The sequence below is a fragment of the Streptomyces sp. NPDC001728 genome (assembly GCF_040297565.1).
In the GTDB taxonomy this organism is placed as follows: domain Bacteria; phylum Actinomycetota; class Actinomycetes; order Streptomycetales; family Streptomycetaceae; genus Streptomyces.
The window spans coordinates 57,005-172,347 of the sequence record NZ_JBEOZK010000013.1 but is presented as its reverse complement, the minus strand read 5'-3'; the positions used below and the strand labels follow the sequence as shown (position 1 = coordinate 172,347).

Genomic DNA, 115,343 nt, shown 5'->3' with positions numbered 1-115,343 from the left:
GGGGAGGGGTTTTTCGGCCATGCTCCGACGGTAGGGCGGAAAGCCGCGGTGACAAGGCCTCCGGGGCGGGCTGCACTCTTCGGAGCGGGATACTGGGGTCATGCGGTTGACGATTTTCTGGGAACGGATGGCCGACCACTTCGGTGCGTCGTACGCCGAGTCCTTCGCGCGCGACCATGTGATGGCGGAACTGGGAGGCCGGACGGTACGCGACGCGCTGGACGCCGGCTGGGAGGCGAAGGACGTCTGGCGGGCCGTGTGCGTGGCCGTCGACGTACCGGCCGACAAGCGGTAGCGGCGATCAGGGCGCGTTCCCGTCCCCGTTCTCGTACCCGTACGAGTCCCCGTACCCGCGTACGTACGGTCGGCCGACGAGGGGTGGCCGGGCGGCGAACCACGGGGTGACTGGCAGGTGTTCTCCCGGGCGCTTCGATGTGTGGCGGGACGCTGCGTCTGATCGTGTGAGCTGGGGTTCTTCCTCGCATCTCTGGAGCTGTCGTGATCGTTGCGACACGTTGCAGATGGAGTGGAGGAAGCCTTGCGAGCGTTTCGGGTGCAGTTGCCTTCGGGTGCCGGGTACTGGACGGTGCTGGATGAGGAGCTGGCGGTGGTGCCGGCGGCGGATGCGTTCTTGCGGTACGTCCGGTTCGGCCGGGATCAGGCGGAGTTGACGACGCGTACGTACGCCGGGCACGTCGCGCTGTACCTGCGCTGGTGTGCCCGGACCGGCCGGGACTGGAGGACCGCAGCGCAGGACCTCGGGTTGTTCACCGTGTGGCTGAAGTACGGGACGCCGGAGGCCACCGGCATCGAGCGGCCGGTTGCGGGCCGTGGGGTGGTGATGGCGGGGCCGGGGACGGAGCCCTGCCGCCAGCCGGGCCGGATCGGGAATGTGCTGACCGGAGTGCGGCAGTTCCTGCTGCACGCCATCACCGCGAAGAGCGTGCCGTCGGAGGTCCTGGTGCAGCTCTACGAGGTGGCCGAGGACTGGGACCTGCCCGAGGAAGCCCGCGGCGAGGGGATGGGCTACCGGCTCAAGGCCCGCCACCGGGTGCAGGTGCCGCGCAAGCGCCGGGACCGGGCTACGGACGCCGAGGCGGTGGCCCTGTTCATGGCCTGCCACAACGCCCGTGACCGCTTCATCGTGCTGCTGCTCGCCCGCGCCGGCCTGCGACGCGGCACTGCGGCGGGCCTGCGGCGCGAGGACATGCACTTCATGCCGGACTCCACCGCGCTGGGCTGCCGGGTGGCCCGCTCGCACCTGCACGTGCTGCGGCGGGAGAACCCCAACGGGGCGTGGGCCAAGCGCCAGCAGTCCGCGGCGCCGGGGAAGGCCAAGCCGGTCGACTTCCTGGTGGTCCAGGCCCACGACCAGTACGTGATCGAGCGGATGGGGCTGCCGCACGGGGCGGCGAGCGACTTCGTGCTGGTGAACCTGTTCGCCGAGCCGCTGGGCGCCCCGATGAGCCCGGACGGCGTCACCGAGCTGCTTCAGAGGCTGTCGAGGCGGGCCGGGTTGTCGCGCATCGTGACCCCGCACATGCTCCGGCACGCGATGGCCAGCAACGTCGCGGACGCCGGCGGGAGCGTGGACGAGGTGGCCGCGCTGCTCGATCACGCTCGGCTGTCCAGCGCCGAGCCGTATCTGCATCCCGATCCGGACCGGCTGCGGCAGGCGGTCGACCGGGTGCCCTCGCCGCGCGAGCTGGCGGGTGGGCTCCGATGAGCGCCACGCTGCCGGCCACGCCGCCGGCGCCGGGGGCCACCGCGGAGGAGAGCGCGGCGTTCCCGTGGTCGCTGATCGAGCCCGAGTTCTTCACCGAGGTCGGCTGGGACGGCGAGCGGCGCGTCCTGACCGCGCCGATCGACCACCCCATGCTCGGGATGCGGGCCTGCCCGGTGCCGGGATGCGATCTGCCGTCGAAGGCCCGCGGCCTGTGCCGGACCTGCCAGGACCAGCACCGGAAGTCGGGGCTGCCGCTGAAGGAGTTCATCGAGCTCCCCCGCACCGCCTCGCGCGTTGTCCCGGGGCAGTGCCGGGTCGACGGGTGTGAGCGGACCTGGATCAACTCCCAGAAGCAGCCGCTGTGTCGGTCGCACTGGTACCAGTACGTGCAGTTCGGCGGCACTCTGCCTGAGTTCCTCACCGACCCGGCGGCGCGGGCGCTTCCGGGCCTGGGGGATTGCGGAGTGTTCGCCTGCACCCGCCAGGCCGTGACCGCTGTGGGCCATCGGCTCTGTCACCCGCACGGCAAGCAGCTCAACCAGCTCCGCAAGGAGGGGCCCGTCGACGAGCAGCTGTGGCTGCGAACGGCACCGTCGGGCTGCAACGGATCCGAGATCAGCTTCCGGGGCTTGCCGGACCTGGTCGTCGCGCAGCTGCTGTTCGGCCTGCAGCACCGCTGCCAGCGCGGGGCGAAGACCGACGTCGGCGGCCTGCGCGCGCTCATCGACCGCACGATCCGCCCCTCGCAGACGGGCCGTCTGGAGGACGTTCCACGGCCAGGGGTGAACAGCACCGCGGTGATCCTCCTCAACCGGCTGACCGCCTACGCGCAGCGGGCCTTCAAGTCCCCCGAGGGCGAGTACGACAAGGACAACTGGGACCTGTCGGTCTTCGGGCACCGTGGCACGGTGGAGTTCACTGCCGTTCACCAGCCGTGGCTGAAGGACGCCGCCAAGCGCTGGGCCCGCGACTACCTGACCCGCGTGCGCTCCCGCAGTACCTCCTCTCACGCCCGCCAGCACATGACCGCACTGGCCTTCCTGTCGCGCAGTCTCGACGCCCGGCCGGACCACGGCTTGGACCGGCCGGCGCTGGGGCGGGCGGACATCGAGAACTACCTGAACCGGATGACGTTCCTGGAGGCCAACGGCCGTATCGCCGCGACGACCCGCATCAGCTACGTCCGGGCCGCGCGCAACGTGCTGCGGCAGTCCCGTGTGATGGGCCTGACCAGGGCGGATGGCCCGTTGGCCGGGCTGCCCGACGACTTCGTGATCACTCGGCATGACGTTCCGAAGCCGCCGGAGCCCTCGGAGGAGGGCCAGGACCTGCCGCCGGAGGTGCTGCGTCAGCTCTGCGCTCACCTGGATCTGTTCGAGGAGATGACCTGCCGCGAACTGCGGGTCGCGGTGGAGCTGATGATGGACACCGGTCGGCGGCCGGAGGAGATCTGCAAGCTGGAGTACCACTGCCTGAGCCGCGACCGTCAGGGCAAGCCCGTCCTGGTCTACAACAACTGGAAAGAGCAGCGGATCCGCCGCGAGCTGCCGATCCACGAACCCACCGCCCGGCTGATCCGCGAGCAGCAAGAACGCGTCCGCCTCCTCTACCCCGACCGGCCGCTGTCCCAGTTGGTCCTGCTGCCGTCGTCGGTGATGAACCAGCTCGGAGCCAAGGGCATCGACGCCACCCACTTCAGCGGGATGCACCGCGACTGGGTCACCGAACTGCCGGAGTTCCTGCTGGACGACGGGACCGTCTTCGACGAGGAGAGGGTCTTCCCCTACGCCTACCGGCACTCCTTCGCCCAGCGCCACGCGGACGCCGGCGTCCCCATCGAGGTCCTCTCGCCCTACCTCGACGGTCTGCTGCGGCAGCGGGAGCGGCTGCGGTCGATGACCGAGGCCGACGACTGGGCCCGAGCCGAGGCCACCCCGTCCGAGGAGGAGATCGCCCGCGTCCGACGGCTGATCCGTCGCGTCACCGAGGAGGTCGACCAGCTCACCGACACCGAACGCGCCGAGATCCAGCAGGCCGCGGCCATGGTCCGCCAGACCCGCCAGGGCTTCCTCGGCATGCCGCGCATCCCCCAGCCCCTGCCCGACCTGCGACCGGAGCGACCCGCATGAGCCCACCCGACCCCGCCGTCCAGGCCATGCTGGAAGGCCGCCGAGCCGACACCGGCCGACGCCGCCAGCGCGTCCTCGCCGCCCTGGCCGAGGCCGCGAAGGACGGCTTGGAGATCAGCGTCGCGGCCATCGCTCGCCGCGCGGGCGTCGACCGCACCTTCCTCTACCGCCACCGCGACCTGCTCGGCCAGATCCACGCCCAGGCTGCCGAGCCGCCCACGGTCCCCGGCGGCCGGGGACCGGCCGTCAGCCGGGCCTCGTTGCAGGCCGACCTGGTGGCGGCCGACGCCCGCACCGCCCGCCTCGCCGCCCAGGTCCGGCGCCTCGAAGGCCGTCTCAGCGAGGTTCTGGGCGATCAGGTCTGGCGCGAGTCGGGCATCGGGGGGCCCGACGACACCGAACAGCTCCAGGCCCGGATCATCACCCTCGAACAGCAAGTCGTCGACCTGGAGCTCACGCTCCAGGATCAGGGCGACGACCTCGCCGCCGCCCGCGCGGCCAACCGCGAGCTGATGGCCCAGCTCAACCGAGGACGCGACACACCCCCGCCTCCCGGATGAAACCCCAGGTCACCACCACTCTTGAGCGAAGGGACGCCATGACGGACTCTTGAATGCAGGAGGCCACGATGCCGAACAAGCGCCCCCGCGGGCCGCAGCCGCACTGGCGGCCCAAGCAGGAGACACTCCGGGTGCTGACCGCGGTCGACGCCGTCCTCGACCGCTACCGCGACCACCTGCCCGTCTCGCTTCGCAAGCTCTTCTACGTGCTCCTGAGCGACGGCGTGCTGGAGAAGGCAGAACAGTGCCGCCGAAGCGGCGGCCAGCAGGGCCAGGACTCGTGCGGCGGACCAGCGGTCGGCCACCACCGCGCAGGCCGTGAGCGCGGCCGGGACGAGGAACGAGACCGCCGCCAGGAGCGGGCCTCCGTCGGGGAAGCCGCTGGTGGAGGAGCCGTGGGTCTCGGGGCTGACGGCGGTTCGCACGTCGCGCACGACCGAGGCTGCCGCGTAGGTTCCGGCGAGCAGGGCGGCGATCGGCGCCGCGGTGGCGAACGCCCGGCCCGTCGGGCGGTGGGAGACCAGGCCGAGCCGGACCCGGACTCCGTGCCCGGCGACGTCGGCCACCTCGCGCAGCCCTCCGGCCGGACCGGAGAGCGATCCGGCGGGCGGCGAAGTCGGTCACCTCCGCGAGCGCGCCGATGCCGTACGAGGACGGGTAGAGCGCGGGGGCCCGCCGGAGAAGCCAGGCGTTCAGGGGGTGCTTCGAGGTCATGCCGAGCCTCCTGCGGAACGGGTCCGGGGTGCCGCCAGGCGGCGGTCCGCCTCGCGCAGGGCGGAGCGCAGGCGGTCGGCCTCGGTCCTGAGCGACTGTTCTCCGTCCGGGGTGAGGGTGAACACGCGTCGGGGGCGTCCGTCCACCGTCTCCTCGCGCTCGACGCGGATCAGCCCCTCAGTCAGCAGGCGGTCAAGGGTGCCGTAGAGGCTGCCTGCGCCCAGTCGCACCCGACCGTCGGAGATCGCGGCGACCTCGTCCCCGAGCGCGTAGCCGTGGCGCGGCCGGTCGGCGAGTGCGGTGAGGAGGAGGAAGGTCGGCTCCTGCATGGAGCGTTTGTTCTTCACCCGGCACACCGTAGTACGGTCACCGTAGTATCTGGCAAGAGGCGCCCCCGTTCTTCTCGGCCGACTGCGGGCCGCCCGCCCGGCGGCCCTCCGCTTCGCCGGGCCCCGCCCGCACCCCGGGCGGCAGCGGCGCGAGGTCCTGGGACACCCTTCCGTCCCGGCTGTGATTCACGTCACTGCCGGCGGCTCGGTGCAGCACTCGGCCCCGTTCCGCCGTCATGGGGGCAGTGATCGGGACGGGATGAGGAGAGGAGGTCGGCGGGTGAGGTTTCGCAGGAGCGGTCCGGGCAACGGATTCACGGAGTTCGTCGCACATCGGTCGGGAGCGTTGTTCCGCACCGCGTATGCGCTGACCGGTGACGTGCACGTGGCCGAGGATCTGGTGCAGGAGGCGCTGGAGCGGGCGTGCCGACAGTGGCGGAAGGTCGCGGTGGCGGACTCGCCGGAGGCGTACGTGCGCAAAGTGCTGGTCAACCTGGCCAACGACCGTTGGCGGCGGCTGTCGCGCCGGGGCGAGCGCCCCGGGCTGTCGGGGGTGCCCGAGACGGCCGACCCCCGGGACCGGTTCGGGCAGGTGGATCTGCGCGCGGAACTGATCGAGGCCCTGCTCGGGCTGCCGATGGGCATGCGCAGCGTGGTGGTCCTGTACTACCTGCACGATCTGGACGCCGGGCAGGTCGCCGGCGTCCTGGACATCTCTTCGAGTGCGGTGAGGTCCCAGCTCGCCCGCGGCCTGGCCAAGCTGCGCGATTCCGTATCGGGCGCCCAGGCGCCGCACACGCCGTCGGCCGCTTTCGGAGGTACCAAGTGAGGAACACGTCGTCCGGACCGGCCCCGTTCGAGCCGGGGCTCGAAGCCGAGCTGCGTGCCGCGGTGGCCTCCTTCGCCGACGGGCCGACGGCGCCGGTCGTCGACGCGGCCGCGATCGAGCGAGCCGTCAGCCGCAGCCGCACCCGCCGGGCGCTCCTCGGCACCGCTGCGGCGTGCTGCGTGCTGACGTGCGCCACGGTGGGGTTCTTCGCGCTGAAGCCCGTGCCGCCCGCGCCCGGCGCCTCCCCGTCCCTGTCCCCACTGGCGAACGGGGCGTGCACCCCGCTCGCCACCGGCACCCCCAAGAGCGGAAGCGCCGATGCGACTCCGACACGGGAGCAGGAGCAGACCGCGGGAGCGGGCATCGCGCTGCCGGACCTGGCCGGCATGCCGGTCGAACAGGCCGGAAGCCTGCTGCGCGGACTCGGACTGAGCTGCACGATCATGCGGCACACGGACTGGAACGCTCCCGCCGGGCAGGTGATCAGCAGTCAGCCCCGGGGCGGCGCAAAACCGGTGGCACCGGGCTCGTCCGTCTTCCTGCTGGTCTCGACGGGCAAACCTGGCGGAACCTGAGCGACCGGGCCCTTCGGCCCGCGCACCGGCCGAGTGACCCAGGGGCCGGTGCCGGGCAGTCCGTCGACCGCGGCGCACCGGCTGGACGCCCGCCCCTCCGGGCCGCTGCTGGACTTTTCCGAGGGGCGCGTGCGGGGAGGGGAGTGGGGGGAGGGCTCCTGCCGGTGGGGCGCAGGGCCGTGGCGTCGGCGGAGCATGCGCGCACAGACGCTCCGCCCGTGCGCGCCGACCGCCGACTCCCCGTCCCGGCCGCGCCATGGCCTCGTCACGGTCCAGCGACAACGGCACCGCCGCACCCCCGCTGCTGACACCACAAGTGGCGGCCGGAACAACTCGTCAATCTGATCGAGCAGGCCGGCCTGAACCCGGTCGCCGAATTGCGGCTCCCCCGACGGGATACAGCGGCCCCGGTCTGGTCGTCATGGCCAAACGCCCGGGCTGACGATCAGGCGTCGAAGTGGCGCAGGGTCTTCGGCCTGGATCCATGACCTGACGCCTACCGCTATATTCCGTTCGGATACTCCCCGAGGGCCAAATCCGCCAGCGTCTGAACGGGCGGCCCGAACCCGGTCAGCATCCCGCCGAGTGAATCTTCCGTCAGGTTCCGTGCACCACACCTGTTGCGCACGCTATGGTCGTCCCGACCGCTTCTGAGCTGCGAGAACTCGAACCGCACGCTCGCGGCGCCCCGGAGAATGGTTGATGTGCGGGGTCCCGGGTGGAATGTCCGTGCGGTGCGCGAGACTGGCGGGGTGGCTCCGACTGACGAAACCGACGCGACACACCTGACCGCCTCAACCCGATCGGCCGAATCCGCCGAGGCGACCGCTCCCGTGGCGCCGCCCGGCAGAGGCGACGCCGGCGGTGTGACATCCGTGCCCGCCGGACGGACGCCGGCGCCCACCGGCCAGGCATCCGTGCCCGCCGATCAGCCGTCGCCGCCCCTCGGGCAGGCGGCTCGGATGCCGCGCTGGCTGCCCCGCGCGCTCGTCCTCGCCCTGGCGCTCTACGCCTGTTTCCTGCTCGGCAACTGGGCGTTCCACCAGCTCGTCGGCCTCCTCGTCAACATCCTGCTCGCCTTCTTCCTCGCCCTCGCCATCGAGCCGGCGGTCGGACGCATGGCGGCGCGCGGGATGCGGCGCGGCCTCGCCACCTTCCTCGTCTTCTTCGCCGTCCTCGTCTTCGGCGTCGGCTTCGTCGTCCTCCTCGGGTCGATGCTGGCCGGCCAGATCGTGGACATGGTCGAGAACTTCCCCAAGTACCTCGACTCGGTGATCAACTGGATCAACCAGACCTTCCACACGGAGCTGTCGAGGGTCGAGGTCCAGGACAGCGTCCTGAGCTCCGACTGGCTGCAGAAGTACGTGCAGAACAGCGCGTCCGGTGTCCTCGACGTCTCCGCCACCGTCCTCGGCGGGCTCTTCCGGCTGCTGACGATCTTCCTGTTCTCGTTCTACTTCGCGGCCGACGGACCCAGGCTGCGGCGCGGGCTCTGCTCCGTCCTGCCGCCGGCCCGGCAGACCGAGGTGCTGCGCGCCTGGGAGATCGCGGTCGACAAGACCGGCGGCTATCTGTACTCGCGCGGCCTGATGGCCCTCATCTCGGGCGTCGCGCACTTCGTGCTCTTCGAGATCCTGGGCGTGCCGTACGCGCCGGCGCTCGCCGTGTGGGTCGGGCTGGTCTCGCAGTTCATCCCGACCATCGGCACCTACCTGGCCGGCGCCCTGCCGATGCTGATCGCGTTCACCGTCAACCCCTGGTACGCGCTGTGGGTGCTCGGCTTCGTGGTCATCTACCAGCAGTTCGAGAACTACGTGCTCCAGCCGAAGCTCACCTCGAAGACGGTGGACATCCATCCGGCGGTGGCGTTCGGCTCGGTCATCGCGGGGACGGCGCTGCTCGGCGCCGTCGGCGCCCTGATCGCCATCCCGGCCGTCGCCACCCTCCAGGCCTTCCTGGGCGCGTACGTGAAGCGGTACGACGTGACGGACGACCCGCGCGTCCACGGCCACCGGCGGTACGGCGAGGCGGTGGTGGCCCGGCTCCAGAAGGCGCTGCACCACAAGAAGGAGGCGGCACGGGACGAGGGCGCCTGAACCCGGCCCGGGTCTCAGAAGTACGACGGTTCCGCGCCCGGGACGTCAGAGGTACGAGGGTCCGGTGACCCGGTGTCGGAAGGCGTGCCCGGGTCCAGGCCTGGGCGGCCACGAGCAGCGGTGTCACGACCAGCAGGGCCGGGACCCGCTCCCGCCCCCCCCTGGTTCCGTCCGGCGGATCTCGTGCCCCGGGCCCGGCGGTTCCGTCAGGTCGTCCGGGCCCGCGCGGCGGGGGCCCGGCCGTCCTGGGCCTCCTGGGCGCGCTGCGCCGCCATCTCCGTCAGCGCCTCCAGTGTGGCGACCTCGTAGTCGGAGTTGGAGCCCTGCTCCTGCACGGCCACGACCACCGTGCCCACCCGAACGTACGCCTTCCCCTCCCCGTCCGAGATTTCGAGGGCGGACGCCTGGTCGCCGAGGGCCGGCACGGCCAGCGGCTTGGCTCCGTCGCTCCCCTCCGACGCCCCCAGCGTGAACTCCTCGTAGAAGCGCTCCGCGGCGTCGGCCGAGGCACAGGCGACCACCAGGAAGGTGGCGGACTGGTCGAAGGGGTTGTGGAAGGACGACCGGGCCACCGAAAGGATCCCTTCGCATCGTTTCTCCGACGACTCGGAGCAGGCGTCGCCGCCGGGTGTGACGCTCGGCGGGGACGTGACGGTCCAGCCGGCCGGCATGCTGTGCAGGTCGGGGGTGACGGCCTTGACCGTCTCGGGGTCCTTGAGCGCCGTGACCCGGCGTCCGTCGGGTCCGAGCGGCGAGGAGCCGTCGCCGCCCGTCGTGAGCCGGGCCAGCCCGTACACGGCCAGGACCAGCACCACGACCACCGCGACGACGGCCACGAGCGCGGCCGGATCGCCCTTCCGGATCCTGGTGACGGCCTGGTCGCCGAGCACGAAGGTGCCCCGGGCCCGGCCGCCCCGGTCGACGACGACGCTGCCCGTGTTGACGGGCCGCTCGGCCGGCCTGGGTGGGGCCAGGACGTTCGCCAGGTACGCGGCGAAAGCCGGGTCCTCGGCGAGCACGGCCGCCAGCTTCTCCCGCAGCCGGGACCGCGCTTCGAAGTCGTCCGGTGTCCGCTCGACCTCCGACACGGCCTCCTCTCCCCGGTCCACGTTCCGCAGCCGGCCGCGCACCAGATCGACGATCATGTCGCCCGCCGCTCCACCCGCCGCTCCACCCGCCGCTCCGCCCGCGGCGGTGACCGCGGCACGCGCCACCGCCTCCACCGCCGCCGTCGCCAGATCCGCCCCGTTCAACCGTCTCCTCCGTTCCCCTGAATCCAGCGGCTCCCCGGCTTCCCTGAGTCCACCGGCTCTTGTGCCCCCTGGCTCCCGAGGGCCCCCACGGCCGCTGGGCCAACCTGGCCCCGTCCGGACCCGCCGAACCCGACGGGCCCTGCTTCCTCCCGCCGGACGTCGTCGCCCGGTGGGAGGAAGCTCGGCGGCCCCCGTTGCGCCCCATCGTCGGACCGGAAACGGTTGTTGCGCAGGCCCTCTCACGCGGTGAAACAATCCCCGCCACCCTTCACGGCGTGAATTCCTCTTGCGGACGGAGCGGCGGGGCGATTGATTCGGAGGCCGCCACGGGGGAAGGCAGGAGTGCCATGGGCCGACACGAGAATCCGCTCGACGCCACGGCGAGTCCGGTCGCCGCGCTCGCCGACGCCCTGCGCCGGCTGCGCCACGCTGCCGGCAGCCCTCCGTACCACCAGATGGCCCGGCGCTGCCCCTACTCGGTCGCCACCCTCTCCCGGGCCGCGGCCGGGAGGCAGCTCCCCACCCTCGCCGTCCTCCTCGCCTACGTCGAGGCGTGCGGCAGCGGCGACACCGAGGTATGGGAAGCGCGCTGGCGCCACGCCTCGGAGGCCCTCACGGCACGGCACCCCGGCCGAGGGAACCCCCCGTACAAAGGGCTGGCCCGGTTCGACCACACCGACCAGGCCCTCTACTTCGGCCGGAACCGTCTCGGCGAAGACCTGTGGGCGCTGACCGGCGAACGGCGGGTGTCCGCGCTGATCGGACCGTCGGGAAGCGGGAAGTCCTCCCTCCTCCGGGCCGGACTCGTGCCTCGGCTGCGCGGGCCGGAGGGCCCGTTGCGCCCCGCCGCGATCCGCATCATCACCCCCGGCGAGCGCCCGCTCTCCACCCATGGGCCGCTCCTGTCGTCCACGGGCACCCGTCCCGCCGCCGTCTTCCTCATCGTGGACCAGTTCGAAGAGCTCTTCACGCTGTGTCACGATCCGGTCGAACGGGAGGAGTTCGTGAAGGCCCTGCTCGCGGACCAGGGGCCCTCCGGCGGGCTCCGTGTCGTCCTCGGAATCCGCGCGGACTTCGTCCGACGCTGCCTGGACCACCCCGGCCTCGCCTCGGTCGTCCGCGACGCGAGCCTGAGCGTGACCCGGATGAGTTCCGCCGAACTGCGCGAGGCCATCGTCGGACCGGCGCGGGCGCACGGACTGGTCGTCGAACGCGCGCTGACGGCCCGGCTCACCGCCGACGTCGCCGACAACGGCTTCGCCCTGCCCCTCCTGTCCCACGCCCTCCTCGAGACGTGGAGCCGTCGGCAGGGCCGTACGCTCACCCTGGACTCCTACGAGCAGGCCGGCGGCCTGCAGGGGGCGATCGCCCAGAGCGCCGAGGGCGTCTACGCCCGGTTCGACACCGTGCGGGCGGACATCGCGCGGCAGATCCTGCTGCGGATGATCACCCCGGGGTCCGGCGGGGCCCCCGACACCCGCCGCTCCGTCACCCGGGCCGAACTCGAATCCCTGGGCGAGGGCCAGGAGACCCACGAGGTCCTGGAATCACTGACCCGGGCGCGGCTGATCACCTCCGACGGGGCCTCCGTCGGACTGGCGCACGAGGCCCTGATCAATGCCTGGCCCCGGCTGGGCGACTGGATCGACCGGGACCGCGAGAAACTGCGCTTCCAGCGGTGGCTGACCGAAGCCGCCGACGCCTGGGACGCGGTGGGGCGGGAACCCGGCGTGCGGATCTCGCCGGTCCGCCTCGCCCAGCTCGACGCGCACGCCTCACGCGCCGGCCGGAGCGGACTCACCACCCTCGAAGCGGACTTCCTCGCCGCCGGACTGGCCACCCACCGTCGTGCCCTGCGCGCCCGCCGCACGACACGGGCCATGGGCTCCCTGCTCGTGGCCACGACCACAGTCGCCGCCGCCGCCCTCTGGAAACAACGGCGCCTGTTCCGGGAACACCGGGGAGGCCCGTAGCCGGCGCAGGGGCACGTGCGCGCGGCCCGGTGCGGCAGGTCTGCGCGGAGTCGGGTGAGGACCCGCGCTGTCTGCGGGAGCTCCCGGAGGAGGCCGCCGCCCTGGGAGCCGTACGGCTGGCGGTGGGGGACGGGCGGGCTTCGCGCGGTGCCCGGCCGCGCATCACCCCGGAGGCCCTCGAAAGCCTGTGGTGGGACGTGCCGTTCCCCACGCCCGGCACCAGCGGGAGCGGGCACTCGTGTACGCGGTGATCTACCAGGCGCACGACGACCGCCGGAGCAACCGGGTCGAGGTCCGGCAGATCTGCGACCTGGTGTCCGCGGCGGGGCTGGCGCCCTTCCTGATCGGTACGCCGCCACCCGGAACCGGTCACCTGACATTCCATGTCATGGCGATGTTCGTACACTTGACCTCGGCGGCGAACGCGCCGCGCATCCGACGGTCCGGGATCCGGGCGGCCAGCCACGGACAGGGCGGCGCACGGGGGGTCTACTGCTTCCCGGTGCTGTCGTCGTACACCCTCACCCACCAATGGCTGCGCGAGCTGGCCCGGTTCGGCGGCCGGGGCGGGCTCGTGGCGGTCCACGTGCGACTCGACGACGCCCAGGACGTGCTGGTCGGACGCTATGCCGACCGGGTGCGGGATGCCCAGGCCGCCGTTCCCGCTTCGGAGGCGGTGCGACGGATCGCGGCGCTGGAGGACCCGCGCGGGTGGGAGGTGTTCGTTCCCCGGGCGATCCGGCCGCGTGAGGTGCACGGGTCCGCGCCGCGCCGCAGGTGGCGGGCCGGCGGTATGTGCCGGACGCGCACGGTACGAGCCCGTGTACCTGGTTCGGGTGCCGGGAGCGCGGTGGGTACGGGGCTCGGCGCCTGCGCGAGCGGCTGCCGCATCCGCTGGACGGACCGCCGCCGCCCGTCAGGGTGCTGCTCGCCCGGGTCGCGGCCGGTGATCCCGGGGACCCCGCCGCGCTGCGGGAGGCGCTGTACTGGTTCGGAACGCGTCGGCGCGGCCCGCTCGCGCAGCTGAGCCGCCTGGCCGCCCACCCCGACCCCGGAGTGCGGGAGGGGTTGGTCTGGGCGGTCGCCCGTTGGTCCACCCCAGGGGTCGCCGAACTGCTGGACGGTCTCGCCGATGATCGGCACCCGAGGGTCCGGGAGGCGGTGGAGGAGGTCCGAGAGCTGCTGTGACCACCGACCCGCCGGAATCGGCCTTCCTCACGTACGCGCGCGCGTGGCGCTGTCGACGGTCCTGTTCGCGAGGGGGTTGGGGACGGGAAGGTAGTGCGGGGCGGTTCCCTCCGCCCTGATCCAGCGGGAGAGCAGGTTGGCCTTGCCCGGGAGGGTGGGCGCGTCGAGCAGGCCGGCGATGTCGGGGAGCCCCGGCAGCCGTCCGCTCCGTTCGAACTCGTCGCGGGCCAGGGCCCGGAGGGCGGCGGCGGAACCGGGGAACCGGTCGTCGAGGGCGCCGGCGACCTCGGAGAGGTTGTTGACGACGAGGCAGTAGACGAGCCGCTGCCAGGCCGCCTCGCGGGGCATCGGCGGAACGGTCTTGGCGCCCTCCGCGTCGCGGAACACCGACTGGACGGGGGTGCCCCGGCCGTCCACGGCGATCAGGGTGTTCTGCAGATGGCACTCCACGATGACGCCGAAGCGGGCGAACGCCTCCAGGACCGGTGGCACCACGCACCGCAGATAGGCCGACCACCAGGCCCGCGGATCGGTCAGCCGGTCGAGCGGGTTGCCGGGGAAGCCCTCGCAGAGCGCGGCCGTCAGGACCGCCGTCGCGCCGGGCGCCAGATGGCGGTCGAGGCCGTCCCGTACGAGGACGGCGCAAGTCTCGAAGAGACCGTCCACCGTGCGGTAGCCGCGGTCGCTGAGCCAGGACGCCGGGCCGTCCATGGCGGTGAACGCGGCGGTGACGAGCGGGTCGGTACGGCGTACGTGGAGCAGCTCGTGCCGGCGCATCCGGCGGATGTCGTTGGTGATCCGGACGTCGAGGCTGAACTTCAGGAACACGTCCTCGCGCGCGTGGGCGCCGTCCCCGGGGACGTACACGGTACGCACCGACGAGGTCGGCCGGGCCGGCCCGCGCGTGCTGCCCAACCGGACGAGGCGGCCCTCGGCGAAGGCGGAGCGCAGCCGGGAGACCCGGTCCGAGAGTTCGAGCTGCCAGGGGTGGGCCGGGAGCAGCCGGTAGCCGGGCGGGGCCTCGCCCAGGGTGTCCAGGGCCCGGGTGTCCCCGTACTCGACCACCGCGTCCTCGCGTACGCCGAGCAGCACGAGCGGGAACCGGGCGTACGCCTCGGGGGCGTAGCGCAGCCAGGAGGTGGGGGAGCCCTCGGAGGTACGTGCCTTGGGGGCCGGGTGGTACGGGTGGCCCATGACGAGGGCCTGCTCGGAGCGGAGCCAGGGGTCCCCGGGCGGCGCCGTACGGGCGCGGGCGGCGAGGACGGCCCGCACGGCGGCGCGGCTGGCGGCCATCTCGGCGGCCAGGGCGGGATTGGACCGGCCGGTGGTGGCGCGCATCTCCTCGGAGGCGAGGTCGACGAGCCGGGCGTGGTCCAGGGCCTGCCAGGCGCGGCCCGTCCACAGCTCGGGGCCGGAGGGCCTGCGCCCCGGGCGGACGCGGAGGAGACGGCCGGTGGCGCGGAGGCGGTGGACGGAGTGCCGGGGGGTGACCGCCGGAGTGGCCGCCGGATGCGGGGCCGAGGTCAGGGCCGGGGCGGGGGCCGAGGCCGGGTCCGGGTCCTCCGCCGGGTCCGTGGTCTCGCGGAGCAGGCAGTTGAGCAGGGGCGTCACCGCCAGCGCGTCGGCGGTCCGCGAGAGTGTGTTCATCATCATCAGTATGTGTGGACCGGGTCGGGCCGCGATAGAACATCCCCATGTGCCGAACCGCTGCGGAACGGGTGCTCGCCGCCGAGCTGGCGGCCGTCCGCCCGGACCTCACGGCCGCGTACGCCGCAGGGCTGCCGGGGGCGCGGAGCGCGGTGCTGACCCGGCTGTGGCGCGGTCTCGTCCATGAGCCGCTGCCCTGGGTCACGGCCCGTACCGCCGACCGCGAGGGCCTGACCCTGCGGCTGGCGGACGGGCGGCGGCTGCGCGGTCCGTTCTCGGACCCCTGGGCGACGGTGGCGGCGCCGACAGCCGTATCGACGGCTGCGGCTTCGGTGACAGGACTCGACCTCGACGGGCGCCGGTTCGACCATCCGGCCGAGCTGATGGCCGCCCTGGCCGTCCCCGGAGGCGCACGGCTGGCCGCCGAACTCGACCACAGCGTCGCGTCGATGACGCTCTCGCGCACGGCGCCCCGGCGTCCCGTCGCCGCCCTGTCCGCCGCGGAGCCGTGGGAATGGGAGCAGCGGGAGACCGACGGGCATCCGTACCATCCCTGCTGCCGTTCCCGGCCGGGCTTCTCCGCGGCCGAACAACTGGCGTACGCGCCCGAGCACCGGCCCGTCGTCCCCCTGTGGCTGGCCCCGGTCGAGGGCGCGGCCGTGTCGGGAGTGTGGCCCGACGAACTCCGTGACGGCGCCCGCGTACTGATCCCCGTCCATCCCTGGCAGGCCGAGCACATCCTGCACGGCCGAGCACAGGGGTCCGGCCGCGCGCTGCGGCCCGGTCCCGACGCGCATCCGCTGCTGTCGCTGCGCACGCTCGACCTGGGCGGGGGCAGGCACGTCAAGACGGCGCTGAGTACGCGGCTCACCTCGACCGTACGGGACATCTCGGCGTACACCGTCACGCACGCCGTCGCCACGTCGGAGTTCGCCGAGCGGCTCGCCGGGCGGTTCGAAGGCCGTCTCCACATCGCCCGCACCCCGGCGGCGGCGGGGGCGGGAACGGCCGACCTGGCGGCGCTCCTGCGCGAGTCGCCGCAGGTGTACGCGGACGCGGCGGCCGGGGAGAGGGTCCTGCCGGTGGCCGCGCTTCCCGAACTCCTCGCCGCCCACACTCCGGACGAACGGCTGCGCAGGGTCGTCGGCTTCGCGCGGCTGGCCCTCGGCGTCTGCCTGGAGCTGCTCGACCTCGGGGTGGCCCTGGAGGCGCACGGGCAGAACCTGCTCGTGGTCGTCGACGCCGAGTGCCGTCCCCGGCGACTCGTCTACCGCGACCTCGCCGACATCCGTATCAGCCCCGCCCGCCTTGCCCGGCACGGCATCGCGGCCCCGTCCCTCAGCGGCCGGCTCCTGAACGACGACCCGGAAACGCTCCGCCGCAAGGTCCTCGGCAGCGTGGTCACGGGCGCGCTCGGCCCGCTGGCCGGTGACGCGCCGACCCTCGGCGCGATCCTGGAAGCGGTCGCCCCGGACCTTCCCCCGACCCCGGACGCCCATGCCCTGCGTACGGAACCGCTCCCGGCGAAGGCGCTCACCCTGATGCGGCTGGAGGGGCGGGGAGGGGACCTGTGGACGGTGCTGCCCCGGCCTTCTTAGGGGGTTCTACAGCACCGGGGCCGAGTCCCCGGCGCGACGGTGCAGGTCCGCCTCGGCGGCGGAGTGGGCGGAGGCGAAGGTGAACGCGCGCGGGGACGGCCCGTTCGCCCGCAGGTCCGCCAGCCGCTCCAGGGCCTCGCCGACGGTCGGGACGTGACCGGCGGGCACCCACCAGAGCACCAGGTGCGCCGAGACGTGCCGCTCGAACCAGTCGCGGCGCTGCCGCATCACCTCCAGGTGCCCGCTGCGGTACGTGAAGTCCCACAGGGAGTCCTGGGACTCCCACACCGACAGGTTGACGATGACGTCCTCGCCCGCCGGGCGCAGACCGGTGGCGTCGACCGCCCCGTCCTCGACGAGCCGCCACACGAAGCCGGGCGCGGCGTCGGCCGCGGCGTTGACCGTGTCGAGCATGTCGACGAACGGGGCGAGGCGCGGGTCGTCGAGGGGGTGAAGGAGCGTCGCGATGTTGAGCTGGGCGAGATGGGCGGCGGGCGCGGGGTGTGCGGAGGCGGTCATGGCCTCATCCCAGCACGGCCCGCTTTTCTATGTCAATCTTCATTGGTTTTAGAAGCTTCGACCACGACGCAGCACTCTCCGGGGCGGGAGTCCATGCGGGCGCGGACGGGGCCGTCCGTGCCGAGCAGCCCTTCCAGCAGGGCGAGGTTCATGCCGCAGACGAGGGGAGGGAAGCGTTCGGCGACGGAGTGGAAGGGGCAGTTGCGCATGCGGACGACGGGCGCGGGGGCTTCGGCCGGGCCTTCGGCGGGCGGGCCGTCCTGGGTGTCCTGCTCGCACGGGGTGCTGTCGGTGCCCTCCAGGTGGGGTTCGTAGCCTCGGGCGGCCAGTACCGTCATGGCCTCCTCCAGGTCGCCGCAGGGTGCGGCGGAGCCGCGCAGGGCCTCGCCCCGGCGGCGCGCGGCGGCGCAGAGACCGGCGTCCAGGCCGGCCTGCTCGGCGGCCTCGGCCAGCAGCTCGGCGGCGGTGCGGTAGTCGCGCGCCGGCAGTGACACGGAATGCTCGGCACGCGCCCGCGTGTACACCTTCGCGGGGCGGCCCGCCCCCGGCCCCGAGCGGCCCGTCAGGCGACGGCTGCCGCTCTCGAGCAGCCCGGCCTCGGTCAGCTTGTCCAGGTGGTGCGCGGCGAGCGTGCGCGCCACGCCGGCCGCCTCGGCGGCCTCGTTGCGGCCGACCTCGCGCCCCTGGGCGGCCACGTACTCGTACAGGCGGCGGCGCACCGGGTCCTGCAGTACGGCGATCGCGTCGATGTCCTTCACCGGGCCATTCTAGGAACAACGCAGGTTGGACATAGAAGGCCGGAGGTCGGGCCCGCCCGGGGCGCGGCGGGCGCGGCCGGTGTGCGGCGGGCGCGGCCGGTGTGCCGGAGCGCGGTAGCTGTCACCCCTGCTGTTCGTTCAAGATCGGCTTCGGTGCTAGGTGACGGCTTGTTCGATGTCCTGCGTGTTCGAGCGAGCGGGTACTGAAGGGGCACCGGGCCAGTTGTGATCGGACCGGTGCCAGTGGGCGGAACCGGTCGCCGAGGTCGAGACGGCGGCCGGGCGTTCGGCCCTTGATCTCGGTGAAGGCTGGGCACGTCGCTGGACGGTTACGTGGCGAACCGGAGCCGGCGAGGTGACGTGTGCGGTCCGGGATCTGGACGGTCTGATCGTCTCGGGGTTGCCGATGCGCCGGTTCTCGTGGCGGCCGGACGCGGGAAGGGATCCCTGGAGCGGCACCGCATCGACGCGCTCTGGGGCTCGACAAGCACCCGGCCCTCGGGTGCATGTCCGAAGCAGTGAGCGACGGGCGATGGGGCAAGGCCGAGGTGCGCGGCATCCGGTCACCGGGGCGTCCTCGGCCGGGCCAGGCGCCGAGGCCTTCCCGGTTCGACGGCTCCTGCTCGGTGGGGCGCGGGGCGCAGGGGGGCCGGCCGCCCGGCTCTGCCGGGCCGACCTCGGTGAGGACTTCACCGAGGTCGGCCCGTACACGCACTCTGAGCTTGCGGCCCCCGGGGCGGTCTGTGTCCGGAGGTTCCGGTGCCGTTCCCGGGGCGGGGTGCTGTCGCAGGGGCTCAGAGTGCGTGGGTCACCGGGGTGGCGGCGAGTCGCTCTTGGTGCGGGCTCGGGAGCCGGGTGGAGCCTCTGGTCAGCAGGACACCACGGCCGAGACGGTCGCGGTCGACGGGGGCCAGCCCCACTGGTTCACGGAGAAGTTGCCGGTGACCGTCGAACCGCACGGCGCGGTGGTGACGATGCTGCCGACCGAGGTCGTGCCCGCCTGCACGAGCACGGTCGGGTTGATGGGCGCGATCGGGGCTCCGCCGACGACCGTGCCGGAGACCGTGAAGCCGACCTGCTGGGGCTGCCACCCGGAGTTGGTCGTGGCTGCGACCCCGTAGAAGCGGACCTGGTTGCCGGTCACCTCGACACAGGCCCTCGTCAGTAGGATCCCGGGCGCACCGGGGGTGCCGCAGGTGACGACGGCGCCGACCGGCCCGGTCGGCGCGGCGACGGCTTCCTGGCCGGTGGCCAGGGTGGCCAGGGTCGCAGCGGCGACCGCAACAGTGGCAAGACTCTTCATGGGGTCCCTCCCTCTTCCGTGCCCTCATCTGAGAGCAATGTGAAATGTCACATACCTTTCGGTGGGATCATGGCAGTGCATCGAGGTGGGCAGCGCCGGATTCCGAGAGGAAAGGTGTATTTCTGCTGGTTCCGGCCACCGAATGGCCTGAATGCCGTGTGAGTGGCCACGCGAGAAGCTGCCGCACTCGCTCGCACCGATGTCGGCGGCGAAGGACGTAGCCGAACTCAGACGCGTTCCGGTGACGTGGCCGTCGGCCCGAGCGGTCGGCCTCCCGCGAGATCGGGAGGGTCTGGCCGCGCCGGCGAGTGGTGTGCATCGTGAAGTGGCAGGTCACGGGCCTGGTGCGACTCCGTGCCGAGGTGCTCGTGCCGGTCACGCACGGCAGCCTGCCGTGCAGATCGTCGGGCGGGGAGTCTTCGCGGGTTCTGGTCCGCTCCGGCCCGCGGTGCTCGTACGCTCCGGGGCGAGATCCCCCTCGCCCGTGAGGGCCGGGGCCGCCCGCTCGCCTTCGTCGTGACGGGTGGCAACACCAACGACCGCACCCGGTTCACCGTCGTGATGGAAGCGATCCGGGTGCCCCGGATCAGACCGGGACGACCCCGCATCAGGCCCGATCACGTCCTGGGAGGCAAGGGCTACAGCCAAAGAGCCTTCCGCGCCTGGCTCCGCCGCCGTGGCATCCCGCACACGATAGCGGGCCGACCAGGTCCGCAACCGGGCCCGACGAGGCAGCCGAGGAGGCCGCCCGCCGGCCGGCAGGTCCTCACGCACCCGCACCGGGCGACGATCGAACGCGGCCCCGCCCTCGTCGACGCCCGGACCGCGCTGAAGGTCACGGCCACGGAGGGGCGCCACGCCACGGCCGATGCGGCTGCCGACCACGTCGGTGACAGGTATCGAGCTCAGGTGACAACCTTCGCGCTCCGGCACGGCCGGACTCCTGTCCGCCCGCGTGGCATGCTTGACACTGAAATCGAACATCCATTCTCATGGAAGTCCGGCCCCTGGAATCGTGGGCTTGTCGGCGAGTTGTCCACAGGCCGGAGGGGACGTCGGGGCCCATTGTCAGTGGCAGGGGTTAGCGTCTTTCACATGAAGCGATCGACTCAAGCAAACCGGGTGGAACCCATGGCAGGAACCGACCGCGAGAAGGCGCTCGACGCCGCGCTCGCACAGATTGAACGCCAATTCGGCAAGGGCGCCGTGATGCGCATGGGTGACCGCGTCCAGGAGCCGATCGAGGTGATCTCCACCGGATCGACCGCCCTCGACATCGCCCTCGGCGTCGGCGGCCTGCCGCGCGGCCGTGTCGTGGAGGTCTACGGACCGGAGTCCTCCGGTAAGACGACCCTGACCCTGCACGCCGTGGCCAACGCCCAGAAGGCCGGCGGCCAGGTGGCCTTCGTGGACGCCGAGCACGCCCTTGACCCCGAGTACGCCAAGAAGCTCGGCGTCGACATCGACAACCTCATCCTGTCCCAGCCGGACAGTGGCGAGCAGGCCCTCGAGATCGTCGACATGCTGGTCCGCTCCGGCGCCCTCGACCTGATCGTCATCGACTCCGTCGCCGCGCTCGTCCCGCGCGCGGAGATCGAGGGCGAGATGGGTGACTCGCACGTCGGCCTCCAGGCCCGACTGATGAGCCAGGCGCTCCGGAAGATCACCGGCGCGCTCAACCAGTCCAAGACCACCGCGATCTTCATCAACCAGCTCCGCGAGAAGATCGGCGTGATGTTCGGCTCGCCGGAGACCACGACCGGTGGCCGCGCCCTGAAGTTCTACGCCTCCGTGCGCCTCGACATCCGGCGCATCGAGACCCTCAAGGACGGCACGGACGCGGTCGGCAACCGCACCCGCGTCAAGGTCGTCAAGAACAAGGTCGCGCCCCCCTTCAAGCAGGCCGAGTTCGACATCCTCTACGGCCAGGGCATCAGCCGCGAGGGCGGTCTGATCGACATGGGCGTGGAGCACGGCTTCGTGCGCAAGGCCGGTGCCTGGTACACGTACGAGGGCGACCAGCTCGGCCAGGGCAAGGAGAACGCCCGTAACTTCCTGAAGGACAACCCCGACCTCGCCGACGAGATCGAGAAGAAGATCAAGGACAAGCTGGGCGTCGGCGTCCGGCCCGAGGCCGCGAAGGCCGAGACGGCGACGGACGCGGCGGGCGCCGACGCAGCCGGTGCGGACGACGCGGCCAAGAGCGTCCCGGCACCCGCGAGCAAGACCGCGAAGGCGACCAAGGCCACCGCGGTCAAGAGCTGAACCGGTGACCGGTCGCACCGAATGGCCGGGTGACGGCCCCGACTCGTCGAGGGCCGAGAAGGAGCCGTCACCCCAGGATCCGGCTGAGCGGGCGCGGGCGATCTGTCTGCGCCTGCTCACCGGGACCCCCCGCACGCGCAAGCAGCTCGCCGACGCACTGCGCAAGCGGGAGATCCCCGACGAGGTGGCGGAGGAAGTCCTCTCCCGCTTCGAGGACGTCGGGCTCATCGACGACGCGGCGTTCGCCGGGGCCTGGGTGGAGTCCCGCCATCACGGCCGGGGCCTCGCCCGTCGGGCGCTCGCCCGCGAGCTGCGGACCAAGGGGGTCGAGCCGACCCTCATCCAGGAGGCGGTGGAGCAGCTCGACTCCGAGCAGGAGGAGGCCAGAGCGCGCGAGCTCGTGGCCCGCAAGCTGAGAGCCACCCGCGGTCTCGAGCGCGACCGGCGGCTGCGCCGGCTCGCCGGGATGCTCGCCCGCAAGGGGTACCCGGAGGGCATGGCCCTCCGCGTCGTCCGCCAGGCGCTGGAGGCCGAGGGCGAGGACACGGACGGTCTCGACGAGTCCTTCTGATCCCCGGGGGAGATCAGAAGGACTCGGACGGGGCCGGGGGAGCGGGTGCGGGCGTGGGCTGGAGCAGGGACCAGGACTCTGCCTCCGGCTCCGGCTGAATCCCGGGGCGCGGCCGGGAGCCGGGCCATGGATGGCGGGACCGGCAGGCCGGCCGTTCTGTCCGGCAGGCCGGAGCGTTCCGTCAGGTGCCGCTTCGGGGGAGGAGGACCGGGAGGCCCGCCCCCTTCCAGGCCTGGAAGCCGCCGATCAGGTCGGTCGCCCGGTGGAGGCCCAGGCGGCGCAGGGATTCGGTCGCCAGGGAGGAGGCGTAGCCCTCGTTGCAGAGGACGATCACTCTCAGGTCGTGGCTGTCCGCCTCCGCCGCGCGATGGCTGCCCTGGGGGTCGAGCCGCCATTCCAGTTCGTTGCGTTCCACGACCAGGGCGCCCGGGATCAGGCCGTCCCGTTCGCGCAGGGCCGCGTAGCGGGTGTCCACCAGGAGCGCGTCGCCCGCCTCGCAGGCCTCGTGGGCGGCGCGGGGGTCGATCCGGTCGATGCCCGCCCTGACCCGTTCCAGGAGTTCGTCTATGCCGACGCGTTCGTCGCTCACTGCCAGTCCTCCGGGCGCTCGACCTGCTCCAGGCGGAGTACCGCGCCCGTCCGGCTGAACCGCCGGATCAGCGGGAGCGGCGGGTAGTAGGCGTGCACCGAGACCGCGTGGGTGTCCGGGGACTCGTTGAGCACCTCGTGCACATGGTGGCGGCCGAAGGAGCGGCCTCCGCCCTCCGCCAGCCGCCGGGAGCGGTCGAGGTCCTCGGCCAGTTCCAGTGTCCTCCAGCCGCTCGCCGGCAGCCGGACCGCGAGCGCGTGCTCGGTCAGCGTGCCGCGTGCGGTGGCGAAGGCGCCCCGCGACTCGGCGTGGTCGTGCCAGCCGGTGCCGGTGCCCGGCGGCCAGCCGATGAGCCAGGCCTCACTGCCGCCGGGCCCTTCGAGCCGTACCCAGGTACGGCCCTCGGGGTCGAGCGGGAGGGAGTCGACCAGGTCCCGGTCCGCCGCCGTGCGCCGGACGAAGTCGAGGAGATCCGCCTCCGTCGGTGCGCCGGAGGGGCGGGAAGTGGTCGCGGCCGAACTCGCGCCGTCGGTGCGGGAGTTCGGGGCGCTCGGGTTGTGGGCGGTGTTCGAGGTGCGTGTGGCGGGCGTCGAAGGCGACACGGGTGACCGTCCTGGGTTCGCTGAGGGCGCGCGGCGGCGGCACGGCACACGGAACTGTGTCCGGTGGCGGGGCGCGCGTGGGGAAAGGGCGAGATCAGCAGGACGGGCGACACACGCAGCCCGCGTAGCGGACGAGGTCCATATGGACCCTCCGCCACAGGCGCGCATAGGTGTCGGTCACGCTCCGGAGTACACCATGCGCGCCCTCGGGAATCAACGCATGTCCGCTGTGCGGTCACTCCCCGTGGACACTCCGGGGGCGGGTCCGGCCGCCGAAGCCGCCTTCGAGCCGGGCTCCAGCTCCGCACCCGTGCCCGCACCCGGACCCTCGTCCGAATCCGCCTCCGCCGTCGGTGAGCCGCCGCGCGCCGCGTCCGCCGCCGCGTACAGCTCCTCGGGGCGGACCCCGGAGAACGCGGCGACCAGGTGCCCGTCGGGCCGTACCAGCAGGACGGCGTGGGCCGGTGCGCCCGGGTACGCCTCCGTGACCAGGACCTCGGCCTTCGCCGGGAGGGCGCGTACCGCCTCTTCGAGCCGGGGCATCACACCCGCGCCGCGCCAGTGGCGGCGGTCCCACACCCCGGTGCCCGGGGCGACCAGGAGGACGAGGAGGCGGCCCTGACCGAGCCGGTCCCTGAGCCGCACGGTCGTGCCGTCGGGGGCGGTCACGCGGACGTCCTCGACCGGGGCGCCCGTCGGGGTGCCCACCGGGATCCGTCCCTCGGTGGGCGCCGGGGCGAGGGGGGAATGCGGGTACGCGGGGGGCGCGCCGAGCGGGCCTCGCCCCACGTGGCCGTCGGTGAGCAGGGCGTCGTGGCCCCGCCCGGCGCCCGGCAGATAGGTCCGCAGCCCGCCGCCGCCGCGCAGAGCCGGCAGTGACTGGTCCGCCGCCCGCAGCCGGTGGGCGACGGCCGACCGGCGCTCGCTCTGGTAGCTGTCGAGCAGACGGTCCGAGGCGCCGTGGTGCCAGGTGAGGGCGAGCTTCCAGGCCAGGTTGTCGACGTCCCTGAACCCCTCGTCGAGGCCCTGGGTACCGACCGCGCCCAGCAGATGCGCGGCGTCCCCGGCGAGCAGGACCCGGTCGACCCGCCAGCGGCGGGCGAGCCGCTGGTGCAGGGTGTGCACGCCGGTGTCGATGAGTTCGTACGGGGGCGTCACCCCGTCGCACCAGCCGGCCAGGGTCTCGCGGATGCGGGCGACCAGCGCGTCGGGGGTGACCAGGTCGCCCCGGGGAGGCAGCAGCCAGTCGATCCGCCACACCCCGTCGGGCAGCGGGCGGGCGGTGATCTCCTCGGCCGCGCCGCGCCACGAGGGCTGACGGTGCAACAGGGCCTCGCCGGGCCAGGGGAGTTCGGTGCGGAGGGCGGCGACGGCATGGCGTTCCACGGCCGTACGGCCGGGGAAGCGGATGCCGAGCAGTTTGCGGACGGTCGAGCGGGCGCCGTCGCAGCCGACGAGGTGGCTGCCGCGCCACCAGGTGCCCTCCGGGCCACGGGTGTGGGCGACGACCCCGTCCCGGTCCTGCTCGACGGTGTCGAGCCGGGCCTCGGTGACGAGTTCGACGAGCTTCTGGCGGGAGATGGCGTCGCGCAGTCCGCGCGACAGGGCGTGCTGGGGGATGTGCAGCGGAGCGGCCGGCGCGGAGGGCGCGGCCGGGTCCTCCGACCACTCCTCCGTACCGCCGAGTCCCAGGTCGAGGGCGAGATGGCGGACGACCTGACGGCGGCGCATGCCGCGCCAGCCGACCCAGCGGACGCCCTCGTCACGGAGGGTGGTGCAGCCAAGCCGCTCGACCATGGCGGCCGTGTCGGCGCGCAGGACGACGCTGCGGGCGGGGCGGGGTTCGTCCTTGCCGGTGCCCTCGTCGAGGACGACGCTGGGCACGCCCTGCGCGGCGAGCGCGAGGGAGAGCGCGAGGCCGACCGGCCCGGCGCCCACGATGATCACCGGGTCCACGGCGCGGCTCCTGACGGCCGGACGGTCATGGGGGCAGCACAGCTGAGTGTGGCACGAGCCCGGTGCTTGATCACAGACCGTATGCAACCTATTGAGGGTGCTTGCGTCAAGTGACAGGGTGGGCGCGGTGCGGCCGACCTGAAGTCGGTACCGCTCCGGCCCACCCCGGACGCCCCACGGACCCCTTCGGGACCGGGCGCCGCTGTCGTCCCGTGGACCTCTGCGACGACGGGTGGGCGCTGTCGTCCCGCGGGTCCCCGAGGCATCGGACGCCGCTGTCGTCCCGCTGACCTCTGTGACGTCAGCCGCTGGCCGCGTCGGTCTTCGCCTCGGTGGCTCCGGCCGGGGCGTCGACGGCTCCGCCCTGGGCCGGGATGGCCGCCGCGGCAGACTTCTTGCCCCGTCGCAGGCGCTTCTCCAGGCGGCCGGCGAGGCCGGTGACGATCGCGTTGACGACGATGTAGATCAGCGCGATGACCGTGAAGGTGGCGATCGTGTTGGCGCCGTAGTTCGCAGTGATCTGTCGGTTCTGGCTGAGCAGCTCCGCGTACCCGAGCAGTGCGCCGCCGAGCGCCGTGTCCTTGACGATCACGACGAGTTGGCTGACCAGGGCCGGCAGCATCACGGTCACGGCCTGCGGAAGCAGGACGTACAGCATGGTCTGACCCTTGCGCATGCCGAGCGCGACGGATGCGTCGCCCTGGCCCCGGGGCAGCGAGAGGACTCCGGCCCGGACGACCTCTGCGATGACCGAGGCGTTGTAGAGCACCAGGGCGGTGACGACCGCGTACAGCGGGCGGAAGTCGGAGCTGACGGCCGTGAACTCGCGGTAGACGGCGCTCGCGAACATCATCAGGAGCAGCACGGGAATGGCGCGGAAGAACTCCACGACCGCGCCGACGGGCACTCGGACCCAGCGGTGGTCGGAGAGCCGGCCGATGCCGAGCAGGGCACCGAGGGGCAGCGCGATCAGGATGGAGAGCGCGGCTGCTTTGAGGGTCTCCAACAGGCCGGGCAGCAGATACGTCGTCCAGACGCGGGAGTCGGTGACGAACGGACTCCACTTCTCGGCCGCCAGCTGGTTCTTGTCGGCCAGGGCGGACAGCACCCACCAGGCAAGCAGGCCGAGGACCGCGAGGAAAGCGATCGTGTAGAGGAGATTGCGCCGCTTGGCGCGTGGTCCGGGGGTGTCGTACAGGAGGGAACTCATCGCTTCACCGCCAGTCGCTTGGCCACCCAGCCCAGGACGAGGCCGGTGGGGAGGGTGAGGACGATGAAACCGAAGGCGAAGACCGCGAAGACCGCGAAGAGCGCGTCGGTCTCGTTCTCGATCATCTCCTTCATCAGGAACGCCGCCTCGGCCGCGCTGATGGAAGCCGCCACGGTGGTGTTCTTGGTGAGGGCGATCAGAACGTTGGCGAGCGGCGTCACCACCGCGCGGAACGCCTGGGGGAGTACTACCAGGGTCAGTACCTGGGTGAAGCTCAGGCCCAGCGCGCGCGCCGCCTCGGCCTGACCGGGCGGGACGGTGTTGATGCCAGAGCGCAGTGCCTCGCACACGAAGGTGCCGGTGTATGCGACGAGTCCGAGGATGGCCAGTCGGAAGCCGATCGACTCGGAGCCCTCGGCGCCGAGCGTGATGCCGAGCGTCTGGTCGAGACCGAGGGAACAGGCCACGATGACCACGGTCAGCGGGGTGTTCCGGACGAGGTTGACGTACGCGGTGCCGAAGGCCCGCATGAGAGGTACCGGGCTGACCCGCATGGCGACCAGGGCGGTGCCCCAGATCAGCGAGCCGATCGCCGAGTAGAAGGCGAGCTGCGCCGTCACCCAGAAGGCGCCGAGCAGGTCGTACTGCCCGGAATCAAGAAAGTCGAACACGATGCCCGCGCTCTCCCCTGGTGGTCGGTCGGGTGTGAAGGCCGGTGCGTGGGCAGCGGCAGGTGCCGGTGCGACGGCCGCCCCTGAGGAGGCGACCGTCACGGCCGGAGCGGGTCAGGTCAGCTCTCGACCTTCGGCGCGGGCTCGTACTTGTAGCCGGAGGGGCCGAAGTTCTGCTTGACGAGCTTCTCCCAGGTGCCGTCGGAGACCATCTTCTCCAGCGCCTTGTTGATCTTGCCGCGCAGCTCGTCGTCGCCCTTCTTGACGCCGATGCCGTACTTCTCGTCGCTCATCCGGAGGCCGACGAGCTTGAACTTGCCCTGGTTCTCCTTCTGCGCGGCGTAGCCGGCGAGGATGGAGTCGTCGGTGGTCAGGGCGTCGACGCGCTTGTTCTCCAGGCCGGTCAGGCACTCGGAGTAGCCGCCGAGCTGGCGGAGGTCGGCCTTCGGGGCGAGCTTGTCCCGGACGTTCTGCGCGGAGGTCGAGCCGGTGACCGAGCAGAGCTTCTTGGAGTTGAGGTCCTCGACCTTGGTGATCGAGCTGTCGTCGGCGCGCACGAGCAGGTCCTGGTGGGCCAGGAAGTACGGACCGGCGAAGTCGACCTCCTTCTTGCGCTTGTCGTTGATCGAGTAGCTGGCGACGACGAACTTGACGTCACCGTTCTTGATCAGGTTCTCGCGCTCGGCGCTCGGCGCCTGCTTGAAGGTGATCTTGTCCTCGGAGTAGCCGAGCTCCTTGGCGACATAGCGGGCGACGTCGACGTCGAAGCCGGCGTACGTGCCGTCCGGGGTCTTCAGGCCCAGGCCGGGCTGGTCGAACTTGATGCCGATGGTGATCTTGTCGCCGTTGCTGCCGGAGTCCGATCCGCTGCCGCAGGCGGTGGCGGTCAGGGCGAGGACGACGGCGGCCGCGGCGGCGGCGGAGGTGCGACGAAGCATCATCGAGGAATGTCCCTTGGATAGAAGTGAGTGGGGAAGGATAGGCCCGAACTCGCTCAGTGGTGAAGGATCTTGGAGAGGAAGTCCTTGGCCCGGTCGCTCCGCGGGTTGCTGAAGAACTCCTCGGGCGTCGCCTGCTCGACGATGCGTCCGTCGGCCATGAAGACGACCCGGTTGGCGGCCGAGCGGGCGAAGCCCATCTCGTGGGTCACGACCACCATCGTCATGCCCTCCTGCGCCAGTTGCTGCATGACCTCGAGGACCTCATTGATCATCTCGGGGTCGAGCGCCGAGGTCGGCTCGTCGAACAGCATCACCTTCGGGCCCATCGCGAGCGCGCGGGCGATGGCCACGCGCTGCTGCTGGCCGCCGGAGAGCTGCGCCGGGTACTTGTCGGCCTGGGTGCCGACGCCGACCCTGTCGAGCAGGGTGCGGGCCTTCTCCTCGGCGGCCTTCTTCTCCGTCTTGCGGACCTTGATCTGCCCCAGCATCACGTTCTCGAGCACCGTCTTGTGCGCGAAGAGGTTGAACGACTGGAAGACCATGCCGACGTCGGAACGCAGCCGGGCGAGCTCCCGGCCCTCCGCGGGCAGCGGCTTGCCGTCGATGGTGATGGTGCCGGAGTCGACGCTCTCCAGCCGGTTGATCGTGCGGCACAGCGTCGACTTGCCGGACCCGGAAGGTCCGATGACGACCACGACCTCGCCGCGGGTGATCGTCAGATCGATGTCCTGGAGGACATGCAGTGCGCCGAAGTGCTTGTTCACGCCGGACAGTACGACCAGGTCGTCCGTGGCACGCGGGGTGTCCTCGGGCCCCCTGGGCACGGACTTGGACACTGACTCTCCGCTCATCGGCACTTGCTCCGTCCTCCTCGGTTGGGGAGGACACTAGAGACCCGATGTGATGACCGTCATCACATCTGAGCGGAAATTGAGGATAACGATCCGGCCGCGACCCCGACACAGTGCGTGAACGGGACACTCCGGGCCGTACCGGCCGCATAACGGAAACGCCGCCGTCGCAGGGGGACACTTGACTGTGACACCGATGTTCGGTGTTCATGCCCTGGTACCACCTGGTACACAGAGAGCCGCTCATCAGCCCGTCACCACGGAGGAGGTACGTATGCGACTGCTGCTCGTCGAGGACGACGACCACGTCGCCGCCGCCCTCTCCGCGATCCTCGCCAAGCACGGGTTCACTGTCACCCACGCCCGCAGCGGCGAGGAGGCGCTCCAGGCCGTGCTGCCCACCGCGCAGGGCGAGCGCCCCTCGTACGGGGTGATCCTGCTCGACCTCGGTCTCCCCGACCAGGACGGCTACCAGGTCTGCGGCCGCATCCGGAAGCTCACCACCACCCCGGTGATCATGGTCACCGCGCGCGGCGACGTACGCTCCCGGATCCACGGGCTCAACCTCGGCGCCGACGACTACGTCGTCAAGCCCTACGACCCCGGCGAGCTCCTCGCCCGCATCCACGCCGTCAGCCGGCGCAACGCAGGCCCCGAGGAGGCGGCGGGCAGCGGCGCTCCCGCCGACGGCACGCAGCTGCGGCTCGGCTCCGTCACCATCGAGCTGCCCACCCGGCGGGTCAGCGTCGAGGGCGAGAGCATCGCGCTCACCCGCAAGGAGTTCGACCTGCTCGCCCTCCTCGCCCAGCGCCCCGGAGTCGTCTTCCGCCGCGAACAGATCATCAGCGAGGTCTGGCGCACCAGTTGGGAAGGGACCGGCCGCACCCTGGAGGTGCACGTCGCCTCCCTGCGCTCCAAGCTCCGGATGCCCGCCCTGATCGAGACCGTGCGGGGCGTCGGCTACCGCCTGGTCGCCCCCGCCGCGTAACCGCCGGACGGCTCCTTCGTGCGCACCCGCCTGCTTCCGCTGCTCATCGTCCTGATGGCCGGCGTCCTGCTCGCCCTCGGCTTCCCGCTCGCCGCCAGCCTCGCCGCCGCCGAACAGCAGCGGGTCGTCGTTGACCGGCTCGACGACGCCGCGCGCTTCGCCGCGCTCGCCCAGTTCGTCCGCGAGACCAGCCCCGGAACCGACGAGCGGCGGGCCACCCTCGGCGGCGAACTCGCCAGCTACCACGACGTGTACGGGATCCGGGCCGGGATCTTCTACCGCGACAACCGGTCCATGGCCGCCGCCCCCGAGGACTGGGTCGTCCCGTACGACGGAGAGGGCCGGCGCGCCTTCAACGAGGCGCTGCTCGGCCGCCGCAGCCACGACCCGCCCCAGGTGTGGCCCTGGCAGGGCCATGCCCGGCTCACCATCGCCTCCCCGGTCGTCCGCGACGGGGACGTCGTCGCCGTCGTCGTCACGGACTCGCCCACCGGGCCGCTGCGGAGCCGCATCCTGCGCGGCTGGCTGCTGATCTTCGCGGGCGAGGCGGCGGCCATGCTGCTCGCCGTCGGCGCGGCGTTCCGGCTCACCGGGTGGGTACTGAGGCCGGTCCGCGTCCTCGACTCCGTCACCCACGACATCGCCACCGGGCGCATGAACTCCCGGGTCGCCGCGACCGGAGGACCGCCCGAACTGCGGCGCCTCGCGCTCTCGTTCAACGAGATGGCCGACAACGTCGAGGAGGCCCTCGAACAGCAGCGGGCCTTCGTCGCCGACGCCTCCCACCAGCTGCGCAACCCGCTCGCCGCGCTGCTCCTGCGGATCGAGCTGCTCGCCATGGAGCTGCCCGAGGGCAACGAGGAGATCGCCTCCGTACGGACCGAGGGCAAGCGCCTCTCGCAGGTCCTCGACGACCTTCTCGACCTGGCGCTCGCCGAGCACGCGGCGGCGGAGCTGCGACTGACCGATGTCGGCGCGCTCGCCGCCGAGCGGGTCGCGTCCTGGCGGCCGGTCGCCGACGACAAGGGCGTCGCGCTCACCGGGGAGTGCGGGGCGGTCACGGGGTGGGCGGACCCGGTCGCGCTCTCCAGCGCGCTCGACGCGGTGATCGACAACGCGCTGAAGTTCACGCCCGCCGGTGAGGAGGTCTCGGTCGCCGTCTCCCTGGTGTCCGGCGGGAAGGGCGTGGCCGTCGTCGTCGCCGACCACGGCCCCGGCCTCACCGACGAGGAGCTGAGCCGGGTCGGAGACCGCTTCTGGCGCTCGGGCCGGCACCAGAACATCAAGGGATCGGGACTCGGCCTCTCCATCACCCGCGTCCTGCTCACGGCTGGCGGCGGCGGCATCGCCTTCGCGCCGAACGAACCGCACGGGCTGAGGGTGACGGTGACGGTGCCCCGGGTCCTCCGAGGGACTTGAAGCGTGTGCTCGTCGAGGGGTGGCGCTCCACCGAGATTCCCCGATGGAGCGCCACGCCGGCCGTCCGGGCCGAGCCCGACGTCTAGTAGCCGCGCGTGGTGATGCCACCCGACTTAACGATGGTGAATTCCGGGCAGTAGACGATGGACTTGCCCGAGGTCTGCCAGGACGTGGGTTCGAGAATTACGTCCTGGCCACCGAGAAACGGGGTACATATGACGACGGCCTTGTACCTTCCGCCATTGGAATTGCTACACGAAGCCTGCCATCCTTCCATACCCGCGTAGGGGCCCTTATAGTACTTGTTGGTGCACCCGGTTGGATGCGCCGTGGCAGATGCGGGGGCTGCAATGGAAGTGGCTGTGCCGGCAATGCCGAGAACTGCTGCCGCAGTGGCAGTGATCAACGCCCTGTACGAATTCTTCATCTCTGATGCACCTTTCTCAGCTCTTGTTGGAGAAGGATGTTTCGACGCCTGCGGACATGGTTCGGTAGGAACCGTTGCAGTAGGCGTTTGACATGCCGAACTGCCTCCAGGGGCCGCTGAACCATAAGACCTTTCCGGTCTCGGCTTCTTTGCATATTGCTGTGGCTCGGTATGATCCGCCGTTGTCCTTGTTGCAAGAGGCGGTTGTCATCCACGTGCTTACCACTTCGTACCTGCAGCCGCTCGGATGTGCCGTGGCGCCGGCTTCGGAAGCCGATGCGGTCGCCGCGGGACCGATTGGGAACAGTCCGGTTAGTGCGGTGCCCAGTGCTGCTGCAGTAATCGATCGCCGAATAGTGGTGGCGGTCAGCAAATCAATCCACCTGTCTTCGTTGAGGAACGATTCCTTGCTTCCTTTTGTCGAGTCTGCAAGGAGTCTGATTCGGCACCCGGTGGGTGCGGTGCTTTTTTCCTTCGGTCGGAACCTTCAACTTGCTTGGTCAAGACCATTTCATAGCGATCAGGGGAAGGCAATCGGATTCGGAAGGATCTGAGGGTTACTTGAGCATTGGCCCCTGCGAGGGTTCGCCAAATGGAGGGAAAAGGGGGCGTAAGGGAAATCTTGAATAACTGAATGAAATGGTTCCGGAATTGATGACTGAATTTCTGTTCAGGCATTTCAGGACGCGCTTTGGCGTAAATCTTTCGATGGGGTTCGTTGATCGACTCCGCGTGTCCGCAGGCGGGACGCCGAAGGGGTGACCCGTTGTTCCCGCGACCTCCGGTTGCATCACGAGGGTCACGGCGTGGCTGGTGTGATCACGCTGTCGAAGCCCTGGGGGCCTCGTTCGCGGGATTGGGTCATCGCCTGTTCGACAGGCCTGCGATCGTGCCGGTGGTGTGTGGACGCCGCCCACAGGGGTGGCCGCGGGTCTAGTGCTGGAGGACAGCAGCCACGCTGATCGCGACGTAGTGGCGAACGAACGTGACAGCGCGCCAGTGCGCCCTCGCTCATCGTGGACGCAGCCTGATTCCGGCCCTGGCTCCGGCCGAGAAGCCCAAGAACTACCGGTGCTCGGCCAACCCCACTATGCCGTCGTCGAAGTCGCGCACGCCGGACCACCCCGTCAGGGCTTCACCGAGCGGTAGTAGCGGCGGGCGCCGTCGTGCAGGGGGAGGGGTTCCGTGTAGACGGCGGTCCTGAGGTCCACCAGTTGGGCCGGGTGGACCCGCCTGCCGATGCCGTCCCGGCTCCCGATCACCGTACGGGTGAAGCCCTCCACCAGGTCCGTATCGGCCTCCACCGTCGTGACCAGCAGGTTCGCCACCGCCAGGGTCTCGATCGGACGGCCGTCCTGCGCCTTGGCGTACGCGTCGGCCGGGATCACCGCCGACCGGTAGTGACGGGTCGACTCGCCCACGTCGTGGAGCCGGGCCACGAGGCCCGCGTCCAGCGGGATCAGACGGACCGGGGTGCGCTCGGACAGCTTCTGGACCGCCTCGGTGGGCAGGCCGCCCGACCAGAAGAAGGCGTCGAGCTCGCCCCTCTCCAGCCGCCCCGGCATGGTGTCGATGCCCGCGGAGACCGGTTCGATGTCGCGTACGGGGGTGAGGCCCGCCGCCGCGAGGACCCGGTCGGCGATCAGCCGCACGCCGGAGCCGTCCTGGCCGACGCCCACCTTCAGACCGCGCAGGTCCCGTACCGACTGCACCGAGGAGCCCTTGCGCACCACGAGCTGCACGTAGTCGTCGTAGAGGCGGGCGCAGCCGCGCAGCCGCTCGAAGCCGGGCCTGCGCTCCCGCTGGTACTGGGCCACCGCGTCGGCCGTCGCGACGGTGAAATCGGCCTCGCCGGAGGCCACCCGGGCCAGGTTCTGCTGGGAGCCCTCGCTGTCCTTGAGCCGTATCGAGACCTTGGGAAGGTCCTTGGCCAGGGCCTGCTGGAGCAGCTCGCCGTACCGCTGGTAGACGCCGGTGGGGACACCCGTACTGAAGGTGACCGTTCCGCTGGGCACGGGGGGACCGAAGGGCATCAGCCACCACACCAGCACCCCGCACACCGCGAGCAGCGCGGCCGAGACCGCCAGGACACGGCGGCGGACGGCACGGGAGAGCGAGGCGGACATGCGGCGATAGTGCCAGCCGGGTGCTGGTCCTGGCCAGCGTCAAAGGGGTCCGCCCGTGCGGGGCCGACGAGGGCCCCGCACGGGCGGACAGCATCAGAAGCCGTCGGGCACCAACGCACGCGGCGCCGGGGGCCGGGCGCCCGGCGGCGGTTCAGGACGGTGCCGGACAGCGGTGTCAGTACGCGAAGCCCGACTTGCCCGTCATCGTCGTCGTGACGTGCGTGATGCCGCTGCCCGGCGGCAGCGCCGTGGTCGTGCCCGTGGGCACCGTCGTGGAGCCGTCACCGAGCTGGGCGGTCCCGTTGGCGCCCCAGCCGATCACCGAGCCGTCGTCGAGCGAGGCCAGGGTGAAGTCCGCGCCGCCCGCGATGCTCTGGACGCCCTGGAGGGAGTCCAGGACGACCGGGGTGGTGCGGTTGGCGTTCGTGCCGTCACCGAGCTGCCGGTCGGTGTTCTTGCCCCAGCCGGCCACACTGCCGTCGTCGAGGACGGCGAAGCCGGACGCGGAGGTGGCGAAGATCTTGGCCACCGCGTCGAGGTAGGCGACATCGACGGGCTTGTTGCTGTCGGTGGTGGAGTCGTTGCCGAGCTGGCCCTCGGCGCCCTTGCCCCAGGTCTTCACGATGCCGTCGGCGGTGAGCGCGATCACATGGTCGCAGCCGACCGCGATCGACTCCACGTCGATCAGGTCCGGGACCTTCTGCGGGGTCTCGCGCGTGGTGTTGTTGCCGGTGCCCAGGCGGCCGTTGTCACCCTTGCCCCAGGTCCATACCGTGCCGTCCTGCCGGAGCGCCACGCTGAAGTCGCAGCCCGCTCCGACGTCCTTCACCTTGTCCAGGCTCTGCACCGGGATGGGGTTCTTGTATGGGTTGGTGGTGTCCTGGCCGGTGCCCAGCTGCTTGGAGGCGTTGCTGCCCCAGGCCAGGATCCGGCCGCCCTTGACGGCGAGGACGTGGTTGAGGCCCGCGGAGACCTCGGCGACCCCGGAGAGTCCGGCGACGGTCGCGGGGAAGCTCTGGGCGGTGGTGGTGCCGTTGCCGAGCTGGCCGGTGGTGTTGGAACCCCAGCTCTTGACGGTGCCGTCCTTGAGGAGCGCGACGGCGAAGGCGTTCGCGGCGGCGGCGGCTCCGCCACCGCCACCGGACATCTCGCGCACGTCGTCGCGGGTGATGCCGGTGACGGCCGCGGGGGTCTGCTGGGCGAGGACGCTGCCGTTGCCGAGCTGGCCCTGGGCGTTCTCGCCCCAGGCGCGTACCCAGGGGTCGGTGCCGGCGGCGACCGCGGGGGTGGTGGTGAGGGCCGCGAGGGACAGCGCGGCGAGGAGGGTGAGACGCAGGGGTGGGGTCATCTGCGTGCCTTTCTGGTTCGTGGGGGTCAGCAGGCGTAGCTGGACTTGTTCGCGACCGAGGCGGCGACGTGGGACGTGCCGCTGTTCGGAGGCAGGGCCGTGACCGGGGTGGGGGACGAGGTGGTGGTGCCGTCGCCGAGCTGGCCGTTGCTGTTGTTGCCCCAGGCGAGTACGGACCCGTCGGCGAGGACCGCGAGGGTGTGCTGCCAGCCGTCGGCCATCTCCTGGACGCCGGTCAGGCCGGGGAGGGGGACGGGCGTCGTCCGGTCGACGGCGCCGCCGTCGCCGAGCTGGCCTTCACCGTTCCATCCCCAGGCGCGCACACTGCCGTCGTCCAGCAGCGCGTAGCTCTGGTAGGAGCCCGCGAAGACCTTTGTGACGCCGTCCAGATGCCGTACGTCGACGGGTACGGGACTGTCCTCGGTGCTGTCGTTCCCGAGCTGGCCCTTGCTGTTGTAGCCCCAGGTCTTGACCGTTCCGTCGGCGGTGAGGGCGAGGGTGTGGGTGCATCCGGCGGAGATGGCGACCACGTCGTCGAGACCGGGCACCTTCTGGGGGGTGTTCCGGTCGGTCCTGGTACCGAGGCCCAGCTGTCCGTTGGCGTTCCTGCCCCAGGTCCAGACGGTTCCGTCCTCCCGAAGCGCGACCGAGTGGTTGCAGCCGCCCGACACGTCCGTGACCCTGTTCAGGCTCTGGACGGCGGCGGGGCGGGTCGCCGGGCCGTCCTTGTCGGCGGTGGTGGCCCCATTGCCGAGCTGCCCGTAGGCGTTGGTGCCCCAGGCCAGGACGCGTCCGCCGCGCACCGCGAGGGCGAACGGGCCGCCGGCGGCGGAGATCGAGGACACCCCGGAGAGCCCCGCGACCTTCGCGGGGAAGCCCTGCTGGACGGTGGTGCCGTTGCCGAGCTGCCCCGAGGTGTTGCCGCCCCAGGACAGGACGGTGCCGTCGTTCAGCAGCGCGAGGGCGAAGGAAAGGTTGCTGTTGAAGCCGCCGGCGGAGAGCTCGCGGACGTCGCCGCGGGCGACTCCGGGGACGGAGCCCGGGGTGGTCTGGTCGAGGATGGTGCCGTTGCCGAGTTGGGCGCCGACGTTCAGGCCCCAGGCCCGTACCCATGGATCACTCGGCTCGGCGTGTGCGGGGGTGGCCAGGGCGGCCAGGGCGACGGCCGTGCCGATCACGGCCCGTACGCACGCGCGGTACGTCATGCCGGTCACCGGCCTCAGTACGCGTAGGTCGTGTTGCCGCCCAGGGAGACGGCCACGTTCTTGATCGCCGAGCCCTCGTTGAGGATCTTCACCGACTCGTAGCGCGAGACCGTCGTGCCGTTGCCGAGCTGGCCCTCGCTGTTGTTGCCCCAGGCGAAGACGTCGTCCGCCGTGACGGCGACGCCGTGCCGGGCGCCCGCCGCGAGGTGCTGGACGCCTTCGAGGCGCGGGATCTCGACCGGGGCCGTGCGGTTGGTGCGGGAGACGTTGGAGTCGAAGGCCTCGTCGGACTCCAGGAGTTGGCCGTACTGGTTGTTGCCCCAGCCCCAGACGTGGCTGTCGCTGGTCTTCACGTAGTTGTGGAAGGCGCCCGCCTCGATGTCCGAGACGCCCTCCACCCAGTCGACGTCCACGGGGACGGTGGAGGACTTGGTGGAGGAGTTGCCGAGCTGGCCGTAGAGGTTGTAGCCCCAGGACTTGACCGTGTCGTCGGAGGTCAGGGCGAGCGCGTGGTAGCAGCCCGCGTCGATCTCCACGATGTTCTCCAGACCCACGACCTGCCGGGGTACGGAGCTGGTGGCGCGGCTGCCGGTGCCGAGCTGACCGTGGATGCCGCGGCCCCAGGCGTACACCTTGCCGTTCTCCAGGAGGGCGAGGCTGAAGTCGCAGCCCGCCGAGATCTGCTTCACCTTGGGCATGCCCTGGACGCGGTCGGGGACGGTGCGGCTGTCGCCGGTGCGGTTGTTGCCGAGCTGGCCGTAGGCGTTGTCGCCCCAGGAGTAGACCTGGCCGCTGGTGTCGAGTGCCAGGGCGTGCTTGCCGCCTGCCGCGATGTCCTTGATGTTCGTCAGGCGCGGGACGGTGGTCGGCACGGTCTGGTTGGTGTTGCCGCCGTTGCCGAGCTGGCCCGCGGAGTTGTGGCCCCAGGACTTGACGGTCTTGTCGGTACGGGCGAGGGCGAAGGAGTCGGCCGACGAGGTGCCGCCGGCCGACATCTGGTCGACGTCGCCGCGGAAGAGGCTGGTGACCGAGGTCGGGCTGAGGCTGTCGGCGAGGGTGCCGTTGCCCAGCTGGCCGGTGCGGCCGGCGCCCCAGCTCAGCACGGTCGGGTTGCCCTCGTTGGCGGTCGCCGCGGGGGCGAGCGCGGGCAGGGTGGTGAGCGCGGCGGCCGTGACGACGGCGGCGAGGAACGGCCGGGCGCGCCGCCCGCTGCGCGGAGGAACCGCGTGCGGGAGGGAGGGTCGTGAACGGGACATGGCTCTGCTCTCCTTCGACGGGGACATACGGGAGCGCGGCGGCCGGCCCGTGCCGTCCGCGGGGAGGGCGGAGACGTACGGAGCCGGTCGCGGGTCATGCGAACACGGCGTGCCGGACCCCGGGCACGGGTCGCCCAAGGCCTGGTGCGACGGCCGGGACGGGGCCGCCGGGCACATGAGCAGACTGTCCGAGAATGATCACCGGGGCGAGCCGGAATCGCTGAAACACCCGTTTGTCGGACCTCCGTTCGGGGTGGTGAACGGGGGGCGCACTCGCCCCCGGAGCGGGCCGTGCCGGGACGGCTCCGCCGAGGGGCCGGCGGGCCGCCGAACGGCGGCGGCCGGGGGAGTGAGAGGCCCCGCCGCGTACGGTCGGCCGCCCTCTCGCCCGTACCCCCGAATCCCTACGAACGGGTGGACCGGCGGGCCCCGGGACCGGCCACCGGGCCCGCCCGGACCTGGCCGTCGGGGCGGCCCCGAGTGCGCTCCGCCGAAGTGGTGAGCGGCCCCCGGGGTGCGCGCCGCGCCGTGTGTCGCGCCGGGGTGCCGGGGCCCCGGCGGCTAGCGTCGGGATGCGCTCGGTGATCTTGAGGGCAGTCCCCTGTCCGCCCCTGGCGTCCCCACCCGAGCACTCCAACTCACCCCTGTCCCAAGGGAGTTCCCATGCCCGCACTGAAGGCGTCGGCACGCCGTGTGCTGACCGCGACCGTCCTCGCAGCCGCTCTCGCCCTGCCCCTGGCCACCGGCGCCCACGCCGAGGAGTGCAAGCCCGACGACCAGGCCTGCCAGGACAAGGAGAACAACGCCGAGCAGGCGAAGAAGATCGAGGAGGACCAGAAGAAGACGAAGGAGGCGGCCGGCAAGGCCGACAAGGACATCAAGGACGCCGGCAAGAAGCTGGACGAGTGCCCGCCCGACTCCTCCTCCTGCATGGGCAAGCTGACCGGCGGCAAGGAGGCCGCAGCGGAGCAGGGCCTCAAGGACATGACCGACACCATCTCCTCGAACGAGCCCGAGCCTGCGAACAACGCGGCCCAGGCCGTGACCTCGACCTGCGAGGCCTTCCCCGGCTCGCTGCCGCAGGGATCCACCGACCCGGGCCGGTCCCCCTTCCCGGTCGACCAGCTCTGCGGCCTCCTCGGCGACTGACCGCACCCCGCGCACGGCCCCCGCTCCCGCCCGGAAGCCGGTCCCGGGGCCGCGCCCGCGCACGTCCCCCGCTCCCGCCCGTCCGAAGGGAGCCGGGCGACCGAGCCGCACCCCGCGTACGTCCCCGCGTACGTCCCCGCGTACGTCCCCGCGTACGTCCCCGCGTAGCTCCCCGCGTACGTCCCCGCGTACGTCCCCGCGCACGTCCCCGCGCACGTCCCCGCGTACGTCCCCACTCCCATCCGTCCCGAAGGGAACCCCCGTCATGCCCGCGTGCCATCGCCGCGCCGCCCTGCTTCCCGCCCTCTCCGTCCTGCTCGGCCTCGCCGCCGCCTCCCTCGCGCCGCCCGCCGTCGCCGCCGAGGAGGAGGGGCCGGGCGAGACCCCCGTCGCCCGCGCCCTCACCGCCGACGGGCGCCCGGCCAAGGTCGCCGACGTCCTTGAGCACTGCGGCAGCAGGCGCTCCGCCTGCACCTTCGTCATCGACCCCAAGCTGGGCCGCGAGTACGTCACCGCCGTCAAGTCGCTCGGCAACGCGGTGATCAACTGCACCCAGAGCGACATGGCCGTCGACCGGACCGTCACCCTGAAGTCCGGCACCACCGACAACATCGGCGGCGAGATCTCCGGGAAGATCGCCGCCGAGGGCACGGTCAGCGCCTCCGGCGAGGTCAGCACCAACCTCTCCAACGACATCACCAGCGAGAACAAGACGCCCAACCTCAAGGACGGCCCCACCTCGACCAACGGGACCAAGACCTCCGTCTCCGGCGGCGCCAAGGCGTCCGGCTCGATGAGCGCCAAGCTCGCCTTCGAGGCCGCGTTCAAGGCCACGTACTCCAAGTCCTGGACCATCGAGAACACCGAGACGACCGCCTACAAGACCACCGTCAATGCGCACGACATGCTGGTCTTCGGCGCCAACGCCGCCATGCGGCGCGTGGTCGGCAGCCTCGTCGCCAAGTCCGGGCAGCGGATCATCGGCATCGCCGTGGACAGCCCCTCGATGGTCACCAGCAGCACGTTCATCGCGCAGACGTACGCCGCCCCGGCCGGCGTCTGCGGCGGTACGCGACCGGCAGGGAACACCGCGCCCGCCCCGGCTCCCGGCCCCGGCCCGGCCCCCGCGCCCGGCGCCGCCGCCGAGGTCCCCGCCGCGCGGGCGGTGCCCCCGGGCGCCGAGCCCAAGCGCGTCGTCGTCGTGCCCGCCGACGCCTCCTGACCCGGGAGAGGAACCCCATGAACCGCACCACGCTCCCGGCCCTCGTCGTTCTCGGCGCCACCGGAATGCTGCTGCCCGTCGCCCCCCTCTCGTACGGAGCGCAGGCCGCCCCCGCCGAGCAGGCCGTCCCCGTCCTCAACGGCGACTTCGCCGACCCGGTCATGAAGGGCGACGGCCCCACCACCGTCGGCCTGGACTTCTGGACCGGCCCCAACCAGCGCTATTCGCCCGCCGCTTCGGGCCGCACCGACGGCTCCCACGGCGTCGCCCTCCAGAAGGACGGCAACACGCTCAGGCAGCGGCTCAGAGGAGTCCGCGCCGGAGCCCAGGTCACCGTGACCTACGAGGACAGCCCGGCCGTCTCCAAGGAGTGCACCGGCGAACAGGTCGTCGACGGCCAGCCGTACGAGGTCAGCGGCTCCGGCGGCCCGGTTCGCGCGGTCACCACGGCCGGCGACCCCGACCGGGTGAAGGGCACGCCGGGCAAGGGCCGTTGGACCGGCCGCGCCTATGTGTTCACCGCCGACGAGAACGAGCCCGTGCTCACCTTCACCTCGCGCGTCACCGACTCCCGCACCCATGTCACCTGTACGCCGATGATCGCCCGCATCCGGGCGGTCGAGGTCCCGGTGGCCGTCGACAAGACCGTGAGCAAGACGGCGCTCGGCACCGCGGAGGCGTACAAGGGCAACGAACGCGAGAGCACCCTCCACAACGCCGCCGCCGCCTGCAACGGCGAGAACGCCTGCACCTTCCGGCCCGACACCCGGACCTCCTTCCGCTACTACGACAAGGCGCGGGTCGTCGGCGAGGCCTTCGTCAACTGCACCCGCAACACCCTGGAGCACAGCCGCCTCCTCTCGTACTCCGAGCGCAGCCACGACAGCATCGCCCAGACCTACGCCGACGCCGGCCTCGCGCTCCCCGAGGTGGCCCGGCTCCCCACCAGCGGGGTGCGGGAGGAGGACGAGAAGCGGGCCAAGGAGCGGCCGATGGCCGCGCAGTTCGCCCTCGCCTACGAGAAGGGCTGGCAGCGGCCCTGGCAGTGGTTCAGCAGCGACCGGCGGACGGTCGTGGAGCGGATCCAGCCCGGCGAGGTCAGCTGGGTCGAGACGCAGCCGAGCCGTGAGCGGGTCGAGGGATGGTTCGTCAGCAAGAAGGACGACTACCGGCTGCACGCCGTCGTCGACGGCCCCTCCCGGGCCGTGCCCGACCGGCTGCTCCAGCGCACCGGGCCCATGACGGAGGCCGAGAAGCAGCGCTGCACCGCCGCCCGGCCCTCGACCACCACCCCGGTGGACGCGGGTGCGCCCGCCTCCTCCAGCGACAAGGGCCTCCTGAGGATCCCGGCGCCGAAGGCCCCGGGCGCCCGGTCCTCGGACGGGGCGCTGCCGCTGGACTGACCGCCCGCGGGCCCCCTCCCGGCGGAGTGGCACGCCTGAGTCCCGGAAGCCCGGGGCTCGGGGCGACCGGGGCTCCGGGCGTCCGGGGCTCAAGACGTCCAACGGACGGCTACAGCCGCCGCATCCCGCGCTCAGCGACAGATGGAGCTGCCGGGCGACGGCCGCGTTGGTGTACCCCTGCGCGAGCACTTCCAGGATCTCCCGCTCGCGCGGGGTGAGCCGTGCGAGCGGGTCCGCGTGCGCGCTGCGGACGACCAGCTGCCGTACGACTCCGGGTCGATCGCCGCCCCGCCGGCGTGGACGCGTTCCAGCGCGTCGAGGAACTCCTTCACCCGCGCCACCTGGTCCTTGAGGAGGTAGCCACGCGTTCCGTTGCCGGCGGCGAGGTCGTGTCGACGAGCCCGGCGGCCCATCCGGCGACCCCGGCGGCGGGCTCCTGCGCGGCGGCCAGGGGCAGGATCGGCGAGGTCGGGGTCGACGAGGTCAGGGTCGACGAGGTCAGGGTCGTCAGGGTCACGGCGGGTTCTCCCGGTCTCGGAGGCGGCGGCCGGGCGACTCGCCCGGCACCTCCTCAACCTAGAAATGCCAGGTCGGCGCCCGTACGCGGCTTCCCTCCTGGCCACCCTGCGGAACACCGCAGGGGCCGGCCTCAGCCCGTCGGCGCCCCGCGGTGCCGTTCGAGCGGGGTCGTGGTGGCGGAGTTCGTCACGCTGAAGGTGACGCTCCCCGGCCGGTAGCGGTCGTCCGTCCACTCGATCGGCCGCCCCGACTGGTCGCAGCTCACGTGCCGTTGCCGCAGCAGCGGGCTGCCCCGCCGGATGTGCAGCAGCTCCGCGTCCCGGGAGCCCGCCGCGACCGCGTCGATGAGGTGTTCCCCGTATTGGGCGACGATGCCCGCCTCCTGGGCGATGCTCTCCATGATCGAGACGCAGTCCTCGGGCAGTGCCTCGACGGCCGCCGCCGCCCAGTCGGCGTACGCGGTCCGCTCGATCATCGCCGGCTCCCCTTCGAGGCGGCGCAGCCGCAGCACGTGCAGGATCTCGCTCTCCGCCGGCACGGAGAGCCGCCGCGCCTCCTCGGGCGTGGCCGTCCGCCGCGACCGCAGCAGGATCCGGCTGGTCACCACCAGGCCCATGCCGTGCGCCCACTGGGCGAAGCTGTTCAGCTCGGCGAAGCTGTGCCGGCGCTCCTGGCGCAGGACGATGCGGCGGGCCCCCTGGCGGGAGCCGACGAGGCCCTCCGACTCCAGGACGGCGACCGCCTGGCGGACCGTCCCCCGGGAGGCCGCCCAGCGGGCCACCAGCTCCGCCTCGGAGGGCAGTTGTGCTCCCACGGCGTACTCGCCTTCGAGTATCGCCTGTCGGACGGCCTCGGCGATCTCCAGATAGCGTGCCGTCCCCACGTGCCCCTCTTCCGTCCGTTCCTGTGCGCAGCCGGTCACCCTGGGTTTCCGGCCGAAGGTTCACTGTAACCCTGCGGAGTGGCGCTGGGTCCAGTTTCGGACAGTGCCAACTCCCCGGCGTTCACCAGGCGTTCACGGGCTCCCGGTCTTCGCGCACTCCTCCCCGGGCGGTCATGTCCCGTTCATCCTCACGTCGTGGGACACGGGCGAACTGGAGCCCAACTTGTTCAGACAAGTGCCACCCCCTCTCGTTCCAGGAGTGACCGTGCCCAGACCTTCCGGCCGTCGTGCCGCCGCCCTGCTCGGCGCCGCCGTCCTCACCACCCTCACCGCCGCCTGCGGCGCCGCGCCCGACGGCCCGGCCGCCGGCGCCTCCGGGGCCGAGGCCGCCAAGGCCACCTCCGTGAGCGCCTTCGGAGGGATGAAGGAGCTGGTCGCCGCCGCCGAGAAGGAGGGCGCGCTGCACGTCATCGCCCTGCCGCCGGACTGGGCCAACTACGGCGAGATCATCAAGGCCTTCCAGGCCAAGTACCCCAAGATCAAGATCCAGAGCGAGAACCCGGACGCCGCCAGCGCCGACGAGATCGCCGCCGTGAAGTCCCGCAAGGGCCAGGACCGCGCCCCCGACGTGCTCGACCTGGGCATCGCCTTCGCCCGCAGCGGCGCCGAGGAAGGCCTCTTCGCCCCGTACAAGGTCCAGGCCTGGGACAAGATCCCCGCCGCGCAGAAGGACGCCGACGCCCGCTGGTACAACGACTACGGCGGCTACGTCTCCATCGGCTGCGACGCCAAGCGCATCCCGAACTGCCCGCAGACCTTCGCGGACCTCCTCAAGCCCGAGTACAAGGGCAAGGTCGCCCTCAACGGCAACCCCACCAAGTCCGGCTCCGCCTTCGGCGGCGTCTACGCGGCGGCCCTCGCCGACAAGGGCTCCTTCGGCGACATCCAGCCCGGCATCGACTTCTTCGGCAAGCTGAAGAAGAGCGGCAACTTCATCCCCGTCGAGTCCACCCCGGCCACGGTCGAGAAGGGCGAGACGCCCATCTCCATCGACTGGGACTACCTCAACGCCGGTTACGCCGACCAGTTCGCGTCCAAGGGCGTCGACTGGAAGGTCGCCGTCCCCACCGACGGCGTCTACGCCCAGTTCTACTCGCAGGCCGTCAACAAGGACGCCCCGCACCCGGCCGCCGCCCGCCTGTGGATGGAGTTCCTCTACAGCACCGAGGGCCAGAACCTCTGGCTCAAGGGGTACGCCCGCCCGGTCCTGCTGCCCGCGATGACGGCCGACGGCACCGCCGACAAGTCCTTCGTCGCCAAGCTTCCCAAGGTCGAGGGCACCCCCGCCTTCCCGGCCTCCGCCGAGCTCGACAAGGCCAAGGCCACCCTCGCCGAGAAGTGGGACAAGGCCGTCTCCTGATGACCGCATCCCTCACCCCCCACGCGGGGACGGGAACCGCCGGCGGCACCCGCCGCCGGCGGCGCGGCCCGCGCACCTGGCCGGCCGCCCTCCCGCTCCTCCTCTTCACCGGCGTCTTCTTCGGCCTCCCGCTCGCCGCGCTCCTCCTCGGCGCGGTGACCCGGACGGCCCCCGCCACCGCCGGTGCCGCCGCCACCACGTCCTTCACCGGCGACCACCTGGCACTCTCGCTCCAGGGCCCGTACCTCGGCTCGCTGATCGGCAGCGTCCAGCTCTCCGCGCTCACCGCCCTGATCGGCGGCGTCCTCGGCGTCCTCGTCGCCCAGGCCGTGGTCACCTCCCGCTCCCAGACCCTGCGCAACGCGACCCTCACCGCCTCCGGCGTCCTCGCCAACTTCGGCGGTGTGCCCCTCGCGTTCGCCTTCATCGCCACCCTCGGCATCTCCGGCGTCGTCACCCAGCTCGGCGACCTCGGGGCCCTCGGCTGGGACCTGTACTCCTTCACCGGTCTGACCGTGGTCTATCTGTACTTCCTCATCCCGCTCATGGTCCTGGTCATCGTCCCCGCCCTCGACGGCCTGCGCCCCCAGTGGCGCGAGGCCGCCCGCAACGCCGGAGCCACCCCCTGGCAGTTCTGGCGCCACGTCGGCCTGCCCGTGCTCGCCCCCTCCCTCCTCGGCGGCCTCGTCCTGCTCTTCGGCACCGCCTTCGCCGCGCACGCCACGGCGGCGGCCCTGGTCGGCGGCTCGGTCCCGCTGGTCACGCTGAAGATCGCGGACGCCCTCTCCGGCAACGTCATGACCGGCCAGGAGAACGTGGCGCTCGCCCTGGGCCTCGACATGATCCTGGTTGCCGCCCTGGTGATGGCCGTCTATCTGCCCCTGACGCGACGGAGCGCCCGATGGCTGCGATGACCCCGAGCACCGCGGACGCCGCCCCAGCGCCCGCCCCCGCTACCTCAGCCGGGGAGCCGTACGCCGAAGGACGGGCCCGGAACCGCCGCCCGAGGCCCCGGATCTGGCGCGGACTCGTCCTCGCCCTCGCGGGCGCCTACTTCCTGCTGCCGCTCCTCGCCTCGTTCGTCTTCACCGTGCACGTGCCCGGCCAGGGCGTGTCCTTCGACGCGTACACCCAGCTGATCGGCGCCGAGGGCTTCACCGAGAGCCTGCTGCTCTCGCTCGGCCTGGCCGCCGCGACCATCGTGCTCTCGCTGCTGCTCGCGGTGCCCGCCCTGATCGCCGTACGGATCGGCTCGCCGCGGCTGCGGCCGGTCGTCGAGGTGGTCTGCATGCTGCCTCTCGTCGTGCCGCCCATCGCGCTGGTCACCGGCATCACCACGGTGCTGCGCTGGGGACCCGAGCACCTCTCGCGCACCCCGCTGTACCGGACGTTCATCGCGGTGCAGGACGAGTCGTTCCCGGTCGTCCTGGTCCTCGCGTACACCGTGCTCGCGCTGCCGTTCGTCTACCGCTCGCTCGACGCCGGACTGCGCGCCATCGACGTACCGACCCTGGTGGAGGCCGCCCGCAGCTGCGGTGCCACCTGGCCGCACACCGTCCTGCGGGTCCTGCTCCCCAACCTGCGCGCCTCCCTCGCCGGAGCCGCCTTCCTCACCCTCGCCCTCGTCCTCGGCGAGTTCACCATCGCCTCGCTGCTCGGCTTCCGGCCCTTCGCCGTCTGGATCGTGTCGATCTCCGGCTCCCACGCCCGGATGTCCGTCGCGGTCTCCATCCTCAGCCTCGTCATCACCTGGGTGCTGCTCCTCGTGCTCTCCCGCGCGGGAACGGCCAACGGCGCCTCGGCACCCTCCCGTAAGGAGTCCTGACATGTCATCGGCAACCGCGGAGCGGGTCGCCCCCGCCGTCGGCACCGGAGCCAGGCTCGAGTTCCGCTCCCTGCGGCGCACCTTCGGCTCCACCGTCGCCCTCGACGGCCTCGACCTCACGGTGGAACCCGGCGAGCTCATCGCCCTCCTCGGCCCCTCCGGCTGCGGCAAGACGACCGCCCTGCGCATGGTCGCCGGCTTCGAGCGCCCCGACTCCGGCGCCGTCCTCGTCGACGGCGCGGACATCACCGACGTCCCGGCCAACCGCCGCGACGCCGGCATGGTCTTCCAGTCGTACAGCCTTTTCCCCCACATGACCGTCCGCGACAACGTCGCCTTCGGCATGCGCGTCCGCAAGGTCCCCGCCGCCCGCCGCAAGGAACGCGCCGCCGAACTCCTCGACCTCGTCGGCCTGCCCCAGCACGGCGACCGCTACCCCCACCAGCTCTCCGGCGGCCAGCAGCAGCGCGTCGCCCTCGCCCGCGCCGTCGCCCTCGAACCCCGCGTCCTGCTCCTCGACGAACCCCTCTCGGCCCTCGACGCGAAGGTGCGGCTCAGCCTGCGCGAGGAGATCCGCCGGCTCCAGCTCTCCCTGGGCGTCACCACCGTCTTCGTCACGCACGACCAGGAGGAGGCCCTCTCCATGGCCGACCGGGTCGCCGTCCTCCACGCCGGCCGCCTGGAGCAGTGCGCCGCGCCCGCCGAGCTGTACGCGCGCCCCGCCACCGCCTTCGTCGCCGAGTTCGTCGGCACCATGAACCGGCTCCCCGGCCGCCTCACCGGCTCCGGCACCGCCGAGGTCGCCGGGCAGACGCTGCCCGTCGACGGCGAGACCCCGAACGGCGTCCCCGCCGAGGGCGAGGTCGACGTCCTCGTACGCCCCGAGAACGTCACCGCGACCGCCGACGCCACCGGGGACGCCACCGTCGTCGGCACCTCGTTCTTCGGTGCCGTCACCCGCGTCCGGCTGCTCCTGGAGACCGGGACCGAGGTCAAGGCCGACCTGGCCTCGCGAGAGGCCACCGAACTCACCGTCGGCGCCCGCGCCCGCATCGGCCTCACTCCGCAACCCGTCCTCGTCGTCCCGAGGACCACCGCGTGACGGCCCGGACACGCGCCGGGCGGGCGGCCCTCGGCGCCGTCCTCTTCGACATGGACGGCACCCTCGTCGAGACCGAGGGCCTCTGGTGGCAGGTCACCGAGGAGATCGCCGCGGGGCTAGGCCACCGCCTCACCGAAGCCGACGCCCCCCATGTCGTCGGCCGCGCCGTCGAGGACACCGCCGACCACCTCGCCCGCGTCACGGGTACGGGAGACCCCGGCCGCGTCGCCGCCGACCTCGGCCGGGAGTTCTTCCTGCGCGTCGAGGCCGGAGCGCCGATGCGCCCCGGAGCGCAGCGGCTGCTCGACGGACTGGACGCCGCCGGAATCCCGTACGCCCTGGTCAGCGCCTCGCCCCGGACCGTCGTCGACAGCGTCACCCAGGGCTCGCTCGGGCACGTCCCGTTCGCCTTCACGCTCTCCGCCGACGACACCCCGCGCACCAAACCGCACCCCGAGCCCTACCAGGAGGCCGCCGCCCGACTCGGCCTGCCGGTCACGGCCTGCGTCGCCGTCGAGGACTCCCCGGACGGCGCGGCCTCCGCCGACGCGGCCGGCTGCGCGGTCCTCGTCGTCCCCTCGCTGCTGCCCGTGCCCGCCTCACCCCGCCGCGCCTTCGCCGACAGCCTCGAGGACGTCGACGTGGACCGGCTGCGCGACTGCCTGCACCTCACGGAGGATCTTCCGGGCGCGCCCTGAGACGGCGGTCCTCCCCGGGGGAGCTGCCGGGCGGAGGGCGTCAATGGCTCGCGGTGGCGGCGTCTTCCCGCCTCGCGGCAGGCCCTGCTCGCCCTGGCCCCCCTGCGGTGCGGTGGCCCCCTGGGCCCAGCTCGCCGCCGGGTTCGGTATCGGGGTCGCGACTGTCCACCGCTACATGCGTGAAGCCGTCGAGGCCCTGTCCGCCCTCGCCCCATTCTGGCCGAGGCGATGCGGACGATCCGGTCGAAGGCGTTCGTCATCCCCGACGGCACCCTGCCGCCGATCGACCGCATCGCCGCCGACACCACCTACTACTCCGGGAAACACAAACGCCACGGCATGAACGTCCAGGTCCCCACCGATCCGTCCGGACGGCTGCTCTGGGCCTCGCCGGCTCGACTCACGACCTGACCGCCGCCAGGCAGCACGGGATCACCGAAGCCCTCGCCGAATCAGGAATCACATGCTGGGCGGACAAGGCCTGTCAAGGCGCCGGGCGGACCCGTCCGCGTACCGATTCGGGGCCGCCGCCTCAAGAGACGGAAGCGCCGAGGCAACCCCGCCCACGCCGAGATCCGCTGCCTCGGCGAGCGGGCCGTGGCCATGCTCAAGGGCCGGCGCCTCCTGCGGAGACTCCGCTGCAGCACCAGTCGAATCACCGACGTCGTGGAGGCCGTCCTCATTCTTCACCACGCGTCAGCGTGAGGTCGGAAAACGCTCACTGCGTCATCAACGGCTTTGTCGGGAAATCCAAGTCAGCCCTTCCCGGCCATGGGTGAATGCGGTTCAAGATCCTTGATCCGGGCGGCTTCTCGTACGGAGAGCGCGGATGCGTCACCGAGCGGAGCGGCAAGGACAGAGGGGACCCGGGACGCCGTACACGAGCTACGGCCGTACAGGTCAGAGGTACGCCAGGCAAGGCCGGAAATCGACCGATCGCTGGGCGTCGCCGCCTGGGAACGGCTGAAAACTGCGTATCCGCCAAAGCGAGGCACCCCCATCATGAATGCTGTTCGAAGTCTACGCAGCAGTTTCCGCGGAGTCCGTTGAGGCGTTTCGTTGTCAAACGGCAGGGGAATTCATGCTTTCGTCGGGATCGGATACTGCCGCCTTGCGCGCGCAGGAAGCGTCGAGCTGGCTGCTCGGTGAGCTCACGAGAGATGGCCGTATTCCCTTCCGGCTCGCCTGCCAGAGGTTGACGGCCTGGGAGTCGCTGCTCGTCCAGCATGTGCTCGGCCGGACCGATATCGAGCTCGCCACGAAACCGTCCTCCGACGCCGGTCTCATACCGGTGACCCGGTCGGCGCTCTTCGGCGTCTCCTTCTGGAAGCCCGATGAACTGCCGGAACCCGCTCCGGAGCCGCTCGCCTGGCTGCGGGTGCCCCCTGAGGTGCTCGACATGACCGACGAGGAGACGCGGTCCGTCCTGGCACGGGAAGCCGCCGAGCTGCAGGGGGTCGACGCCATCCTCCGCGGGTGGGAGCAGAGGGGTGAACTCGACCGCCGGCTGGTCCAGCTGGCCGACTGGGTCGAACGCGTCGAGACGGTCTACGTCTTCGTGGGCCGCGAGGTCTTCTCGAAGTCGGACGCCGGGAGCAACACCTTGACGCGGGACGGCCGTCTTTCGAACCTGCGGCAGCTTCCGGTCGACAGCTGGACCGTGGCTGACCGCTTATTCGTTGTTCTCGCGCACTGCCTGTTCAGCAGCGGCCGGTCCGTTCGCTTCGAGGAGTTCAACGGATTACAGCTTTCCGCTACCGGGCTCCGCCGGTTTCTGCTGGACCGCCACGCGAGCTACTGCGCCGCCATCGGGCGCCCGCCGCACAACCCGCACGGAATGCCGCTGACGGAACTGGCGGAGGAGGTCCGCGCCCTCCAGGGCGAGGTCGATCAGCACTCGCCCTTCATTCGCTATCGCCGCATCAACGGCATCACCTTCGTCAAGAACGAGTACCTGGCCGACTTTCCCCATCCTCGGGACCCGCACGCGTTGCCCGAATCGGTCGCCCGATACGGGCGCGTCCATCTGGGGGTGGAACCGACCGGGCGGGTACGGGAGGACATGCACTCCCTGACCGTCGCGGCCACCTTCCTCGACGCTCAGGCGGCCGAGGACGCCCGGCCTCCCGCCAGGCACGGGGCCGTCGGGGAACTTCTCGCCGCCATCGTGCTCTCCGCCGTCCACGCCACGGACTCGGACTACGGGATGAGCAGCTCCGTCCGTGACCTCACGCGGCTGCGCGGCGCCCGGCCCGGCGGCCCCGACGGGGTGCTGCAACTCAAGAAGGCAGACTTCGTCTGCTGCTGTCTGCCGCACACCACTCGCATGGCCGGGGCCGGTGGAGAGACCGCCCCCATTCTGTGGCGGGCCGCCCAGCGCATGATGTACAACCGTTGGCACTTCGCCCCGGGCGAATTCGACCGCGAGACCATTCCGGAGAAGCGGCACTACTTCTTTCCGCCGCAGGTGCCCGACATCGCCGAACACGCCGATCATCACCACGGGGGCCACAGCGCTTCGCGAGTACGTTTCTCCATTCGCGCGCCCGGCGCCCAGGTGTGGCAGCCGCCCTTCACCGTCTTCGGCCACGGGTTCCGCGGTTGCTACGACATCCGGCTGGTCCGCATGGAGGGCCCGCCCTTCACCCTGCGGGAACTCCATGAGGCCGTACGGCACTGCTCCCTCGTCGACGAGCTGTGGCGGACTCTCGCGGACGGCGTCCAGGACGGAAGCCTGCCAGTGAGACCGATGGAGGGCTTCGACCGTGACTGGTACGCGTCGCGAGGCTGGGAGCGACTGGACGCGTATGCTCTCGCCGCCGGAGCCCTGCCCGTGCCCGGCTGACGGCCACCGGTTCCCGGACGGCGCGGCGACAGCTGGTGTCATCTCGAAACGCGCGGCGGGCACCGCCGCGCCGCCCGGACCCTTCGCCAGGAGAGGGACCACGTATGACCGAGCACACCGAGAGCACGGACGACTGCCCTCCCCCGCCGGTCGCCGACATCGTCGGCACCGTCGCCCGGACCATGTGCCGGGACACCCGGCACCGCATCCACTACCGCGACGACGGCGAGATCCGCTCCCTGAGCCTCGCCGACCTCGACGCGGCGGCCCTCCGGGTGGCGGCCCGGCTCCACGCGCTCGGCGTCCGCGCCGGCGACCGGGTCGGCGTCATGGCACCCAACCGGATCGAGTGGGTCCTGGTCGACCTCGCCGCCCTCAAGCTGGGCGCCGTGACCGCCGGCATCGAACCGGACCGCTACGAGCCCGCCGACGTGCTCGCCGAGTTCGGCCTCAGCCTGCTGTTCACCAGTGACCCGCCCCCCGGTCGGGACGCGGAAGTCTCCGGCGCGGTGCACGGCCTCGTCCAGGTCCACGGCTGGGCCTTCGACGCCGACGACACTTCCCCCGACCCGGCCGCGCTGCCGCCCCATCCCGGTTACGACCCGGCCGATATCTGCGCGATCAAGCAGACCTCCGGGAGCACCGGGCCGCCCAAGGGCATCGAGGTCACCATCGGCAGTGTCAACCGGTCCATGGCCGCCGTCCAGGAGATGTTCGGCCACCATGACGGTGACAACCTGCTCGTCTTCCTGCCCGTCCGCTTCCTGCAGCAGCGCTACTGGATCTACTCGGCCCTCGCCCACGGCCACGATGTCACCCTCGCCGACCGGACGACCGCGGTGGAGGCGGCGCAAGCGGTCTCTCCGACGGTGATCATGGGGGTGCCCGGGTTCTACGAGCAGCTCAGGACCCGGCTGGAGGCCGACGGGGTCCCTGTCGACCCGGCGGGGCGCGGGGCGGCGATCCAGAAGGCGCTCGGCGGCCGGATCCGCTATCTGTGGACCGGCTCCGCTCCGGCAGGGCGCCAGGTGCTGCACTTCTTCAACGACGCGGGTGTTGCCCTGTACGAGGGCTACGGCCTCAACGAGACGTGCATCATCTCCAAGAACCACCCCGGCGCCCACCGCATCGGCAGCGTCGGCCGGGTCCTGCCCCACAAGCGCATCCGCTTCGACGAGGACGGCATCCTCATCGTCGGCGGCAGCCACCCGGTCAACACCCGCTACAGCTGGTGCGCGCCCGGCGCCAACGAGAAGACTTTCCTCCCCACCGGCGAGGTCAAGACCTACGACATCGGCCACGTCGACGAGGACGGCTTCCTGTACATCGACGGACGCGTGGACGACATCGTCACCCTGAGCGGGGCGCTGAACATCCTGGTACCCCGCGTGGAGGAACGCGTCCGCGAACTGCCCGGGGTGCATGACTGCGCCGTCGTCGGCGACGGGCGGCCGTACCTCACCGCGGTCGTCTCGCCGGGCACACCGAACCTGACCAGGGAGGGGCTCGCCCGTGACCTGGCCAGGCTGAACCAGGAACTCCGCTACGAGCAGCGCGTCTATGCCGCCGTCATCGCGGACGAACCGTTCTCCATCGAGAACGGCCTGCTGAACGCCCAGTACAAGCTGATGCGGAGCCGGATCGGGGCGCGTTACGCCCAGGACCTGGAACGGGTCTACGAGGAACACCGGATCTACAACGACGGCACCATCGGCGACGCGCCCGTGCTGGTGACGGCGGTGGCCACCTCGTCACGCGACGAACAAGCGGAGGGACAGGAAAAGTGAGCTGGGACAGGCTGGCCGGTCTCGAGTTGGCCAACGACCGGGTGACCCTGCGGCGCGTCCGCATCACCGATATCGAAGCGTTCGCCGACATCGTGTACGAGCCGGACATCTGGCGCTACTTCGTCCAGCGCATCGAGACGCCGGACGACCTCCACACGTTCATGGAGGCCGCGATCCGGGACACCCTGACCGGCACCCGCATCGTGTTCGCCATCACCGACAACGCCACCGGGCGGATCGTCGGCAGCACCGCCTACGGCAACCTTGCCATGGCCGACCGCCGGCTGGAGATCGGCTGGTCGTGGCTGTACGCGGGGGCCCGCCGGACGGGCGTCAACCGGGCTACCAAACTCGCTCTGCTCGACCACGCCTTCGGTGATCTCGGCTGCGAACGGGTCGAGTTCAAGACCGACGTGCTCAACGCCGGCGCGCGCGCAGGGCTGGCCGGCATCGGAGCCGCCGAGGAGGGAACCCTGCGCAGCTTCAACTACATGCCCGGCGGGCGGCGCCGAGACGTCGTCTACTACAGCATCCTGCGCGCCGAGTGGCCCGCCGTACGCAAGGAACGGTTCGAGGCGACCGGCGCCGGCCACTGAACCTCACCACCGAGGCATCACGCCCACGGGGAGGGAGAGAGCACACAGTGCGACACGAATTCGTCTTCGAAGCCGCCGGAGAGCGTCTGGCGGCAACGAGCACCACGGGGGCCGACGGTTCGGATCCGCAGATCCTGACCCTGCACGGCCTGGGCGCCACCGCGACCCGCCACCGGGCGCGCTACCTTCTCGACCCCCTGGCCGACCACGGACACGGCTCGCTCACCTTCGACTTCTCCGGCAACGGCGACAGCACCGGAGAGCTCACCCGGTCCACCCTGCGCCGTCGCCGCGCCGAGACCCTCGCCGCGGCGGACCGGCTGGACAAGACCAGGCCGCCCGTGATCATCGGCACCAGTCTGGGCGCCCACCTCGCGGCCTGGACCGTACCGGACCTGCGTCCACGTGCCCTGGTTCTGTTCTGCCCGGCGACCTATCCCGCGGGCGCCGCCGACCTCCCCTTCGACGGCAGTCTGGTCCGCCCCGCCAACCACCCCGACTCGCCCGCGTACGCCGCCCTGCGGCGGTTCGACGGCGATCTGCTGATCTTCGGCGCCCGCCAGGACCAGGTCTGCCCGCCCGAGGTCATCGAGGGGTACCTCGACAGCGCCCGCCGTGCCCGGTCGGTCGAGGTCGTCTGGCTCGAAGGCTGCGACCACTTCGTCCACCGCTGGCTACCCGACCAGGAATCGCCGCGCGAGGAAGCCGTACAGGCCGTACTGCGCCTGCTCGCCGGCTGACCCCACGCACGGAGCACCCGCACCCGCACCCGCATCCCGGGAGACGCATCGCCATGCAGACCGAGCGGAACCTGCTGAAACGACGTGACATCGACGCCCTCGGAACGGTCGAGGCCGCCTTCCACTCCGGCCCCCTCGCCGAGCTTCTCGATTCCGCCCCGGAGCTGGAGCGGCGCGGCGGCCTGACCCTGGAGGAGTTCGAGCGGGAGTACCGCCTCCAGGGCCGCCCGGTCGTCCTCGAAGGCTATGCCTCCGACTGGCCGTCCGTACGCGACTGGACGTTCCAGAACCTGGCCGGCCGCTGCGCCGACGTCCCGGTCGTCGTCGACAGCTACAGCAGCAAGGCCGCGCGGCGGACCACCTTCGGCGAGTTCGTCACCCGGCTGGAGCAAAGCGCCGGCAGGGGCGCAGCCCCCCTCTATCTCCAAGAGTGGTACTACCAGACGACAGCTCCGGAACTCGCCCAGGACATGCCCGAACTGGACATCGCCCAGTACGACTTCCGGCAGGACCTGTACGGCGAGGCCGCCTCGACCAATCACCAGCTGTGGATCGGCCAGCAGGGCGGTGTCACCCGTCTGCACCAGGACGCCTACTCCGTCGACGTCATGCACGCTCAGATCGTCGGGGAGAAGCTCTGGCACATCATGGGACCCGACGCCGAGCTCCTGCCCGGGCCCGGCGGCGGGGCAGACCTCGACGCGCTGTGCGCATCCCCGGACACCCGGCTGACGCGCTTCGTCCTGCGGCCGGGAGACGTGCTCTACCTTCCCTCGCTGTGGTTCCACCGCATCGAGCTCCGCAGCGACTCCATCGGCCTCGGCCGCAAGTGCCTGGACGAGGCCAACCTCCGTGCCCACATCCGCCAGCGCATCGGGGAACTGCTCGCACTCGCCCTCAACCCCGACGAACTGCGCGTCACCCACTCCGAGCTCTTCGACGTCGTCATGGCCAGGGCACGGGCCCTGGCCAACCGCATGGACATCGACCTGTCCCGCCTACGTCAGTGAGGTAGAAAGACCACATGAGGCAACAGCACATCCTGCTGGTCGGCGGCCGAGGCCACGAAGTGCCCAAGGCGGCGGCGCTGGGGCTGCGCCACTCGATGATCCAGATCCCGGAGCGGGTGAACGAGGAGCACGCCGCGACCGCCGAACGGTACGCCGTCCTGGACTACCGCAACCTCGACGAGCTGCTTTCCGTGGCCCGGGAGTGGCATGCGGAGGACCCTTTCGACGCGGTGCTCTCCTTCACCGAGTACGGCCTGGAACCCGCCTCCCGGGTCGCGATCGACCTGGGCGTCGCCGGGGAGAACCTGACCGCCGTCCTCGCCACCCGCGACAAGACCCGGACCCGCGCACTGCTCGACCGGTACGGCCTGAGCCCCGTACATCACCGGGTATGCGCCACCGAAGCCGACGCGGCCGACTTTCTCGACGGACTCGGCGGGCGGCCCATTGTGCTGAAGCCCCCCTCGGGCGGCCTCAGCGAAGGCGTCTACGTCGTCGAGTCCGCCGAGCAGCTCCCCGAACGCTGGGCCTGGACCGCGTCCGTGGCCGGCCGGGAACCGGTGCTGGCCGAAGAGTTCCTGACCGGGCCCGAATACAGCGTCGAGTCCGTCTCCCGCCACGGACGGCACGAGATCGTCATGGTCACCGAGAAACTGACCACCGGCTTCCCCGGGTTCGTGGAACTCGGCCACCAGGCCCCTGCCCGCATCGACACCCACGACCAGGGAGCGATCGAGAAGCTCATCCTGGACTTCCTCGACCTCATCGGCCAGAAGACCGGGCCCGTCCACAGCGAGCTGCGCCTCACCCCGGACGGCCCTCGTCTCATCGAGGCCCAGACCCGCGTCGGCGGCGACCAGATCTGGGAGATGTGCCAGCTGGTCAGCGGAGCCGATCAGATCACCGAAACGATGTCCGCCCTCCTCGGCCTGCCGGATCCTCCGCGCGCTCCCAAGGCTCCTGCGGCCGCCATCCGCTTCTTCTCCCAGGAGAACGCCCGCATCCGGCACGTCGAGGGTGTCACCGACGCCACCCACGCTCCCGGCGTCATCCGAGTCGTCTGTACCCTGCGGCCCGACCAGGAGCTCGGCCCCCTCGTCTCCTCCGACTCCCGCCAGGGATACGTCCTGTGCGCCGGCGACAGCACGAACGACGCCGTCGTGAAAGCCGAGACGGCACGCGACCTCGTCCGGGTGGACTCCGTACCGCTCACCGATACCCCGGCACGGTAAGGCGCCGCACAAGTCCCGCGGCAACCCCCGCCTTCGATCCAAGGAGCGAAGATGCGCGTCCTCGTCATCGGCACCAACAGGGTGTGCCACGAACGGCTGCGCGACCAAGGGCACGAGATTGTGCTCTTCGTCCCCCGAGCCAGGGCCCGGCGCGAGGACGTGACCGGCCCGTACGAACACGTGGTGATCCTCGACGACGAGGCCGGCACCGACCTGTGGGCCGACATGGCCGAAGTCCTCCACCGTCGGATCCCCTTCGACGCCGTCGCCGCGTACAACGAACACACCTACCCCGTCGTACACGCCGTCAGTGAACGGCTCGGCATCACCACCACGGTCGACCTCGACCTGTTCGGCCGAGTGCTGGACAAAGCGAGGATGCGGGAGATCCTCGACAAGCACGCCATCCCCAGTTGCCGGCACGCCTTCGCCCGCGGACGCCACGCCGTGCTGGAAGCGATCGAGAGGATCGGCCTGCCGTGCATCGTCAAGCCGGTGGACGCCGAGGCGAGCGTAGGCGTGTCGCGCATCGACACCGAGGAGCGAATCGAGGCTGCGCTGCGTCGGGTCGGCCCGCATCACATCGCACGAGGGGTGGTGGTCGAGGAGTTCCTCGACGGCGAGGAGTACAGCGTCGAGGCCCTCTCCACCGGCGGCCGCCACCGTATCGTCGCCGTCACCCGCAAGTTCACCGACGGCGAGACCTTCGTCTCAAGGGGCCATGTCGTGCCCGCCCCACTCGACCCCGAGGAACACGAGGCCGTCACCTCGTACGTCACCCGCGTCCTCGATGCCTTCGGCTTCCACGACTGCCCTTCGCACACCGAGGTCATGATGACGGGGCGCGGGCCGCGGATCATCGAGATGCACAATCGGATCGGCGGCGACGCCATCATGGACCTCGTCCATCTCTCCACCGGCGTGGACATGTACGACATGGTCGCCCGGCAGAGCATCGGCGAGGACGTCAGCGTGCTGCTGCCCGACGAGATCGTCCACGGGCACAGCGCGGCGGCCTGGTACGCGGCCCCCTCCGGGCCCCCGACACACAGCCTGCTGCACGTCGAGGGCATCGAGGAGGTCCGCGCCCTGCCCCACGTCCGCGCCGTCACGCTGCTGAGAGAGCCGGGCAGCCCGCAGCCCACGGTCCGGCACAACTTCGACCGCTCCGGCAGGGTCCTGGCCGTCGGCGACTCGCCCCGGCAGGCACTGAGCCTCGCCCGCGAGGCGACCAGCATGCTGCGTTTCGTCTACTCCTGGAGCGCCCCGAAAGACTGAGGGCCGGCCGTGACCGCCGGGCTGGCATCGCCTGCCCGCAGACGCGATGGTTTCGGCGTCATCTACGACGCGAGAGCGGGCACGCACGCACCGACCGGCTCGCACGTCGTCCTCTCAGCGAAGCACCTCCACCATCGGACGTTCCCTGTTCACCCCGTCGGGCACCAGGTCTCCGAGTTCTCCCGTATCGACGAACCCGTTGCGCTGATGCGGCGCGGCAGCGGGCTCGTGGCCAGGGAGGACCGCAAGCATCGGAGTCGTAGCGCCTGTCTGCCGGGCCCACCCCACGACTGCCTCCATCAACCGTCTCCGATGCCTCGGCCTCGCGCCCGGGGGGGCTGACCCACACCGACCTCAGCTCGCGGGCGACAAGCCGCGGCTCAGACATGAAGATCAAGTTCGGTTGCCGCGATGGGGGCGGCCAGGAGGGGCACCAGGTCCGCGATGGAGGGGATGTTGCTGGCCACCCTTACTCTTGAGGCATGACCAGCAGCAGTGACCGGGCCGGAGCGGTGGACGAAGTGGGCGTTACTCGAAGCTACGAGATCCGCACCTACGGGTGTCAGATGAACGTCCACGACTCCGAGCGGCTCTCCGGTCTGCTGGAAGAGGCGGGGTACGTCCGGGCCCCCAAGGGCTCCGACGGGGACGCCGACGTCGTCGTCTTCAACACCTGCGCGGTCCGCGAGAACGCCGACAACAAGCTGTACGGCAACCTCGGCCGGCTCGCCCCGATGAAGACCACGCGCCCCGGCATGCAGATCGCCGTCGGCGGCTGCCTCGCCCAGAAGGACCGCGAGACCATCGTCGCCAAGGCGCCCTGGGTCGACGTGGTCTTCGGCACGCACAACATCGGCAAGCTCCCCGTCCTCCTGGAGCGCGCCCGCGTCCAGGAGGAGGCGCAGATCGAGATCGCCGAGTCCCTTGAGGCCTTCCCCTCCACCCTGCCGACCCGACGCGAGTCGGCGTACGCGGCCTGGGTCTCGATCTCCGTCGGGTGCAACAACACCTGCACCTTCTGCATCGTCCCCGCCCTGCGCGGCAAGGAGGAGGACCGCCGCCCCGGCGACATCCTCGCCGAGATCGAGGCACTGGTCGCCGAGGGCGTCTCCGAGATCACCCTGCTCGGCCAGAACGTCAACGCCTACGGCTCCGACCTCGGCGACCGCGAGGCCTTCTCCAAGCTGCTGCGCGCCTGCGGGGCCATCGAGGGCCTGGAACGGGTCCGCTTCACCTCCCCGCACCCCCGTGACTTCACCGACGACGTGATCGCGGCGATGGCCGAGACCCCGAACGTCATGCCGCAGCTGCACATGCCGATGCAGTCGGGATCGGACTCGATCCTGCGCGCGATGCGCCGTTCGTACCGGCAGGAGCGTTTCCTCGGGATCATCGAGAAGGTCCGCGCGGCCATCCCGCACGCCGCCATCTCCACCGACATCATCGTGGGCTTCCCCGGCGAGACCGAGGAGGACTTCGAGCAGACCATGCACGCCGTCCGCGAGGCCCGCTTCGCGAACGCCTTCACCTTCCAGTACTCCAAGCGCCCCGGCACCCCGGCCGCCGAGATGGACCACCAGATCCCCAAGGAGGTCGTGCAGGAGCGCTACATGCGCCTCGTCGCCCTCCAGGAGGAGATCTCCTGGGAGGAGAACAAGAAGCAGGTCGGCCGCACCCTGGAGGTCATGGTCGCCGAGGGCGAGGGCCGCAAGGACGGTGCCACCGACCGCCTCTCGGGCCGCGCCCCCGACAACCGGCTCGTGCACTTCACCAAGCCGGCCGAGGACGTCCGCCCCGGCGACGTGGTGACCGTCGAGATCACCTACGCGGCCCCGCACCACCTGCTCGCCGAGGGCCAGGTCATGGCGGTACGCCGCACCCGCGCGGGCGACGCCTGGGAGAAGCGCACCGCCGAGAAGCCCAAGGGCGTCCTGCTGGGCCTCCCGAAGATCGGCGTCCCGGCCCCGCTCCCGGCGGCCGAGGCCCCGGCCTGCGGCAGCCACTGACGGCCACGGGGGAGGGCGGCGCGTGTCGGCCCCACCGGGCCCCGCCTCCCGCTCTTCGTGCCCTGCCCGGCTCCGCCTCTCCGGTGACGGTGGGTACGCCGGTTGCCGCCGGACGGTGAGCGGGGCGCAGTAGGCTGCGGATCATGCTTGTCGCCGCAGCCGTCTGCCCCTGCCCCCCGCTCCTCGTGCCCGAGGTCGCGACCGGCGCCGCCCCCGAGCTGGACACCGCGCGGACGGCCTGCGCGGACGCCCTCGGGCTGCTCGCCGCCGCCCGCCCCGACCGGCTGTACGTCGTCGGGCCCGCCGACAGGGGCGCCCATGGGGTCTTCCCGGCCGGCTCGACGGGCTCCTTCGCGGGCTTCGGCGTCGACCTCTCCGTACGCCTGGGAGACCCGGCCGGACCGGGCGAACCGGGCCGCACGGGCGGCGAACCGGGCCGCACGGGCGGCGATCCGGACACCGGCCGGCCGCTGCCCGTCTCCCTCGCGGTCGGGGCCTGGCTCCTGGAACGGGCCGGCTGGGCCGACGCGCCGATCGAGGGCCTCGCCGTCGACGGCGAGGCCACGCCGGACGTCTGCGCCGGGCTCGGCCGCGGGCTCGCCGACTCCGCCGGACGGGTCGCCCTCCTGGTGACGGGCGACGGCAGCGCCTGCCGGACCGTCAAGGCCCCCGGCTACCTCGACGAGCGGGCCGCCGCCTTCGACGCCGAGGCCGCCCGCGCGCTGGGCGCCGCCGACGTGGCCGCGCTGCTCGCCCTCGACCCGGAACTGGCGTACGAGCTGAAGGCGGCGGGCCGCGCCCCCTGGCAGGTCCTCGCGGGCGCCGCAGAGGGCGCGGGGCTCGACGGCCGGCTGCTCTTCGAGGACGCCCCGTACGGCGTGGGCTACTTCGTGGCCGCCTGGTCCTGACGGGTCGTCCGGCGGAACGGGTCGTCCGGCGGAACGGGGCGACGGGCGACGGGCTACGGACGACGGGCTACGGACGACGAACGGCGGACGGCCGCGGAGCGAGGTGCTCCGCGGCCGTCCGCCGTGCGGAGGGACTGTCTGGTGACGCCGGACGTCAGACGGCCGGCGGCGGTGTCGTGCCACCGCTGCCGGGCGTGCCGCTGCCGGGCGTCCCGCTCCCGGGCGTTCCGTCGCTCCCGGGCATCCCGTCGCTTCCGGGCGTTCCGTCGCTTCCGGGCATCCCGTCGCTTCCGGGCGTTCCGTCGCTCCCGGGCGTCCCGTCGTCCTTGTGGCCGATCCGGTCCAGTGCGTCCTTGGCCTTGTCCGTACCGGAATGGATCTTGTCGCTGTACTTGCCCTTGGTCTTCTCGTCGACCAGCTTCGCGGCCTTCTCGATGCCGTGGTCGATCTTGTCCCCGTGCTGCTGCGCGAGGTCGGCGACCTTGTCCTTGGCCGGGGCGAGCTTTGCCTTGAGCGAATCCAGGAGACCCATGGGGCACCTTCCCTCCGCGGGCCCCCGAGGAGCCCGTGTTCCGTCTGTTGCCTACTTGCTGGCGCCTTCGCCGGCCTCGCTGTCGGCGGCGGCCTCGGCCGACTGCTGCTTCGGGATGTCCACGGTCCCGGCGGCGACGGGGGCCGACTCCGCCACCACCTCGTCCGTGACGTCCACGTCCGCCACTTCGGTCACGGCCTCCTCCGTCGCCGTGACGGCCTCGCCGCCCTCCGGCGAGGTGTCTGCGTTCTTACGGCGAAACATTGAAAAAACGCCCATATTCACTCCATAGCGTACTCGGACGGGTCGGGTTCCGTGGCGAACGGGGCCGGAACCCCTCAGCTGCCAACGAAGCCCGGATGCGGCCCGTCACGTCGCTCATTCGGGGACAGCTCCGGAGGTTTGCGAGACTGGTGCGGTGAGAAGCGCAGCTCCCGCCCCGCGGGTCATCGCCGTCGTCGGCCCCACGGCGGCCGGAAAGTCCGATCTGGGTGTATTCCTGGCCCAACAGCTCGGCGGCGAGGTCGTCAACGCCGACTCGATGCAGCTCTACCGGGGGATGGACATCGGCACCGCCAAACTGACGCCCGAGGAGCGCGGGGGCATCCCGCACCACCTCCTCGACATCTGGGACGTGACCGAGGCCGCCAGCGTCGCCGAGTACCAGCGGCTGGCCCGCGCCGAGATCGACCGGCTGCTCGCCGCCGGCCGCACCCCGGTCCTCGTCGGCGGCTCCGGCCTGTACGTACGGGGCGCCGTCGACGCCCTGGAGTTCCCCGGCACCGACCCGGCCGTCCGGGCCCGCCTGGAGGCCGAACTCGAAGAGCGCGGCTCCGGCGTGCTGCACGCCCGGCTCACCGAGGCCGACCCCGAGGCGGCCCGCGCCATCCTGCCCAGCAACGGCCGCCGCATCGTCCGGGCCCTGGAGGTGATCGAGATCACCGGCAAGCCCTTCACCGCCAACCTCCCCGGTCCCGACTCCGTCTACGACACCGTGCAGATCGGCGTCGACGTGGCCCGCCCCGAGCTGGACGAACGGATCGCCACCCGGGTGGACCGGATGTGGGAGGACGGTCTCGTCGACGAGGTGCGCGCCCTGGAGGCGCGCGGTCTGCGCGAGGGACGCACCGCCGCCCGCGCCCTCGGCTACCAGCAGGTCCTCGCCGCCCTCGCGGGGGAGTGCACCGAGGACGAGGCCCGCGCCGAGACCGTGCGCGCCACCAAGCGCTTCGCCCGCCGCCAGGACTCGTGGTTCCGCCGCGACCCGCGCGTGCACTGGCTCAGCGGAGCCGCCGATCACCGCGGGGAACTCCCGGCGGAGGCGCTCTCGTTGGTCGAACGAGCGGTTACAGCCTGATCACGTGATGGCATCGGGACGCACTGCCCGTCATTTCGGCGGTCGGGAGCGTGCCATCATCGAGCATCGATCGACCAAGTGGAGTCCGAGTGGGGAGGGCGCGTGTCGATGGAGGCCGGCCCTCGCGACAGAGAACAGCACGAAGCGGCCCTGGGTGACCCGACGAGCGGAATCCCGGGCGGCCCGACGGACGGCGACGTTCCCGTCGGCCCCTCGGGTCTGGCCAAGGACGGCCCCGACGACGCGGTCGGCACCGCCGTCGAGGTGGACGCCGACGAGGTCGAGGTCGAGCTGCGCCCCCAGCGCCGGCTGAGGATCTGGCAGCTCGCCCCGATCGTGGGCCTGGCCGCCCTCGGCTCGCTGATGTTCGCCTTCCCGCTCGCCTTCGGTTCCGGGGACGGCGGCGCCGTCGTCGCCATGCTCGGACTGCTCATCAGTTCCTGCGCGGCGGGCTGGGGCATGATGGCCGCCCGCAAGGTCGGCTACACCTGGCCGGGCCTTCCGCAGCGCGGCTCGGGGGAGCGCCCCGACTGGCGCGTCCTCATCCTGTACGTCTCGACGATCACGGCCCTGGTGGCCCTCGCGGTCTGGCGCGTCGCCCGCCTGCGCTGAGCCGCCACGGCCGGGCCGATCCATCACCCGCCTGCGTCCCCGCCGCCCTGTGGACAACCCGGCCGCCGGTCGCGGACGGCCCGTACAGTTGATCTCGTGACCAACGCGCAGACCTCATCGCTCCCGTTCCTCAAGGGCCACGGCACCGAGAACGACTTCGTGATCATTCCCGACGCGGAGAACGCCGTCGACCTGCCGCCCACCGTCGTCGCGCGGCTCTGCGACCGCCGGGCCGGGATCGGCGGTGACGGGCTGCTGCACGTCGTGCGCAGCGCTGCCCACCCCGAGGCGCGGCACCTGGCCGACGAGGCCGAGTGGTTCATGGACTACCGGAACGCCGACGGCTCGGTCGCCGAGATGTGCGGGAACGGGGTCCGGGTCTTCGCCCGCTACCTGGAGCACGCCGGGCACGTCACCGCGGGCGAGGTCGCCGTCGCCACCCGGGGCGGGGTCAAGCACGTCCACCTCGACAAGGACGGCTCCGTCACCGTCGCCATGGGCCGCGCGGCGCTCCCCGAGGACGGGGTCACCGTCACCGTCGACGGCCGCAGCTGGCCCGCGCGCAACGTGAACATGGGCAACCCGCACGCCGTCGCCTTCGTCGAGGACCTCGACCACGCGGGCACCCTCTTCACCGAGCCGCCGTACGCTCCGGCCGCCGTCTACCCGGACGGGGTGAACATCGAGTTCGTCGTCGACCGGGGCCCCCGCCACGTCGCCATGCGGGTCCACGAGCGCGGCGCCGCCGAGACGCGCTCCTGCGGCACGGGCGCGTGCGCCGTCGCCGTGGCCGCCGCCCGCCGGGACGGCGCCGACCCCGCCGAGACCGGCATGCCCGTCACGTACACCGTCGACGTGCTCGGCGGGACCCTGGTCATCACCGAGCACCCCGACGGGCGGATCGACATGGCGGGCCCGGCCGTGATCGTCGCCGAGGGCACCCTCGACCCGGACTGGCTCGGCTGACCGCGCCGACCGTGGGGTCCCGCACCGACGAAGTCGGGGGAAGCGACGGAATCGAAACAGTCAACGACTGATCTGTCGCTCGAATGGGTGATCCGATTCACGCTGGGCGAGAGCGCGACTGCGCCACGTGGTGGGGTCGGTAGCATCAAGCACCGGCCCCCAGGGCACGCCTGGCCCGCCCACCGCCGGTCGACGTTGCCGGAGGGTGCCCCATGAGCGCAGAGGCCACCAAACCTGTGAGCGCGGCGGAGTCCGCCGACACCGATGGGACCGTCCGCAGACGCGGACGCGCCCGGATCGACCTGCGCCGGCTCGGCCGGGCCGCCCTGCTGGGCGCCACCGCCGGACCGGCGCCCCGCGACCGGCTGCCGGACGCCATCAGTCATGTCGCGGAGGCGCACCGCGCCCACCATCCCGAGGCAGACCTGACGGTGCTGCGCCGGGCGTACGTCCTCGCCGAGTCCTCGCACCGCGGCCAGTTCCGCAAGAGCGGCGAGCCGTACATCACCCATCCGCTCGCGGTGACCCTCATCCTCGCCGAACTCGGCGCGGAGACCACCACGTTGACCGCCTCCCTCCTCCACGACACCGTCGAGGACACCGAGGTGACCCTCGACCAGGTCCGCCGGGAGTTCGGCGACGAGGTCGCCTACCTCGTCGACGGCGTCACCAAGGTGGAGAAGATCGACTACGGCGCCGCCGCCGAGCCCGAGACCTTCCGCAAGATGCTCGTCGCCACCGGCGACGACGTCCGGGTGATGTCGATCAAGCTCGCCGACCGGCTCCACAACATGCGCACCCTCGGTGTGATGCGGCCCGAGAAACAGGCCAGGATCGCCAAGGTCACCCGGGACGTCCTCATTCCGCTCGCCGAACGGCTCGGGGTCCAGGCCCTCAAGACCGAGCTGGAGGACCTCGTCTTCGCCATCCTCCACCCCGAGGAGTACGAGACGACGCGGGCGCTCATCGCGGCCGAACCGGGAGCCGGGGACGCGCTCGGCGCCGTCGCCGAACAGGTGTCGGCGGTGCTCCGCGAGGCCGGCATCGGCGCCGAAGTCCTCGTCCGGCCGCGGCACTTCGTCTCCGTGCACCGGGTCCGCCTCAAGCGCGGAGATCTGCGCGGCTGCGACTTCGGACGGCTCCTCGTGCTGGTCACCGAGGACGCCGACTGCTACGGGGTGCTCGGCGAGCTGCACACCTGCTTCACGCCGGTGATCTCCGAGTTCAAGGACTTCATCGCGGCCCCCAAGTTCAACCTCTACCAGTCCCTGCACACCGCGATCGCCGCCCCCGACGGAGCCGTGGCCGAAGTCCTCATCCGCACCCACCGGATGCACACCGTCGCGGAGGCCGGGGTGGTCGCCCTCGGCAATCCGCACGTGGGGCAGGAGGCCACGGGGGCGCCGGGCACCGAGCCCGTGTCCGGGGCCGCCCTCCCGTCGGCCGCCGAGACCTCCCAGGACCCGGCGGGCCCCGCCGAGGACGGCGAGCGCGTCGACCCCACCCGCCCCGGCTGGCTCTCCCGGCTCCTCGACTGGCAGCAGTCGGCGCCCGACCCCGACACCTTCTGGACCTCGCTCCGCGCCGATCTCGCCGAGGACGACGAGATCACCGTCTTCCGCGCCGACGGCAGCGCCCCCGGCACGATCAGCCTGCCCGCCGGAGCCAGCTGCGTCGACGCCGCCTACGCGCAGCACGGCGAGGCCGCCCACGGCTGCCTCGGCGCCCGCGTCAACGGACGCCTCGCGCCGCTGAGCACCGTCCTCGGCGACGGCGACACCGTGCAGCTGCTCCTCGCCCAGGACGCCGTGTCCGGCCCCTCGCCCGAGTGGCTCGACCACGCCCGTACCCCCGCCGCCAGGATCGCGATCAGCGGCTGGCTCGCGGCCCACCCCGAGAGCGCCGCACCGGCCGCCGCCGCCACCGGCCCGCGCCCCGCGGCCAACGTCGTCGCGGACCGCCGCTCCGGCGCCGAACTCCACGCCGACCTGGAGGGGGAGCGGCCCTCGGCCGTCCGCCCGGCCGGCTGCTGCACCCCCGTACCCCCCGACAAGATCACCGGGTTCCGGGTGAGCGGCGGATCGGTCACCGTCCACCGCGCGGGCTGCGCCGCCGTCGACACCATGCGCGGTCTCGGCCGCGATCCCGTCACCGTCCGCTGGGGCGACACCGCCCACGGCAGGGTCACCCTGGTCGCCGAGTCCTTCGGACGGCCCGGCCTCCTCGCCGACCTCACCGAGGCCATCGCCGTCGCGGGGGCGGCCGTCGTCTCCGCGACCGTCGAGCCGCCGAGCGAGCAGCGGGTCCGCCACACGTACACCCTCCACCTGCCCGACGCGGCCGGCCTCTCCGCCCTGATGCGCGCCATGCGGGACGTACCCGGCGTGTACGACGTGAGCCGCGCCCGCCACCGCCCGAGCCAGGAACCCCGGCGGGCGTGAGGACGGGGGGCCAGCGCGCGGGGCGCGCCGTGCGGGCGCGCGGCCGACGGGAGTGCGCAGGGTGTGACGGCCGGGCGCGCGGCTGACGGGAGTGGGCCGGACACGACGGGCGGGAGCGCCGCCGTCGCGAGTGCGCCCGACGCGTCGGTCGGGCCCCGGCACGACCCCCTTCGGGTGGCGGCCGAGCGCGCCGCCCGGGGGAGCGGGGGAAGCCCTGGTAGCCGTAGGGCCAGTCCTCCGGAAAGGCCTGGCCCATGCCGCTCGTCCGAACCCCCCTGCCCCGCGCGCGGTGGCTCCGCTCCGCCGTCCTGGTCGCCGCCTCGGCCGGACTCGTGGCCGCCGCACTGCCCGCCCCGGAGCCGCTCGGCATCGGGGACCCGCTCTTCCCGCATCTCGGAAACCCCGGGTACGACGTCCTCGCGTACGACCTCGACCTCACCTACCCCGGCGTGAACACCCAACCGCTGGCCGCCGTGACCCGGATCGACGCGGTCGCCACCTCCGACCTGGAACGGATCAACCTCGACTTCACCCACGGCACGGTCTCCGCCGTCACCGTCGACGGCCTGCCCGCCAAGTACACGAGCAGCGGCGAGGACCTGGTCGTCACCCCGGTCGTGCAGATCGGCGCGGGGGAGCGGATCGAGGTCACCGTCACCCACACCAGCGACCCCTCCGGCCCCGCGGCCACCGGCGGCTGGGTGCGTACCACCGACGGTCTCGCCATGGCCAACCAGGCCGACGCCGCCCACCGGGTCTTCCCGTCCAACGACCACCCGGCGGACAAGGCGTACTTCACCTTCCGCATCACCGCCCCCAAGGGCCTCACCGCCGTCGCCAACGGCCTCCCCGCCGGCCGGGTCACCCACGGCTCCACCACGACCTGGACGTACCGCACCCGTCACCCCATGGCGACCGAACTCGCCCAGATCTCCATCGGCGACTCCACCGTCGTGCACCGGGAAGGACCCCACGGCCTGCCCGTCAGGGACGTGGTGCGCACCGCCGACCGGAAGGTCATGGAGCCCTGGCTCCGCAAGACCCCCGGACACCTGGAGTGGATGGAGCGGCAGGTCGGCCCGTACCCCTTCGAGACGTACGGGGTGCTCATCGCCGACGCGGACACCGGCTTCGAGCTGGAGACCCAGACCCTCTCGCTCTTCGAACGCGGCATCTTCACCGAACCGGCGTACCCCGAGTGGTACGTCGACTCGGTGATGGTTCACGAGCTGGCCCACCAGTGGTTCGGCGACAGCGTCTCGCCCCGCTCCTGGTCCGACCTCTGGCTCAACGAGGGACACGCCAGCTGGTACGAGGCGCTGTACGCCGAGGAGACCGCCGGCAAGTCCATGGAGCGGCGCATGAAGGCCGCCTACGCCGCCTCCGACGGCTGGCGGGCCGACGGAGGCCCCCCGGCCGCGCCCGAGCCCCCCTCGCCGACCCACAAGATCAGCCTCTTCCGGCCCGTCGTCTACGACGGCAGCGCCCTCGTCCTCTACGCGCTCCGCCAGGAGATCGGCACCGAGGCCTTCCGGCGCCTGGAGCGCCGCTGGGTCGCCGAGCACCGGGACGGCACCGCCACCACCGCCGACTTCACCGCCCTGGCCGGCGAGGTCGCGGGGCGTGACCTCACCGCCTTCCTCCACGCCTGGCTGTACGAGGCGAAGACCCCGGCGATGCCGGGGCACCCGGACTGGCGCAGCCGCCCGGTCGAGACCGCGAGCACCGCCCCGAAACCGGGGTGACGGGCCCGCCCGGGCCGTGTCACCATCGTCGGGTCGGCGACGCGGCCGGCGGGAACCGGGGAATCTTCCGGTGCCCTCACGCGTTGTCACGACATCAGACTCATCGCTTCACCGAGGAATCGACGTGAAGCAATCGACGTAAGGATCAAATGACCTCCTCTTCTTCCCCTTCCCAGGACGAGCAGAGCTTCGCGGAGACGAGCCGTACCGAGAGCCTTCGGGCCGATGCCCTGATGGAAGAGGACGTCGCCTGGAGCCACGAGATCGACGGAGAGCGGGACGGCGACCAGTTCGACCGCTCCGAGCGCGCGGCCCTGCGCCGTGTCGTGGGCCTCTCCACCGAGCTCGAGGACGTCACCGAGGTCGAGTACCGCCAGCTGCGCCTGGAGCGCGTCGTGCTGGTCGGTGTCTGGACCTCCGGGACCGTCCAGGACGCGGAGAACTCCCTCGCGGAACTCGCGGCCCTCGCCGAGACGGCGGGCGCCCTCGTGCTCGACGGCGTGATCCAGCGTCGTGACAAGCCGGACCCGGCGACCTTCATCGGCTCCGGCAAGGCGCGCGAACTGCGCGACATCGTCGTCGAGACCGGTGCCGACACCGTCGTCTGCGACGGTGAACTGAGCCCCGGCCAGCTCATCGCCCTCGAAGACGTCGTCAAGGTCAAGGTGGTCGACCGGACCGCCCTGATCCTCGACATCTTCGCCCAGCACGCCAAGTCCCGAGAGGGCAAGGCTCAGGTCGCGCTCGCGCAGATGCAGTACATGCTGCCGCGACTGCGCGGCTGGGGTCAGTCGCTCTCCCGTCAGATGGGTGGCGGCGGCGGTGGTGGCATGGCCACCCGTGGTCCCGGTGAGACCAAGATCGAGACCGACCGGCGTCGTATCCGCGAGAAGATGGCGAAGATGCGCCGGGAGATCGCGGAGATGAAGACCGGCCGTGACATCAAGCGGCAGGAGCGGCGCCGCAACAAGGTGCCGTCGGTCGCCATCGCCGGCTACACCAACGCGGGCAAGTCCTCTCTGCTCAACCGGCTCACGGGCGCGGGCGTCCTGGTGGAGAACTCGCTGTTCGCCACCCTCGACCCGACCGTCCGCCGGGCCGAGACACCCACCGGCCGGGTCTACACCCTGGCCGACACGGTCGGCTTCGTCCGGCACCTGCCGCACCACCTGGTCGAGGCGTTCCGCTCCACCATGGAGGAGGTCGGCGACTCCGACCTCATCCTGCACGTGGTGGACGGCTCGCACCCCGCCCCGGAGGAGCAGCTGGCCGCCGTGCGCGAGGTCTTCCGGGACGTCGGCGCGGTGAACGTGCCGGAGATCGTCGTCATCAACAAGGCGGACGCGGCCGACCCGCTGGTGCTCCAGCGACTGCTGCGGATGGAGAAGCACTCCATCGTGGTCTCGGCCCGCTCGGGCCAGGGCATGGCGGAGCTGCTCGCCCTGATCGACTCCGAACTGCCCCGCCCGCGGGTCGAGCTCGAAGCGCTCGTGCCGTACACGCAGGGCGGGCTGGTCTCGCGGGTGCACGCCGAGGGTGAGGTCGAGTCCGAGGAGCACACTCCGGAGGGCACCCTGCTCAAGGCCCGGGTGCACGAGGAACTGGCGGCGATGCTCGCGCCGTACGTCCCCGCGGCGCACTGACCGGCGGCTGAACGAACAGAGGGCGCTGTCCTCCTCCCGTGAAGGGAGGAGGACAGCGCCCTCTGGCGTGTGGTGCGGTCGGCGCGCCGACGGTGTCAGCGGTTCTGGCCGGTCACCGGGTACCGCCGTGGGCGCGTGCGCGCGTACCGGCCCCGGTGGCCCGACGCGTCACCGGCTTCAGCGTGCGAACTTCCTGCTGACCATCTCGTGGGCCGCCTTGGCGCCCCGGCCGAGCTGCGGTCCGGCGAGCCAGCCGTTGCCGCCGGCCGGGCCGATCGAGGTGTTCGACACCAGGGCCGTCGTGCCGTTCGGCAGCACCCGGAACCAGCCGCCGCCCGAGGAACCACCGGTCATCGTGCAGCCGATCCGGTACATCGTCGGCGTGGCCGGAGCCGTGGTGAGCCGCGTCGCCCGGTCGAGGCACTTGTGCATGATCACACCGTTGTACGGGGGAGCCTGAGGGTACCCCCAGGCGCCCACCGTCCCGGACTGCGCGGGCGCCGGCGCGGAGAAGTCGACCGGCAGCGCGACGCCGACGGTCTCCTCCAGCGACTTGCCGCCCCGCTGCGGCTGCACGTGCAGCACGGCGTAGTCGTACGGCCAGGCCTGGTTGGTGCCGCCGGACTTGATCCACTCACCCGAGGCGACGGCCCAGTCGGCCCAGTACTGGCCGTAGGGGTAGACCTCGTGCGGCTGCGCGTCATTGAGCGCGGCCGGGGACTTGCCCAGGTCGTTGAAGGCCGGGACGAAGGTGATGTTGCGGTACCAGCCGCCCTTGCCGCCCGCGTGGACGCAGTGGCCGGCCGTCCACACCAGGTTGGACTTCCCGGGCCGGCGCGGGTCCTTCACGATCGTGCCCGAGCAGACCATGTGGCCCTGCGGAGCGTCGAAGAAGATCTTGCCGACCGGGGCCGCGTTGCGGTGGTACGGCGTCTTCTCGCGCTGCGCCTTGACGGGGCGGGGCGTCGGGTCGGTGCCGCCGCCACCGGCCTGCGCGGTGATCGTCTGGTCCGGGCTCTTCGCCGACTGCATCCGCGCCGGGTCCCAGAGCCCGTCGATCACCGGGTTGACGAAGTCCTCGGCCTCACGGAGCCAGGTGCCCGTGTCCCAGTTCTTCCACTCGCCGTCCTTCCACTTGTCCAGGTCGACGCCGTGCTTCTTGAGCTTGTCGGCGAGGTCCTTGGAGAGGTCGGCTCCACCGTCCTCGGTGGCCGGCGCGGAGCTGTCCGCCCCGGCGGAGGGCTTGTCGGAGGCGGGTGTCCCGGTGGGGCCGCAGGCCGTCGCGGTCAGCGCGAGCGCGGTGGCCAGGCCGAGGGCGGCGGGTAGGAGCCGTATGGAGCGCATGAATGAATTCCCCGTTGGATTTGCCATGGACGTGTCACGAGCGGTGCACAGTATGCCGGTCGCCCGAAAGGTATGAGGAGGCGGGACCCGGGGGACCCGGGCCCCGCCTCCTTGTCTCGGCCGTGCCTAGCGGCCGGCGTACTTCTTGCTGACCTCGTCGAAGATGGCCTCGGCCTCGGGACCGAAGCGCGGACCGGCGAGCCACCCCGCCGTCGACGGGCCGATCGAGGTGTTCGACACCAGCGCCGGCTTGCCGTCACTGCCCTTGGCGACCCAGCCGCCACCGGACGAACCGCCGGTCATCGTGCAGCCGATGCGGTACATCGTCGGCTGCTCCGCCTTCAAGGACAGCCGGCCCGGCTTGTCCGTGCACTGGAACATCTTCTGGCCGTCGAACGGCGGCGCCGCCGGGTAGCCGGTCGCCGTCAGGCTCGCGATCTTCGGCACCGCCGGAGCGTTGAACTCCACCGGGAGCGCCGAACCGACCGTCTCCTCCAGGGACTTGCCCGAGCTGCCCTTCTCCGGGGTCACCTGGATGACCGCGAAGTCGTACGGAGCGCCCGCGCCACCGGTGGACGCGCCCTCGGCGATCCACTGGTCGGAGGTCTTCACCCAGTCCGCCCACCACACGCCGTAGGGCGCGATCTGCTCCCGCGTCGCCTTCTCCAGTTCGGAGGTCGGCAGCGCCGCGTCGTTGTACGAGGGCACGAACGCGATGTTGCGGTACCAGCCGCCCTGCTTGCCCTTGTGCACGCAGTGGCCGGCCGTCCACACCATGTTCGACTTGCCGGGGTGCGCCGGGTCCTTCACGACGGTGGCCGAGCAGACCATCGAACCCTCGGGACCGTCGAAGAAGACCTTCCCGGACTCCGGGGCGTTGGAGTGGTACTTCGCCGCCACGGCCTTCGCCCGCACGGGGTCGGGCGTCGGGTCGGTCACGCCCTTGTCACCCGAGATGTCCTCCTCCTCGACCGGCTTGTCGGGGCGCTCGGCCTCGCGCATCCGGTCCGGGTCCCAGAGGTCCTCGATGATCGGGTTGACGAAGTCCTTGGCCTCACGCAGCCACTTGTCCCGGTCCCAGTTCTTCCACTCGCCGTCGCGCCACTTGTCGACGTCTATCCCGTGTTCCTTCAGTCGCTGCTTCAGGTCCTCCGGAATCTTGATCTTGTCGACCGGGTTCTGGGCGGTCGCGGGTGCGCTGGGCTTGTCCCCCGCGTTCTCCTCGCTCGGGCCGCAGGCCGTAACGGTGAGCGTCAGCGCCGCGACGGCGGAAGCCGCCATCAGCAGCGGACGAATCGATCGCATCTCGTGATCCCCCTGGGACTACGTCTACTTGTGCTTGGGTCAACAGCGGCCGTGCCCGCTCGGACAGCGGTCGACGGCCCCCACTATGCCGGTGCCGGAGGGGACGGTATGCGGCCGGTCGGCGGTTCCGGTCATCGTTCGGCCGTTGCCGTGCCGTGATCCGGGACACGCCAACTTCCTGCCCTCCGGCCCGTGATCCCGGGCAGGCCGCGTCGTTGGTACGGACGGGGGACGCAACGGTGGCGTCCGGAGCGGCTCTTGAGGCGGCTCCACGACGCCCCGATGTGCAACGCAACCGTTACAGCGGGAGGACACCGAGCCGTGGCCGTGACCGAATCAGCTCCGGCCGTTCCACCGGCCGCGCGGACCCAGACGCAACCCCAGACGCAGACCCAGATCCCGCCCCGGACGTCCGACGACATCGGTGCCGAGGCTCCCAGTCCGAGGGCCGCCGACAGCCCGGACGGGGAGCACCGGACGCCCGGGAAGCCCCAGGCACCTCGGGAGTCCCAGGCACCTCGGGAGTCCCAGGCACCTCGGGAGTCCCAGGCACCTCGGGAGTCCCAGGCGTTTCGGGAGTCCCAGGCGGGCAAGGAGCTTCTGGCGCAGGGCGGTGGGTACGAGGGCATCCTGCGCCGCCAGTCCCTGCGGGAATCCGCCGCCCGCACCTACGCCCGGTCCCTGCCGATCGTCCCCGTACGGGCCCGCGGCCTGACCATCGAGGGCGCCGACGGCCGCCGCTATCTGGACTGCCTCTCCGGGGCCGGGACACTGGCCCTCGGCCATAACCACCCCGTCGTCCTCGAAGCCATCAAGAAGGTCCTCGACTCGGGTGCGCCGCTCCACGTCCTCGACCTCGCCACCCCGGTGAAGGACGCCTTCACCACCGAACTGTTCGCCACGCTGCCGAGCGGGCTCGCCGACGACGCCCGCATCCAGTTCTGCGGTCCCGCCGGCACCGACGCCGTCGAGGCGGCCCTCAAACTCGTCAGGACGGCCACCGGCCGCGACGGACTCCTCGCCTTCACCGGCGCCTACCACGGCATGACGGCCGGCGCCCTCGACGCCTCAGGAGGAGCCACCGGCGTCCGGGTCACCCGGCTGCCCTACCCGCAGCAGTACCGCTGCCCCTTCGGCGTCGGAGGCGCCCGCGGCGCCCAACTGGCCGCCCACTGGACCGAGAACCTCCTCGACGACCCCAAGAGCGGTGTCACCACCCCCGCGGGAATGATCGTCGAGGTCGTCCAGGGCGAAGGCGGAGTCATCCCCGCCCCTGACGACTGGATGCGCCGCATGCGCCGCATCACCGCCGACCGCTCCATCCCCCTCGTCGTCGACGAGGTCCAGACCGGCGTCGGCCGCACCGGCGCCTTCTGGGCCGTCGAACACAGCGGCATCGTGCCCGACGTGATGGTCCTCTCCAAGGCCATCGGCGGCTCCCTCCCCCTCGCCGTCATCGTCTACAGGTCCGAACTCGACGCCTGGGAACCCGGCGCCCACGCGGGCACGTTCCGCGGCAACCAGCTCGCCATGGCCGCGGGCACGGCCACCCTTGCCTATGTCCGCGAGAACAAGCTCGCCGAACGGGCCGGCACCCTCGGCGCCCGCATCCTCGGCCGACTCCAGGGCCTCGCCGCCGACCACCCCTGCGTCGGCGAGGTTCGCGGCAGGGGCCTGATGATCGGCGTCGAACTCGTCGACCCCGAAGCGGCAGGCCCGGACGACCTCGTCCCACCCGCCGCCCCCGCCCTGGCCCTCGCCGTCCAGCAGGAGTGCCTCGCCCGCGGACTCATCGTAGAACTCGGTGGCCGCCACTCCGCCGTGGTCCGTCTCCTGCCCCCGCTCACCCTCACCGACGAGCAGGCCACCGCCGTCCTGGACCGCTTCGCCGACGCCCTCGCCGCAGCCGAACGGGCCCACACCCCCCGCCCGCCCGCCTCCCGTCGGGCCATGGCCCCCCGGACCGACACCGGGCCGTCCCACTGAACCCGGACCGCCCCCGGCCCCACCCCAAGGAACCCCCCGTGAACGCCACCCCCACCTCCCCGGCACCCGAAACCGAGTCGCCTCTCGCCCGACTCGACACCCCGGTACCCCCCGCCGAAACACCCCCCACCGGCACCGCCACACCCACGCCCTCCCCAGCCACGTCACCCGACACACCCACACCAGGCCCCACCCCTCCCGGGACCACCACCCCGGCCACCGCCGACCTGGGCACCCCCACTCCCGCCTTCGCCGCCCCGGGCAGCACCACCCCCGTCACCCCCACCCCCGCCTTCGACGCCCCGGACAGCCCCGCCCCCGTCACCCCCACCCAGAGTGCAGCCACCCCCAAAGCCGCTGTTCCCGTGGATCCCACCGTCCCGCGCCAGCACGTCGGCCCCTACGACTCCCGCCCGCACCGCCCGGTCGAGGCCGTCGACCCCCTGGACGACCCCGACCCGCAGCGCGCCGCCGACGCGGCAGCCGTCGAGAACCTGCTCCGTTGCTGGGTCCGGGAGAAGAACCTGCCCGCCCCCGGCTCCACCACCCTGCGCATCCCCCTCGACGCCAGTGGCACCGCCCTCCTCGTCCCCGTCCGCTACTGGTCACCCACCGGCTGGCACCGCTTCGGCGCCCCCGTCCTCGAAGGGCTGCCCGCCACGGCTCCCGCCGTCGACGCCGTGACGGTGGCCGCCCTGCTCAGCCGGGAGACCGGCCGCTGCGAGGGCACCGCACTCGTCGGCAGGGTCGCCGACTCCGCCCGCCGCACCGCCGAGTTCCTGGAGGAACGTCGCCGGCGGCCCCAGCCGCACCCGGACGCCGACCTCTTTCTCGCCGCCGAACAGTCCCTCCTCCTCGGCCACCCCCTGCACCCCACCCCCAAAAGCCGCGAAGGTCTCTCCGAGGCCGAGTCCCGGTTCTACTCACCCGAAATGCACGGCTCCTTCCCGCTCCACTGGATCGCCGTCGACTTCTCCCTCCTCGCCTCCGACTCCGCCTGGACCGAACAAGGCCGTCCGGTCAGCGCGGAGCAGATCGTCGCGGCCCTCGCCGACGGGCTCACTCCCCCCGCGGGCACCGCGCTCCTGCCCGTACACCCCTGGCAGGCCCGCGAACTCCTGCACCGCCCCGAAGTCCGCGACCTCCTGGACGCCGACCTCCTCCACGACCTCGGTCCCCACGGCAGCCCCTGGCACCCCACCTCCTCCGTCCGCACCGTGCACCGCCCCGGCGCTCGGGCCATGCTCAAGCTCTCTCTCGGCCTGCGCATCACCAACTCGCGCCGCGAGAACCTCCGCAAGGAACTCCACCGCGGTGTGGAGGTCCACCGGCTGCTCCGCACCGGCCTCGTCGACGAATGGCAGGCCGCCCACCCGGGCTTCGACATCGTCCGCGACCCCGCCTGGCTCGCCGTCGACACCCCCGGCGGCGTCCCCGTCACCGGACTCGACGTCATGATCCGCCACAACCCCTTCGGGCCCGGCGACGACGCCGTCTGCATCGCCTCCCTCACCGCTCCCCGCCCCTGGCCCGGCGCCACCGCGATGCGTTCCCGGCTCGCCGACGTCATCGGCCGGCTCGCCGCCCGCACCGCCCGCCCCACCGCGGCCGTCGCCACCGAGTGGTTCCTCCGCTACCTCGACCAGGTCGTCCGCCCGATCCTCTGGCTCGACGGCCACGCCGGCATCGCCCTGGAAGCCCACCAGCAGAACACCCTGGTCCTTCTGGACCCCGACGGCTGGCCGGCCGGCGGCCGGTACCGGGACAACCAGGGCTACTACTTCCGCGAGTCCCACCGGAGCGAGCTGGAGAGCCGCCTCCCCGGTGTCGGCGACGACAGCGACACCTTCGTCTCCGACCAGGTCACCGACGAACGCTTCGCCTACTACCTGGGCATCAACAACGTCCTGGGTCTGATCGGCGCCTTCGGCTCCCAGCAACTCGCCGACGAGCGCGTGCTGCTGGCCGCCTTCCGCAGCTTCCTGACCTCCGCGACCGGCCTCGGCTCCCCCCTGCCGCACCGTCTCCTGGAAGCCGCGACCCTGCGCGGCAAGGCCAATCTCCTCACCCGCCTGCACGGCTTGGACGAACTCGTCGGCCCCGTCGACACCCAGTCCGTGTACGTCACGGTCACCAACCCCCTCCGTAACTGATCCTGATATCCCGGCCGGGCCGTGCGGCCGGGCCGCACGGCCCGGCCCGCACCGCCCCAGACCCGCCCCACCTTCCCGGGGACCCACCCCGACCGCACCGCCGAGAGGAGAGCGACTCCGTGTCACCCGCCCGCCCACCGGTCGAACCGCCCGGGGACGACACCCTCGACCTGAGGCTCGACGACCTCGTCGCCCTACTCGAAAGCGGTCATCTCGACGCCGAACTGCTCGACGGCGACCTCCTGGACTCCGTGGCCTCCTGGGCCCACGCCGACACCCCTGTCGGTACCTTCCGGCTCGTCCCCGTACGGCTCGAAAGGGATCTGCCGCTGGTCACCCGGTGGATGAACGACCCCGCCGTCTCGGCCTTCTGGGAACTCGCCGGCCCGGACACCGTGACCGCCGACCACATCCGTGCCCAACTGGAGGGCGACGGCCGCAGCGTCCCCTGCCTCGGCGTCCTCGACGGCACGCCCATGAGCTACTTCGAGATCTACCGCGCCGACCTGGACCGGCTCGCCCGGCACTACCCGGCCCGCCCCCACGACACCGGTATCCATCTGCTGATCGGAGGCGTCACCGACCGGGGCCGAGGCGTCGGCACCACGCTCCTGCGCGCCGTCGCCGATCTCGTCCTCGACCATCGTCCCCGCTGTACCCGCGTCGTGGCAGAACCCGACATCCGTAACACCCCCTCCGTCTCGGCCTTCCTCAGCGGCGGCTTCCGCTACGCGGCGGAAGTCGACCTCCCCGACAAACAAGCGGCGCTCATGCTCCGCGACCGCGCCCTCCGTCACGTTCTGTGAACACCCTCTGTCATCTGAACGCCGCTGAACCCACAGTGGTTCCCACTTCGAGGAGTCCTCGTGTCGATGTCCCCTGCACCCCACGACTCCGCACATCCCACCCAGGCCGACCCCGCCGCTTCCACCTCCACTCCCGCCAACTCCGCTGGTCCCAGCCCTGATCAGCCCCAGGCCCCCGTACTGCTCGCGCCCCCCGAGCTGACCGCCGCCACCTGGACCCGGGCCTCCTCGCGCCTCCTCGCCAAAGCCCTTGCCGAGTTCGCCTACGAGGAGATCATCGAACCCGTTCCCGTCACAGAGGGTGAAACAGGTCAGTACGCGCTGCGGCTCGACGACGGCACCGCCCTCACCTTCCGGGCCCGCCGCGGTGCCTACGACGGCTGGTACATCGCCGCCGACTCGATCACCCACGAGGGCCGGCCCCTGACCGACCCCCTCGACTTCCTGGTCCGCGCCCGCAAGCTCCTCCAGCTCGACGGCGCCACCCTCGGCCACCTCATCCGCGAGCTCTCCGCCACCCTCGCCGCCGACGCCCGCCTCGACCACACCGCACTCACCGCAGCCCGGCTCGCCGAACTCTCGTACGCGGAACTCGAAGGCCATCAGACCGGCCACCCCTGGCTCGTCCTCAACAAGGGCCGCATCGGCTTCTCCGCCACCGACGCCGCCCGCTGGGCCCCCGAGGCCCGCCGCGTCACCCGGCTGCCCTGGATCGCGGTCAGCAACCGCATCGCCGCCTACCGGGGAGTCAGCGGCCTCGGCACCCCCGACCGCCTCTATTCCCGGGAGCTGGACCCCGAGGTCCACGCCGCCTTCCGGGCCGAACTGACCGCCCGCGGTCACCAGCCCGACGGCTATCTCCTGCTGCCCGTCCACCCCTGGCAGTGGGACGAGATCCTGCTTCCCCTCTACGCCCCGGCCGTCGCCTCCGGGGCCGTCGTCCCGCTCTCCGCCGATCCCGACCTCCGGCTGCCGCAGCAGTCGGTCCGTACCTTCCTCAACACCAGCCGCCCCGACCGGCACACCGTCAAACTCCCGCTCTCGGTGCTCAACACCCTCGTCTGGCGGGGACTGCCCACCGAACGCACCCTCGCGGCACCCGCCGTCACCGCCTGGGTCCACGGCCTGCGCGAGGCGGACCCCTTCCTGCGCGACGAGTGCGGGGTGATCCTCCTGGGGGAGGTCGCCTCCGTCACGGTCGAGCACCCGCTGTACGACCGGCTTCCCGAAGTCCCTTACCAGTACAAGGAACTCCTCGGCGCGATCTGGCGCGAACCCCTGCGCCTCCCCCCGGGCGAGCGCGCCCGCACCCTCGCCTCCCTGCTGCACACGGACCCCGAAGGCCGCGCGTTCGTCGCCGAACTCGTCGACCGCTCCGGACTCGCCCCCACCGTCTGGCTCCAGCACCTCTTCGCCGCGCTGCTGCCCCCGCTGCTGCACTTCCTCTACCGGTACGGAACGGTCTTCTCCCCGCACGGTGAGAACGCCATCGTGGTCTACGACGACCAGGACGTCCCCGTGCGCATGGCGATAAAGGACTTCGTCGACGACGTGAACATCAGCTCCCACCCCCTCCCCGAACACGACACCCTTCCGGACGACGTCCGCGCCGTGCTCCTGACCGAGGAACCCGACTTCCTCGTCCAGTTCATCCATTCGGGGCTCTTCGTCGGTGTCTTCCGCTATCTCGCGCCGCTCTGCGAGGAACAACTCGACGTGCCCGAGAAGGACTTCTGGTCCCTCGTCCGCGCCGAGATCATGCGCCACCAGGCCCGCTTCCCGGAGCTGAAGGAACGGTTCGAGCTCTTCGACCTCCTCACTCCCCGTATCGAGCGGCTCTGCCTCAATCGCAACCGTCTGTACCTGGACGGCTACCGGGACCGGCCCGACCGCCCGCATGCCGCCGTCCACGGAACCGTCCCCAACCCGCTCGCGTGACGCGCGCGCGTGCCCTGGCTGTCAGTGGCGCCCCGTAGGGTGGAAGGGCTATGACGAAGCCATCCCTCCCCGACCTCCTCCACGCCGCCGTCTCCGCCGTCGGCGGCACGGAGCGACCCGGCCAGGTCACCATGGCCGAGGCCGTGGCCGAGGCCATCGACGACAACTCCCACCTCCTCGTCCAGGCCGGCACCGGCACGGGCAAGTCGCTCGGCTACCTGGTGCCGGCGCTGGCCCAGGGCGAGCGGGTGGTGGTGGCCACGGCCACCCTGGCGCTGCAGCGCCAGCTCGTCGAGCGCGATCTGCCGCGGACGGTGGACGCCCTGCATCCGCAGCTGCGCCGCCGCCCCCAGTTCGCCATGCTCAAGGGCCGGTCGAACTACCTCTGCCTGCACCGGCTCCATGAAGGGGTCCCGCAGGACGAGGAAGAAGGACTGTTCGACCCCTTCGAGGCGGCCGCGCCCACCAGCAAGCTCGGCCAGGACCTCATCCGGCTCCGCGACTGGTCGGACGAGACGGAGACCGGCGACCGGGACGACCTGACGCCCGGTGTCTCCGACAAGGCCTGGGCCCAGGTCTCGGTCTCCTCGCGGGAGTGTCTCGGCGCCACCAAGTGCGCGTACGGGCCGGAGTGCTTCGCCGAGGCGGCCCGGGAGCGCGCCAAGCTGGCTGATGTCGTCGTCACCAACCACGCCCTGCTCGCCATCGACGCCATCGAGGGCGCCCCGGTGCTGCCGCAGCACGAGGTGCTGATCGTCGACGAGGCCCACGAGCTCGTGTCCCGGGTCACCGGAGTCGCCACCGGCGAGCTCACCCCCGGCCAGGTCAACCGCGCCGTGCGGCGCTGCGCCAAGCTGGTCGACGAGAAGGTCGCCGACCAGTTGCAGACCGCGGCCGAGGGTTTCGAGCGCGTGATGGAGCTGGCCCTTCCGGGGCGCCTCGAGGAGGTCCCGGAAGACCTGGCGTACGCCCTGATGGCGCTGCGTGACGCGGCCCGCGCGGTGATCACAGCCCTGGGTTCCACCCGGGACCGGTCCGTGCAGGACGAGGACGCCGTGCGCAAGCAGGCCATGGCCTCGGTGGAGACCGTCCACGGAGTGGCGGAGCGGATCACCCAGGGCTCCGAGTACGACGTCGTCTGGTACGAGCGCCACGACCGGTTCGGCGCCTCGTTGCGGGTCGCGCCGCTCAGCGTGTCGGGCCTGCTGCGGGAGAAGCTGTTCACGGAGCGCTCCGTGGTGCTGGCCTCGGCCACGCTCAAGCTGGGCGGCGACTTCAACGGCGTAGGCGCCTCGCTCGGGCTGGCCCCGGAGGGCACCACGGGCCACGACCTGCCCGTCTGGAAGGGCATCGACGTCGGCTCCCCGTTCGACTACCCCAAGCAGGGCATCCTGTACGTCGCCAAGCACTTGTCCCGCCCCGCGCGGGACGGGGACCGCGGCGACATGCTCGACGAGCTGACCGAGCTGATGCAGTCGGCCGGTGGACGGACGCTCGGTCTCTTCTCCTCCATGCGTGCGGCGCAGCTGGCGGCCGAGGAGCTGCGGACCCGGGTTCCGGAGCTGCCGATCCTGCTCCAGGGCGAGGACACCCTGGGTGAGCTGATCAAGAACTTCGCCGCCGACCCGAAGACCTGCCTCTTCGGCACGCTGTCGCTCTGGCAGGGCGTGGACGTTCCCGGCCCCAGCTGTCAGCTGGTCGTCATGGACAAGATCCCGTTCCCGCGCCCGGACGACCCGCTGATGAGCGCCCGGCAGAAGGCCGTGGAGGAGGGCGGGGGCAACGGCTTCATGGCGGTCGCGGCGACGCACGCGGCGCTGCTGATGGCCCAGGGCGCCGGTCGGCTCGTACGGGCCACGGGGGACCGGGGTGTCGTGGCGGTGCTCGACCCGAGGCTGGCCACCGCACGGTACGGCAGCTATCTCAAGGCCTCGCTGCCCGACTTCTGGTACACGACGGACCGCAATCAGGTACGGAAGTCGCTGGCGGCGATCGACGCGGTGTCGAAGGCGTCGGGCACCTGAGCGGTAAGCGAGCGAAGGAGTCTCGGGAAACCCCGGGGCTGCTTCGTGTACGGCCATGTTTGCGGGGCCGTCTCCTCCGGACACGGCAGGACCCCTGGACCGGCGCAGTGGGTCCAGGGGCCCGGTCAGAGCCGGCGAGGTGGGGTCACACCCGCCGGAGGACTGCGACGACCTTGCCGAGGATGGTGGCCTCGTCGCCGGGGATCGGCTGGTACGCGGCGTTGTGCGGGAGCAGCCACACGTGGCCGTCCTCGCGCTTGAAGCGCTTCACCGTGGCCTCGCCGTCGAGCATGGCGGCGACGATGTCGCCGTTCTCCGCGACGGGCTGACGGCGGACGGTGACCCAGTCGCCGTCACAGATGGCTGCTTCGATCATCGAGTCGCCGACGACCTTGAGGACGAACAGCTCGCCGTCGCCGACCAGCTGTCGGGGGAGGGGGAAGACGTCCTCGACGGATTCCTCGGCGAGGATCGGACCGCCGGCGGCGATGCGGCCGACCAGCGGGACGTACGACGCGGCGGGCTTGCCCGTGGTGTCGGTCGGCTGGGTGCTCGGCTGGTCGGATCCACGGACCTCGTATGCGCGGGGCCGGTGCGGGTCACGGCGCAGGAAGCCCTTGCGCTCGAGCGCCATGAGCTGGTGTGCGACCGAGGAGGTGCTGGAGAGGCCCACCGCCTGCCCGATCTCGCGCATCGACGGCGGGTATCCGCGCCGCTGGACCGAGTCGCGGATGACTTCGATGACCCTGCGCTGGCGGTCGGTGAGGCCGGAGCTGTCCGCCCTGATGCCTGGAGGTCGTCCGGGAAGGGCGCGGGCGGGTCGCCCGGGGTCCTCGCCGTTCATGCTGATGTCATTCATGGCATGCACCGGCTCGAGTCGGCCCTGGGAGCGGTCCTGGGCGGTGATGGTGGCACTGTCTGCGGTGGTGGTCACGTCGTCGGCCCCTCTCGAATGGTCTCCCTCGCTGGCACAACGGTAGTAGCTTTCGAAAGGTTGCGCCAAACACACGTTCGAGTGAAAATTCGCAGATTGCCCTACGCCCGTACCTAGGGGGGTGTATGAGCACTCTCGCCCCGCCGACCCAATTCGGTCATTACGGTAACCTCGCCGCTGGGTCGCGGGATCCGGTGCGCCCGCCCAGTGTCGCACCCGGAAGCCCTGGAACACGGGAGCCGCCGCGCCGCGACACGCGCAGGGTCCGGAATCGCCCACAACCCAAGATCTAGTGGTTGTATGTCTTCGGCCACCCAGGGGTAGTGGTCCCCGGTCTCTCGGGGGTCCTCGCATCACCTATGCTGGTGGTCGCTTCGCAGGGCCCTCAGGGGCCCGGTGAGGTTCACCAGTCGTGCCATGAAGGAGGGTCGGAACCTATGCATTGCCCCTTCTGCAGGCACCCCGACAGCCGCGTCGTCGACAGTCGCACCACCGACGACGGGACGTCGATCCGGCGTCGTCGCCAGTGCCCCGACTGCTCCCGTCGTTTCACGACGGTCGAGACGTGCTCGCTCATGGTGGTGAAGCGGTCCGGGGTCACCGAGCCCTTCAGCCGTACCAAGGTCATCTCCGGTGTGCGCAAGGCGTGCCAGGGGCGACCGGTCACCGAGGACGCCCTCGCCAAGCTCGGCCAGCGGGTCGAGGAGGCGGTGCGCGCCACCGGCAGCGCCGAGCTGACCACCCACGACGTGGGTCTGGCCATCCTCGGACCCCTGCAGGAGCTCGACCTCGTCGCGTACCTGCGCTTCGCGTCCGTGTACAAGGCTTTCGACAGCCTCGAAGATTTCGAGGCCGCCATCGTGGAACTCCGCGTGCGGCCTCCCGCTGAGAACCGTGGGACCGGAGCGACCCCCGAGGTCCCCGTTCCCGCCACCCCCGCCGACTGATCCGGCGGTCCGGGCCGACAGGTTCCGGCGACCGGCCGCCGAAGCGGCCCGGCAGACGTGCCCCGAGTGACCTCTGTGGCGCTTGTGGCAGCAGTACAGAACGACGTACAGAAGACGGTGCCCTGGGACTATCTGGGCGCCAAAGTGTGTTTTGCCCGTATATGGGAGGCGGCATGACAGAGACGGCGAGCGGTCCGGCACGTGGTTCTCGTTCCAAGGGGACGAAGGCTTCGGGCAAGGGCCTGCGCATCGAGCGCATCCACACCACCCCCGGCGTGCATCCGTACGACGAGGTGGCCTGGGAGCGCCGTGACGTCGTCATGACCAATTGGCGCGACGGCTCGATCAACTTCGAGCAGCGTGGCGTCGAGTTCCCCGACTTCTGGTCGGTGAACGCGGTCAACATCGTCACCAGCAAGTACTTCCGCGGGGCGGTCGGCACCCCGCAGCGCGAGACCGGTCTCAAGCAGCTCATCGACCGGATCGTGAAGACGTACACGAAGGCCGGCGAGGAGCACGGCTACTTCACCTCGCCCGCCGACGCCGAGATCTTCGAGCACGAGCTGGCCTACGCCCTCCTGCACCAGATCTTCAGCTTCAACTCGCCGGTCTGGTTCAACGTCGGCACGCCCCAGCCCCAGCAGGTCTCCGCCTGCTTCATCCTGTCCGTCGACGACTCCATGGAGTCCATCCTCGACTGGTACAAGGAAGAGGGCATGATCTTCAAGGGCGGCTCCGGCGCCGGCCTGAACCTCTCCCGCATCCGCTCCTCCAAGGAGCTGCTCTCCTCCGGCGGCAACGCGTCCGGTCCGGTCTCCTTCATGCGCGGTGCCGACGCCTCCGCGGGAACGATCAAGTCGGGCGGCGCGACCCGTCGCGCGGCCAAGATGGTCATTCTCGACGTCGACCACCCCGACATCGAGAACTTCATCGAGACCAAGGTCAAGGAGGAGGAGAAGATCCGCGCCCTCCGTGACGCGGGCTTCGACATGGACCTGGGCGGTGACGACATCACGTCCGTCCAGTACCAGAACGCCAACAACTCGGTCCGGGTGAACGACACGTTCATGAAGGCCGTCGAGTCCGGCGGGAAGTTCGGCCTCACCTCCCGTATGACCGGCGAGGTCATCGAGGAGGTCGACGCCAAGTCGCTCTTCCGCAAGATGGCCGAGGCCGCGTGGGCCTGTGCCGACCCGGGCATCCAGTACGACGACACGATCAACCGCTGGCACACCTGCCCCGAGTCCGGCCGCATCAATGGCTCGAACCCGTGCAGCGAGTACATGCACCTGGACAACACGTCCTGCAACCTCGCCTCGCTGAACCTGATGAAGTTCCTCAAGGACGACGGCAAGGGCACCCAGTCCTTCGACGTCGAGCGCTTCGCCAAGGTCGTCGAGCTCGTCATCACCGCGATGGACATCTCCATCTGCTTCGCGGACTTCCCCACCGAGAAGATCGGCGAGAACACCCGCGCCTTCCGCCAGCTCGGCATCGGCTACGCCAACCTCGGCGCCCTGCTGATGGCGACCGGCCACGCGTACGACTCCGATGGCGGTCGCGCCCTCGCCGGTGCCATCTCCTCCCTGATGACCGGCACCTCGTACAAGCGCTCCGCCGAGCTCGCCGCGGTCGTCGGCGCGTACGACGGCTACGCCCGCAACGCCGAGCCGCACCAGCGCGTCATGCAGCAGCACGCCGACGAGAACACCAAGGCCGTCCGCGTGGACGACCTCGACTCGCCGATCTGGGCCGCCGCCACGGAGGCTTGGCAGGACGTGATCCGCCTCGGCGCCAAGAACGGCTTCCGTAACGCCCAGGCCTCGGTCATCGCCCCGACCGGCACCATCGGTCTCGCGATGTCCTGCGACACCACCGGTCTCGAGCCCGACCTCGCCCTGGTCAAGTTCAAGAAGCTGGTCGGCGGCGGCTCCATGCAGATCGTCAACGGCACCGTGCCGCAGGCCCTGCGCCGACTGGGTTACCAGGAGGAGCAGATCGAGGCGATCGTCGCCCACATCGCCGAGCACGGCAACGTGATCGACGCCCCCGGCCTGAAGACCGAGCACTACGAGGTCTTCGACTGCGCCATGGGCGAGCGCTCCATCTCCGCGATGGGCCACGTCCGCATGATGGCCGCCATCCAGCCGTGGATCTCGGGCGCCCTCTCCAAGACCGTGAACCTGCCGGAGACGGCCACGGTCGAGGACGTCGAGGAGGTCTACTTCGAGGCCTGGAAGATGGGCGTCAAGGCGCTCGCGATCTACCGCGACAACTGCAAGGTCGGCCAGCCGCTCTCCGCCAAGAAGAAGGAGAGCGAGAAGGCCGAGGTCACCGCGAAGTCCGAGGCGACGATCCGCGAGGCCGTCGAGAAGGTCGTCGAGTACCGCCCGGTCCGCAAGCGTCTGCCCAAGGGCCGTCCGGGGATCACCACCTCCTTCACCGTCGGTGGCGCCGAGGGCTACATGACCGCCAACTCCTACCCGGACGACGGTCTCGGCGAGGTCTTCCTCAAGATGTCCAAGCAGGGTTCGACGCTCGCCGGCATGATGGACGCCTTCTCCATCGCCGTCTCCGTCGGTCTGCAGTACGGCGTCCCGCTGGAGACGTACGTCTCGAAGTTCACCAACATGCGCTTCGAGCCGGCCGGCATGACGGACGACCCGGACGTGCGGATGGCGCAGTCGATCGTCGACTACATCTTCCGTCGCCTGGCACTCGACTTCCTGCCCTTCGAGACCCGCTCCGCCCTCGGTATCCACTCGGCCGAGGAGCGCCAGCGCCACCTGGACACCGGCTCGTACGAGCAGTCCGAGGAGGACGAGGTCGACATCGAGACCCTTGCCCAGTCGGCGCCCCGCGCCCAGGAGCTGAAGGCCGTCGCCACCCCGGCGCCGAAGACCGAGGTCCCGGCCCCGAAGCAGGCGCACACCTCGGCGGAGCTCGTCGAGATGCAGCTCGGCATCAGCGCCGACGCCCCGCTCTGCTTCTCCTGCGGCACCAAGATGCAGCGCGCCGGCTCCTGCTACATCTGCGAGGGCTGCGGCTCGACCAGCGGCTGCAGCTGACACCGGACGGGACGGCGCCGGGGGTGACCTCCGGCGCGGTCCCATCGGGTGACTGACACGGCACCTCACGTAGGGGACCGGCCTCGGGCCGGTCCCCTACGTCGTTTCCGGAGACGTCATGACACGTCAGGACGTCGGCAGCGTCAGGGCCGTACGGAGCCGAGCAGTGCGGCGAAGGCCTGGGGGTCCGCGTCGAAGCCGTGGCTGAGAGGGTGGTACGTCCACTCGTCGGCGTCGTGGCGTACGAACTCGACGACCGTCGCCGACAGCGCGTCAGGGACGTCCGCGAAGTCATGGACCAGCAGGTCGTCGTAGCCCTCGCGGATCCGTATGCCCGTGTTCGCTATGTCGCCGAAGGCCCTCCGCCCTCCGCCCTGTTGTATGGCGACGCCGACCACCACGCGCGCGTAGCGCGGTGCCAGCCGGTCCAGTTCGAGGGTCATGGCCTCGTCGTAGCCGAATCCCTGCCCCGTACGGCTGTCCCGAAGGAGCGTGATGGTGCCGTCGGGGGAGCGACTGCCGAAGTGCACCAGCTGGTCCGGCACTCCGGTCGGGTCGTCCGCCGTGAAGACGCCGGCGACGAGGTCCAGGTCGTGGACGGGTGCCCCGGCCGGCGCGGGGTCCCACTTGAGCGCCACCTCGACCCGTCCGACCCCTTTGCTGAGTCCGCTCATGGTGCTTCCCCTCTCCGCGTACGCCCCCGCGCACGCCTCGCGTCGTACCGTCGACCCGCTCGACAGCCCGTGGTCTGGCCGATCACTCATGGTGTCATGGGGCTCCGACAGTGGACCCGGGGGTTGAGGGGGAGAATCGCGTGTGGAGCGGTGACGAGCTGGATCTCGACGCATATCTGGCTCGAATCGGATACGAGCCCGGACGTGACGGAGAACTCGCCCCTGATCTGAGGACGTTGACGGGCCTTCACCGCGCGCACATCGGATCCGTTCCGTTCGAGAACCTCGACGTGGCCCTCGGGCGGCCGGTTCCGCTGGATCTGAAGAGCCTTCAGGCCAAACTCGTCGAGCGCCGTCGGGGCGGCTACTGCTACGAGCAGAACTCCCTGTTCGCGGCCGCCCTCGAACGGATCGGGTTCACGGTGTCCGCGCGCGGGGCCCGCAACCGGTCGCGGGGATGTCGCTGCCGCCCGTCAGGCACGCGCTGCTCGTCGTCACGATCGAGGGCGAACAGTGGCTCGCCGACGTCGGGTTCGGCTGGCAGGGGCCGCTGGAACCGGTACCCCTGCGGGCCGGGGCCCGTGTCGAGCAGAGCGGCTGGACCTTCGGGATCGGTGTCGAGGGCGAGGGCGTCCACGTGCTGCGTTCCCTACGGGCGGAGGGGTGGATCGATCTGTACGCGTTCGCCCCGCAGAGCCTCTACCCGGGCGACTTCACCGTGATGAACCACTACAGCTCCAGCCATCCGCAGTCGCGGTTCCTCGGCCAGGTCGTGGCGCAGAAGCCAGGCGCGGAGGCCCGCAGGGCGCTGGTGCGCGAGACGCTCTCGATCGTTCGGGACGACGGCACCATCGAGGAACGGGTCGTGAGTGCCGGCGAGTTGACCGCTGTCCTGGCGGCCGATTTCGGGATCGAACTGGACGAAGCGGAGCGCGCGAGGCTGGAGCGACTGCATCAGGCGTACGCCTGACGGGGGTTCGCGGGGTCTGCCGGGGTGGTCGTCCGCCCCGTACGATGGCGCGGTGCTGGTCAAGTGGATTCGCTGCACCGTGACGGACCGTCGAGGGTTCGAGCGGGGGCAGCGGAAATGGGCGGGGCTGCTCGGTGAGCCGGGATTCCGGGGCCAGGGCGGCGGGTGGAGCCGGGCTCGTCCGGACGTCGCCCATGTCTTCGCGTTCTGGGAGAGCCGGGCGTTCTACGACTCGTTCATGGCGCGCTCGCACGACCGGCTCGCGGCGACGCAGGCGGGCACGTTCAAGGCCGCCCAGGTCAAGCTGTTCGACCACCGCTTCGATGTGAAGACGGGGTTCGAGCCGCGGTTCACCGACGCCGACGTGGCCCGGGTGGCGCACTGTCGTGTCCACGAGGACCGCGCCGAGCACTTCGCGCTCATGCAGGAGAAGGTGTGGAACCCGGCGATGGCCGGGTCCCCGGGCATGCTGCGGGGCCTGTTCGGAGAGGCGCCCGGCAGCGAGTTCCTGGTGCTGTCGATGTGGAAGTCCGCGGCGGAACACGGAAAGTACCGGGTCGAGCGCATCGAACGGCTCGGCCTGCGGGCCCGTACCGCGGCCGACGTCGCGGCACTCGCCGGCGACGTGGTGCAGCTCGAATCGGGCTGGACCGTCTGAGCCTTCCTATACGGGGATGAAAGAGCCCGCGTCGACCCCCGCGCACGCGGCCCGCGCCGACTGGTCCGCGAGCGCGCCGTCGATCGGCTCGCGGGTGACGAACAGCCGTAGGAACAAGGGTGCCGAGACGGCCCGGACGACCGCGCCCGGGTCGGTGCCCCGAGGCGCCTCGCCGCGGTCCACGGCGCGGCTGACGACGCTCTCGCAGCGGCGGAAGCGCTCGGTGTAGAAGGAGCGGAGGGCCTCGGCGGCCCGTGGCGACTGGAACGCGGCGCCGACGAACGCGGTCGGCGCGGCAGCCTGGGCGGGATCGCCGAACGCGTCGACGACCTCGCGCGCGAGGGCGTGCAGATCCCCCGCGAGGCTGCCGGTGTCCGGTGGCGTCCAGGTGTCCTCGCCGGCCAGGTCGAGCGCGTCGGCGAGAAGCCCTTCGACGCTGCCCCAGCGGCGGTAGAGCGTCGTCTTGTGGACCCCGGAATGTTCCGCCACGTATTCCACGGTGAGTGCGGGGTAGCCGTGCTCCGACAGGCCGGTCAGGACGGCGTCGCGCACGGCGGCCCGGGTGCGAGCGGTCCGCCCGCCGGGGCGGGTGCTGCCGGGGGCCGGGGCGGGGAGATCGCCGGACGAGTCATTCAATTGCTACTCCTGTTGCGTTAGGTGATCGAGTGTGCCACACTCGCGCTAATGCGATTCAGGTTGCATTTGACTCTTCTTTCTTCGCGGAGGCGCCCTTGCCGACTCAGATCTCCCTGCACGACGTCGTCGTGACCCGCGGCGACCGACTTCTCCTCGACCAGGTCTCGCTCTCCGTGCGCCCCGGAGAGCGGATCGGGATCGTGGGGGAGAACGGTGCGGGCAAGTCGACCCTGCTGCGCCTCCTCGCCGGGGCGGAGCAGCCCGACGAGGGCAGGGTCGTCGCACTCGCCGAAGGCGGAGTGCGGATGCTCGCGCAGACCCCGGAGCTGCCGCCCGAGGCCACCGTCGGCGACGCCGTCGACATCGCACTCACCGACATCCGCTCCATGGAGCGGCGGCTGCGCGCACTCGAAGCGGGACTCGACGGGGCGAGCGAGGCCGAACTCGCCGCCTATGGCGAACTCCTCACGGCCTACGAGTCGCGGGGCGGGTACGAGGCGGATGCCCGAGTCGACAAAGCGCTGTACGGACTCGGCCTCGCCAGAGCGGGCCGGGAGCGCCCGCTCGGCAGCCTCTCGGGCGGCGAGCAGGCCCGGCTCGGCATCGCCTGCGCGATAGCGGCGGGCCCCGAGGTGCTTCTGCTCGACGAACCGACCAACCACCTCGACGGGACCGCGCTCGACTGGCTGGAGGGGGCGCTCCTGGCGCACCGCGGCACCGTCGTGGCCGTCTCGCACGACAGGACCTTCCTGGAGCGCATCGCCACCGCGATCGTCGAGGTGGACGGAGACCGCCGAGCCCTCGTCCGGTACGGCGACGGGTACTCCGGCTACCGCGCGGCGCGGGAAGCCGCCCGACGGCGGTGGGAGGAGGCGTACGAGGAGTGGTGCGCGGAGGCAGAGCGCCTGGAGACGTACGTGGCGACCACGGCCCGCGGTGTCGCACCCGGAAGGGAGATGAAGGACAACAACAAGATGGCCTTCGGCCGGGCCGCCGGGCGCGTCCAGGCCTCCGTCTCCGGGCGCGTCCGCAACGCAGGGGAGCGGCTGAGAAGACTGCGCGAGAAGCCCGTTCCCCAGCCGCCGCCACCCCTCTCCTTCACCGCCAGGCCCCTCGCCGGCGCCGCCGAGGGGGCGCTCGTCACCCTCGCCGGGGTGCGGGTCGCCGACCGACTCGCCGTCGAGACGCTCACCGTCGGAGCGGGGGAGCGGCTGCTCGTCCACGGCGGCAACGGCGCAGGGAAGTCCACGCTGCTCAAGGTCATCGCCGGGGCCGTCCGCCCCGACGCGGGCGACGTCCGGCGGACCGGACGCATCGGGTACCTGGCCCAGGACACGACCGTACGACGCCCCGAGGAGCGGCTGCTCGCCTCGTTCGGGCGGGGGCTCGGCATACCCGAGGACGAGCAGGCCGAACTGCTCCTCTCGTACGGACTGTTCCGGCCGGCCGACCTGAGCGTGCCGGTCGGAGGGCTCTCCGCAGGCCAGTTCCGCCGACTGGCACTCGCCCGGATCCTGGCCAGGCCCGCCGACCTCCTGCTGCTCGACGAGCCGGGCAACCACCTGGCGCCGGGGCTCGTCGAGAAACTGGAAGAGGCCCTGGAGCAGTGGAAGGGGGCCCTCGTGGTCGTCTCGCACGACCGTGCCCTGCGCCGCCGCTTCACCGGGCGGATACGCCGGATGGACTCCGGACGCCTCCTCGGCTGAGCCTGCCCGGGACCGGCGATCTAGGGTCGGGGTATGGCACGACCGCGGCGCATCGTCCTCGTACGGCACGGAGAGTCCGAGGGCAATGTCGATGACACGGTGTACGAACGGGAGCCCGACCACGCGCTGCGGCTCACCGTGACCGGCCGCGAGCAGGCGGAGGAGACGGGGGAGCGGCTGCGGGAACTCTTCGGGGACGAGACGGTCAGCGTCTACGTCTCGCCGTACCGTCGCACCCACGAGACGCTCCGGGCCTTCCGGTTGCCCGCCGGGCAGGTGCGCGTACGCGAGGAACCCCGACTGCGGGAGCAGGACTGGGGCAACTGGCAGGAGCGGGAGGACGTGCGCTTGCAGAAGGCCTATCGGGACGCATACGGGCACTTCTTCTACCGCTTCGCCCAGGGCGAGTCCGGGGCGGATGTCTACGACCGAGTCGGGGCGTTCCTGGAGAGCCTGTACCGCAGTTTCGAGGCGCCCGACCATCCGCCCAACGTCCTGCTCGTCACCCATGGGCTGACCATGCGGCTGTTCTGCATGCGCTGGTTCCACTGGACGGTCGCGGACTTCGAGTCGCTCTCGAACCCCGGCAACGCCGAGACCCGAGTCCTCCTGCTCGGTGAGGACGGGCGATACCGCCTGGACAGGCCGTTCGAACGCTGGCGTACCCCGGAATCGTACGGCCCCACCGGATAGAGTGGCAGACCGATGACCGCTGACTCCGCATTCGACCGGCGCTTCGACCGCGCCCTGGCCAGCCTGCGCGGGCTGTCCGTGGGAGACGCCCTGGGCTCCCAGTTCTTCGTCCCCGCCCACTACCCCCTGCTGAAGCGGCGCGAGCTGCCCGACGGTCCCTGGCAGTGGACCGACGACACCGAGATGGCCTGCTCCGTCCTCGCCGTCCTCGTCGCCCACCACCGGATCGACCAGGACGCCCTGGCCATGTCCTTCGCCCGGCACCACGACTTCGACCGGGGTTACGGCCCTGCGGTCAACCGCATGCTCCGGCTCATCAGGGAAGGCGGCGACTGGCGGGAACTGGCTGCCGCGCTCTTCCAGGGACAGGGTTCCTGGGGCAACGGCGCCGCCATGAGGATCGCCCCGCTCGGAGCCTGGTACGCGGACGACCCGGAGCAGGCGACGCACCAGGCCGAGATCTCCGCGTACACGACCCACCAGCACCGTGAGGCCGTGGTCGGCGCGATGGCGGTGGCCGCCGCCGCCGCCCTGGCCGCCGACCCCGCAGGTCCGCCCACGCCCGAGGCGCTGCTCGACGGGGTCATCGCCCTCGTGCCCCGCAGCGCGGTGGGGGCGGGGCTGCGCCGGGCACGCGACATGCTCGACTACGGCGACGCGGGCACGGTCGCCGCGGTCCTCGGCAGTGGCCGCCGGACCAGCGCGCACGACACGGTGCCCTTCGCGCTCTGGTCGGCGGCGCGTGGCCTCGGCGACTACGAGCGGGTGTTCTGGACGACGGCGCAGGTCGGCGGTGACGTCGACACGACCTGCGCCATCGCCGGAGGTGTCGTGGCCTCCACGAGGAATGGCGCGCCGCCGGCGGACTGGCTGCGGCAGACCGAGAACCTTCCCGAGTGGGTTCCGGTCGAGATGGCCTGAGGCGGCACGACGGCCCCCGCACCCGGTGAGGGGTTCGGGGGCCGTCGACGCTCTCTCGGGCGACCCGCTCGCGGGCCACCGGGTCGGGCACCGTCGGCCCTCGGACTCTTCGTCCTCAGGCCACCGGCCCGCCGGCCTCGGCGCGACCGCTGAGTGCTTCCAGGTCGCTCTTGCGGACCCGGATCACCAGGGCGGCAGTGAGCAGCGCGATCACTACCATCGCGACGCCGGCAGTGAAGGCCGAGGAGATGCCCGAGGTCAGAACCTCATGGCTCCAGGGCGCGGGCAGTTCCTTGGTCTTCAGGGCCCCGGCCTGCTGCTCGGGTGTGGAGTTCGCCAGGAAGTCCGGCAGCTGCCTCTCACCCTCCTCGCGGCTGGCGGTACCGAAGACCGTGACCAGGATGGACAGGCCGAGCGAACCGCCCACCTGCTGCGTGGCGTTGAGCAGGCCCGACGCGGCGCCCGCCTCGTGCTGGGCCACACCGGAGACGGCCGTGAGCGTGAGCGTCACGAAATTGAGGCCCATGCCGAAGCCGAACAGGACCATCGGGCCGAGGACGCCGCCCGCATAGGCGCTGTCGGACGAGATGAACGACAGCCAGAACAGGCCGGTGCCGGTGATCGCCGCACCGCTCACCATGAACGGCTTGGGCCCCAGGACCGGCAGCATCTTCTGCGCGAGTGCCGCGCCGGAGCCGATCGCCAGCGTGACGGGCAGGAACGCGAGCCCGGATCGGATCGGTGTGTACCCCAGGACGCCCTGGACCCAGAGCACGATGAAGAAGAACATGCCGAACATGGCGGCCGCGAGGCTGAGCATGATCACGTACGTGCCCGAGCGGTTGCGGTCGGCGAACATCCGAAGCGGGGTGATCGGCTCCTTGGCCCGCGACTCCACGAGTGCGAACGCCACGAGAAGGAGGACTGCCGCGACGAAGGAGCCGATGGTCAGCTCGTCCTTCCAGCCGCTCTCGGACGCCCGGATGAACCCGTAGACCAGGGCGGCCATGCCGAGCGTCGAGGTGGCGGCGCCCACGAGGTCGAACCGGCCCGGGTGGCGCTGGGACTCCGCGATGTAGCGCGGGGTGAGGAACGCGATCAGCAGACCGATCGGAACGTTGACGAAGAAGACCCAACGCCAGTCGAGCCACTCCGTGAGCATGCCGCCGGCGAGCAGACCGACCGCGCCGCCACCGGCGGAGACGGCGGCGAACACACCGAACGCCCGGTTGCGCTGGGGACCTTCGGGGAACGTCGTCGTGATCAGGGCGAGCGAGGTGGGCGAGGCGATGGCGCCGCCCACCCCCTGGAGGGCGCGCGCCGCGAGCAACTGCCAGGGCTCCTGGGCGAAGCCTCCGAGGAGCGAGGCGAAGGTGAAGAGCAGGATGCCGGTCATGAACACCCGGCGGCGGCCCAGGATGTCCCCCGCGCGTCCGCCGAGGAGCAGCAGGCCACCGAAGGTGAGTGTGTAGGCGCTGAGCACCCACGACAGGTCGGTGGTGGAGAAGGAGAGCGCGTCCTGGATGTGCGGCAGCGCGATGTTCACGATGGTGGCGTCGAGAACGACCATAAGCTGGCAGGCGGCGATGACGGCCAGGGCGATGCCCGGTCGGCCTCCGGCGCGCGCTGGGCCGTCCTCGGTCTGTGTGTCCACCGGAGAAGTTGTCACTATGGATCCCCCACGGAAGAATTAGTGAACGCACCCGTTCACTGTCCATCACGGTAGTGAGTCCCCCACAGTGAACGCAACCGTTCACTGTGCACCGCCGACGACACAATTCGCCTCAACGGAGAGATTCTGATGGTTACTTCGCGCTCCGAGGCCGCCGCCCGGCCGACGGGGGTGTCGCTGCGACGCCGCGGACCCGTACTCGAGCGGGCCATTCTGGAGGCCGCGCTGGAGCAACTGAGCAGCGTCGGATGGAACGGTCTGACCATGGAGGGTGTCGCGGTCGGCGCGCAGACGGGTAAAGCCGCGGTGTACCGTCGCTGGCCGTCCAAGGAAGACCTCGTCGCGGACGCCCTCCAGGCCGGACTGCCGGCTCTGGGGGAGGCGCCGGACCTCGGCAGTGTGCGCGAGGACCTGTACGAACTGTGCCGCCGGGTCCGTGACGTCATGTACTCCAAGCCTGGCTTCGCACTTCGCGCCGTACTTCACGAATGCGATGCGGAATCCGCTGAACGGTTCCATGAGCTGATCGTCGCCGGGGTGACCGAGCCCTCTGCCCGCCTCTTCAGGGATGTTGTGAAGCAAGGAATCGCAAGGGGCGAGGTGCGGGCCGACGCCAATGACGACCTGGTCCTCGATGTCATCCCCGCCATGATGATGTACCGCTCGAAAGTGTGCGCAAGTGAATGGTCGGACGGTGAGATCGCCGATCTGATCGACCGGATCATGGTGCCGCTGCTGCGCGCCTGACCCCGGCGGGACCGCCCCGAGGCGCGGTCGCTGTACCCTTGGCGACCGCGCCGCGAAGGCCCCCCCGGGCGCCCGAGGGGAAACCGGGTACCGCACCCCGTGCCGAGCGGCGTAACCTGTCAGGCGCCATGCCGTACGAAGCACCCACCCACACTGTCGAGCGATCGCTCCGAGCCACCACCGGCGCCAGGATCGTCGCCGGAGTCGACGAGGTCGGACGCGGGGCGTGGGCCGGCCCGGTCACCGTGTGCGCGGCCGTCACCGGTCTCCGCAGGCCCCCCGAAGGCCTCACCGACTCCAAACTGATCACCCCCAAGCGCCGTACCGCGCTCGCCGCGGAGCTGGAGCGCTGGGTCACGGCCTACGCGCTTGGCGATGCTTCTCCCCAGGAGATCGACGAGCTCGGCATGACCGCGGCCCTGCGGCTCGCGGCCGTCCGGGCCCTCGAAGGCCTCCCCGTACGGCCCGACGCCGTGATCCTCGACGGCAAGCACGACTACCTCGGCAGCCCCTGGCAGGTCCGTACGGTGATCAAGGGTGACCAGTCCTGCATCGCCGTGGCCGCCGCCTCCGTCATCGCGAAGGTCCGCAGGGACGCGGTCATGGCGGAGCTCGGGGTCGAGTCCGGGGGGTACGCGGCGTACGCGTTCGGCGCCAACGCGGGCTACCCTTCGCCGGTCCACAAAGCGGCGCTCGAAGAGCTGGGGCCCACCCCTCACCACCGTCTCTCCTGGTCGTACCTGGACGCGATGCCCAGGTGGAGCCACCTCAAAAAGGTCCGCCTCTCCGCGGAGGCGGCCGCGCTGGAGAGCGGGGGCCAACTCGGCTTCGACTTCTGAACTTCCGGTCGCCGGGGCCCGGCCGAACGGCCTGCCACGCGACCGGGGCGCACATGTGTGCCCACCCGCCGGTGCTCCGCGCAGCGGCGTTTGATAGACATCCACCCATGCCTCTCATCCCCGAGGAGCCTCAGATTCACGAGAGCGCCCAGGGTCCCCGCGCCACCACGGCCACCGGCCGTCCCGCGTCGACCCCCCGTCCCGTACCCGGCCCGCGTTCCGCGGCCTCTCCCCGTCCCGGACGCCCCGTTCCCGGTCCGGCCAGGCCCGCGGCACCGGCTCAGAGCTCGCACCCCGGTGTCGGGCCCACTCTGGAGAACACCCCGGAAAATCGTTCCGACCAGCGGTCCACGCCGCAGCTCCAGCTGATCCCGGCCCCGGTCGATGGCGCGCTCGACGCCGCCGAAGAGGCTCTGGACCTGCTCCTGGAGAGCGGCCGGGCACCCGGCGAGGTCCTGGTCCTCACCACCGGCGACCCGCACCCCTGGACCACGCACGAGCTGTCCTTCGGCGAGGCCGCCTACTGGGCCCAGCAGGAGACCGGCGACGACGTGTTCTTCGCGCACGCCACCGCGCTGGAGCGGGCCTCCGCCCGGCCCGTGGTGATCGTCGCCCTCAACGGCGGCGACGACGAGACGGCCGGCAAGGCGCTGCCGTCGGCGAGGGCCCTCGCGGGTGCACTCCTCGTCGTCTGCGGTGACCCGCAGCGCGTCACGACGCTCCTCGGAGCAGGCGCGGGCGTCTGACCGACCGCACCTCCGCCGGACCGGACCGGGTCCGGCGGGGGTCGACGTCGCCCCGCGCGATCAGCGTGCGGCGGCCCGGCGCAGTGGCTCGGCCGCGCCGCTCGCGGTCCGTGGTGTGAGTCGACCGAGCTCCGCGGGCCCGTCACCGAGTGGCAGGGGAAGCGAGTCGGAGCTCGGACGCCGGCCACCCCGGCCCTCTCCGAGCACCTGCCAGCCCCCTCGGGTCAGCGTGATGTACGCCCCGCAGCGGAGTCCGTGCAGAGTGCAGGCGTCCCGGAGCCCCCACATCCAGGCCCCGTCCTCCTCGGTCCAACGCTCGTCCCCCTCACGGCAGTACAGCAGTACCGCGGTCCTGACCGGCGCCCGTCTGCGAAGGTCGTGCGGTATGACCCGCCGCAGATGTGCGAGCAGCGCGTTGCGGAACTCCCAGCCGTCCGCCGGCGCGGGGCGACGGACGAACGAGGCACTGGCGGCCAGTCGTTCCTCGTGGTCGAGCACCGCGAGGACCGCCATGGAGGGCGTGGGCGTGTGACGTGAGTGGAGGCCGCTGACGACCTCACGCGGATTGCGCAGCAGGGGAACCCCCGCAGCGGCCCACTCGGCCGGTTCGAGCATCCGAGCGAGGCGGCTGGCGGACTCGGACGAAGATCTGAGCGAGGTGGCTGTGGGCGGAGCGAATCCGAGGGTCACGGTCCTCCCTTCGGATACGCGCCCGCGAAGCGGGCAAGGTCGGGTGAGCGCGCACCACGGCACAGTCCTTCCGGACCGCTGACGGGCCGTACGGGGCGGTTTCCCAATTCTTGCTGGCCCGTGCGCGGGCGGCAACGAGCAATTGAGGCCGCTGACGGGAATGCGTGGGTATGCCTCTCATATCCCTGCCCAGTTGCCCATTGTTCACTCCCCGTTTCCCCTCCTGTTTCACCCTTGGACGGCGAGCACCAGCGGAAACACCCCTTCCGCTCCAGCCCGGCGCAGCAACCGTGCGGCCACCGCCAGGGTCCAGCCGCTGTCGGACAGGTCGTCGACGAGAAGCACCGGCCCCCCGGCCTCGGCCAACCGTCCGGCCAGCTCGGCGGAGACCGTCAGCGAGCGCTGAAGCCCCATCACCCGCTGGGCGCTGTTGGTCCGGGACAGCCGCACCTCCTCCGCCTCCGGCGCGTACTCCACCGCGCCGAGCAGGGGCATCCGGCCGATCTCGGAGATCCGCTCCCCGAGCGAACCCACCAGCCGCGGCCTGCGACGCGAGGCGACCGTGACCACACCGGCGGGTCTGGCCGGCGCGTCCGGCGCCCCGGAGGCCCATCCGCCGGGCCCCTTGGCCCAGTCGGCGAGCACCGCCACGACCGCCTGCACGACATCGTCCGGAACGCGCCCGTCCGCCGCGCCGTCGGACAGCAGCGGACGCAGCCGGTTGCCCCAGCCGATGTCCGAGAGCCGCCCCAGCGCCCGCCCGCCGAACGCCTGCTCGCCGACCGGGATACGGCCCTTCAGATCGACCCCGACCGCGGCGAGCCCCGTCGGCCACATCTTCCGGGGCTCGACCTCCACACCCGGCCGGCCCAGCTCGCCCTTCGCGGCGTCGAGCGCGGCGTCGGTCACCTTCGGATCGAATCGGCTCCCCGCGCAGTTGTCACAGCGACCGCACGGAGCGGCCTCCTCGTCGTCCAGCTGGCGCCGGAGGAACTCCATCCGGCAGCCCGTCGCCGCCGCGTAGTCGCGCATGGCCTGCTGCTCGGCGGCCCGCTGCCGCGCCACCCAGGCGTACCGCTCGGTGTCGTACGCCCAGGGTCGGCCGGTGCTCTCCCAGCCCCCCTTCACCCGCCGCACCGCACCGTCCACGTCCAGGACCTTGAGCATCGTCTCCAGCCGTGTCCTGCGCAGCTCCACCAAGGGCTCCAGAGCGGGCAGGGACAGCGGACGGCCGGCCTGCGCGAGCACGTCGATGGTCCGGCGGACCTGCTCCTCCGGCGGGAAGGCGACCGAGGCGAAGTACCGCCAGATCGCCTCGTCCTCCTGGCCGGGAAGGAGCAGCACCTCCGCGTGCTCGACGCCGCGTCCGGCCCGGCCGACCTGCTGGTAGTAGGCGATCGGGGACGACGGCGATCCGAGATGCACCACGAAGCCCAGGTCCGGCTTGTCGAAGCCCATGCCGAGGGCGGAGGTCGCCACGAGGGCCTTGACCCGGTTGGCCTGCAGGTCGTCCTCCGCCTGTTGCCGATCGGCGTTCTCCGTCCGGCCCGTGTACGAGGACACCGTGTGCCCGCACTGACGCAGATAGGCCGTGACCTCGTCCGCCGCGGCGACCGTGAGCGTGTAGATGATGCCGGAACCGGGCAGCTCACCGAGGTGATCGGCCAGCCAGGCCAGACGGTGGGCGGCGTCCGGCAGCCTGACCACACCCAGACTCAGGCTCTCCCGGTCCAGCGCTCCCCGCAGCACGAGCGCGTCCGTGCCCGCCCCCGTACCGAGCTGCTCGGCCACGTCCGCCGTCACCCGCGCGTTCGCCGTCGCCGTCGTCGCCAGCACCGGAACTCCGTACGGCAGATCGGCCAGCATCGTGCGCAACCTTCGGTAGTCGGGCCGGAAGTCGTGCCCCCAGTCCGAGATGCAGTGCGCCTCGTCGACCACCAGCAGACCGGTCGCGGCGGCGAGGCGTGGAAGCACCTGGTCGCGGAAGTCGGGATTGTTGAGCCGCTCCGGGCTCACGAGCAGCACGTCCACCTCGCCGGCGGACACCTCCTCCTGGACCGTGTCCCACTCCTCCGTGTTCGACGAGTTGATCGTCCGGGCGCGGATACCCGCCCGGGCCGCCGCCTCCACCTGGTTGCGCATGAGGGCGAGCAGCGGGGAGACGATCACGGTCGGGCCGCTGCCGCGCTCGCGGAGCAGCGAGGTCGCGACGAAGTAGACCGCCGACTTGCCCCAGCCGGTCCGCTGCACCACCAGGGCCCGGCGATGGTCCGCGACCAGGGCCTCGATGGCCCGCCACTGGTCCTCGCGGAGTCTCGCCCTGCCCGTCGGGTCGGAGACGAGACGGGCAAGCACGGCGTCGGCGGCGGTCCGGAGCGCGGCACGGTCTTCGAGCGGATCTGCGTGGGTCATGCCTCCATGCAACCTGATGCCTCGGACATCACGCGAACGAGGCACCGAACCTGTGGACAACTCGACGGTCGGACGGATGCCTCGTTCCGGGAGTTATCCACAGGGGTTTCGGAATTCGGGAGATCACGAGACCGTCCTGACCATGAACGCGAATCACCACGAAACCAACGGACCTTCCCGTATCCAGCAGATCACCCTGCGCGGCCCGGCGGAACTCGCCGACGCCCTTCCGTTCGTGCTCGGCTTCCACCCCACCGACTCCGTCGTCCTGGTCGCCCTCCACGGCGAGCGCGGTCGCTTCGGCGGCCGGGTCAGGCTCGGCATTCCCAGCTCGCCGGGCGAATGGGAGTCCACCGCCGACCACCTCGCCGAATGCCTCGTCGAGGGGGACACCAGGGGCGGCACCCGACCGGACGGCATCGTTGTCTTCCTCTGCCAGGACCCCGCACCCGGCGAGACGGGCAGAAGGGTCATGGAGCGCCTCCGCCCCTTCGCCCAGCGACTCCGCACCGCCTGCGGCGCCCTCGACATCCCCGTGTACGAGGCCCTCTGCATCTCCGACGGCCTCTACTTCTCCTACTGCTGCCCCGACTCCCGCTGCTGCCCGCCCGACGGCACGCCACTCGCACTCAGCGGCACGTCGGTGATGGCGGCGGCCGCGACCTACGCCGGGGTACAGGTGAGGGGCTCCCTCCGGGACATGGAGAACCGGTTCAAGCCGTCGGCAGGGCCCCGGGAGGAGCCGCAGCGCGCGGCACTCGACGAGACCGCGGCCGCGATCGTCCCCCGGATCCTGGAGGACGCGGAAGGCAAGGGCCGGGAGGAGATCCGCGAGACGACGATCCGCCTCGCCCGCGAGATCCTTCGCCGGTTCGCCAACCCGAAGAGGCGGACAGGTCCGACCGGGGCGAAGGACGAGCCGAGCCCGACCGGAGCGGTGACCGTTGGGAAGGCCGCCGGCAGTACGGCCGAGAGGGACAGGGCCGACGACGCCCTGATCGGCACCGACGAGGCCGCCGCGCTGATTCTCGGCCTCCAGGACCGCGTCACCCGGGACCGCGCCGCCGAATGGATGGAGGGCTGGGAAGGCACCGCCGCGCTGCGCCTCTGGCGCGTACTCGCCCGGCGCTGCGTCACCCCCTATCAGGAGCACGCCGCCGCCCCGCTCACCCTCGCCGGCTGGACCGCCTGGTCCACCGGCGACGAACCCACCGCTCGGGTCGCCCTCGGACTCGCCCTCGACGCCGACCCCGAGTACGTGTTCGCCCGACTGCTCCACCAGGCGTGCAACGAAGGACTCGACCCGGAATCCCTCCGCTCCTGCCTGCGGACCGAACGGGACTCCCGGGCCGTCCCGGAAGAGGTCGTTCCGTCACCCACCCCACGGGTTCGGATGCGTACCGACCGCCCGCAGGGCACCGGGCAGGCACTCAGGAAGCCGGGCCGCCAGACCGGCGGGGAGCGCCGGCCCACGGCCGGAGTCCGGCCGAGCGGGCCCGCTGCGGGGCGGCCGGGAAGCGGGGCCCCGAGGCCTGGCGGGCCGCGCGGCAGCAGGAGCGGACGGTGACGACCGTGACCAGGCCGCCCGCGCACGCGTTCAGCTCTCTGGCGGAGTCGTCCGAACCCTCCCGCCGACACCCCGCCGGCCGCCCGGTTCGCACAGAGAGCACCCCGTACCCGCCATGGCCCTCAGCCCCGCCCCGGCCCCCGGCCGCCCCACTGGTCATCTCCTCGGTTTCCCGCCCGGACGTCCTTCGGGCCCCGGCGCCGCGCCGCCCCGCGCGGCGCCCCCGGCGGAACTCCCTTCGGTGCACGGTGCGCTCCTCTGCGTCGCCCTGCCCGCCCTCGCCGTCTGTGCAGAGCACGGCCAGCTCACCGGCGAGGGCCCCGAAGGCGTGTACGCGGCGGGCAGAAGGCTTCTGTCCAGATGCCTTCTGCGGGTGGCGGGGCGTGAGCCGGTCGCCCTTCAGGGGCGTATGGCGACGGCGGACCGGGCGGTCTTCCTCGGGGTCGTCCGTGTCCCAGGAGAAACGGGTCCCGACCCCGGAATCACCGTCGAGCGTACCCGGAGCGCCGACGGAACCGAGCGGATCACACTGCGGAGCGCCGCCGTCCGTACCTTCCGGGTCCCCGTGGAAATCGCTCTGGGGACGGATCTCACGGACCTGGGGGCGGTGGCGTCGGGCCGCCCCGGACCCGAACTGCCCGCGACCGTCCACGGAACCGGTCTGCGCTGGACCGGAGCCGACGGGCGATCCGTCGCCGTCACGGCGGACCCGCCGCCCATGGACGCCCTGGCGGCAGCCGGAGTCCTGCGCTGGGAGGTGGAACTGGCCCCGGGAGCCACGTTCACGATCCAGCTGCGGATACGAGGCGACTCGCCCGGCCGACCTGCCACCGCGTGGGCCGGCCCCGGAAGGCCCGGCGGGCATCTCCTCGCGGAAGCCAGCGCCGAGTGTGATGACCCGCGCCCCGGGGAGTTGTTGCGGACGTCGGTGGAGGATTTGCGGGCCCTGCTCCAGCGGGACCCCGGGCACCCCGCTGACGTCCATCTTGCGGCGGGAGTCCCCTGGCGCTGCGGATCGGTCACCGCCGAGGCGCTCTGGGCCGCGCGGATGGCTCTCCCGCTGGGCACCCGACTCGCCGCCACCACCCTGCGCGCCCTCGGCCGCACCCAACTCTCCGGTGACGGACCCGAGTCCGGACGCATCCCCGGCCCGCTCAGGGACGCGGGGCCGCTCCTCCCGCCCCGCTGTACAGGCGTCGAGTCCACCCTCGCCTTTCCCACCGTGCTCGCCGAGGCCCGCCGTTGGGGGCTGCCGTCCGCGGACCTGGAGGAACTCCTGCCGGTGGCGGAACGCTGCCTCGGCTGGTTGCGCCGAGTGGCGGAAGGAAGCGGGCTCGTGCCGGACCCGGGACCCACCGGACCTTGGCGGGCCGAGACCCAGGCGCACGCGCATCGCGCGGCCCTCCTCGGCGCGGACCTGCTCGACGCCTGCGGCAGACCCGGCGCAGACGCGCTGCGTGACGCGGCGGGCAGACTGCGCGAGCGCTTCCGCCGCGAGTTCTGGCGCGACGATCCGGCAGGGGGCCGCCCCGCCATCGCCCGCTCACCCGACGGCAGGGCCCGGCCCCAGTTGGGCGGTTGGGCCGCACACCTGCTGGACACCGGACTGCTCGGCGGCGGGCTGCACGCCCAGGGCCTCCTGGACGGGGCGGAGACCGGTCAGGTGGCGAGACTGCTGGGCACCCCTGCCCTCGACTCGGGCTGGGGCCTGCGCGGTCTCGGCACCAAGGAGCCGGGCTACAACCCCTTCGGCCACCGGGCCGGGGCGGTGCGGGTGCACGAGACGGCGGTCGCCGTGGCCGGACTTGCCGCCTCCGGCCACGAGAAGGAGGCCGCGGCCCTCCTGTCCGGGCTGCTCGACGCGGCGCAGGCCTTCGACCATCGACTGCCCGAGATGTACGCGGGGGAGCAGCGGACGGCGGGTGGACGGCCCGTGCCGCACCCGGCCGCGTGCAGGCCGGCGGCCGTCGCGGCCGCCGGAGCGGTGCACGCCCTGCTCGCCCTCGCCGGAATCCGGCCCGACGCGCCGGGCCGGTCCGTGTCGGCGCACCCGATGCGGTCGGCCCCGCTGGGAACGATCAGGTTCTCGGGCCTCGTGGTCGCGGGGGAGCCGTTCGCCGTGCGGGTCGGCAGACTCGGTCTCGGTATGGTCGAGGAGGCCGCAGCGGGCCTTCAGCTGGGGGTGTGACGGGATGCCGGGCGCAGACACGAGGGAAGCCTCGCGGCGCGGTGAGGAAGTGGTTGCCGATGCTTCCGCGGGGCGTGTTTATCGTCAGGAAGACGACTATGATCGCGGCATGCCTCCCTACGACCCGTCGGCCTTTCCACCCTTCGCCGTCACCGTCGATCTGGTCGTGCTCACCGTGCGGCGCCATGCGCTCTGCACCTTGGTCGTACGTAGAGGGGAAGCGCCGTACCAGGGGCGCTGGGCACTGCCCGGGGGCTTCGTGCGCGAGGAGGAGGACCTCGGCGCGGCGGCGGCGCGCGAGCTGGTCGAAGAGACCGGTCTCCGCGCCCATGACCCTGCCGCTCCCACCCCCGTACCGAGCAACGGCGCTCATCTCGAACAGCTAGCCACGTACGGGGCGCCCGACCGCGACCCGCGCATGCGGGTGGTGAGCGTCGCGCACCTCGCCCTCGCCCCGGATCTTCCGGCGCCGAGGGCCGGCGGGGACGCGAACAGCGCCCGCTGGGCTCCCGTGGAGGAACTGCTCGGCGCAGACGCGCTCGCCGGGGCGGCCGGGGGCGGCGCGGGAGCCGGAGCCGGCATGGGAGCAGAGGCCGAAGGTTGGGCCGGGATCGGAGCCGGTGGAGAAGGTCCGGACGCGCTGGCCTTCGACCACTCCCGGATCCTCGCCGACGGGGTGGAGCGGGCGCGCTCCAAGATCGAGTACTCCTCGCTCGCCACCGCCTTCTGCCCGCCGGAGTTCACGGTCGGAGAGCTGCGACGCGTCTACGAGGCCGTTTGGGGCGTGGCCCTGGACCCGCGCAACTTCCACCGGAAGGTGACCGGCACGCCCGGCTTCCTCGTTCCGGCCGGTGGCACCACGACCCGTCAGGGCGGGCGCCCCGCCCAGCTCTTCCGGGCAGGTGGGGCCACCCTTCTCAACCCGCCGATGCTGCGCCCCGAGGTCTGACGGGCGACCGCATCCGGCACCCCCGAGTGGCAGCCCTGCGCCGAAAGTCCGAAATGTAGCGTTATCTTGCTGCGGTAGCGCCGCCCTGCCGCGGAGCGGTGTCACCTACCGCGAGAGAAGCGATGCTCCAGGCAATCGGACTGACCAGCACCCCCCGCCGCGATCGCCCGCCCGCCGTGGACGATCTGACCTTCGAGGCCCGGCCGGGTGCCGTGACGGCTCTCCTCGGCTCCGCGGGCTCCGGCAAGACCACGGCCCTCCGGCTCATGCTCGAACTCGAGCCGGGCCGTGGTATCACGTACTTCCGGGGGCGGCCACTGCACCGCATCGCCCACCCCCCGCGCGAGGTCGGCGTGCTCCTCGGCGACATCCCCGGACATCCCTCCCGCACGCTCCGGGGGCAGCTCCGGATGCTCTGCGCCGCCACGGGAGTTCCCGCCTCGCGGGCCGAGGAACTGGTGCGGACCGTGGGCCTCGCCGGTCTGGAGCACCGACGGATCGGCACCCTCCCGATCGGCGCGGACCGTCGACTCGGTTTCGCCTCCGCCCTGTTGGGCGCCCCCCACACTCTCCTGCTCGACGAGCCGGGCGCCGGCCTCTCCGTATCCGAGAGCGCGTGGCTGTACGAGCGCCTGCGCGCCCACGCGGCCGGAGGGGGGACGGTCCTCTACAGCACGGCGGACCCCAAGGACGCGGCCCGCAACGCCGACCGGGTCGTCACGATCGACGGCGGCCGACTCCTCGCCGACCAGGACGTCACCGAGTTCGCCCGCACCCGGCTGCGCCCCCGTGTGGCCGTGCGGACTCCCCAGGCCGCGAGGCTCGCCGCCGCCGTGACCCAGGAGGCCAGGGCGGCCCGGCGCCCCGTGGAGGTCGTCGCGGAGGAGGGTAACCGGCTCTCCGTCTACGGGACCGACTGCGCGGCGGTCGGCGACACGGCGTTCCGCCACGGTGTGCCGATCCACCGGCTCACCGCCGAGACGGGTGACATGGGCCCCCGCCGACCCTCTCCCGCCACGGCCGACTCCGGAGCGCTCGCCCTCGATCCGCCCCACTCGGGTGCCGTCGCTACCTCGGTCTCCGGGCCGCCGACCACGGAAACGAGGTCGGCACCCGGAGAGGCCCCTGTGGCCGTGGCCCTCGACGCGCCGGAGGTGACGCCCCGCGCCCGGCGTCCGGCCCGCTCACCCTTGCGCCCGCTCCGGTATGAGCTGCATCGGCTCCTGGGCGTGCCGTCCACGCCGCTCGTCGTCGGCGTCGTCGTGCTCGCGTCCGTGACGATTGCCCTGCTGCTCGGCCGGGGCGGTCGCGTCGCGCTGCCCGCCGTTCTGGCGGGCTGGCCGGCGATCTCCCCACTGCCGCCCTCGGCTCTCGGGGCGGGGCTGCTCGGCGCCTTCTCCTTCGGCGAGGAGTACCGCTATCCCGCGCTCACCACGGGACGGGGGGCCGTGCCCCGACGGCCCGGCCTGCTGCTGGCCAAACTCATGGTGGCCGCGACCGTGGCGCTGGTGCTGGGGACACTCGTCGTGGTGGTCGATCTGGAGGTGCTGCGGTTGGTCTACGGACCCGAGTTGATCTCCGTACCGAAGAACTGGCCGACTCTTTGCGCGAGTTGGCTGGGACTCCTCGTCGGCTGCGCCTGGGCAGGGGTGCTCGGTGCGGGGGTGTTCCGTGCCGCGGCGGCCGGAGTGGCCGCGGTGCTCGCGGTGCCGGTCGCCTTCGTGCCACTGCTGCAGAAGGTGCTGTCGGGGCCGTCGGCGCGGTCGGCCGCCGGACTCCCGGCGCGGTTGCGTGAGTTCGCCGGGCCTCAGTGGTCCCCGGTCGTGGACCGTTGGCTGACGGGGGTGCTACGGGTGCTCGGGCAGCCCGCCGGGGTGGCGCTTTCGCTCACGTTGACGGGGCTGTTCTGTGCCTATGTGTTCACGGGCCTTCGTCGTAGGGCCCGTTGGTGACCGAGCATGGACCGAAACGTTCCGCTTCAAGGTCAACTCCCTTGAGGTTTGCGAAGTATGTCTGATTGATCGTCAATTGTGTAGGGGGTGCCGATCACCCTTTCGTGTGCTTTTCACCAAAGACCTCAAGGGTCACGGGGGCAACGCCGACAAAGGATGCGTGAGTACCCTTGCGCACACCACGATGACCGCCGCCCGCTCCGTCGACTCCGGCCTCGGCGCCCCGGGCGATCTCGACCGCTACCCCTACGCCGAGGCGCCCGCCGCCGGCCGCGTGGGCCCGCCCTCCTGGGAAGGGGTGGATACGGACCTGGGCCGCGTCGGCCGCCGGAGCAACGGCAGCCGGGGGCGCGGGCTGCACGGCCAGCTCGTCCAGCAGCTCGGCCAGATGATCGTCTCCGGGGACCTCGGTGCCGACCGCCCGCTCGTCCCCGAGGAGATCGGCCAGCGGTTCGAGGTCTCCCGCACCGTCGTGCGCGAGTCCCTGCGAGTCCTGGAGGCCAAGGGTCTCGTCAGCGCCCGTCCGAACGTCGGCACCCGGGTCAGGCCCGTCAGCGACTGGAACCTGCTCGATCCGGACATCATCGAGTGGCGTGCCTTCGGCCCCCAGCGCGACGACCAGCGCCGCGAGCTCAACGAGCTGCGCTGGACGATCGAGCCCCTGGCCGCCCGCCTCGCTGCCGGACACGGTCGTGAGGACGTCCAGCAGCGCCTCTCCGACATGGTCGAGATCATGGGCCACGCCTTCGCGCAGGGGGACGGGATCACCTTCTCCAGGGCCGACGCGGAGTTCCACTCCCTGCTCATCCAGCTCGCCGGGAACCGGATGCTGGAGCACCTCTCCGGGATCGTCGCCGCCGCACTCCAGGTCTCCGGCGGGCCCGTCACGGGCTGCGACCGGCCGAGCGAGGCCTCCCTCTCGCACCACGCCCGGATCGTGGACGCGCTTGCCGCAGGGGACGCCCACGGAGCGGAGTCGGCCATGCGCCAGCTGCTCACGGTCCACCCCGAGGTGGAGCGCGTCGTTCCCGCCCCCCGCGAACACTGACGCACGGGCCGTGGCTGGGAGTACGCAGGCGCGGGCATCGCGCGCCGCCGGGTCCGAGCGGCACCCGGGGAACCCTGAGGGTTCCCCGGGTGCCGCCAGGATTCCGGCGGCGGGAATGTACGCTGATCTACTCCTCTGCGTCGTTTTGCCGCACATGGGGTGTGACTCGGGCCACGAAGATTGGGCGTAACACTCCTCCGAGCCATGCGATGACGTAAGAGGTGATGGTCGAGGAAGGAATACAGCAGCCGATGGAGGCGCTGTGCAGTTCCCCGGTCCAGCCCGCGCCGTCGGCACACTCCCCGTCGACGGTCGTCGGCTCCAGCCCCATCCAGGGCGGGGCCGGAAGCCGTTTCCATCGTTCCGAGAGGTTGTTCGTGTCGGCCAGCACATCCCGTACGCTCCCGCCGGAGATCGCCGAGTCCGAGTCTGTGATGGCGCTCATCGAGCGGGGAAAGGCTGATGGGCAGATCGCCGGCGATGACGTGCGTCGGGCCTTCGAGGCTGACCAGATTCCGCCAACCCAGTGGAAGAATGTTCTGCGCAGCCTCAATCAGATCCTCGAGGAAGAGGGTGTGACGCTGATGGTCAGTGCAGCGGAGTCGCCGAAGCGCGCCCGCAAGAGCGTCGCAGCGAAGAGCCCGGTCAAGCGCACCGCCACCAAGACCGTCACCGCCAGGACGACCGTGACGAAGACCACCGTCTCGGCCGCAACGGCCGGCGCGGCCGTGGGCGAGGACCCGGCCGACGAGGCCGGTTCGCCCGCCAAGAAGGCGGCCGCGAAGAAGACCGTCGCCAAGAAGACCGTCGCCAAGAAGACCGTCGCCAAGAAGACCGCGGCCAAGAAGACCGCGTCCAAGAAGGACGCCGACGAACTCGCCGAGGGCGAAGAGCTCCTTGAGGACGTCGCGCCCGGTAAGGGCGAGGAGGAGGAGACCGAGGGCGAGAGCAAGGGCTTCGTCCTGTCCGACGAGGACGAGGACGACGCTCCGGCGCAGCAGGTCGCCGTCGCCGGTGCCACCGCCGACCCGGTCAAGGACTACCTGAAGCAGATCGGCAAGGTCCCGCTCCTCAACGCCGAGCAGGAGGTCGAGCTCGCCAAGCGCATCGAGGCCGGCCTGTTCGCCGAGGACAAGCTCGCGAACTCGGACAAGCTCGCTCCGAAGCTCAAGCGCGAGCTGGAGATCATCGCCGAGGACGGCCGCCGCGCCAAGAACCACCTCCTGGAGGCCAACCTCCGTCTGGTGGTCTCCCTGGCCAAGCGCTACACCGGCCGCGGCATGCTCTTCCTGGACCTGATCCAGGAGGGCAACCTCGGTCTGATCCGCGCTGTCGAGAAGTTCGACTACACCAAGGGCTACAAGTTCTCCACGTACGCCACCTGGTGGATCCGTCAGGCGATCACCCGCGCCATGGCCGACCAGGCCCGCACCATCCGTATCCCGGTGCACATGGTCGAGGTCATCAACAAGCTGGCGCGCGTCCAGCGCCAGATGCTCCAGGACCTGGGCCGTGAGCCCACCCCGGAGGAGCTGGCCAAGGAGCTCGACATGACCCCTGAGAAGGTCATCGAGGTCCAGAAGTACGGCCGTGAGCCGATCTCCCTCCACACCCCGCTGGGTGAGGATGGCGACAGCGAGTTCGGCGACCTGATCGAGGACTCCGAGGCGGTCGTCCCGGCCGACGCGGTGAGCTTCACGCTCCTCCAGGAGCAGCTGCACTCCGTTCTCGACACGCTCTCCGAGCGTGAGGCGGGCGTCGTCTCGATGCGCTTCGGCCTCACCGACGGCCAGCCGAAGACGCTGGACGAGATCGGCAAGGTCTACGGCGTGACGCGTGAGCGGATCCGTCAGATCGAGTCGAAGACGATGTCGAAGCTGCGCCATCCGTCGCGTTCGCAGGTGCTGCGCGACTACCTCGACTGATCCGCACGCCTCGCTGACGCGAGGCGCGGAGAGGTACGCGGAAGGGCCCGGTTCCCCGAGGGGGAGCCGGGCCCTCCGGCTGTGCGCGGGTGCACAGGGGCGGCGCGTGATGGACTCTGGGTGAACCGACATCACCGGAGAGTCAGGAGGCTTCATGCGTGGTTCCCTCACCCGAGCATTGACGGGTGCCCTGGGCCTGATCGCAGCGGCGGCGGGGCAGCTGGCCACCGCCGCCCCCGTGGTCGCGGACAGCGTCGTGGTGGGTGGCCGCCAGGTCCAGATCGGGGACGCGCCGTGGGTCGTGGCGCTGTCCAGCCGTGACCGGTTCGGTGGTACGCGCGCGGGGCAGTTCTGCGGGGGCGTGGTCGTCGCCCCGGACAAGGTGCTCACGGCGGCCCACTGCGTGGGCCGTGAGGCGCTCGGAGGCGAGCCCTGGGAGGTGCGTGACTTCGTCGTCATCGCGGGCCGGGCGGCACTGAGCGGGCAGGGCGGGCGGGAGATGCGGATCTCGGACACCTGGGTGAACCCCGACTACGACCCGACGAGCAATTCGGGGGATCTTGCGGTGCTGACCCTGGTGAGCGCGCTGCCGCAGTCGTACGTGATCGGCGTCGCCCGTGCCGCAGACACGGCGGAGGCCGCGGGGACCGAGGCGGATGTCTACGGCTGGGGCGACACGACCGGCAACGGGGCCTATGCCTCCGCGCTCCGGACGGCACGGGTGCAGGTGCTGCCGGATACGGCGTGCCGGCGGGCGTACCCGGGTGGCTTCGGTGTCGCGTACCGGAACGACACGATGCTTTGCGCGGGCGACCCGCAGGGCGGCAAGGACGCGTGCCAGGGGGACAGCGGGGGCCCTTTGGTGGCCAAGGGGCTCCTCGTGGGCCTGGTGTCCTGGGGCAGCGGCTGCGGACAGGCGGAGAACCCGGGCGTCTACACGCGCGTATCGGCGGTGCTGCCGGCCCACTTCTGACGGGGCCGAAGTCCCGGTCCTCGCGGAGGGTACGAGAACGGGCGGCCACCCCCCTGGGATTGCGGGGATGGCCGCCCGCCGTCCGGTCTCAGTGGCCGGATCTGGGCTCGTCGTGGATGCGAGGCGTCAGTGCTCGTCGCCCACAGTGCGCGCCGGCACGTCCGTCAGCCGGTCCGTCTCATCCTGTATCTCAACGGCGATCTTCTTGAGTTCCGGCTCGAACTTGCGGCCGTGGTGGGCGCAGAAGAGCAAGTCACCTCCGCTGGTCAGGACGACACGCAGGTATGCCTGGGCGCCGCAGCGGTCGCAGCGGTCAGCGGCCGTCAGGGGGCTCGCGGGGGTCAGAACAGTAGTCACGTCGCCTCTTCTCTAGCTCGACGAGCTGTCGTACCAGGGTCAACATCCAACCAGGCCGAAAACGTTCCCGCTCGCGGCTTTTCCTTGAAACTTCTTCCTAGGTGGCTGTTTGCTGCCGGTTGGCGGCGAATGAGCCGTATTGCGTCGCTCTACGGATTTCGCGTTGCTTGTGTCGGTTAGCCCTCCCGGCGTGGTTGCCGGTTGTTGATGAGGACGTGCCCGGAGCCTAAATGGTTCATGCCTGGAAGGGAACGTGATGTTCGCGTCACCCCATCGAGGGATCGAACATCCATGCGACCCTGGACTAGCATGAGGAAACGGGGAGGGTGGCGTTACAACGGCTCTACCAGGCATCGGTACCCTCTGACCCGTGACCGACGCCGGGCCTTACCCCATCGGGCCCGATTTCAAATTCAGCGAGGAGCGAACCGCGTGACCGCCGAAACGTCCGTGCCGTCCAGTGCAGTGCTGACCGCAGACCGTGACGGTTCCAACTACACCGCGCGGCACCTGCTCGTACTCGAAGGGCTCGAAGCGGTCCGCAAGCGCCCCGGCATGTACATCGGGTCCACCGACAGCCGCGGTCTGATGCACTGCATCTGGGAGATCATCGACAACTCGGTCGACGAGGCCCTGGGTGGCTACTGCGACCACATCGATGTCATCCTCCACGACGACGGCTCCGTCGAGGTCCGGGACAACGGCCGGGGCATCCCCGTCGACGTCGAGCCGAAGACCGGACTCTCCGGGGTCGAGGTCGTCATGACCAAGCTGCACGCCGGCGGTAAGTTCGGCGGCGGGTCGTACGCGGCCTCCGGCGGTCTGCACGGCGTCGGCGCCTCGGTGGTCAACGCCCTGTCGGCCCGCCTCGACGTCGAGGTCGACCGGAACAGCGCCACGCACACGATCAGCTTCCGCCGTGGTGTCCCGGGCATCTTCACGGAGCAGGGCCCCGACAGCCCCTTCGACCCGGGCAACGGCCTCCGCAAGGGCAAGCGCGTCCCCAAGACCCGCACCGGCACGCGCGTCCGCTACTGGGCGGACCGGCAGATCTTCCTCAAGGACGCCAAGCTGTCGCTGGAGACGCTGCACCAGCGTGCCCGGCAGACCGCCTTCCTCGTGCCTGGCCTCACCATCGTCGTCCGTGACGAGCGAGACCTCGCGGGGATCGGCAAGAGCGAGGAGACCTTCCGCTTCGACGGCGGTATCAGCGAGTTCTGTGAGTACCTCGCGCAGGACAAGGCCGTCTGCGACATCCAGCGGCTCACCGGGCAGGGCACCTTCAAGGAGACCGTCCCCGTCCTCGACGAGCGCGGTCACATGACCCCGACCGAGGTCACCCGTGAGCTCGCCGTCGACGTCGCCCTGCGCTGGGGCACCGGTTACGACACCACGGTCAAGTCCTTCGTCAACATCATCGCCACCCCCAAGGGCGGCACCCACGTCTCCGGCTTCGAACAGGCCATCACCAAGACGGTGAACGAAGTGTTGCGCTCGGCCAAGATGCTGCGCGTCGCCGAGGACGACGTCGTCAAGGACGACGCCCTTGAGGGGCTCACGGCCGTCGTGACCGTCCGCCTCGCCGAGCCCCAGTTCGAGGGCCAGACCAAGGAGGTCCTCGGCACGTCCGCCGCCCGGCGGATCGTGGCGAACGTGGTCGCCAAGGAACTCAAGGCGTTCCTCACCTCGACCAAGCGGGACGCCAAGGCGCAGGCCCGCGCCGTGCTGGACAAGGCCGTCGCCGCCGCGCGCACCCGGATCGCGGCGCGCCAGCACAAGGAGGCGCAGCGCCGGAAGACCGCGCTCGAGTCCTCCTCGCTGCCGGCCAAGCTCGCCGACTGCCGGAGCGACGACGTGGAGCGCAGCGAGCTCTTCATCGTCGAGGGGGACTCCGCTCTCGGTACGGCCAAGCTGGCCCGGAACAGCGAGTTCCAGGCCCTGCTGCCGATCCGCGGCAAGATCCTCAACGTTCAGAAGTCGTCCGTCTCGGACATGCTCAAGAACGCCGAGTGCGGCGCGATCATCCAGGTCATAGGAGCGGGCTCGGGCCGTACCTTCGACATCGACGCGGCCCGCTACGGAAAGATCGTCCTCCTGGTCGACGCCGACGTCGACGGCGCGCACATCCGCTGCCTGCTGCTGACGCTCTTCCAGCGCTACATGCGGCCCATGGTCGAGGCCGGCCGGGTCTTCGCCGCCGTGCCCCCGCTGCACCGGATCGAGCTCGTCCAGCCCAAGAAGGGCCAGGACAAGTACGTCTACACCTACTCGGACAACGAGCTGCGGCAGACCCTGCTGGAGTTCCAGCGGAAGGGCGTCCGCTACAAGGACTCCATCCAGCGGTACAAGGGTCTGGGCGAGATGGACGCCGACCAGCTGGCGGAGACGACGATGGACCCGCGCCACCGCACCCTGCGCCGGATCAACATCGGTGACCTGGACGCGGCGGAGCAGGTCTTCGACCTCCTCATGGGCAATGACGTGGCGCCCCGTAAGGAGTTCATCACCGGCTCGGCGGCGACCCTCGACCGCTCGCGCATCGACGCCTGAGGCTCTCCACCCGTGGGTGGAGCCGGACGCTCCACCCACGGGTCGATCACAGCGTCTCCGACTCTCCGTAGCATTGGGGTGACGGAGGGGGACGGACATGGAGGAGACGCGCGGCCTGGCGCGAGCGGGGAGTGGGGCAGCTCTGGGGGGTTCCTGGGGAGCCTGGCCTTCACGAGAGGCGCTCACCCGCCTGGGAGTGCCCCGGGGACGGATCGTCCTCGACTACTTCATGATCGCCGGCCTGAGTGTGCTGGTGCTGACCGGCTGTTACACCTCGGGGGCGTTCCACGGCTGGTACGTGCCCGTGCCTCCGGTCGGGTTCGGACTCTGTGTGGTCGCGGCCCTGCGCTATCACCACACGACCCTCGATCATCGAGTGGCGGCGTCGCTGGGGCTCCTCTCGGTGATAGCCCTCTGCGGCCTGGGGGCCTACGCGGCCGGTGCCCCGACGTCCGCCACCGTGCTGTGGATAGTCGTCTCGGTCATGGCCATGGAGCGGCTGCCGCTCCCGATGGGCCTGGCCACCGTGGCAGTGCTCGTCACCGGCTTCGTGGAGGCCGATGAGACCGGGGTGCTCGGAGCCGGCATCACCACCGTGGCCGTACTCCTCGCGGGCTACTCGCTACGGTTGGACGCCCAGGCGCGGGGTGCGGGGTTCCAGCTGCTCGCCCAGGAGCGACTCGCCCGCGAGGCGGAGGCCGAATCGGCAGCGCTTGCCGAGCGGGCCAGGATCGCCCGCGAGATACATGACGTGCTCGCCCACAGCCTCTCCGCGCAGATGGTGCACCTGGAGGTCGCACGGCTCCAGATCGAGTCGGGGGCGGAGCGCGCGGAGATCCTCAAGCTCGTGACCTCGGCCCGCGCCATGGCGCGGGAGGGCCTGGCCGAGACCCGGCACGCGTTGTCGGCGCTGCGCGGCGACATGGTGCCCGTCGAGGACTATCTGCGGGAGTTGGCACGGGAGGGCCGGGCTCAGGTCGACGTCACCGGCCGACGCCGCGACCTGCCCGCCGAGGCCTCCCAGGCGGTACGACGCGTCGCGCAGGAAGCCCTCACCAATGTCCTCAAGCACGCCCCGGGGGCCCGGACGCGGATCCGGCTCGCCTATGAGACGGGCCAGGTCTCTCTGGAGATAAGCGACTCCGGGCCGCCGCCGACGGCCGAGGACGGCAGGGACGGGCACGGGCTTGGTTCCTCGGGCTCCGGATACGGGCTGCGTGGCATGAGGGAACGGGCCGAGTTGCTCGGTGGCAGCCTGGACGCGGGACCCGAGGGCCCGGGGTTCGCGGTGCGGCTGCGAGTGCCGGCATGAGCGCCCCGGGGAGGGGCGAGGGCCATCACCGGGAAGGCCGGCCGGCCGAGGTGAATCTTCCGGCTGGGAGAGGACTGTCGGCCGAGGAGAGCCTGCCGGGTGAGGAGGGCGTGGCTGTCGGGGAGGTCGTGCTGGTTCAGGGAGGGCCGGCCGATGGGGAGGGGCTGATGGTTCGGGAGGGAGTGTTGGGGGCGGAGGGGATGCGTGGGGCGGAGGGGGTGTCCGGTCCTGTTGTGCGGGTGGTGGTGGCTGACGATCAGGCCGTGGTGCGGGAGGGGATCGTGATGCTGCTGGGGCTGCTTCCCGGGGTCGAGGTCGTGGGGGCGGCCCGGGACGGGGACGAGGCGGTCGCGCTGACCGCGGAACTCGGGCCCGATGTGGTGCTGATGGATCTGAGGATGCCCCGGTGCGACGGGGTGGAGGCCACGTCTCGGATCCGGGAGCAGCACCCCGGGACGGAGGTCGTCGTGCTCACCACGTATGCGGACGACGACTCGTTGTTCCCCGCGTTGCGGGCGGGGGCGCGGGGGTACCTGACCAAGGACGCGGGCGGGGAGGAGATCGTGCGGGCCCTGCGGGACGTGACCGACGGGAGGGCGGGGCTGTCGCCCGGCGTGCAGCGGCGGCTGCTGGAGCAGTTGTTGGAGCGCGGGGCGGGGCCCGAGGGGGAGTCGGAGGGCGGCGGTCCCGGGTCTGGTCGCGGGCCGAGGCAGGGGTCACGGGGAGCCTCAGGGGCGCCGGGAGATTCGAGGGCGCCGAGGGGGCCCGGGGAGGGCGCAGGGGGGACGCGGGCGGGCGGCGGTGGGGTTGCCGCTTCGCAGGTCGACGGGCTCACGGAGCGGGAGACGGAGGTGATCGCGCTGGTCGCGGACGGGCTTTCCAATCAGGAGATCGCGAGTCGGCTGCGGATCTCCACGGCCACGGTGAAGACCCATATCAACAACCTCTTCGCGAAGACGGGGGTGCGGGACCGGGCGCAGGCGGTGCGGTATGCATATCAGCACGGTCTGGTCAGGGCACCTGGGAAAAGAGTCACCTGATGGGGTGAAGAGAGGGAGGAGAAGAGTCCTGGATCTTCCCGCTCTGTCCATCCTTGGGCACGCGGCCGAAAC

The 115,343-nt window shown here is 71.6% G+C and carries 92 protein-coding genes and 6 pseudogenes (1 of these 98 cut by a window edge); 64 read left to right on the top strand and 34 right to left on the bottom strand.

Annotated elements, in window-relative coordinates; genetic code table 11:
• Positions 1 to 21: the 5' portion of a hypothetical protein gene (locus tag ABT154_RS20860; RefSeq protein ID WP_351858310.1), read on the bottom strand. The gene continues 909 nt to the left of window position 1, outside the view; only the first 21 of its 930 coding nucleotides appear in the window; the start codon lies at positions 19 to 21; its stop codon lies off the left edge, out of view.
• A 79-nt stretch (positions 22 to 100) separates the two neighbouring features.
• Here ABT154_RS20860 and ABT154_RS20855 point away from each other — a divergent pair, with 79 nt between their 5' ends.
• The 4 genes from ABT154_RS20855 to ABT154_RS20840 all read left to right on the top strand — a co-directional run bounded on the left by ABT154_RS20855 (position 101) and on the right by ABT154_RS20840 (position 4,415).
• A complete protein-coding gene (locus ABT154_RS20855; protein WP_317876235.1) occupies positions 101 to 295 on the top strand; it encodes a DUF3046 domain-containing protein in 195 nt (64 codons plus the stop codon).
• Between the two features lie 243 nt (positions 296 to 538).
• A complete protein-coding gene (locus ABT154_RS20850; RefSeq protein ID WP_351858309.1) occupies positions 539 to 1,726 on the top strand; it encodes a tyrosine-type recombinase/integrase in 1,188 nt (395 codons plus the stop codon).
• Complete coding sequence (locus ABT154_RS20845; protein WP_351858308.1) at positions 1,723 to 3,855, top strand: tyrosine-type recombinase/integrase; 2,133 nt, start codon at positions 1,723 to 1,725, stop codon at positions 3,853 to 3,855. The genes ABT154_RS20850 and ABT154_RS20845 overlap by 4 nt, the downstream gene beginning before the upstream one ends.
• Positions 3,852 to 4,415, top strand: a complete 564-nt coding sequence (locus ABT154_RS20840; protein ID WP_351858307.1) for a hypothetical protein — start codon at positions 3,852 to 3,854, stop codon at positions 4,413 to 4,415. The genes ABT154_RS20845 and ABT154_RS20840 overlap by 4 nt, the downstream gene beginning before the upstream one ends.
• 710 nt (positions 4,416 to 5,125) lie before the next feature.
• Here the strand turns inward: ABT154_RS20840 and ABT154_RS20835 are convergent.
• Complete coding sequence (locus ABT154_RS20835) at positions 5,126 to 5,458, bottom strand: PadR family transcriptional regulator (RefSeq protein WP_351858332.1); 333 nt, start codon at positions 5,456 to 5,458, stop codon at positions 5,126 to 5,128.
• 280 nt (positions 5,459 to 5,738) lie between these two features.
• Between ABT154_RS20835 and ABT154_RS20830 the strand changes: the two genes are divergently transcribed.
• The 3 genes from ABT154_RS20830 to ABT154_RS20820 all read left to right on the top strand — a co-directional run bounded on the left by ABT154_RS20830 (position 5,739) and on the right by ABT154_RS20820 (position 8,958).
• Positions 5,739 to 6,287, top strand: a complete 549-nt coding sequence (locus ABT154_RS20830) for a SigE family RNA polymerase sigma factor (RefSeq protein ID WP_351858306.1) — start codon at positions 5,739 to 5,741, stop codon at positions 6,285 to 6,287.
• The gene (locus ABT154_RS20825; RefSeq protein ID WP_351858305.1) at positions 6,284 to 6,862 is read left to right on the top strand and encodes a PASTA domain-containing protein; all 579 of its coding nucleotides are present in this window, start codon (positions 6,284 to 6,286) and stop codon (positions 6,860 to 6,862) included. The genes ABT154_RS20830 and ABT154_RS20825 overlap by 4 nt, the downstream gene beginning before the upstream one ends.
• A gap of 962 nt (positions 6,863 to 7,824) precedes the next feature.
• Positions 7,825 to 8,958 carry an AI-2E family transporter gene (locus ABT154_RS20820; RefSeq protein WP_502969553.1) on the top strand — a complete coding sequence of 378 codons (1,134 nt, stop codon included), beginning with the start codon at positions 7,825 to 7,827 and terminating at the stop codon, positions 8,956 to 8,958.
• A gap of 206 nt (positions 8,959 to 9,164) precedes the next feature.
• Here the strand turns inward: ABT154_RS20820 and ABT154_RS20815 are convergent, their stop codons facing one another.
• Complete coding sequence (locus ABT154_RS20815) at positions 9,165 to 10,211, bottom strand: hypothetical protein (RefSeq protein ID WP_351858303.1); 1,047 nt, start codon at positions 10,209 to 10,211, stop codon at positions 9,165 to 9,167.
• Positions 10,212 to 10,558: 347 nt separating this feature from the next.
• On the opposite strand from ABT154_RS20815, the gene ABT154_RS20810 reads away from it, so the two are divergent.
• Both ABT154_RS20810 and ABT154_RS20805 read left to right on the top strand, forming a co-directional pair.
• Entirely contained in the window at positions 10,559 to 12,184 is a 1,626-nt protein-coding gene (locus tag ABT154_RS20810) for a helix-turn-helix domain-containing protein (protein WP_351858302.1), read from the top strand.
• Between the two features lie 388 nt (positions 12,185 to 12,572).
• Positions 12,573 to 13,372: pseudogene (locus tag ABT154_RS20805) on the top strand (HEAT repeat domain-containing protein).
• A gap of 27 nt (positions 13,373 to 13,399) precedes the next feature.
• On the opposite strand, the gene ABT154_RS20800 reads toward ABT154_RS20805, so the two are convergent.
• Positions 13,400 to 15,025, bottom strand: a complete 1,626-nt coding sequence (locus ABT154_RS20800; protein ID WP_351858301.1) for an IucA/IucC family protein — start codon at positions 15,023 to 15,025, stop codon at positions 13,400 to 13,402.
• A 41-nt stretch (positions 15,026 to 15,066) separates the two neighbouring features.
• On the opposite strand from ABT154_RS20800, the gene ABT154_RS20795 reads away from it, so the two are divergent.
• A complete protein-coding gene (locus tag ABT154_RS20795; protein ID WP_351858300.1) occupies positions 15,067 to 16,617 on the top strand; it encodes an IucA/IucC family protein in 1,551 nt (516 codons plus the stop codon).
• Positions 16,618 to 16,623: 6 nt separating this feature from the next.
• Here ABT154_RS20795 and ABT154_RS20790 read toward each other — a convergent pair whose 3' ends face one another.
• The 3 genes from ABT154_RS20790 to ABT154_RS20780 all read right to left on the bottom strand — a co-directional run bounded on the left by ABT154_RS20790 (position 16,624) and on the right by ABT154_RS20780 (position 19,197).
• Complete coding sequence (locus ABT154_RS20790; protein ID WP_351858299.1) at positions 16,624 to 17,136, bottom strand: DUF3291 domain-containing protein; 513 nt, start codon at positions 17,134 to 17,136, stop codon at positions 16,624 to 16,626.
• A gap of 32 nt (positions 17,137 to 17,168) precedes the next feature.
• The gene (locus ABT154_RS20785) at positions 17,169 to 17,894 is read right to left on the bottom strand and encodes a helix-turn-helix transcriptional regulator (RefSeq protein WP_351858298.1); all 726 of its coding nucleotides are present in this window, start codon (positions 17,892 to 17,894) and stop codon (positions 17,169 to 17,171) included.
• 868 nt (positions 17,895 to 18,762) lie between these two features.
• On the bottom strand, positions 18,763 to 19,197 hold the full coding sequence (locus ABT154_RS20780) for a hypothetical protein (RefSeq protein WP_351858297.1): 435 nt from the start codon (positions 19,195 to 19,197) through the stop codon (positions 18,763 to 18,765).
• A 354-nt stretch (positions 19,198 to 19,551) separates the two neighbouring features.
• Here ABT154_RS20780 and ABT154_RS20775 point away from each other — a divergent pair.
• The 3 genes and pseudogenes from ABT154_RS20775 to recX form a co-directional block, all read left to right on the top strand.
• Positions 19,552 to 19,983: pseudogene (locus ABT154_RS20775) on the top strand (transposase); the annotation flags it as partial.
• A gap of 345 nt (positions 19,984 to 20,328) precedes the next feature.
• On the top strand, positions 20,329 to 21,462 hold the full coding sequence (gene recA / locus ABT154_RS20770) for a recombinase RecA (protein WP_351858331.1): 1,134 nt from the start codon (positions 20,329 to 20,331) through the stop codon (positions 21,460 to 21,462).
• Positions 21,350 to 22,033: pseudogene (gene recX / locus ABT154_RS20765) on the top strand (recombination regulator RecX); the annotation flags it as partial. The gene recA and the pseudogene recX, both read left to right, overlap by 113 nt.
• A 181-nt stretch (positions 22,034 to 22,214) precedes the next feature.
• Here recX and ABT154_RS20760 read toward each other — a convergent pair.
• The 8 genes from ABT154_RS20760 to ABT154_RS20725 all read right to left on the bottom strand — a co-directional run bounded on the left by ABT154_RS20760 (position 22,215) and on the right by ABT154_RS20725 (position 28,853).
• The gene (locus tag ABT154_RS20760; RefSeq protein WP_351858296.1) at positions 22,215 to 22,622 is read right to left on the bottom strand and encodes a rhodanese-like domain-containing protein; all 408 of its coding nucleotides are present in this window, start codon (positions 22,620 to 22,622) and stop codon (positions 22,215 to 22,217) included.
• Positions 22,619 to 23,224 (bottom strand): cupin domain-containing protein, encoded by a 606-nt coding sequence (locus ABT154_RS20755; protein WP_351858295.1) that lies wholly within the window; start codon positions 23,222 to 23,224, stop codon positions 22,619 to 22,621. Before ABT154_RS20755 ends, ABT154_RS20760 begins: the two co-directional genes overlap by 4 nt.
• A 94-nt stretch (positions 23,225 to 23,318) precedes the next feature.
• On the bottom strand, positions 23,319 to 23,405 hold the full coding sequence (locus ABT154_RS20750; protein WP_315986099.1) for a putative leader peptide: 87 nt from the start codon (positions 23,403 to 23,405) through the stop codon (positions 23,319 to 23,321).
• Between the two features lie 32 nt (positions 23,406 to 23,437).
• The gene (locus ABT154_RS20745) at positions 23,438 to 25,180 is read right to left on the bottom strand and encodes an FAD-dependent monooxygenase (protein WP_351858294.1); all 1,743 of its coding nucleotides are present in this window, start codon (positions 25,178 to 25,180) and stop codon (positions 23,438 to 23,440) included.
• A 301-nt stretch (positions 25,181 to 25,481) separates the two neighbouring features.
• Positions 25,482 to 26,390, bottom strand: a complete 909-nt coding sequence (locus ABT154_RS20740) for an amino acid ABC transporter permease (protein WP_351858293.1) — start codon at positions 26,388 to 26,390, stop codon at positions 25,482 to 25,484.
• Positions 26,387 to 27,061, bottom strand: a complete 675-nt coding sequence (locus ABT154_RS20735; RefSeq protein ID WP_351858292.1) for an amino acid ABC transporter permease — start codon at positions 27,059 to 27,061, stop codon at positions 26,387 to 26,389. Before ABT154_RS20735 ends, ABT154_RS20740 begins: the two co-directional genes overlap by 4 nt.
• Positions 27,062 to 27,180: 119 nt before the next feature.
• Complete coding sequence (locus ABT154_RS20730) at positions 27,181 to 28,002, bottom strand: glutamate ABC transporter substrate-binding protein (RefSeq protein WP_351858291.1); 822 nt, start codon at positions 28,000 to 28,002, stop codon at positions 27,181 to 27,183.
• 53 nt (positions 28,003 to 28,055) lie between these two features.
• Positions 28,056 to 28,853 (bottom strand): amino acid ABC transporter ATP-binding protein, encoded by a 798-nt coding sequence (locus ABT154_RS20725; protein ID WP_502969549.1) that lies wholly within the window; start codon positions 28,851 to 28,853, stop codon positions 28,056 to 28,058.
• A 274-nt stretch (positions 28,854 to 29,127) separates the two neighbouring features.
• On the opposite strand from ABT154_RS20725, the gene ABT154_RS20720 reads away from it, so the two are divergent.
• Positions 29,128 to 29,841, top strand: a complete 714-nt coding sequence (locus ABT154_RS20720) for a response regulator transcription factor (protein WP_317875082.1) — start codon at positions 29,128 to 29,130, stop codon at positions 29,839 to 29,841.
• 18 nt (positions 29,842 to 29,859) lie between these two features.
• Complete coding sequence (locus tag ABT154_RS20715) at positions 29,860 to 31,260, top strand: sensor histidine kinase (protein WP_351858290.1); 1,401 nt, start codon at positions 29,860 to 29,862, stop codon at positions 31,258 to 31,260.
• An 82-nt stretch (positions 31,261 to 31,342) separates the two neighbouring features.
• Here the strand turns inward: ABT154_RS20715 and ABT154_RS20710 are convergent, their stop codons facing one another.
• From ABT154_RS20710 to ABT154_RS20690, 5 genes are all read right to left on the bottom strand, one after another.
• The gene (locus ABT154_RS20710; protein WP_351858289.1) at positions 31,343 to 31,687 is read right to left on the bottom strand and encodes a hypothetical protein; all 345 of its coding nucleotides are present in this window, start codon (positions 31,685 to 31,687) and stop codon (positions 31,343 to 31,345) included.
• A gap of 1,127 nt (positions 31,688 to 32,814) precedes the next feature.
• Entirely contained in the window at positions 32,815 to 33,813 is a 999-nt protein-coding gene (locus ABT154_RS20705; RefSeq protein WP_351858288.1) for a TAXI family TRAP transporter solute-binding subunit, read from the bottom strand.
• A gap of 175 nt (positions 33,814 to 33,988) precedes the next feature.
• Positions 33,989 to 35,161, bottom strand: a complete 1,173-nt coding sequence (locus ABT154_RS20700) for an RCC1 domain-containing protein (RefSeq protein ID WP_351858287.1) — start codon at positions 35,159 to 35,161, stop codon at positions 33,989 to 33,991.
• A gap of 26 nt (positions 35,162 to 35,187) precedes the next feature.
• Positions 35,188 to 36,366, bottom strand: a complete 1,179-nt coding sequence (locus ABT154_RS20695) for an RCC1 domain-containing protein (protein WP_351858286.1) — start codon at positions 36,364 to 36,366, stop codon at positions 35,188 to 35,190.
• A gap of 14 nt (positions 36,367 to 36,380) precedes the next feature.
• The gene (locus ABT154_RS20690; RefSeq protein ID WP_351858285.1) at positions 36,381 to 37,622 is read right to left on the bottom strand and encodes an RCC1-like domain-containing protein; all 1,242 of its coding nucleotides are present in this window, start codon (positions 37,620 to 37,622) and stop codon (positions 36,381 to 36,383) included.
• A 663-nt stretch (positions 37,623 to 38,285) separates the two neighbouring features.
• Between ABT154_RS20690 and ABT154_RS20685 the strand changes: the two genes are divergently transcribed.
• The 3 genes from ABT154_RS20685 (at position 38,286) to ABT154_RS20675 (ending at position 41,396) form a co-directional block, all read left to right on the top strand.
• Positions 38,286 to 38,771, top strand: a complete 486-nt coding sequence (locus ABT154_RS20685; RefSeq protein WP_351858284.1) for a hypothetical protein — start codon at positions 38,286 to 38,288, stop codon at positions 38,769 to 38,771.
• Between the two features lie 265 nt (positions 38,772 to 39,036).
• On the top strand, positions 39,037 to 39,993 hold the full coding sequence (locus ABT154_RS20680) for a hypothetical protein (RefSeq protein WP_351858283.1): 957 nt from the start codon (positions 39,037 to 39,039) through the stop codon (positions 39,991 to 39,993).
• A gap of 17 nt (positions 39,994 to 40,010) precedes the next feature.
• Positions 40,011 to 41,396 (top strand): hypothetical protein, encoded by a 1,386-nt coding sequence (locus ABT154_RS20675; RefSeq protein WP_351858282.1) that lies wholly within the window; start codon positions 40,011 to 40,013, stop codon positions 41,394 to 41,396.
• A gap of 126 nt (positions 41,397 to 41,522) precedes the next feature.
• Here the strand turns inward: ABT154_RS20675 and ABT154_RS20670 are convergent.
• The 3 genes and pseudogenes from ABT154_RS20670 to ABT154_RS20660 all read right to left on the bottom strand — a co-directional run.
• Positions 41,523 to 41,764: pseudogene (locus tag ABT154_RS20670) on the bottom strand (LuxR C-terminal-related transcriptional regulator); the annotation flags it as partial.
• Positions 41,725 to 41,913: a hypothetical protein gene (locus tag ABT154_RS20665; protein ID WP_351858281.1), complete on the bottom strand. Its 189-nt coding sequence runs from the start codon at positions 41,911 to 41,913 to the stop codon at positions 41,725 to 41,727. The gene ABT154_RS20665 and the pseudogene ABT154_RS20670, both read right to left, overlap by 40 nt.
• A gap of 132 nt (positions 41,914 to 42,045) precedes the next feature.
• Entirely contained in the window at positions 42,046 to 42,798 is a 753-nt protein-coding gene (locus ABT154_RS20660; RefSeq protein WP_351858280.1) for a GntR family transcriptional regulator, read from the bottom strand.
• Between the two features lie 259 nt (positions 42,799 to 43,057).
• Here ABT154_RS20660 and ABT154_RS20655 point away from each other — a divergent pair, with 259 nt between their 5' ends.
• From ABT154_RS20655 to ABT154_RS20585, 15 genes and pseudogenes are all read left to right on the top strand, one after another.
• Complete coding sequence (locus tag ABT154_RS20655; RefSeq protein WP_502969548.1) at positions 43,058 to 44,218, top strand: ABC transporter substrate-binding protein; 1,161 nt, start codon at positions 43,058 to 43,060, stop codon at positions 44,216 to 44,218.
• Positions 44,218 to 45,132 (top strand): ABC transporter permease, encoded by a 915-nt coding sequence (locus tag ABT154_RS20650; RefSeq protein WP_351858279.1) that lies wholly within the window; start codon positions 44,218 to 44,220, stop codon positions 45,130 to 45,132. Before ABT154_RS20655 ends, ABT154_RS20650 begins: the two co-directional genes overlap by 1 nt.
• Entirely contained in the window at positions 45,120 to 46,043 is a 924-nt protein-coding gene (locus ABT154_RS20645; RefSeq protein ID WP_351858278.1) for an ABC transporter permease, read from the top strand. The genes ABT154_RS20650 and ABT154_RS20645 overlap by 13 nt, the downstream gene beginning before the upstream one ends.
• Position 46,044: 1 nt before the next feature.
• Positions 46,045 to 47,145 (top strand): ABC transporter ATP-binding protein, encoded by a 1,101-nt coding sequence (locus ABT154_RS20640; RefSeq protein ID WP_351858277.1) that lies wholly within the window; start codon positions 46,045 to 46,047, stop codon positions 47,143 to 47,145.
• Positions 47,142 to 47,843 (top strand): HAD family hydrolase, encoded by a 702-nt coding sequence (locus tag ABT154_RS20635; RefSeq protein ID WP_351858276.1) that lies wholly within the window; start codon positions 47,142 to 47,144, stop codon positions 47,841 to 47,843. Before ABT154_RS20640 ends, ABT154_RS20635 begins: the two co-directional genes overlap by 4 nt.
• Positions 47,844 to 47,888: 45 nt before the next feature.
• Positions 47,889 to 48,548: pseudogene (locus ABT154_RS20630) on the top strand (transposase family protein); the annotation flags it as partial.
• Positions 48,549 to 48,849: 301 nt separating this feature from the next.
• Positions 48,850 to 50,688, top strand: a complete 1,839-nt coding sequence (locus ABT154_RS20625) for a hypothetical protein (RefSeq protein ID WP_351858275.1) — start codon at positions 48,850 to 48,852, stop codon at positions 50,686 to 50,688.
• Positions 50,689 to 50,792: 104 nt separating this feature from the next.
• Positions 50,793 to 52,475 (top strand): AMP-binding protein, encoded by a 1,683-nt coding sequence (locus ABT154_RS20620; RefSeq protein ID WP_351858274.1) that lies wholly within the window; start codon positions 50,793 to 50,795, stop codon positions 52,473 to 52,475.
• Positions 52,472 to 53,071, top strand: coding sequence for a GNAT family N-acetyltransferase (locus ABT154_RS20615; protein ID WP_351858273.1), 600 nt, complete (start codon positions 52,472 to 52,474; stop codon positions 53,069 to 53,071). The genes ABT154_RS20620 and ABT154_RS20615 overlap by 4 nt, the downstream gene beginning before the upstream one ends.
• Before the next feature lie 47 nt (positions 53,072 to 53,118).
• Positions 53,119 to 53,811 (top strand): alpha/beta hydrolase, encoded by a 693-nt coding sequence (locus tag ABT154_RS20610; RefSeq protein WP_351858272.1) that lies wholly within the window; start codon positions 53,119 to 53,121, stop codon positions 53,809 to 53,811.
• Positions 53,812 to 53,864: 53 nt separating this feature from the next.
• Positions 53,865 to 54,821, top strand: coding sequence for a cupin-like domain-containing protein (locus ABT154_RS20605; protein WP_351858271.1), 957 nt, complete (start codon positions 53,865 to 53,867; stop codon positions 54,819 to 54,821).
• A gap of 14 nt (positions 54,822 to 54,835) precedes the next feature.
• On the top strand, positions 54,836 to 56,053 hold the full coding sequence (locus ABT154_RS20600; RefSeq protein ID WP_351858270.1) for an ATP-grasp domain-containing protein: 1,218 nt from the start codon (positions 54,836 to 54,838) through the stop codon (positions 56,051 to 56,053).
• A 51-nt stretch (positions 56,054 to 56,104) separates the two neighbouring features.
• Entirely contained in the window at positions 56,105 to 57,331 is a 1,227-nt protein-coding gene (locus tag ABT154_RS20595) for an ATP-grasp domain-containing protein (RefSeq protein WP_351858269.1), read from the top strand.
• Between the two features lie 482 nt (positions 57,332 to 57,813).
• Entirely contained in the window at positions 57,814 to 59,337 is a 1,524-nt protein-coding gene (gene miaB / locus ABT154_RS20590; RefSeq protein ID WP_351858268.1) for a tRNA (N6-isopentenyl adenosine(37)-C2)-methylthiotransferase MiaB, read from the top strand.
• 143 nt (positions 59,338 to 59,480) lie between these two features.
• Positions 59,481 to 60,245, top strand: a complete 765-nt coding sequence (locus tag ABT154_RS20585; RefSeq protein WP_351858267.1) for a class III extradiol ring-cleavage dioxygenase family protein — start codon at positions 59,481 to 59,483, stop codon at positions 60,243 to 60,245.
• 154 nt (positions 60,246 to 60,399) lie between these two features.
• Here ABT154_RS20585 and ABT154_RS20580 read toward each other — a convergent pair whose 3' ends face one another.
• Together ABT154_RS20580 and ABT154_RS20575 are read right to left on the bottom strand one after the other, a co-directional pair.
• Positions 60,400 to 60,777 (bottom strand): antitoxin, encoded by a 378-nt coding sequence (locus tag ABT154_RS20580; RefSeq protein ID WP_351858266.1) that lies wholly within the window; start codon positions 60,775 to 60,777, stop codon positions 60,400 to 60,402.
• A 51-nt stretch (positions 60,778 to 60,828) separates the two neighbouring features.
• Positions 60,829 to 61,041, bottom strand: coding sequence for a gliding motility protein (locus ABT154_RS20575; protein ID WP_351858265.1), 213 nt, complete (start codon positions 61,039 to 61,041; stop codon positions 60,829 to 60,831).
• Positions 61,042 to 61,195: 154 nt separating this feature from the next.
• Between ABT154_RS20575 and miaA the strand changes: the two genes are divergently transcribed.
• From miaA to hflX, 6 genes are all read left to right on the top strand, one after another.
• Positions 61,196 to 62,134 (top strand): tRNA (adenosine(37)-N6)-dimethylallyltransferase MiaA, encoded by a 939-nt coding sequence (miaA, locus tag ABT154_RS20570; RefSeq protein ID WP_317878121.1) that lies wholly within the window; start codon positions 61,196 to 61,198, stop codon positions 62,132 to 62,134.
• A 108-nt stretch (positions 62,135 to 62,242) separates the two neighbouring features.
• A complete protein-coding gene (locus ABT154_RS20565; RefSeq protein WP_351858328.1) occupies positions 62,243 to 62,746 on the top strand; it encodes a hypothetical protein in 504 nt (167 codons plus the stop codon).
• A 96-nt stretch (positions 62,747 to 62,842) separates the two neighbouring features.
• On the top strand, positions 62,843 to 63,712 hold the full coding sequence (gene dapF / locus ABT154_RS20560) for a diaminopimelate epimerase (protein WP_351858264.1): 870 nt from the start codon (positions 62,843 to 62,845) through the stop codon (positions 63,710 to 63,712).
• Positions 63,713 to 63,924: 212 nt separating this feature from the next.
• Positions 63,925 to 66,153, top strand: a complete 2,229-nt coding sequence (locus ABT154_RS20555) for a RelA/SpoT family protein (RefSeq protein WP_351858263.1) — start codon at positions 63,925 to 63,927, stop codon at positions 66,151 to 66,153.
• Positions 66,154 to 66,407: 254 nt separating this feature from the next.
• The gene (locus ABT154_RS20550) at positions 66,408 to 67,898 is read left to right on the top strand and encodes a M1 family metallopeptidase (RefSeq protein WP_351858262.1); all 1,491 of its coding nucleotides are present in this window, start codon (positions 66,408 to 66,410) and stop codon (positions 67,896 to 67,898) included.
• A gap of 149 nt (positions 67,899 to 68,047) precedes the next feature.
• Positions 68,048 to 69,541 (top strand): GTPase HflX, encoded by a 1,494-nt coding sequence (gene hflX / locus ABT154_RS20545; protein WP_332436419.1) that lies wholly within the window; start codon positions 68,048 to 68,050, stop codon positions 69,539 to 69,541.
• A gap of 177 nt (positions 69,542 to 69,718) precedes the next feature.
• On the opposite strand, the gene ABT154_RS20540 is transcribed toward hflX, so the two are convergent.
• Together ABT154_RS20540 and ABT154_RS20535 are read right to left on the bottom strand one after the other, a co-directional pair.
• Positions 69,719 to 70,885, bottom strand: a complete 1,167-nt coding sequence (locus ABT154_RS20540; RefSeq protein WP_351858261.1) for a trypsin-like serine peptidase — start codon at positions 70,883 to 70,885, stop codon at positions 69,719 to 69,721.
• 126 nt (positions 70,886 to 71,011) lie between these two features.
• Complete coding sequence (locus ABT154_RS20535; RefSeq protein ID WP_351858260.1) at positions 71,012 to 72,190, bottom strand: trypsin-like serine peptidase; 1,179 nt, start codon at positions 72,188 to 72,190, stop codon at positions 71,012 to 71,014.
• Positions 72,191 to 72,790: 600 nt separating this feature from the next.
• Between ABT154_RS20535 and ABT154_RS20530 the strand changes: the two genes are divergently transcribed.
• From ABT154_RS20530 to ABT154_RS20510, 5 genes are all read left to right on the top strand, one after another.
• Entirely contained in the window at positions 72,791 to 74,176 is a 1,386-nt protein-coding gene (locus ABT154_RS20530; protein ID WP_351858327.1) for a diaminobutyrate--2-oxoglutarate transaminase family protein, read from the top strand.
• A gap of 227 nt (positions 74,177 to 74,403) precedes the next feature.
• Positions 74,404 to 76,329: an IucA/IucC family protein gene (locus ABT154_RS20525; RefSeq protein ID WP_502969552.1), complete on the top strand. Its 1,926-nt coding sequence runs from the start codon at positions 74,404 to 74,406 to the stop codon at positions 76,327 to 76,329.
• A 119-nt stretch (positions 76,330 to 76,448) separates the two neighbouring features.
• Positions 76,449 to 77,135: a GNAT family N-acetyltransferase gene (locus tag ABT154_RS20520; protein WP_351858258.1), complete on the top strand. Its 687-nt coding sequence runs from the start codon at positions 76,449 to 76,451 to the stop codon at positions 77,133 to 77,135.
• Positions 77,136 to 77,201: 66 nt separating this feature from the next.
• Positions 77,202 to 79,073 carry an IucA/IucC family protein gene (locus ABT154_RS20515; protein WP_351858257.1) on the top strand — a complete coding sequence of 624 codons (1,872 nt, stop codon included), beginning with the start codon at positions 77,202 to 77,204 and terminating at the stop codon, positions 79,071 to 79,073.
• A gap of 50 nt (positions 79,074 to 79,123) precedes the next feature.
• A complete protein-coding gene (locus tag ABT154_RS20510; protein ID WP_351858256.1) occupies positions 79,124 to 81,097 on the top strand; it encodes an ATP-dependent DNA helicase in 1,974 nt (657 codons plus the stop codon).
• 145 nt (positions 81,098 to 81,242) lie between these two features.
• On the opposite strand, the gene lexA is transcribed toward ABT154_RS20510, so the two are convergent.
• A complete protein-coding gene (gene lexA / locus ABT154_RS20505) occupies positions 81,243 to 82,031 on the bottom strand; it encodes a transcriptional repressor LexA (RefSeq protein ID WP_317873544.1) in 789 nt (262 codons plus the stop codon).
• A gap of 437 nt (positions 82,032 to 82,468) precedes the next feature.
• Here lexA and nrdR point away from each other — a divergent pair, with 437 nt between their 5' ends.
• Both nrdR and ABT154_RS20495 read left to right on the top strand, forming a co-directional pair.
• Entirely contained in the window at positions 82,469 to 82,978 is a 510-nt protein-coding gene (gene nrdR / locus ABT154_RS20500; protein ID WP_317873545.1) for a transcriptional regulator NrdR, read from the top strand.
• A gap of 173 nt (positions 82,979 to 83,151) precedes the next feature.
• Positions 83,152 to 86,046 carry a vitamin B12-dependent ribonucleotide reductase gene (locus ABT154_RS20495; protein ID WP_351858255.1) on the top strand — a complete coding sequence of 965 codons (2,895 nt, stop codon included), beginning with the start codon at positions 83,152 to 83,154 and terminating at the stop codon, positions 86,044 to 86,046.
• A 143-nt stretch (positions 86,047 to 86,189) separates the two neighbouring features.
• On the opposite strand, the gene ABT154_RS20490 is transcribed toward ABT154_RS20495, so the two are convergent.
• On the bottom strand, positions 86,190 to 86,720 hold the full coding sequence (locus tag ABT154_RS20490; protein ID WP_351858254.1) for a TerD family protein: 531 nt from the start codon (positions 86,718 to 86,720) through the stop codon (positions 86,190 to 86,192).
• Positions 86,721 to 86,830: 110 nt separating this feature from the next.
• Between ABT154_RS20490 and ABT154_RS33955 the strand changes: the two are divergent.
• Positions 86,831 to 87,690: pseudogene (locus tag ABT154_RS33955) on the top strand (arylamine N-acetyltransferase family protein).
• A gap of 52 nt (positions 87,691 to 87,742) precedes the next feature.
• On the top strand, positions 87,743 to 88,348 hold the full coding sequence (locus ABT154_RS20475) for a YdbC family protein (protein WP_351858252.1): 606 nt from the start codon (positions 87,743 to 87,745) through the stop codon (positions 88,346 to 88,348).
• A gap of 6 nt (positions 88,349 to 88,354) precedes the next feature.
• On the opposite strand, the gene ABT154_RS20470 is transcribed toward ABT154_RS20475, so the two are convergent.
• On the bottom strand, positions 88,355 to 88,984 hold the full coding sequence (locus ABT154_RS20470; protein WP_351858251.1) for a TetR/AcrR family transcriptional regulator: 630 nt from the start codon (positions 88,982 to 88,984) through the stop codon (positions 88,355 to 88,357).
• A gap of 95 nt (positions 88,985 to 89,079) precedes the next feature.
• Between ABT154_RS20470 and abc-f the strand changes: the two genes are divergently transcribed.
• Genes abc-f through ABT154_RS20455 form a run of 3 tightly spaced genes read left to right on the top strand, consistent with a single transcriptional unit; the run spans position 89,080 to position 92,304 of the window.
• Positions 89,080 to 90,690 (top strand): ribosomal protection-like ABC-F family protein, encoded by a 1,611-nt coding sequence (abc-f, locus tag ABT154_RS20465; RefSeq protein ID WP_351858250.1) that lies wholly within the window; start codon positions 89,080 to 89,082, stop codon positions 90,688 to 90,690.
• A gap of 33 nt (positions 90,691 to 90,723) precedes the next feature.
• Positions 90,724 to 91,383, top strand: a complete 660-nt coding sequence (locus ABT154_RS20460) for a histidine phosphatase family protein (RefSeq protein WP_351858249.1) — start codon at positions 90,724 to 90,726, stop codon at positions 91,381 to 91,383.
• A gap of 12 nt (positions 91,384 to 91,395) precedes the next feature.
• Positions 91,396 to 92,304, top strand: a complete 909-nt coding sequence (locus ABT154_RS20455; protein ID WP_351858248.1) for an ADP-ribosylglycohydrolase family protein — start codon at positions 91,396 to 91,398, stop codon at positions 92,302 to 92,304.
• A gap of 115 nt (positions 92,305 to 92,419) precedes the next feature.
• On the opposite strand, the gene ABT154_RS20450 is transcribed toward ABT154_RS20455, so the two are convergent.
• Positions 92,420 to 93,973: an MFS transporter gene (locus ABT154_RS20450; RefSeq protein WP_351858247.1), complete on the bottom strand. Its 1,554-nt coding sequence runs from the start codon at positions 93,971 to 93,973 to the stop codon at positions 92,420 to 92,422.
• Positions 93,974 to 94,105: 132 nt separating this feature from the next.
• Here ABT154_RS20450 and ABT154_RS20445 point away from each other — a divergent pair, with 132 nt between their 5' ends.
• The 3 genes from ABT154_RS20445 to ABT154_RS20435 all read left to right on the top strand — a co-directional run bounded on the left by ABT154_RS20445 (position 94,106) and on the right by ABT154_RS20435 (position 96,308).
• Positions 94,106 to 94,723 (top strand): TetR/AcrR family transcriptional regulator, encoded by a 618-nt coding sequence (locus tag ABT154_RS20445; protein ID WP_351858246.1) that lies wholly within the window; start codon positions 94,106 to 94,108, stop codon positions 94,721 to 94,723.
• Between the two features lie 128 nt (positions 94,724 to 94,851).
• Entirely contained in the window at positions 94,852 to 95,562 is a 711-nt protein-coding gene (gene rnhB, locus ABT154_RS20440; RefSeq protein ID WP_351858245.1) for a ribonuclease HII, read from the top strand.
• A gap of 107 nt (positions 95,563 to 95,669) precedes the next feature.
• The gene (locus ABT154_RS20435) at positions 95,670 to 96,308 is read left to right on the top strand and encodes a hypothetical protein (RefSeq protein ID WP_351858244.1); all 639 of its coding nucleotides are present in this window, start codon (positions 95,670 to 95,672) and stop codon (positions 96,306 to 96,308) included.
• 60 nt (positions 96,309 to 96,368) lie between these two features.
• Here ABT154_RS20435 and ABT154_RS20430 read toward each other — a convergent pair whose 3' ends face one another.
• Positions 96,369 to 96,998 carry a hypothetical protein gene (locus ABT154_RS20430; RefSeq protein ID WP_351858243.1) on the bottom strand — a complete coding sequence of 210 codons (630 nt, stop codon included), beginning with the start codon at positions 96,996 to 96,998 and terminating at the stop codon, positions 96,369 to 96,371.
• Between the two features lie 228 nt (positions 96,999 to 97,226).
• Positions 97,227 to 99,410 carry a RecQ family ATP-dependent DNA helicase gene (locus ABT154_RS20425; RefSeq protein ID WP_351858242.1) on the bottom strand — a complete coding sequence of 728 codons (2,184 nt, stop codon included), beginning with the start codon at positions 99,408 to 99,410 and terminating at the stop codon, positions 97,227 to 97,229.
• Between the two features lie 142 nt (positions 99,411 to 99,552).
• Between ABT154_RS20425 and ABT154_RS20420 the strand changes: the two genes are divergently transcribed.
• The 7 genes from ABT154_RS20420 to ABT154_RS20390 all read left to right on the top strand — a co-directional run bounded on the left by ABT154_RS20420 (position 99,553) and on the right by ABT154_RS20390 (position 110,012).
• Positions 99,553 to 100,977 (top strand): DUF4192 domain-containing protein, encoded by a 1,425-nt coding sequence (locus tag ABT154_RS20420; protein ID WP_351858241.1) that lies wholly within the window; start codon positions 99,553 to 99,555, stop codon positions 100,975 to 100,977.
• Between the two features lie 115 nt (positions 100,978 to 101,092).
• Positions 101,093 to 103,165, top strand: a complete 2,073-nt coding sequence (locus ABT154_RS20415; protein WP_351858240.1) for a glycogen debranching N-terminal domain-containing protein — start codon at positions 101,093 to 101,095, stop codon at positions 103,163 to 103,165.
• A 109-nt stretch (positions 103,166 to 103,274) separates the two neighbouring features.
• On the top strand, positions 103,275 to 104,114 hold the full coding sequence (locus ABT154_RS20410; protein WP_351858239.1) for an NUDIX hydrolase: 840 nt from the start codon (positions 103,275 to 103,277) through the stop codon (positions 104,112 to 104,114).
• Positions 104,115 to 104,236: 122 nt separating this feature from the next.
• Complete coding sequence (locus tag ABT154_RS20405; protein ID WP_351858238.1) at positions 104,237 to 106,066, top strand: ATP-binding cassette domain-containing protein; 1,830 nt, start codon at positions 104,237 to 104,239, stop codon at positions 106,064 to 106,066.
• 160 nt (positions 106,067 to 106,226) lie between these two features.
• Positions 106,227 to 107,114, top strand: coding sequence for a FadR/GntR family transcriptional regulator (locus ABT154_RS20400; protein WP_351858237.1), 888 nt, complete (start codon positions 106,227 to 106,229; stop codon positions 107,112 to 107,114).
• A 377-nt stretch (positions 107,115 to 107,491) separates the two neighbouring features.
• Positions 107,492 to 109,039 carry an RNA polymerase sigma factor gene (locus ABT154_RS20395; protein ID WP_351858236.1) on the top strand — a complete coding sequence of 516 codons (1,548 nt, stop codon included), beginning with the start codon at positions 107,492 to 107,494 and terminating at the stop codon, positions 109,037 to 109,039.
• Positions 109,040 to 109,193: 154 nt separating this feature from the next.
• Positions 109,194 to 110,012: a S1 family serine peptidase gene (locus ABT154_RS20390; RefSeq protein ID WP_351858235.1), complete on the top strand. Its 819-nt coding sequence runs from the start codon at positions 109,194 to 109,196 to the stop codon at positions 110,010 to 110,012.
• A gap of 126 nt (positions 110,013 to 110,138) precedes the next feature.
• Here ABT154_RS20390 and ABT154_RS20385 read toward each other — a convergent pair whose 3' ends face one another.
• Positions 110,139 to 110,369, bottom strand: coding sequence for a DUF7455 domain-containing protein (locus tag ABT154_RS20385; protein ID WP_030211728.1), 231 nt, complete (start codon positions 110,367 to 110,369; stop codon positions 110,139 to 110,141).
• Positions 110,370 to 110,801: 432 nt separating this feature from the next.
• Between ABT154_RS20385 and ABT154_RS20380 the strand changes: the two genes are divergently transcribed.
• The 3 genes from ABT154_RS20380 to ABT154_RS20370 all read left to right on the top strand — a co-directional run bounded on the left by ABT154_RS20380 (position 110,802) and on the right by ABT154_RS20370 (position 115,271).
• Positions 110,802 to 112,919 (top strand): DNA gyrase/topoisomerase IV subunit B, encoded by a 2,118-nt coding sequence (locus ABT154_RS20380; RefSeq protein ID WP_351858234.1) that lies wholly within the window; start codon positions 110,802 to 110,804, stop codon positions 112,917 to 112,919.
• A 97-nt stretch (positions 112,920 to 113,016) separates the two neighbouring features.
• Complete coding sequence (locus tag ABT154_RS20375) at positions 113,017 to 114,231, top strand: sensor histidine kinase (RefSeq protein WP_351858233.1); 1,215 nt, start codon at positions 113,017 to 113,019, stop codon at positions 114,229 to 114,231.
• A 200-nt stretch (positions 114,232 to 114,431) separates the two neighbouring features.
• A complete protein-coding gene (locus tag ABT154_RS20370; RefSeq protein ID WP_351858326.1) occupies positions 114,432 to 115,271 on the top strand; it encodes a response regulator in 840 nt (279 codons plus the stop codon).
• Positions 115,272 to 115,343 lie beyond the last annotated feature (72 nt).

What these genes read in the sequence shown, in the direction of transcription:
- ABT154_RS20645 (WP_351858278.1), top strand. Translation starts at nt 45,120, where the DNA reads ATGGCTGCGATGACCCCGAGCACCGCGGACGCCGCCCCAGCGCCCGCC.
- hflX (WP_332436419.1), top strand. Translation starts at nt 68,048, where the DNA reads ATGACCTCCTCTTCTTCCCCTTCCCAGGACGAGCAGAGCTTCGCGGAG.
- ABT154_RS20820 (WP_502969553.1), top strand. Translation starts at nt 7,825, where the DNA reads ATGCCGCGCTGGCTGCCCCGCGCGCTCGTCCTCGCCCTGGCGCTCTAC.
- ABT154_RS20680 (WP_351858283.1), top strand. Translation starts at nt 39,037, where the DNA reads ATGCCCGCGTGCCATCGCCGCGCCGCCCTGCTTCCCGCCCTCTCCGTC.
- ABT154_RS20580 (WP_351858266.1), bottom strand. Translation starts at nt 60,777, where the DNA reads ATGGGTCTCCTGGATTCGCTCAAGGCAAAGCTCGCCCCGGCCAAGGAC.
- ABT154_RS20445 (WP_351858246.1), top strand. Translation starts at nt 94,106, where the DNA reads ATGGTTACTTCGCGCTCCGAGGCCGCCGCCCGGCCGACGGGGGTGTCG.
- ABT154_RS20575 (WP_351858265.1), bottom strand. Translation starts at nt 61,041, where the DNA reads ATGTTTCGCCGTAAGAACGCAGACACCTCGCCGGAGGGCGGCGAGGCC.
- ABT154_RS20435 (WP_351858244.1), top strand. Translation starts at nt 95,670, where the DNA reads ATGCCTCTCATCCCCGAGGAGCCTCAGATTCACGAGAGCGCCCAGGGT.
- ABT154_RS20695 (WP_351858286.1), bottom strand. Translation starts at nt 36,366, where the DNA reads ATGACGTACCGCGCGTGCGTACGGGCCGTGATCGGCACGGCCGTCGCC.
- ABT154_RS20390 (WP_351858235.1), top strand. Translation starts at nt 109,194, where the DNA reads ATGCGTGGTTCCCTCACCCGAGCATTGACGGGTGCCCTGGGCCTGATC.
- ABT154_RS20845 (WP_351858308.1), top strand. Translation starts at nt 1,723, where the DNA reads ATGAGCGCCACGCTGCCGGCCACGCCGCCGGCGCCGGGGGCCACCGCG.
- ABT154_RS20585 (WP_351858267.1), top strand. Translation starts at nt 59,481, where the DNA reads ATGCTTGTCGCCGCAGCCGTCTGCCCCTGCCCCCCGCTCCTCGTGCCC.
- ABT154_RS20795 (WP_351858300.1), top strand. Translation starts at nt 15,067, where the DNA reads ATGTGCCGAACCGCTGCGGAACGGGTGCTCGCCGCCGAGCTGGCGGCC.
- ABT154_RS20800 (WP_351858301.1), bottom strand. Translation starts at nt 15,025, where the DNA reads ATGATGATGAACACACTCTCGCGGACCGCCGACGCGCTGGCGGTGACG.
- nrdR (WP_317873545.1), top strand. Translation starts at nt 82,469, where the DNA reads ATGCATTGCCCCTTCTGCAGGCACCCCGACAGCCGCGTCGTCGACAGT.
- ABT154_RS20550 (WP_351858262.1), top strand. Translation starts at nt 66,408, where the DNA reads ATGCCGCTCGTCCGAACCCCCCTGCCCCGCGCGCGGTGGCTCCGCTCC.
- ABT154_RS20650 (WP_351858279.1), top strand. Translation starts at nt 44,218, where the DNA reads ATGACCGCATCCCTCACCCCCCACGCGGGGACGGGAACCGCCGGCGGC.
- ABT154_RS20405 (WP_351858238.1), top strand. Translation starts at nt 104,237, where the DNA reads ATGCTCCAGGCAATCGGACTGACCAGCACCCCCCGCCGCGATCGCCCG.
- ABT154_RS20535 (WP_351858260.1), bottom strand. Translation starts at nt 72,190, where the DNA reads ATGCGATCGATTCGTCCGCTGCTGATGGCGGCTTCCGCCGTCGCGGCG.
- ABT154_RS20810 (WP_351858302.1), top strand. Translation starts at nt 10,559, where the DNA reads ATGGGCCGACACGAGAATCCGCTCGACGCCACGGCGAGTCCGGTCGCC.
- ABT154_RS20595 (WP_351858269.1), top strand. Translation starts at nt 56,105, where the DNA reads ATGCGCGTCCTCGTCATCGGCACCAACAGGGTGTGCCACGAACGGCTG.
- ABT154_RS20510 (WP_351858256.1), top strand. Translation starts at nt 79,124, where the DNA reads ATGACGAAGCCATCCCTCCCCGACCTCCTCCACGCCGCCGTCTCCGCC.
- ABT154_RS20620 (WP_351858274.1), top strand. Translation starts at nt 50,793, where the DNA reads ATGACCGAGCACACCGAGAGCACGGACGACTGCCCTCCCCCGCCGGTC.
- rnhB (WP_351858245.1), top strand. Translation starts at nt 94,852, where the DNA reads ATGCCGTACGAAGCACCCACCCACACTGTCGAGCGATCGCTCCGAGCC.
- ABT154_RS20700 (WP_351858287.1), bottom strand. Translation starts at nt 35,161, where the DNA reads ATGACCCCACCCCTGCGTCTCACCCTCCTCGCCGCGCTGTCCCTCGCG.
- ABT154_RS20425 (WP_351858242.1), bottom strand. Translation starts at nt 99,410, where the DNA reads ATGACCCACGCAGATCCGCTCGAAGACCGTGCCGCGCTCCGGACCGCC.
- ABT154_RS20420 (WP_351858241.1), top strand. Translation starts at nt 99,553, where the DNA reads ATGAACGCGAATCACCACGAAACCAACGGACCTTCCCGTATCCAGCAG.
- ABT154_RS20730 (WP_351858291.1), bottom strand. Translation starts at nt 28,002, where the DNA reads ATGATGCTTCGTCGCACCTCCGCCGCCGCCGCGGCCGCCGTCGTCCTC.
- ABT154_RS20490 (WP_351858254.1), bottom strand. Translation starts at nt 86,720, where the DNA reads ATGAGCGGACTCAGCAAAGGGGTCGGACGGGTCGAGGTGGCGCTCAAG.
- ABT154_RS20790 (WP_351858299.1), bottom strand. Translation starts at nt 17,136, where the DNA reads ATGACCGCCTCCGCACACCCCGCGCCCGCCGCCCATCTCGCCCAGCTC.
- ABT154_RS20455 (WP_351858248.1), top strand. Translation starts at nt 91,396, where the DNA reads ATGACCGCTGACTCCGCATTCGACCGGCGCTTCGACCGCGCCCTGGCC.
- ABT154_RS20690 (WP_351858285.1), bottom strand. Translation starts at nt 37,622, where the DNA reads ATGTCCCGTTCACGACCCTCCCTCCCGCACGCGGTTCCTCCGCGCAGC.
- ABT154_RS20375 (WP_351858233.1), top strand. Translation starts at nt 113,017, where the DNA reads ATGGAGGAGACGCGCGGCCTGGCGCGAGCGGGGAGTGGGGCAGCTCTG.
- ABT154_RS20515 (WP_351858257.1), top strand. Translation starts at nt 77,202, where the DNA reads ATGTCCCCTGCACCCCACGACTCCGCACATCCCACCCAGGCCGACCCC.
- ABT154_RS20410 (WP_351858239.1), top strand. Translation starts at nt 103,275, where the DNA reads ATGCCTCCCTACGACCCGTCGGCCTTTCCACCCTTCGCCGTCACCGTC.
- ABT154_RS20740 (WP_351858293.1), bottom strand. Translation starts at nt 26,390, where the DNA reads ATGAGTTCCCTCCTGTACGACACCCCCGGACCACGCGCCAAGCGGCGC.
- ABT154_RS20675 (WP_351858282.1), top strand. Translation starts at nt 40,011, where the DNA reads ATGAACCGCACCACGCTCCCGGCCCTCGTCGTTCTCGGCGCCACCGGA.
- ABT154_RS20710 (WP_351858289.1), bottom strand. Translation starts at nt 31,687, where the DNA reads ATGAAGAATTCGTACAGGGCGTTGATCACTGCCACTGCGGCAGCAGTT.
- ABT154_RS20600 (WP_351858270.1), top strand. Translation starts at nt 54,836, where the DNA reads ATGAGGCAACAGCACATCCTGCTGGTCGGCGGCCGAGGCCACGAAGTG.
- ABT154_RS20780 (WP_351858297.1), bottom strand. Translation starts at nt 19,197, where the DNA reads ATGAAGAGTCTTGCCACTGTTGCGGTCGCCGCTGCGACCCTGGCCACC.
- ABT154_RS20705 (WP_351858288.1), bottom strand. Translation starts at nt 33,813, where the DNA reads ATGTCCGCCTCGCTCTCCCGTGCCGTCCGCCGCCGTGTCCTGGCGGTC.
- ABT154_RS20370 (WP_351858326.1), top strand. Translation starts at nt 114,432, where the DNA reads ATGCGTGGGGCGGAGGGGGTGTCCGGTCCTGTTGTGCGGGTGGTGGTG.
- ABT154_RS20415 (WP_351858240.1), top strand. Translation starts at nt 101,093, where the DNA reads ATGGCCCTCAGCCCCGCCCCGGCCCCCGGCCGCCCCACTGGTCATCTC.
- ABT154_RS20555 (WP_351858263.1), top strand. Translation starts at nt 63,925, where the DNA reads ATGAGCGCAGAGGCCACCAAACCTGTGAGCGCGGCGGAGTCCGCCGAC.
- ABT154_RS20685 (WP_351858284.1), top strand. Translation starts at nt 38,286, where the DNA reads ATGCCCGCACTGAAGGCGTCGGCACGCCGTGTGCTGACCGCGACCGTC.
- ABT154_RS20720 (WP_317875082.1), top strand. Translation starts at nt 29,128, where the DNA reads ATGCGACTGCTGCTCGTCGAGGACGACGACCACGTCGCCGCCGCCCTC.
- ABT154_RS20640 (WP_351858277.1), top strand. Translation starts at nt 46,045, where the DNA reads ATGTCATCGGCAACCGCGGAGCGGGTCGCCCCCGCCGTCGGCACCGGA.
- ABT154_RS20605 (WP_351858271.1), top strand. Translation starts at nt 53,865, where the DNA reads ATGCAGACCGAGCGGAACCTGCTGAAACGACGTGACATCGACGCCCTC.
- ABT154_RS20625 (WP_351858275.1), top strand. Translation starts at nt 48,850, where the DNA reads ATGCTGTTCGAAGTCTACGCAGCAGTTTCCGCGGAGTCCGTTGAGGCG.
- recA (WP_351858331.1), top strand. Translation starts at nt 20,329, where the DNA reads ATGGCAGGAACCGACCGCGAGAAGGCGCTCGACGCCGCGCTCGCACAG.
- ABT154_RS20835 (WP_351858332.1), bottom strand. Translation starts at nt 5,458, where the DNA reads ATGCAGGAGCCGACCTTCCTCCTCCTCACCGCACTCGCCGACCGGCCG.
- ABT154_RS20855 (WP_317876235.1), top strand. Translation starts at nt 101, where the DNA reads ATGCGGTTGACGATTTTCTGGGAACGGATGGCCGACCACTTCGGTGCG.
- ABT154_RS20725 (WP_502969549.1), bottom strand. Translation starts at nt 28,853, where the DNA reads ATGAGCGGAGAGTCAGTGTCCAAGTCCGTGCCCAGGGGGCCCGAGGAC.
- ABT154_RS20540 (WP_351858261.1), bottom strand. Translation starts at nt 70,885, where the DNA reads ATGCGCTCCATACGGCTCCTACCCGCCGCCCTCGGCCTGGCCACCGCG.
- ABT154_RS20495 (WP_351858255.1), top strand. Translation starts at nt 83,152, where the DNA reads ATGACAGAGACGGCGAGCGGTCCGGCACGTGGTTCTCGTTCCAAGGGG.
- ABT154_RS20460 (WP_351858249.1), top strand. Translation starts at nt 90,724, where the DNA reads ATGGCACGACCGCGGCGCATCGTCCTCGTACGGCACGGAGAGTCCGAG.
- ABT154_RS20840 (WP_351858307.1), top strand. Translation starts at nt 3,852, where the DNA reads ATGAGCCCACCCGACCCCGCCGTCCAGGCCATGCTGGAAGGCCGCCGA.
- ABT154_RS20565 (WP_351858328.1), top strand. Translation starts at nt 62,243, where the DNA reads ATGGAGGCCGGCCCTCGCGACAGAGAACAGCACGAAGCGGCCCTGGGT.
- miaB (WP_351858268.1), top strand. Translation starts at nt 57,814, where the DNA reads ATGACCAGCAGCAGTGACCGGGCCGGAGCGGTGGACGAAGTGGGCGTT.